General features: G+C 56.3%; 100 protein-coding genes and 1 tRNA gene (2 of these 101 running past the window's edge). 61 read left to right on the top strand and 40 right to left on the bottom strand.

Going from position 1 to position 115343, the window contains the following annotated elements; all coding sequences use genetic code 11:
• Together J7382_RS17285 and J7382_RS17280 are read left to right on the top strand one after the other, a co-directional pair.
• A protein-coding gene (locus tag J7382_RS17285; protein WP_209070238.1) for a cytochrome b/b6 domain-containing protein crosses the window boundary here: on the top strand, positions 1–40 show its 3' portion. The gene continues 1163 nt to the left of window position 1, outside the view; 40 of the gene's 1203 nt are visible here — the last part of the coding sequence; its start codon lies off the left edge, out of view; it ends in the stop codon at positions 38–40.
• A gap of 173 nt (positions 41–213) precedes the next feature.
• Entirely contained in the window at positions 214–939 is a 726-nt protein-coding gene (locus J7382_RS17280) for an SDR family oxidoreductase (protein WP_209070237.1), read from the top strand.
• Positions 940–1026: 87 nt separating this feature from the next.
• Here J7382_RS17280 and J7382_RS17275 read toward each other — a convergent pair whose 3' ends face one another.
• Positions 1027–1608 carry a YceI family protein gene (locus tag J7382_RS17275; RefSeq protein ID WP_209070236.1) on the bottom strand — a complete coding sequence of 194 codons (582 nt, stop codon included), beginning with the start codon at positions 1606–1608 and terminating at the stop codon, positions 1027–1029.
• A gap of 197 nt (positions 1609–1805) precedes the next feature.
• A complete protein-coding gene (locus tag J7382_RS17270) occupies positions 1806–2300 on the bottom strand; it encodes a hypothetical protein (protein ID WP_209070235.1) in 495 nt (164 codons plus the stop codon).
• Positions 2301–2624: 324 nt separating this feature from the next.
• On the opposite strand from J7382_RS17270, the gene rpsF reads away from it, so the two are divergent.
• The 6 genes from rpsF (at position 2625) to J7382_RS17240 (ending at position 6586) form a co-directional block, all read left to right on the top strand.
• Positions 2625–2981 (top strand): 30S ribosomal protein S6, encoded by a 357-nt coding sequence (rpsF, locus tag J7382_RS17265; RefSeq protein ID WP_058240946.1) that lies wholly within the window; start codon positions 2625–2627, stop codon positions 2979–2981.
• 25 nt (positions 2982–3006) lie between these two features.
• A complete protein-coding gene (gene rpsR / locus J7382_RS17260; protein WP_009805008.1) occupies positions 3007–3234 on the top strand; it encodes a 30S ribosomal protein S18 in 228 nt (75 codons plus the stop codon).
• 12 nt (positions 3235–3246) lie between these two features.
• Positions 3247–3867, top strand: coding sequence for a 50S ribosomal protein L9 (gene rplI, locus J7382_RS17255; protein WP_058240591.1), 621 nt, complete (start codon positions 3247–3249; stop codon positions 3865–3867).
• A 157-nt stretch (positions 3868–4024) separates the two neighbouring features.
• The gene (locus J7382_RS17250; protein WP_209070234.1) at positions 4025–4498 is read left to right on the top strand and encodes a lytic transglycosylase domain-containing protein; all 474 of its coding nucleotides are present in this window, start codon (positions 4025–4027) and stop codon (positions 4496–4498) included.
• Between the two features lie 366 nt (positions 4499–4864).
• Complete coding sequence (locus J7382_RS17245) at positions 4865–5347, top strand: hypothetical protein (protein ID WP_209070233.1); 483 nt, start codon at positions 4865–4867, stop codon at positions 5345–5347.
• A 3-nt stretch (positions 5348–5350) separates the two neighbouring features.
• On the top strand, positions 5351–6586 hold the full coding sequence (locus tag J7382_RS17240) for a biotin/lipoyl-binding protein (protein ID WP_209070232.1): 1236 nt from the start codon (positions 5351–5353) through the stop codon (positions 6584–6586).
• 58 nt (positions 6587–6644) lie between these two features.
• Here the strand turns inward: J7382_RS17240 and J7382_RS17235 are convergent, their stop codons facing one another.
• The 4 genes from J7382_RS17235 to J7382_RS17220 all read right to left on the bottom strand — a co-directional run bounded on the left by J7382_RS17235 (position 6645) and on the right by J7382_RS17220 (position 10354).
• Complete coding sequence (locus J7382_RS17235; RefSeq protein ID WP_209070231.1) at positions 6645–7037, bottom strand: hypothetical protein; 393 nt, start codon at positions 7035–7037, stop codon at positions 6645–6647.
• 63 nt (positions 7038–7100) lie between these two features.
• Positions 7101–7514, bottom strand: a complete 414-nt coding sequence (locus J7382_RS17230; protein ID WP_209070230.1) for a DUF1330 domain-containing protein — start codon at positions 7512–7514, stop codon at positions 7101–7103.
• 225 nt (positions 7515–7739) lie between these two features.
• Positions 7740–9074 carry a trigger factor gene (tig, locus tag J7382_RS17225; RefSeq protein WP_209070229.1) on the bottom strand — a complete coding sequence of 445 codons (1335 nt, stop codon included), beginning with the start codon at positions 9072–9074 and terminating at the stop codon, positions 7740–7742.
• 173 nt (positions 9075–9247) lie between these two features.
• The gene (locus J7382_RS17220) at positions 9248–10354 is read right to left on the bottom strand and encodes a porin (protein ID WP_209070228.1); all 1107 of its coding nucleotides are present in this window, start codon (positions 10352–10354) and stop codon (positions 9248–9250) included.
• A gap of 577 nt (positions 10355–10931) precedes the next feature.
• Here J7382_RS17220 and J7382_RS17215 point away from each other — a divergent pair.
• The 6 genes from J7382_RS17215 to J7382_RS17190 all read left to right on the top strand — a co-directional run bounded on the left by J7382_RS17215 (position 10932) and on the right by J7382_RS17190 (position 21452).
• Positions 10932–14033: an Ig-like domain-containing protein gene (locus J7382_RS17215; RefSeq protein ID WP_209070227.1), complete on the top strand. Its 3102-nt coding sequence runs from the start codon at positions 10932–10934 to the stop codon at positions 14031–14033.
• A gap of 75 nt (positions 14034–14108) precedes the next feature.
• Positions 14109–15455 carry a TolC family protein gene (locus tag J7382_RS17210; protein WP_247745082.1) on the top strand — a complete coding sequence of 449 codons (1347 nt, stop codon included), beginning with the start codon at positions 14109–14111 and terminating at the stop codon, positions 15453–15455.
• On the top strand, positions 15452–17728 hold the full coding sequence (locus tag J7382_RS17205; RefSeq protein ID WP_209070226.1) for a type I secretion system permease/ATPase: 2277 nt from the start codon (positions 15452–15454) through the stop codon (positions 17726–17728). The genes J7382_RS17210 and J7382_RS17205 overlap by 4 nt, the downstream gene beginning before the upstream one ends.
• Positions 17725–18900: an HlyD family type I secretion periplasmic adaptor subunit gene (locus tag J7382_RS17200; protein ID WP_209070225.1), complete on the top strand. Its 1176-nt coding sequence runs from the start codon at positions 17725–17727 to the stop codon at positions 18898–18900. Before J7382_RS17205 ends, J7382_RS17200 begins: the two co-directional genes overlap by 4 nt.
• A gap of 156 nt (positions 18901–19056) precedes the next feature.
• Positions 19057–20823, top strand: coding sequence for an AAA family ATPase (locus J7382_RS17195; RefSeq protein WP_209070224.1), 1767 nt, complete (start codon positions 19057–19059; stop codon positions 20821–20823).
• Between the two features lie 23 nt (positions 20824–20846).
• Positions 20847–21452, top strand: a complete 606-nt coding sequence (locus tag J7382_RS17190) for a LysE family transporter (RefSeq protein WP_209070223.1) — start codon at positions 20847–20849, stop codon at positions 21450–21452.
• Between the two features lie 79 nt (positions 21453–21531).
• Here the strand turns inward: J7382_RS17190 and J7382_RS17185 are convergent, their stop codons facing one another.
• A complete protein-coding gene (locus J7382_RS17185) occupies positions 21532–22239 on the bottom strand; it encodes a S1 family peptidase (protein ID WP_083499064.1) in 708 nt (235 codons plus the stop codon).
• Between the two features lie 302 nt (positions 22240–22541).
• Between J7382_RS17185 and J7382_RS17180 the strand changes: the two genes are divergently transcribed.
• The 3 genes from J7382_RS17180 (at position 22542) to J7382_RS17170 (ending at position 25298) form a co-directional block, all read left to right on the top strand.
• Positions 22542–23054, top strand: a complete 513-nt coding sequence (locus J7382_RS17180; RefSeq protein ID WP_209070264.1) for a flavin reductase family protein — start codon at positions 22542–22544, stop codon at positions 23052–23054.
• A 139-nt stretch (positions 23055–23193) separates the two neighbouring features.
• Positions 23194–24135, top strand: coding sequence for a bifunctional enoyl-CoA hydratase/phosphate acetyltransferase (locus J7382_RS17175; RefSeq protein ID WP_209070222.1), 942 nt, complete (start codon positions 23194–23196; stop codon positions 24133–24135).
• Positions 24132–25298: an acetate/propionate family kinase gene (locus J7382_RS17170; RefSeq protein ID WP_209070221.1), complete on the top strand. Its 1167-nt coding sequence runs from the start codon at positions 24132–24134 to the stop codon at positions 25296–25298. Before J7382_RS17175 ends, J7382_RS17170 begins: the two co-directional genes overlap by 4 nt.
• 41 nt (positions 25299–25339) lie before the next feature.
• On the opposite strand, the gene J7382_RS17165 is transcribed toward J7382_RS17170, so the two are convergent.
• A complete protein-coding gene (locus J7382_RS17165; protein ID WP_209070220.1) occupies positions 25340–28552 on the bottom strand; it encodes a reductive dehalogenase domain-containing protein in 3213 nt (1070 codons plus the stop codon).
• 187 nt (positions 28553–28739) lie between these two features.
• Positions 28740–32486: a calcium-binding protein gene (locus J7382_RS17160; protein WP_209070219.1), complete on the bottom strand. Its 3747-nt coding sequence runs from the start codon at positions 32484–32486 to the stop codon at positions 28740–28742.
• Positions 32487–32913: 427 nt separating this feature from the next.
• Here J7382_RS17160 and J7382_RS17155 point away from each other — a divergent pair, with 427 nt between their 5' ends.
• The 6 genes from J7382_RS17155 (at position 32914) to J7382_RS17130 (ending at position 38991) form a co-directional block, all read left to right on the top strand.
• Positions 32914–34650 carry an ABC transporter substrate-binding protein gene (locus J7382_RS17155; RefSeq protein ID WP_209070218.1) on the top strand — a complete coding sequence of 579 codons (1737 nt, stop codon included), beginning with the start codon at positions 32914–32916 and terminating at the stop codon, positions 34648–34650.
• Positions 34651–34791: 141 nt separating this feature from the next.
• On the top strand, positions 34792–35853 hold the full coding sequence (locus tag J7382_RS17150; RefSeq protein WP_058240574.1) for an ABC transporter ATP-binding protein: 1062 nt from the start codon (positions 34792–34794) through the stop codon (positions 35851–35853).
• Positions 35854–35863: 10 nt separating this feature from the next.
• Positions 35864–36955 carry an ABC transporter ATP-binding protein gene (locus tag J7382_RS17145; protein WP_058240573.1) on the top strand — a complete coding sequence of 364 codons (1092 nt, stop codon included), beginning with the start codon at positions 35864–35866 and terminating at the stop codon, positions 36953–36955.
• Between the two features lie 79 nt (positions 36956–37034).
• A complete protein-coding gene (locus J7382_RS17140) occupies positions 37035–37898 on the top strand; it encodes a sugar ABC transporter permease (protein WP_209070217.1) in 864 nt (287 codons plus the stop codon).
• Positions 37899–37913: 15 nt separating this feature from the next.
• Positions 37914–38711 (top strand): carbohydrate ABC transporter permease, encoded by a 798-nt coding sequence (locus J7382_RS17135; RefSeq protein ID WP_058240571.1) that lies wholly within the window; start codon positions 37914–37916, stop codon positions 38709–38711.
• Position 38712: 1 nt separating this feature from the next.
• Positions 38713–38991, top strand: coding sequence for a DUF2160 domain-containing protein (locus tag J7382_RS17130; RefSeq protein ID WP_058240570.1), 279 nt, complete (start codon positions 38713–38715; stop codon positions 38989–38991).
• Positions 38992–39357: 366 nt separating this feature from the next.
• On the opposite strand, the gene J7382_RS17125 is transcribed toward J7382_RS17130, so the two are convergent.
• Together J7382_RS17125 and J7382_RS17120 are read right to left on the bottom strand one after the other, a co-directional pair.
• On the bottom strand, positions 39358–40470 hold the full coding sequence (locus J7382_RS17125) for a M56 family metallopeptidase (RefSeq protein ID WP_209070216.1): 1113 nt from the start codon (positions 40468–40470) through the stop codon (positions 39358–39360).
• Positions 40460–40831, bottom strand: coding sequence for a BlaI/MecI/CopY family transcriptional regulator (locus J7382_RS17120; RefSeq protein WP_058240568.1), 372 nt, complete (start codon positions 40829–40831; stop codon positions 40460–40462). The genes J7382_RS17125 and J7382_RS17120 overlap by 11 nt, the downstream gene beginning before the upstream one ends.
• Before the next feature lie 233 nt (positions 40832–41064).
• Here J7382_RS17120 and J7382_RS17115 point away from each other — a divergent pair, with 233 nt between their 5' ends.
• Complete coding sequence (locus J7382_RS17115) at positions 41065–41685, top strand: hypothetical protein (RefSeq protein ID WP_209070215.1); 621 nt, start codon at positions 41065–41067, stop codon at positions 41683–41685.
• Between the two features lie 781 nt (positions 41686–42466).
• Here the strand turns inward: J7382_RS17115 and J7382_RS17110 are convergent.
• The 5 genes from J7382_RS17110 to J7382_RS17090 all read right to left on the bottom strand — a co-directional run bounded on the left by J7382_RS17110 (position 42467) and on the right by J7382_RS17090 (position 51723).
• Positions 42467–43468, bottom strand: coding sequence for a hypothetical protein (locus J7382_RS17110; RefSeq protein WP_209070214.1), 1002 nt, complete (start codon positions 43466–43468; stop codon positions 42467–42469).
• A gap of 110 nt (positions 43469–43578) precedes the next feature.
• Positions 43579–47430, bottom strand: coding sequence for a hypothetical protein (locus J7382_RS17105; RefSeq protein WP_209070213.1), 3852 nt, complete (start codon positions 47428–47430; stop codon positions 43579–43581).
• 116 nt (positions 47431–47546) lie between these two features.
• Positions 47547–47936, bottom strand: a complete 390-nt coding sequence (locus J7382_RS17100; protein WP_209070212.1) for a hypothetical protein — start codon at positions 47934–47936, stop codon at positions 47547–47549.
• A gap of 71 nt (positions 47937–48007) precedes the next feature.
• Positions 48008–49354, bottom strand: coding sequence for a DEAD/DEAH box helicase family protein (locus J7382_RS17095; RefSeq protein ID WP_209070211.1), 1347 nt, complete (start codon positions 49352–49354; stop codon positions 48008–48010).
• A 1652-nt stretch (positions 49355–51006) separates the two neighbouring features.
• Positions 51007–51723 carry a DUF3102 domain-containing protein gene (locus tag J7382_RS17090; RefSeq protein WP_209070210.1) on the bottom strand — a complete coding sequence of 239 codons (717 nt, stop codon included), beginning with the start codon at positions 51721–51723 and terminating at the stop codon, positions 51007–51009.
• A gap of 1214 nt (positions 51724–52937) precedes the next feature.
• On the opposite strand from J7382_RS17090, the gene J7382_RS17085 reads away from it, so the two are divergent.
• The gene (locus tag J7382_RS17085) at positions 52938–53996 is read left to right on the top strand and encodes a hypothetical protein (protein ID WP_209070209.1); all 1059 of its coding nucleotides are present in this window, start codon (positions 52938–52940) and stop codon (positions 53994–53996) included.
• Between the two features lie 165 nt (positions 53997–54161).
• On the opposite strand, the gene J7382_RS17080 is transcribed toward J7382_RS17085, so the two are convergent.
• The 4 genes from J7382_RS17080 to J7382_RS17065 form a co-directional block, all read right to left on the bottom strand.
• Entirely contained in the window at positions 54162–54482 is a 321-nt protein-coding gene (locus tag J7382_RS17080) for a hypothetical protein (RefSeq protein ID WP_209070208.1), read from the bottom strand.
• The gene (locus J7382_RS17075) at positions 54452–55810 is read right to left on the bottom strand and encodes a tyrosine-type recombinase/integrase (RefSeq protein ID WP_209070207.1); all 1359 of its coding nucleotides are present in this window, start codon (positions 55808–55810) and stop codon (positions 54452–54454) included. Before J7382_RS17075 ends, J7382_RS17080 begins: the two co-directional genes overlap by 31 nt.
• Positions 55811–55904: 94 nt before the next feature.
• A tRNA-Leu gene (locus tag J7382_RS17070) sits at positions 55905–55989 on the bottom strand.
• Positions 55990–56173: 184 nt separating this feature from the next.
• Positions 56174–57820, bottom strand: coding sequence for an NAD(P)H-hydrate dehydratase (locus tag J7382_RS17065; RefSeq protein WP_209070206.1), 1647 nt, complete (start codon positions 57818–57820; stop codon positions 56174–56176).
• Positions 57821–57994: 174 nt separating this feature from the next.
• On the opposite strand from J7382_RS17065, the gene J7382_RS17060 reads away from it, so the two are divergent.
• Positions 57995–58333 (top strand): P-II family nitrogen regulator, encoded by a 339-nt coding sequence (locus J7382_RS17060; RefSeq protein ID WP_058240565.1) that lies wholly within the window; start codon positions 57995–57997, stop codon positions 58331–58333.
• A 39-nt stretch (positions 58334–58372) separates the two neighbouring features.
• On the top strand, positions 58373–59779 hold the full coding sequence (glnA, locus tag J7382_RS17055; RefSeq protein ID WP_058240564.1) for a type I glutamate--ammonia ligase: 1407 nt from the start codon (positions 58373–58375) through the stop codon (positions 59777–59779).
• Between the two features lie 77 nt (positions 59780–59856).
• Here glnA and J7382_RS17050 read toward each other — a convergent pair whose 3' ends face one another.
• Positions 59857–60489 carry a DNA-3-methyladenine glycosylase 2 family protein gene (locus J7382_RS17050; RefSeq protein WP_209070205.1) on the bottom strand — a complete coding sequence of 211 codons (633 nt, stop codon included), beginning with the start codon at positions 60487–60489 and terminating at the stop codon, positions 59857–59859.
• Positions 60490–60673: 184 nt separating this feature from the next.
• Between J7382_RS17050 and J7382_RS17045 the strand changes: the two genes are divergently transcribed.
• Entirely contained in the window at positions 60674–61888 is a 1215-nt protein-coding gene (locus J7382_RS17045) for an MFS transporter (RefSeq protein WP_209070204.1), read from the top strand.
• Between the two features lie 61 nt (positions 61889–61949).
• Here J7382_RS17045 and J7382_RS17040 read toward each other — a convergent pair whose 3' ends face one another.
• The 4 genes from J7382_RS17040 to J7382_RS17025 all read right to left on the bottom strand — a co-directional run bounded on the left by J7382_RS17040 (position 61950) and on the right by J7382_RS17025 (position 66526).
• A complete protein-coding gene (locus J7382_RS17040) occupies positions 61950–62720 on the bottom strand; it encodes a squalene/phytoene synthase family protein (protein WP_209070203.1) in 771 nt (256 codons plus the stop codon).
• Positions 62720–64351, bottom strand: a complete 1632-nt coding sequence (cimA, locus tag J7382_RS17035; protein ID WP_209070202.1) for a citramalate synthase — start codon at positions 64349–64351, stop codon at positions 62720–62722. Before cimA ends, J7382_RS17040 begins: the two co-directional genes overlap by 1 nt.
• Positions 64352–64432: 81 nt before the next feature.
• Complete coding sequence (gene cysS / locus J7382_RS17030) at positions 64433–65803, bottom strand: cysteine--tRNA ligase (protein WP_209070201.1); 1371 nt, start codon at positions 65801–65803, stop codon at positions 64433–64435.
• A gap of 348 nt (positions 65804–66151) precedes the next feature.
• Positions 66152–66526: a VOC family protein gene (locus J7382_RS17025; RefSeq protein ID WP_209070200.1), complete on the bottom strand. Its 375-nt coding sequence runs from the start codon at positions 66524–66526 to the stop codon at positions 66152–66154.
• Positions 66527–66634: 108 nt separating this feature from the next.
• Here J7382_RS17025 and soxR point away from each other — a divergent pair, with 108 nt between their 5' ends.
• From soxR to J7382_RS17010, 4 genes are all read left to right on the top strand, one after another.
• Entirely contained in the window at positions 66635–67114 is a 480-nt protein-coding gene (soxR, locus tag J7382_RS17020) for a redox-sensitive transcriptional activator SoxR (protein ID WP_209070199.1), read from the top strand.
• 109 nt (positions 67115–67223) lie between these two features.
• Positions 67224–68411: an aminotransferase class I/II-fold pyridoxal phosphate-dependent enzyme gene (locus J7382_RS17015; RefSeq protein WP_209070198.1), complete on the top strand. Its 1188-nt coding sequence runs from the start codon at positions 67224–67226 to the stop codon at positions 68409–68411.
• A gap of 56 nt (positions 68412–68467) precedes the next feature.
• Entirely contained in the window at positions 68468–68599 is a 132-nt protein-coding gene (locus tag J7382_RS20145) for a hypothetical protein (RefSeq protein WP_280638129.1), read from the top strand.
• A gap of 48 nt (positions 68600–68647) precedes the next feature.
• Positions 68648–70186 (top strand): trimethylamine methyltransferase family protein, encoded by a 1539-nt coding sequence (locus J7382_RS17010; protein ID WP_209070197.1) that lies wholly within the window; start codon positions 68648–68650, stop codon positions 70184–70186.
• An 88-nt stretch (positions 70187–70274) separates the two neighbouring features.
• Here the strand turns inward: J7382_RS17010 and lipA are convergent, their stop codons facing one another.
• Positions 70275–71225: a lipoyl synthase gene (gene lipA / locus J7382_RS17005; protein ID WP_209070196.1), complete on the bottom strand. Its 951-nt coding sequence runs from the start codon at positions 71223–71225 to the stop codon at positions 70275–70277.
• Positions 71226–71444: 219 nt separating this feature from the next.
• On the opposite strand from lipA, the gene J7382_RS17000 reads away from it, so the two are divergent.
• Positions 71445–71993: a peroxiredoxin gene (locus tag J7382_RS17000; protein WP_209070195.1), complete on the top strand. Its 549-nt coding sequence runs from the start codon at positions 71445–71447 to the stop codon at positions 71991–71993.
• Between the two features lie 58 nt (positions 71994–72051).
• On the opposite strand, the gene J7382_RS16995 is transcribed toward J7382_RS17000, so the two are convergent.
• Together J7382_RS16995 and J7382_RS16990 are read right to left on the bottom strand one after the other, a co-directional pair.
• Positions 72052–72999: a DUF6456 domain-containing protein gene (locus J7382_RS16995; RefSeq protein ID WP_247745081.1), complete on the bottom strand. Its 948-nt coding sequence runs from the start codon at positions 72997–72999 to the stop codon at positions 72052–72054.
• 479 nt (positions 73000–73478) lie between these two features.
• Complete coding sequence (locus J7382_RS16990; RefSeq protein WP_209070193.1) at positions 73479–75029, bottom strand: trimethylamine methyltransferase family protein; 1551 nt, start codon at positions 75027–75029, stop codon at positions 73479–73481.
• Between the two features lie 237 nt (positions 75030–75266).
• Between J7382_RS16990 and guaA the strand changes: the two genes are divergently transcribed.
• A complete protein-coding gene (gene guaA / locus J7382_RS16985; RefSeq protein WP_209070192.1) occupies positions 75267–76826 on the top strand; it encodes a glutamine-hydrolyzing GMP synthase in 1560 nt (519 codons plus the stop codon).
• Positions 76827–76869: 43 nt separating this feature from the next.
• On the opposite strand, the gene J7382_RS16980 is transcribed toward guaA, so the two are convergent.
• The gene (locus J7382_RS16980) at positions 76870–77625 is read right to left on the bottom strand and encodes a class I SAM-dependent methyltransferase (RefSeq protein ID WP_209070191.1); all 756 of its coding nucleotides are present in this window, start codon (positions 77623–77625) and stop codon (positions 76870–76872) included.
• Positions 77626–77926: 301 nt separating this feature from the next.
• On the opposite strand from J7382_RS16980, the gene J7382_RS16975 reads away from it, so the two are divergent.
• The 9 genes from J7382_RS16975 to J7382_RS16935 all read left to right on the top strand — a co-directional run bounded on the left by J7382_RS16975 (position 77927) and on the right by J7382_RS16935 (position 88070).
• Positions 77927–78205, top strand: a complete 279-nt coding sequence (locus tag J7382_RS16975) for an antibiotic biosynthesis monooxygenase (protein ID WP_209070190.1) — start codon at positions 77927–77929, stop codon at positions 78203–78205.
• Positions 78202–79074, top strand: coding sequence for a DMT family transporter (locus J7382_RS16970; RefSeq protein ID WP_209070189.1), 873 nt, complete (start codon positions 78202–78204; stop codon positions 79072–79074). The genes J7382_RS16975 and J7382_RS16970 overlap by 4 nt, the downstream gene beginning before the upstream one ends.
• 114 nt (positions 79075–79188) lie before the next feature.
• Entirely contained in the window at positions 79189–80298 is a 1110-nt protein-coding gene (locus J7382_RS16965) for a hypothetical protein (RefSeq protein ID WP_209070188.1), read from the top strand.
• Positions 80299–80553: 255 nt separating this feature from the next.
• Positions 80554–81660 (top strand): outer membrane protein transport protein, encoded by a 1107-nt coding sequence (locus J7382_RS16960; protein WP_209070187.1) that lies wholly within the window; start codon positions 80554–80556, stop codon positions 81658–81660.
• A 104-nt stretch (positions 81661–81764) separates the two neighbouring features.
• A complete protein-coding gene (locus J7382_RS16955; protein ID WP_209070186.1) occupies positions 81765–82688 on the top strand; it encodes a DMT family transporter in 924 nt (307 codons plus the stop codon).
• A gap of 70 nt (positions 82689–82758) precedes the next feature.
• Positions 82759–83844, top strand: a complete 1086-nt coding sequence (locus J7382_RS16950) for an AraC family transcriptional regulator (RefSeq protein WP_209070185.1) — start codon at positions 82759–82761, stop codon at positions 83842–83844.
• Positions 83845–83919: 75 nt separating this feature from the next.
• Positions 83920–87180 carry a hypothetical protein gene (locus tag J7382_RS16945; RefSeq protein WP_209070184.1) on the top strand — a complete coding sequence of 1087 codons (3261 nt, stop codon included), beginning with the start codon at positions 83920–83922 and terminating at the stop codon, positions 87178–87180.
• A gap of 171 nt (positions 87181–87351) precedes the next feature.
• Positions 87352–87645: a DUF1330 domain-containing protein gene (locus J7382_RS16940; RefSeq protein WP_209070183.1), complete on the top strand. Its 294-nt coding sequence runs from the start codon at positions 87352–87354 to the stop codon at positions 87643–87645.
• Complete coding sequence (locus J7382_RS16935) at positions 87642–88070, top strand: TerB family tellurite resistance protein (RefSeq protein WP_209070182.1); 429 nt, start codon at positions 87642–87644, stop codon at positions 88068–88070. The genes J7382_RS16940 and J7382_RS16935 overlap by 4 nt, the downstream gene beginning before the upstream one ends.
• Before the next feature lie 20 nt (positions 88071–88090).
• Here the strand turns inward: J7382_RS16935 and J7382_RS16930 are convergent, their stop codons facing one another.
• The 5 genes from J7382_RS16930 to J7382_RS16910 form a co-directional block, all read right to left on the bottom strand.
• Entirely contained in the window at positions 88091–89518 is a 1428-nt protein-coding gene (locus J7382_RS16930; protein WP_209070181.1) for a TRAP transporter large permease, read from the bottom strand.
• Positions 89511–90146 carry a TRAP transporter small permease gene (locus J7382_RS16925; protein ID WP_209070180.1) on the bottom strand — a complete coding sequence of 212 codons (636 nt, stop codon included), beginning with the start codon at positions 90144–90146 and terminating at the stop codon, positions 89511–89513. Before J7382_RS16925 ends, J7382_RS16930 begins: the two co-directional genes overlap by 8 nt.
• A 68-nt stretch (positions 90147–90214) precedes the next feature.
• A complete protein-coding gene (locus tag J7382_RS16920; RefSeq protein ID WP_058240941.1) occupies positions 90215–91231 on the bottom strand; it encodes a C4-dicarboxylate TRAP transporter substrate-binding protein in 1017 nt (338 codons plus the stop codon).
• 161 nt (positions 91232–91392) lie between these two features.
• Positions 91393–92733: a sigma-54 dependent transcriptional regulator gene (locus tag J7382_RS16915; protein ID WP_209070179.1), complete on the bottom strand. Its 1341-nt coding sequence runs from the start codon at positions 92731–92733 to the stop codon at positions 91393–91395.
• A 29-nt stretch (positions 92734–92762) separates the two neighbouring features.
• Complete coding sequence (locus tag J7382_RS16910; RefSeq protein ID WP_209070178.1) at positions 92763–94505, bottom strand: ATP-binding protein; 1743 nt, start codon at positions 94503–94505, stop codon at positions 92763–92765.
• A 159-nt stretch (positions 94506–94664) separates the two neighbouring features.
• Between J7382_RS16910 and J7382_RS16905 the strand changes: the two genes are divergently transcribed.
• The 11 genes from J7382_RS16905 (at position 94665) to J7382_RS16855 (ending at position 105236) form a co-directional block, all read left to right on the top strand.
• On the top strand, positions 94665–95105 hold the full coding sequence (locus tag J7382_RS16905) for a TerB family tellurite resistance protein (RefSeq protein WP_209070177.1): 441 nt from the start codon (positions 94665–94667) through the stop codon (positions 95103–95105).
• 31 nt (positions 95106–95136) lie between these two features.
• Positions 95137–95421 carry a hypothetical protein gene (locus J7382_RS16900; RefSeq protein ID WP_209070176.1) on the top strand — a complete coding sequence of 95 codons (285 nt, stop codon included), beginning with the start codon at positions 95137–95139 and terminating at the stop codon, positions 95419–95421.
• Positions 95422–95617: 196 nt separating this feature from the next.
• Positions 95618–96391, top strand: a complete 774-nt coding sequence (locus J7382_RS16895) for an ATP-binding cassette domain-containing protein (RefSeq protein ID WP_209070175.1) — start codon at positions 95618–95620, stop codon at positions 96389–96391.
• 25 nt (positions 96392–96416) lie between these two features.
• Positions 96417–97124, top strand: a complete 708-nt coding sequence (locus J7382_RS16890) for a transporter substrate-binding domain-containing protein (protein WP_209070174.1) — start codon at positions 96417–96419, stop codon at positions 97122–97124.
• Positions 97125–97248: 124 nt separating this feature from the next.
• On the top strand, positions 97249–98139 hold the full coding sequence (locus J7382_RS16885) for an ABC transporter permease subunit (protein WP_209070263.1): 891 nt from the start codon (positions 97249–97251) through the stop codon (positions 98137–98139).
• Positions 98136–98942: an ABC transporter permease subunit gene (locus J7382_RS16880; RefSeq protein WP_209070173.1), complete on the top strand. Its 807-nt coding sequence runs from the start codon at positions 98136–98138 to the stop codon at positions 98940–98942. Before J7382_RS16885 ends, J7382_RS16880 begins: the two co-directional genes overlap by 4 nt.
• A 191-nt stretch (positions 98943–99133) precedes the next feature.
• The gene (locus tag J7382_RS16875) at positions 99134–100450 is read left to right on the top strand and encodes a glutamine synthetase family protein (protein ID WP_209070172.1); all 1317 of its coding nucleotides are present in this window, start codon (positions 99134–99136) and stop codon (positions 100448–100450) included.
• Between the two features lie 59 nt (positions 100451–100509).
• Positions 100510–101193 carry a type 1 glutamine amidotransferase gene (locus J7382_RS16870; protein WP_209070171.1) on the top strand — a complete coding sequence of 228 codons (684 nt, stop codon included), beginning with the start codon at positions 100510–100512 and terminating at the stop codon, positions 101191–101193.
• On the top strand, positions 101190–102548 hold the full coding sequence (locus tag J7382_RS16865) for a glutamine synthetase family protein (protein ID WP_209070170.1): 1359 nt from the start codon (positions 101190–101192) through the stop codon (positions 102546–102548). Before J7382_RS16870 ends, J7382_RS16865 begins: the two co-directional genes overlap by 4 nt.
• 24 nt (positions 102549–102572) lie before the next feature.
• Positions 102573–103877 carry an FAD-binding oxidoreductase gene (locus J7382_RS16860; RefSeq protein ID WP_209070169.1) on the top strand — a complete coding sequence of 435 codons (1305 nt, stop codon included), beginning with the start codon at positions 102573–102575 and terminating at the stop codon, positions 103875–103877.
• A 141-nt stretch (positions 103878–104018) separates the two neighbouring features.
• Positions 104019–105236 carry a DegT/DnrJ/EryC1/StrS family aminotransferase gene (locus J7382_RS16855; protein ID WP_209070168.1) on the top strand — a complete coding sequence of 406 codons (1218 nt, stop codon included), beginning with the start codon at positions 104019–104021 and terminating at the stop codon, positions 105234–105236.
• A 93-nt stretch (positions 105237–105329) separates the two neighbouring features.
• On the opposite strand, the gene J7382_RS16850 is transcribed toward J7382_RS16855, so the two are convergent.
• The 3 genes from J7382_RS16850 to J7382_RS16840 form a co-directional block, all read right to left on the bottom strand.
• On the bottom strand, positions 105330–106043 hold the full coding sequence (locus J7382_RS16850) for an alpha/beta fold hydrolase (RefSeq protein WP_209070167.1): 714 nt from the start codon (positions 106041–106043) through the stop codon (positions 105330–105332).
• A gap of 331 nt (positions 106044–106374) precedes the next feature.
• On the bottom strand, positions 106375–107355 hold the full coding sequence (locus J7382_RS16845; RefSeq protein WP_209070166.1) for an alpha/beta fold hydrolase: 981 nt from the start codon (positions 107353–107355) through the stop codon (positions 106375–106377).
• Positions 107352–108113, bottom strand: coding sequence for an alpha/beta hydrolase (locus tag J7382_RS16840; RefSeq protein WP_209070165.1), 762 nt, complete (start codon positions 108111–108113; stop codon positions 107352–107354). The genes J7382_RS16845 and J7382_RS16840 overlap by 4 nt, the downstream gene beginning before the upstream one ends.
• Positions 108114–108272: 159 nt before the next feature.
• Between J7382_RS16840 and thrS the strand changes: the two genes are divergently transcribed.
• From thrS to J7382_RS16810, 6 genes are all read left to right on the top strand, one after another.
• Entirely contained in the window at positions 108273–110222 is a 1950-nt protein-coding gene (gene thrS / locus J7382_RS16835; protein ID WP_209070164.1) for a threonine--tRNA ligase, read from the top strand.
• 242 nt (positions 110223–110464) lie between these two features.
• Positions 110465–110770, top strand: a complete 306-nt coding sequence (locus J7382_RS16830; protein WP_209070163.1) for a DUF2282 domain-containing protein — start codon at positions 110465–110467, stop codon at positions 110768–110770.
• Between the two features lie 129 nt (positions 110771–110899).
• Entirely contained in the window at positions 110900–111202 is a 303-nt protein-coding gene (locus J7382_RS16825; protein WP_058240523.1) for a DUF2282 domain-containing protein, read from the top strand.
• A gap of 10 nt (positions 111203–111212) precedes the next feature.
• The gene (locus J7382_RS16820) at positions 111213–112070 is read left to right on the top strand and encodes a DUF692 domain-containing protein (protein ID WP_209070162.1); all 858 of its coding nucleotides are present in this window, start codon (positions 111213–111215) and stop codon (positions 112068–112070) included.
• Positions 112067–112819 (top strand): DNA-binding domain-containing protein, encoded by a 753-nt coding sequence (locus tag J7382_RS16815; protein WP_209070161.1) that lies wholly within the window; start codon positions 112067–112069, stop codon positions 112817–112819. Before J7382_RS16820 ends, J7382_RS16815 begins: the two co-directional genes overlap by 4 nt.
• Before the next feature lie 12 nt (positions 112820–112831).
• On the top strand, positions 112832–113356 hold the full coding sequence (locus J7382_RS16810) for a DoxX family protein (RefSeq protein WP_209070160.1): 525 nt from the start codon (positions 112832–112834) through the stop codon (positions 113354–113356).
• A gap of 59 nt (positions 113357–113415) precedes the next feature.
• Here J7382_RS16810 and J7382_RS16805 read toward each other — a convergent pair whose 3' ends face one another.
• The gene (locus tag J7382_RS16805; RefSeq protein ID WP_209070159.1) at positions 113416–113730 is read right to left on the bottom strand and encodes an ArsC/Spx/MgsR family protein; all 315 of its coding nucleotides are present in this window, start codon (positions 113728–113730) and stop codon (positions 113416–113418) included.
• A gap of 209 nt (positions 113731–113939) precedes the next feature.
• On the opposite strand from J7382_RS16805, the gene J7382_RS16800 reads away from it, so the two are divergent.
• Positions 113940–114146, top strand: coding sequence for a cold-shock protein (locus J7382_RS16800; protein WP_058240518.1), 207 nt, complete (start codon positions 113940–113942; stop codon positions 114144–114146).
• A gap of 490 nt (positions 114147–114636) precedes the next feature.
• On the opposite strand, the gene J7382_RS16795 is transcribed toward J7382_RS16800, so the two are convergent.
• Together J7382_RS16795 and J7382_RS16790 are read right to left on the bottom strand one after the other, a co-directional pair.
• Positions 114637–115113 (bottom strand): dihydrofolate reductase, encoded by a 477-nt coding sequence (locus J7382_RS16795; RefSeq protein ID WP_209070158.1) that lies wholly within the window; start codon positions 115111–115113, stop codon positions 114637–114639.
• A 3-nt stretch (positions 115114–115116) separates the two neighbouring features.
• Positions 115117–115343, bottom strand: the end of a protein-coding gene (locus J7382_RS16790) for a thymidylate synthase (protein WP_209070157.1). The gene runs 553 nt beyond the window's last position; only the last 227 of its 780 coding nucleotides appear in the window; the start codon falls outside the window, past its right edge — the gene reads right to left on this strand; the stop codon is at positions 115117–115119.

The raw sequence follows: 115343 nt of genomic DNA, 5'->3' as shown, positions 1-115343 counted from the left end.
CGCCGTCACCGTGGAACTAGAAGCCACTCGCGCGAAGTAATCGGCGCGGAACAAACGGTTTCTTTAAAAGGCAGTTCCAACGCCCTGTGCGCAAAGCGTGCACAGGGCGTTTTTATCTGGCACTCGCCCCAAAGCCCCTCTTGTCAATTCTCACACTCTGGCTCAAGTTACAGAGGAAAACGCGCCTGAAACCAACGCTGTAGGATAGAGCCGATGCAGAAAACCCTCCTCCTCACTGGCGCAAGCCGTGGCATCGGCCATGCCACCGTCAAACGGTTTTCCAGCGAAGGCTGGCGGGTGCTCACCTGTTCGCGGCAACCCTTTGATCCCCGCTGCCCATGGCCGGACGGCGAAAAGAACCATATCCAGATTGATCTCAGTGACCCGGCCGATTCTATCAATGCGGTTGAATTGATCCGCGAACGTCTCGATGGCCCCCTGCATGGGCTGGCCAACAATGCGGGCATCTCCCCCAAAGGCCCTAACGGGGAGCGCCTGAACACCTTCACCACCGATTTGATGGATTGGGGTAAAGTTTTTCACGTGAATTTCTTTTCTTCCGTGATCCTCGCCCGGGGGCTGCGCGAAGAACTGGCCGCGGCCAAAGGCTCCATCGTCAATGTGACCTCCATCGCTGGCTCCCGCGTCCATCCCTTTGCCGGTGCCGCCTATGCCACGTCCAAAGCCGCCTTGGCCGCACTGACCCGCGAAATGGCACATGATTTTGGCCCGCTGGGCGTGCGTGTAAACGCCATTGCTCCGGGCGAAGTGGAAACCGCCATCCTGTCACCGGGCACAGAGAAAATTGTGGAAAACCTGCCCATGCAACGCCTCGGGCAGCCGAGCGAAGTGGCAGATGTGATCTACTACCTCTGCTCTGATCAATCGACATATGTCACAGGCACAGAAATTGAGATCAACGGCGGTCAGCACGTCTGATCCCCGCAACCGCACCACGCGCCCTCTCCCATATAAAAAGAGCCGCCCCTTTCGGAGCGGCCCCTTCCGTGAGTGATATCAGAAAGCTTACTCAGCCTTCATCGCTTCAATGGAAATTTTCACTTCGACTTCATCGCTGACAAACGGCGCAAAATTGCCAGCGTTAAAGTCGCTGCGCAGCAAAGTGGTTGTGGCGTTAAAGCCTGCCCAAGGCTTCTTGGCCATCGGGTGCTCGGCAACCGCATTCAGCTGCGCATCCAGAACAACCGATTTGGTCACACCGTTCACAGTCAGATCACCTGTAATCAGCGCTGTCTTATCGCCGGTCACCTCAATGCCGGTGGAGGTAAATGTCACCAGCTCGTTGGCCGCCGCGTTCAGGAAATCGGCACTCAGCAGGTGCTCTTCACGCGCTTCCCAACCTGTGAACATCGAAGATGCAGGCATGGAAACGGAGACGGAGCTGGCCGCTGGGTCTTCCTGATCAAACATAATCTCGCCTTCAAAACCTGAGAACATGCCCCAGGTCGTGGAATAGCCAAGGTGGTTATAGGAGAACAGGATCTGGCTGTGGGATGCATCCAGCACATATTTCTCAGGGGCCGCGACTGCAGTGGTGGCGGTTGCAGCTGCCAATGCGAGGCTTGCGGCAAACAGGGTGCGTTTCATGGGGGTCTCTCCAAAAATGAGCGTTGTCGTTTCTATGCAACCAATGTGCCTACAGAACCCCCATTCGCAACTCCACGTAAACCCACAACTCCTGTGCTTTTGTGAACATTTCCGTGAACGCTCCCTTACATCTGCGCACAGACCACAAAAAAGGCCGCCCAAAGGCGGCCCCGATACCCCGTAAAACAAGGTGCAAATCAGATTGGCAAGATCGCCTGACTACGCAGCTGTGCAATGGTATCGAGCCGGGCATGCGGTCCCTCAATCGGCAAAGCCACGCTCACGCGCCCCTCAAGATCATAGACCTGCAGCATCCGGTCGGAGACATCCACGCGCATGATGTCTTCATAGTTCACCGCCTTCACCACATGTTTGCCACTGCGCGGCAGCCCCTCCATCACCAGAAGCTGACGGTTGCGCTGATCAAAATGCAGCTCCCGGCACGGTTTGTCCGTGGCGATCTGCGTCATGCCCACACCTGCGGTCACAAGAAGGATCGACACGCCCATCTTGGAAAGCAGAATGTAAGGCGTCAGATCCAACCCCGGCATCAACCAAAGCCCGACACCCGCCAGAATAAAGGCAAAGCCAAACACCATAGAGGCCGCGCGCACCGACAGCGACGGGCGCTTGCCCTCCACCATGGCCACACGCGATTGCGCTCCATTTGCAAATCCGGTCAGCGCCGCCATTTCCCAATCTCCTTAAGCCCTTGTGAGCATATCACAGCGGGTTCTCCCGCTTTTGAGAACACTTTCAGCGGCAAATCAGGCGACAATGCGGCGCTTTGGCGAAATGGTGGTGTCTTCGCCGATTTCTCCTTAAGCTCAGCGCCACACAGCACAGGCGCAAACCACCCTGCGCGCCTGAAATCAAAGCTTGCACCTGAGCCCAAAACAGCTATACAGCGCCATCCTTTTGCAAAAGCTTGAACCGCGCAGTCTCTCGTGGGTGGGGTGCAAAAGGCTCTATTGCCCCGCTCTTTGAAATGCGCCTGTAAAATGAATGGAGAGCACATGCCGCTTTATGAGCATGTTTTCATCTCGCGCCAGGACCTGTCCAACGCGCAAGCAGAAAGCCTCGTTGAACACTTCGGTACAGTTCTTTCTGACAACGGCGGGTCCGTTGTAGAGAGCGAGTACTGGGGCGTGAAAACCATGGCCTACAAAATCAACAAGAACCGCAAAGGCCACTACGCCTTCCTGAAGTCCGATGCGCCTGCCGCAGCGGTTCAGGAAATGGAACGCCTGATGCGCCTGCATGACGACGTGATGCGCGTTCTGACCATCAAGGTTGATGAGCACGCTGAAGGTCCTTCGGTTCAGATGCAGAAACGTGACGAGCGTGGCGACCGCCGCGAGCGCCGCTCCTAATCACCTTAAGAGAGGACATTAAGTTATGGCTGCAAAACCATTTTTCCGCCGTCGCAAAGTCTGCCCTTTCTCGGGTGAGAACGCGCCGAAAATCGACTACAAAGACACCAAGCTGCTGCAGCGCTACATCTCTGAGCGCGGCAAAATCGTGCCTTCGCGCATCACAGCCGTGTCCGCCAAGAAACAGCGTGAGCTGGCCCGTGCAATCAAACGCGCGCGCTTCCTCGCTCTGCTTCCATACGCCGTGAAGTAAGGAGAGACTGACATGCAAGTTATCCTTCTGGAACGTGTGGCCAAACTGGGCCAAATGGGCGAAGTTGTAGACGTGAAGCCGGGCTATGCCCGTAACTTCCTGCTGCCTCAGGGCAAAGCGCTGACCGCTTCCAAAGCGAACATCGCTTCCTTCGAAGCACAGAAAGCGCAGCTCGAAGCGCGCAACCTCGAAACCAAGAAAGAAGCAGAAGCACTGGGCGAGAAGCTCGATGGCGAACAGTTCATCGTGATTCGTTCCGCGTCCGACGCTGGTGCGCTCTACGGCTCCGTCACCCCACGTGACGCAGCAGAAGCAGCCACCGAAGCAGGCTTCTCTCTGGACAAGAAACAGGTTGCTCTGGCAGCTCCGATCAAAGATCTGGGCCTGCACGCGGTTCACGTGAACCTGCACCCTGAAGTTCAGGTCACCATCAATCTGAACGTTGCCCGTTCTGAGGAAGAAGCGGAGCTGCAAGCTTCCGGTAAATCCATTCAGGAACTGGCCGCAGAAGCAGAAGCGGAAGCAGAATTCGAAATCGCCGAACTGTTCGACGAAATCGGCGCTGCTGCATCTGATGATGACGACGCACCGGAAGCTCCGGCTGCCGAAGAAGAAGCCGCCGAAGACAAGTAAGCGCCGCTTCAGCGAAATTTTCGCGAACCGCGTCCGGTCATCCGGGCGCGGTTTTTCTTTGCGCGGTCTCTTGCCCATCCATGGGATCACATCACGCAGCGCTTTCTTTGAGCGCGTCAAGCCACATACTGGCGGCACTTACCTATCAGGATCTTCCATGACTGCCTCTCTGTCGCGCCGCACGGCTCTTTTGATACTCACCTGTTTGCCGCTCGCGGCCTGCGCCGCCCCCAAAGAAGCGGCCGCGCCGTTTGACCCACCGCTTTATCCCAACGAAACGCCGGAACTGCGTGCGCTGATCAACCAATATGCCGACTTTTATGAGGTGCCCCGCGAACTGGTGCATCGGGTGATCATCCGCGAAAGCACCCATCGCCCCTGGGTCACCAATGGGCCCAACATTGGTCTCATGCAGATTCAGCTGCCCACGGCGCGGGGCATGGGCTACAACGGGGCTCGTCAGGGGCTTCTGGATGCGGAAACCAACCTCACCTTTGCGGTCAAATATCTACGCGGAGCCCTGCTTGTGGCCGAAGGTAACCATGACCGCGCCGTCTTCCTCTATGCCAAGGGCTACTACCCCGAAGCCAAACGCGCCGGACTTCTCAAAGAAACGGGACTGGCACCTTAGACTCAGGACCCATTAATCCTGCCGCGCTGGCGCCAAAAGCGCAAAATATCAGGGGTTTGGCGCGCGCGGGGAATAGTGGATCTATTCTCAAGCGTGCCGAGCCACTCAGATGACCTAATTTTGACGTCTCCGATTTGGCGGATTTTCTGACTGGACGGCGTCTCAGACTCTTGAAATAGAATAACTATTGCTTCGAGCCGGAGCCTAGCAACTGCGGCCCGCCCAAAAAAACCACAAAGATCTGATCTGGCTGAAGCGCAACCGCAACGCGCACGCAATTCCATGTATCACCGCCCTAAGCTGCCTTGGCAGCACGCAATCGCCTCTTTATGGTCGACGCAATTTTATCAGACATTGAGGCCCTTCGTGAGCACCGATTCCGCAGCCAGTCTGCACCCGCTAGCACCGCATCATTTGCCGAGTTTCATCTCCGATGCTTCCGGCGCAGACCCGATGATGACAAATGTTGGCATCTTCGTCGTTGTGATGGTGTTCCTGCTGACCACCTTCTTCCTGCATCTGCACTCCCTGCCGGAACGCCTCGCGCATAAAGTCGGCGCCAATCAGCTGCAGATCATCGGTGTCTTGGCGCTTATCGCCCTCTTCACCCACAACAACATCTACTGGGTGGCCGCCCTGCTGCTGGCCCTGATTCAAGTGCCAGACTACCAGACGCCACTGGAGCGTATTGCCGACGCATTGGATCGCTTTAGGCCAAACGCAGCACCACAGCCTGCCGCGGCCGCTGAGGCCAGCCCGTCGCCCGTCGAAGTCGAGACCACAGCAGTACCGACAGCCCCCGAAACACCCGCCGAAAAACCGGCATCCAACAAAGATGCGGAGGCCTGAGACATGCTGGAATTCATCTGCTGCTCCATGCTGACCATCTTCCCAGACTACCTCTTCCGCCGCTACTGGCAGGGCAAACGTCTGGGACAGGAGATCACCCTCTTCTCCATGTGGTATGAGCTGCGCTACGGCCTTAGTTCCTGCTTCATCCTCACCGTCAGCCTGATCACGGTGATCTTTTATTTTCACCCGGCCACAAGCAACGTGTCCTCCTATTTCCGCACCGTGACCATCCTGCCAGAAATCAGCGGGCGCGTGGTCGAAGTGGGTGTCAAAAACAATCAGGACGTCAAAGCGGGCGACATGATCTTCCGCCTCGACGACAGCCGCCAGCGCGCTGCCATGGCCACCGCCCGCGCCGCCGTGGTGGAAGTGGACGCTGGCGAGCTTCTGGCCCGCGATGATCTGCGTGTGGCGCAGGCCAATCTGGACGCCGCCGAAGCCGCCTTTGAACAGACCAAAGACGAGTTTGAACGCAAGAACACCCTCTATCAGGAGAACTCTCCAGCCGTAACCGTGCGCGAAGTCGAGCGGTTGGAAAACCTCATTCAAGAGCGTCTCGCCGCCGTGGATGCGGCGCATTCTGCGGTGGAATCCGCCAAGCATCGAGTGGAAATTCAACTCCCGGCGCAACGCGACAGCGCCATGGCAGCCCTCAAACAGGCAGAAGTCGAACTCTCCAAGATGGTGATTTACGCCGGCCAAACCGGCCGCATCGAGCAATTTGATCTGCGCGTAGGGGACTATATCAACCCAATCCTGCGTCCAGCGGGCATTCTTGTGCCCGCCGACACCGGGCGCGGCCGCTTTCAGGCCGGATTTGGGCAGCTCACCACACAGGTGCTGCACAAAGGTATGCTGGCAGAAATGTCCTGCGTTTCCGCCCCGATGCGCGTGACCCCCATGGTGATCGTGGATGTGCAGGATGTGATCCCCTCAGGTCAGGTGCGCCCGTCAGACACGCTGCGGGATCCACAAAATGCCAAACAACCCGGCTCGGTGATTGCCTATCTGGAACCACTTTATGAAGGTGGCACAGACCACCTGCCTCCGGGTAGTAAATGTGAGGTCAACGCCTATACCAACAACCACGAAAGGCTGCAGGACCCGGAGCTCGGCACTGGCACCTTCATCGCGCTGCATGTGATCGACACGGTGGGCTACGCCCATGCGCTGATCCTGCGCTTCCGGGCTATCCTGCTGCCCTTCAAAGTGCTGGTCTTCTCAGGCCACCACTGATCCCCCAAACAGTAAAAGCCCCGGCAAAACGCCGGGGCTTTTGTATTTTAAGAAGGTCTCACCACTGAGACATTCTTAAATCTCCCAAAGATACTGAAAACACCAAATCAAAATCGTCAAAAGCCGTCCCTTCATAGGACATGAGCCATCTGCTGACGACAGTCAGCGTCAGACGCCCGTCCACAAGCGGACCAAACTCCAGATTGGTGATATCAACCGGGTTGTGCACATCCTCAAAATAGACACTTGCATCGATGTATCCCTCCGCCGGATTCACAGGGTATCTAAAACTTTGGGTCTGAAGCACATCCAAATCCACGCAAGGCAACGAAATGAAGTTCGCAGACAATGGCGCATCGAACAAAAGCGCATAGGCACCTACGCTATTCTGCATCGGAATTTCAAAGCGCTTAAATGCGACCTCAAGAGCGGGCTTGTCCAGCGCGCCCATCTCTAGCTTTGCCTGAACAGGTTCAATTTTTGAGACCGGAAACTTCATAGTCAAATCGCTGCCTCACTCTCCAAAATTCCCACCAAGCTCCAAAGGGGCCATGCGGATCAAACGGCTATCCGCCACTGCCGCCTGCCTGTGGGCCACGGCCGCACGATACGCGGGGTACTTGTGCATGGATGCAAAGGCCTCAACGCTGGGATACGCCGCAATAAAGCACATATCCCACCGCTCTTGCGGCCCAATCAACATCTGTTCCATTTGGCCTCGCCAGATAATCTTTCCGCCCAGTTTGGCAAAAGTCTCCGCACTTTCGCGCGCATAAGCGGCATAGGCCTGTGCTCCGGTGGCCTGCCGCCCATCTTCATACAGCGCCATATCACGCAGCTTTATCAAATTGAACATATGCACCGGCCCTGCCCGGTCATTGGCTTTGAAAGCCGCATAAGCGGCTTTGTCAAAAGTTGTGTAATCCATGGACCATCCTCCTCCGTCCCAACACTCGCCTCCGTCTCGCAAAACCGTCAAACAAACGCCGGGTCACAGCCCACTTCATTTGACCTCAAATATCCCGGGGGTTTGGGGGCTGGCCCCCAATGCCTCCCGCCCCCTCCGTCCTCGTCACACCCCAGTTCGCCAAAACAAAAAAGGCCGCCCCCATCGGAGCGGCCTCTCACTGTCCCAGTATCTGGGGGTCTGGACTTATTCGTCGTCCAGTGCCTCTACGGCTTTTTGCAGGTCGTCTTTGGAGACCTCTTTTTCGCTCACTTCCGCCAGCTCAAAGACATAGTCGACCACTTTGTCTTCAAAGATTGGCGCACGCAGCTGCTGCTGCATCTGAGCGTTCTGCTGGATGAATTCGAAGAACTGACGCTCCTGACCAGGGTACTGACGCGCCTGGTTCATGATCGCTTGGGTCATCTCGGCGTCGGTCACTTCGACCTCTGCTTTTTGGCCCAGCTCTGCGAGCAGCAGGCCCAGACGCACGCGGCGCTCAGCCAGTGTGTTGTGCTCTTCGGTTGGCTCGATCTTATCGTGATCGTGGCCTTCCACTTCTGGGTTTTCTTCATGCCACAGCTGGTGCGCAATCTGGCCTGCTTCCGCTTCCACCAGGGATGGTGGCAGATCGAAAGACACCAGCTTGTCCAGCTCGTCCAGCAGTGCGCGCTTGGTCACCGCACGTGCGGCACCGGCGTACTCTGCTTCCAGACGCTCAGTGATCTGAGTTTTCAGACCTGCGAGATCTTCGGCACCGAATTTGGTCGCCAGCTCGTCGTTGATTTCCGCAGCAACCGGCTCTTTCACCTCTTTGATGGTGCAGGAGAACACGGCTTCTTTGCCCGCGAGGTTTTCGGCGCCGTACTCTTCTGGGAAGCTCACGGTCACGTCTTTTTCTTCGCCCGCTTTCACACCAACCAGTTGCTCTTCAAAGCCGGGGATGAACTGGCCGGAGCCGAGGGTCAGAGGGAAGTCTTCGCCTGCGCCGCCGTCAAAGGCTTCGCCGTCAATGCGGCCCACGAAGTCCATGACAACCTGATCGCCGTCCTGTGCCGCGTCACCTTCGCCGCGTGCTTTGAAATCCTGCGCGGTCTCTGCGAGGTTGCCAAGCGCTTCCTCAACAGCGGCGTCATCCGCCTTCACAACCATTTTCTCCAGCTTGATGCCTTTGAGGTCAACTTCAGGGATCTCTGGCAGCGCCTCATAGGACATCTCGACTTCTACGTCAGAGCCAGGCTTCCAGTTTTCGCCGTCTTTCATCTCGACTTTTGGCTGCAGCGCCGGACGGTCGCCGGACTCTTCGAAATGCGCGTTCATCGCACCATCGATGGTCTCTTGCATGGCTTCGCCCATCAGGCGCTCACCAAACTGCTTTTTCAGAAGCGGCATCGGCACTTTGCCTTTGCGGAAGCCTTTCATTTCGATTTCCGGCTGCGCTTCTTTCAGCTTTTCGTCCACTTTCGCGTCCAGCTCAGCGGCGGTTACAGTGATCGAATAGCCGCGCTTCAGACCTTCGTTCAGCGTCTCGGTTACCTGCATCAGGGTTCCCCATCAAGTAAAGGCGCGCGTCCACATCCGGCCCGCGCGCGGTCGAAAAATTTGAGTTCTTCTAGAGGCCCACGCGCAAGGGCGCAAGGGCATATGCGTGCAAAAACGCGCCCGATCCAAAAGACCGGGCGCGCAACTCAGACAATTGTTGGCTCGCAACGGGTTTAAAAGCTCCAGCGTGCCCCAATCATATAGCCATCCACATCGCTAAAGGTCGTACCGGGCTGGTCATAGGCGTGATTGCGGTAGGCCGCAAAAATATCCAGATCTGCCGATTCGACTTTCTGAACCGCCTGCAGCCCCCATGCCACCCCCTCATCCCCTGACACCACCATGTCGCGAGACCGGTACACATCAAACGACAGATGCGTGCGTCCAAAAGAAAGCCAGTCGCGCTGATAGCCCAGCTTGGCATAGATGTAGCTTCCCGATCCGTCATTATCGCCAAGCGAAACCGTGCCGCTCACCCCGCTTGGACGGTGAAAGGCCCCAAGCGAGCCAATAACGGTTTTGGTTTCGCCCCCCGCAAGATCATTGATCGCATAAGCGAATGTGCCACCATACAAGAGATCTCCGGTATCTTTCTTGTACCGCAATGCCACATCATAGAATGTGTCGTCATTGCCATCCCTCAAGATCTCCTGACCTGCCGCAATGGCAAAAACCAGCCCGTTGAATGACTTCGTATCATACCGCACGCGCCCACGGCGCCCGCCGTCAAAGTCCTGAAATACGTCGCCAACATCCACAGCAGACAAACCGCCCCCGCTTTCGCGGAACAGAATGCCGCCAAAGCTATCGCGCACCGAGACTGTCCCCGCCAACCCCGTGCCCGATTGATCCGGATCGCTGGTGATCCCATCAGATGCCATGGACCCCTGCCCCAAATAGAAGGTGCCGAAGTCATCGGTGCGGTAGATCACCTCTACCTTACGCAAACGCGTCAGATCCCAATAGGTGTTGGGCGGCTCACTCAACTGGCTCACCCCGTCCGATGGCTTAATGCCAAAAGAGGTCTCGAACTTGAACTGCAGCTCGCCCCCTACCACAGGAGTATGGTAGCGCGCACCAAACCGGCTCGGCGCATTGGAGTTGTCCGCCCAGTAATCCGTCCGCGTAGCCCCGTCATCCGCGCTGAAAAAGCCCAGATTGAAGAACCCATAGTAGTCAAAGCCGTGGTCGTCTTCGGCCCAGGAGGCCCCCGCAAATGTGGCTGCGCTGAGAGCTACTGCCAGAAGCAGGCTCCGTGAGGTTTTCGTTTTGTGACCCATAGCAATTTCTCCATGCTGTCCTGCGCCCAAAGCGTCAGGTGGTCCGGTTCTGCCAACCGGCAGAACGCGTCCGTGAAAGCTCCATGTGGTGCCGCGCAATATGCGGCACATCCCTGATGTATCCTGTCTATGCTGCCGCCCCGGTGCAGCACAAAGCCGCAAAATGCCACGCCTTTGGCCGGTCAATACATGGCTTGACTATACCTATGGTATTACGGCGCTGCAAAATATACCCGCAAACGCCTTCCTCCGACACCCGCCACTTGCCCAAACGTCCCACAGCAGAGCCGTCACCTCGCCAAGCCCACCCTAGCAGAAAACGCACCTCGAAGCTGTTGCTTTCTCCAGTGCCGAAGCCCCAAGAGCCCCGGTTCGGCAGACACAATCAGCCCTTTGCCCAACCAATTTCGCCACCTCTAGGATAGATACGCCACTCAACCATGGCCTAAATGCCTCATAACCCTTTGCTTTATGGAATTGTGGCAAAAAAGTGTTTGGATTAATTGCGCGGGATATTTATACATTTCCCTAGCAAACAAGGGCATAAGCCCGATCAACCTAGAGCGGTAGAATATAAATGAGTAGTTTGAGTTATGCCCTCCGCGGCGCGGATGGAGTTGTGGGCCGTGGGCAAACGGCTGAGGCGACACACGGCACTTTGGCGTTGCAGCAAGCCAAAGAAATTTCCCTGAACCTCGCGCCAAATGACATTGCAGGCTATGTGCAGGACGGCAACAACCTGATCATCCACCTCGCCTCTGGTGAGACCATCACATTAGAAAACTACTTTGTGGCGATTGACGGGGAAGAGCGTGATCTCTTCCTCTCCAAAGATGGCCAATTCCATCAGGTCAATCTCGGCGACAGCGTCAACGATCAGTATTTTGCGCAATATGACGAGATCTCCATCAATGAAAAATGGAGCGCCTATGACGAACTGACCTTCCTTGATCTGGAACGTATCGAGCCAGTGGTAGCGCCGCTGGTCGCCCCTTTTGCAGCTCTACCCGGCATTCTGGGGCTCGGCGGTGCTGCAGTCGCAACCAGTGCATTGCTGGATGATGGCAATGGCGGCGGTGGCAATGGGGTGATCACCCCCACGGTGGATGATGCTGATATCTCCCGCGTGATTGGTGGCACCGGCGAAGACACGGTCACCATCACTGGCACCGGCGAGCCCGGTTCTTCTGTTTCCGTCACCATCGGCGGCGAAACAGGCACCACCGTGATCGGCGATGACGGCACCTATTCCGTGGTCTTCGATCCCGCCGCTCTGCCCGATGATGGCGTTTACGACAGCACGGTCACTGTGACAAACCCCGGCGGCACGGTCTTTGATCTTGACGGCCCTTCGGTGGACATCGACACCACCCCACCGGACGTAACCGTGGCCGACGGCACCGTCTCTACAGGTGATATCGTCAACGAAGATGACCACAGCACCGGCCATGTGATCTCCGGCGTTGGCGAAGCAGGGGCCACACTCACCGTCGAAATCGACGGCACCACCCACACCACCACTGTGCTGGATGACGGCACTTGGTCCGTCACTTTTGCCAGCGGCGAGATCCGCACAGGCGAATATCAGACCGCTGTCACCATCACCTCCACCGATGCGCGCGGCAATGTCACCACCGTGTCCGACATGCTCGACGTGGACACCATCGCCCCCGGCGTGGCCCTGAACACCGTCGAAGGTGACAACGTGATCAACGCCACAGAAGCAACTGATGGCATTGCACTTTCCGGAACTGGCGAAGCAGGCACCACGCTGTCAATTCTCTTTGAAGGCGTCACTCAGACAGTAACAGTGGCCGGCGATGGCACATGGTCGACCACTTTCGCAGCCTCCACCGTACGTAATGGCACCTATGACAGCACCATCGCAATCACTGCGACGGATGCCGCAGGCAACAGCCACATCGAGAGCTTTGCTGTACGTGTGGACACAGAAGGCACAGCCACCATCACCGCCCCGATCGCGGGGGATAACATCGTCAACGCGGCAGAACACGCCAGCGGCGTCACGCTGACAGGCACCGCCGAGGCCGGAGCCTCCGTTGCCATCACCGTGCAGGGTATCACGCACACCGTGATCGCCGATCAGAACGGCCAGTGGACCACTACCTACACAACGGCTGAAATTCCCGCAGGCACCTACGACACCTCTGTGTCAGTGTCCGCCACGGATGGCGCAGGCAATGTCACGTCCACAACCGGCACCTTCCGCGTGGATACGGAAATCTCCGCCGGTCTGGACACCAATCAGCTGGGCGGCGACAACATTGCCAATGCCACAGAACACGCTGCTGGCGTGACGCTGACCGGCACAGCAGAACCAGGCGCCTCTGTTGCCGTGACCCTTGAGGGTATCACCCGCACTGTCACCGCCGCCGCAAACGGCACATGGTCGGCAAGCTACACCGCTGCAGAGCTGCCGCAAGGCACCTACAACAGCACGGTCTCCGTCACGGCCACGGATGCCGCAGGCAACAGCACATCCACCTCTGGCAATATCTCGGTAGATACTGAAATCTCTGCCACCTATGACGCCGGTCAGGTCGGCGGCGATGACATCGCCAGTGCCACCGAAGTGGCCAATGGCTTCACCCTCACAGGCACCGCAGAACCGGGCAGCTCGGTCGTGGTGCAACTGGGCAATGCCTCCCGCACGATCACGGCAGCCGCCAATGGCAGCTGGAGCGCCACTTTCACCACAGCCGATGTGCCGCAGGGGGAATATGACGCCGCCGTGACTGTCACAGCCACAGACACCGCAGGCAACGTGGCCACCACCACAGACACCCTACGCGTAGACACCTCCACAAGCATTGACGTTGACATCAACGCCGGTGTCTTCGCTGCACCAGTGAACGCTGCACAGATGCGCGGTGGTGTGGTGCTAGAAGGCACAACAGATCCGGGGGCCGCCGTGGTCATCACCGTAGAAGGCGTGACCCGCACCACGACGGCAGATGCCTCTGGCAACTGGTTTGTCACCTACGAAAGCGGCTCCCTGCCCGAAGGCACCTACACAGCCACGGCAACTCTCGCCGTGACCGATGCCGCTGGCAACACCGCCAATGCCAATGCCACCTTTGCCGTGGACACGGAAATCACCAACCCGGTGGTGCAATCTGTGACCTTCGCGGATGACGATGTGACTTCCGTATCTCTGGACAAAGAATCTCAGGATTACAGCATCCATGTGCTGAATCAGGATGGCAGCACTGCCGAACTCGCCACCACCGAAGTGGCGCTTGGCGGCGATGAATCGCTCTTTGTGCTCAACCCACGGGCCTCTGATGGCACCCATTTGGTGATCGCTTCCAGCGATGACGCAGGCAACGAATCTGACACGCTTCTGGTGCTGGACGACAATGTGACCAACACAGGCACACTCAACCATGCGGCCATCAACGGGTTCAACATTGAAGGTATCGAGCTGGACTACGCCTCTGATGCCCATCTGACCCTGACAGAAGCACAGATCCGCGAACTGTCTGACACCTCCGACACGCTCACCATTCACGGTGGTTCTGACGATCAGATCACCGTCACAGATGCGGTCAAAACCAATCAGACGGTCAACATCGAAGGCGAAGCCTATGATGTCTACACAGTTGGCAATGATGGCGTGACCCTGATCGTCGATCAGGACATCACCGTAACCATCTAACACCTTTTACTGCGGCCCTGCCCAAACGGGGCCGCAGCCCCTATTGACGACGAACTTCGGACTACCAGACTCCCCATGCCAAGCCGCTCCTTCAAGACAACCCTGCCCCTGCTTCTTGGGGCCACGGTGCTCAGCGGCTGCATGTCCAACCTGCCAGAGCTCAGCAACCCCTTGGCGCTGCTGCAGCCCAAACCAGATGCCACTGCGCCTGCCGAAGACGTCACCAAACGCTCCAGCTTTGAACAGGACACACCAGAGGGCGAAGAAGCCCAAAGCGTGATCCTGACCACGCTTCTGGCCCGCCAATCCGTTCTGGAAGAAGATGGCACCTTGGGCCATGTGGCCGACGTGGCGGTCTCTTCTTCAAAACGCGCTGCCGAAGCCGAACTGCAAACCGCAAAACTGCGCGCCGAGGCCGAAGACAAAAACTGGCTGCCCACCATCGGCCCAGAGATTTCACTCACCTCTCTGGGGGATGTGATTGCCGGCCTGGTGTTTGAACAGGTGCTCTTTGACCACGGGCGCAAAAAGGCCGAACGCGCCTATGCCGCAGCCGATGTCGAAGTGGCCGCTGTCACCCTGTCCCAGGATCTCAATGAGCGCAGCTACACCGCGCTGGCGCTCTATCTCAAAGGTCTGCGCGGCGCCGAAAAAGCCCGCGTCGGCACCAATGGTCTGGTACAGCTGCACGAGTTTGAGCGTATCGTTCAGGGCCGCGTGGATGGCGGCATCGCCAACAAGGGCGACCTGCGCATGGTGCGCAGCAAAATCCAGACACTGGAAACCAAAAGCGAAACCGCCCGCGAAAGCAGCGTCACCGCACTGGCCGAACTTCAGGCCATGACCGGCACCGCTTTCTCGCTCTCCCCGGCTGAGCCGCTCAACAGCAATTATCCCGGCGTAGAGCCACTCGATGTGCTCAAGGCCCGCGCCGAAGCAGACCGCGCCGTGGCACAGGCCACCGTAGAGCGCGCAGCCCAGCTGCCCGGCCTCTCCGCCAGCGCCAGCGTGACCAATCAGGGCAACGGTGCCAGCTTGGACGTGGGCAATGACGTCGGCCTTGGCCTTGGCACCGGCGCACGCCTGAAAGCCATCGAAGCCTCCAAGGACATTGCCAAACGGCAGGTGGACGAGGCCCGCGAAGATGGCGCCCGCGCCCGCAAGCGACTGGAAAACAACATCGTCAGCCTCACCCGCCAAGAGAGCGAAGCCACCGCCCTCGCCCGCGAAGGCCGTGACACATATAAGCTCTTTGAGGCACAGTTCCGCGCCGGTCAGCGCTCCGTACTGGAGGTGGTGGATGTCTACGAGCAATCTGTGCTGCGCGCGCTGGATGGAGTGGACGCCAAATATGACAAAATCCTCGCACAGCTCGAGCTGGCCCGCGATCTTGGTCTGCTGGCGGATGGGGACAAGATTTGAGTGGTGAGGCGACAGAGGGCAAAGCGCCTGTCGTGCTGTCCATCGCGGCGGTCAAAGCGGCCAAACCCGCCAATCAATCCCCCGCGCCCAAAACAGCCCCAACAGCCTCCACAAAGACCTCCGAGGCCCCCGCGGACGCAATCCATGATCTTGTGGAAGCCACCGCCACCCGCATTCAACACCGCGCCACGCTGATTTCCACATTGGCCGCCCTAAATGGCGCCGATGTGCCGGTTACCGACATTGCCGAACATATGTGGACATCCGCCCCCGGTGATGTGTCGCTCAAGGCCCTCTCCGGCGCGCTGTCCCATGCCGGGGTAGAGCCCAAGATTCACGGCAAACTGGCCATTGCCCCCGCCTCCTGGCCCGCCATAGCTGAAATGACCAACGGTCAGGCCATCCTTGTGCTGTCTCAGAACGAAGACATCCTCACCGTCTATGACGACAGCTGCGCCGACAACCGCGCCGAAGTCCCAGTCCACGAGTTTGAGCCCTTCTTCTCCGGCACCGCCCTGCGCGCCAAAGTCTCCCTGCGTCAATTGGCTGAACGCCATGTGCCGCAGCTGGCCGATGGCATGTCCGGTCACTGGTTCTGGGGCGAGTTCACCAAATACCGCCGCCACATGGGCGAGATCATGCTTGGCTCGCTGGTCGCCAATCTGCTGGCCGTGGCCGTGGCCCTGTTCTCGCTACAGGTCTATGACCGGGTGATCCCGCATCAATCCGAGGCCACCCTCTGGGTGCTCGCCATTGGCGCAATCTTTGCCATCGGTCTGGAGGGCCTGCTGAAACTCGCCCGCGCCAAAATGAGCGACGCCGCTGGCCGCCGTATGGAACTCTCGATCCAGCACCGCCTGATGAAGCGCCTGCTGGGCATGCGTTCTGATCGACGCCCCCTGCCGCCCTCCGGCCTGTTTGCCGCCATGCGCGATTTTGGCGCCGTGCGGGATTTCTTCACCTCCACCACAATCTCCGTGCTCGCGGATATGCCGTTTATCGTCATCTTCCTCGCGCTGGTGGCCTCCATTGCAGGCAATCTCGTCTGGGTGCTCCTGCTGGGCGGCGTCCTCATGGTGCTGCCCGCTTACGTGTTACAAAAACGGATGATTTCCCTGTCTCGCGAAACACAAGGCGCCTCCGCCAAAGTCGGCCGCCTGCTGCAAGAAGTCATCACCGAGCTGGACACCTTGAAAACCCAGCGCGGCGAAGATCGCGTGCTGCGCCTCTGGGATGAGCTCAACGCTGTATCTTCTCATTCCTCCGCCGAACAGCGCCGCCTCAGTTCCGCCCTGACCTACTGGTCCCAAGGCGTGCAACAAACCACCTATATCGCCACCGTGGTCATCGGCACCTATCTGGTCTTTGCAGGGGAATTCACCGTTGGCACCATCATTGCCACCGGCATCCTGACCTCACGCACGCTTGCGCCGCTGACCCAGTTTGCCGGCACGCTTGCGCGCTGGTCCAATGTGAAAGGCGCGCTGGAAAGCCTCGATGCCATTGCGCTCTCTGAGCAGGAAAAAGGCAGCGACCGCAAATACCTGCGCCGTGAAAAACTCACCGGTCAGTTTGAACTGCGCGAATTGTCCTTCGCCTATGATACCGATGCCGCCCCCACATTGGATGTGCCCGGCGTGGTCATCAAACCCGGCCAGCGCGTGACCATTCTGGGCGCAAACGGCTCCGGCAAATCCACCCTGCTCAAACTCATGGCGGGGCTCTATGGCCCCACCAAAGGCCGCGTGCTGCTGGATGGCACCGACATGGCCCAGATTGATCAGCGCGACCTGCGCCGCAACATCGGCTACCTCTCGCAAGACGTGCGCCTCTTTGCTGGCTCCCTGCGCGACAACCTCAACCTGACACAGCTGGAACGCGATGATGACCGTCTGATGGAGGCGCTGGATTTTGCCGGGCTTGGCCCTTTCCTGCGCAACCACCCGCAGGGGCTTGATCTGCAAATCCGCGACGGCGGCGAAGGGCTCTCCATTGGTCAGCGCCAGTCGATCGGCTGGGCGCGGCTCTGGCTGCAAAACCCCGCCATTGTCCTGCTGGATGAACCCACCGCCGCGCTGGATCAGACGCTGGAGCGCACCTTGGTCAGCCGCCTGTCAAAATGGCTCGACGGGCGCACTGCCCTCATCGCCACCCACCGCACGCCCATTCTCGCGCTCTCCACACGCACGCTTATCCTGCAAAACGGGCGCCTTGTGGTGGATGGCCCCCGCGAACAGGTGCTCGCTCATCTTGCCGCCGGAGAAGGCGCATGACCGCTACCCACCACGATGACGGGCTCGATGATCAACTGCGCGCCTCCCGCCTCACCATCCGCCTGATCTTCATGGCCGTTGCCCTCTTTGTGCTCTGGGCCGCCGTCGCCTGGGTCGATGAAATCGTGCGCGCCGATGGTCAGGTGGTCTCCTCCTCGCGCTCCCAATCCGTGCAGAACCTCGAAGGCGGCATCCTCGCCGACCTCGCCGTCAAACAGGGCGATCTGGTCGAGGCCGGTCAGGTGCTTGCCACCCTCAGTGACACCCGCTTCCGCTCCGCCTTTGATGACCTTCAGGATCAGCTTGACGCGCTGGAGCTGCGCCGCCTGCGCCTTGAGGCCGAAATCGAAGGGCAGTTCGACTTTGCCGCCCCCGAAGCGCTCTCAAGCCGCGCGCCGCTGATCCTCTCCTCTGAGAAAGCCCTGCTCGCCGCCCGCCAGACCGACATCGACAGCCGCCGCGAAGGCGCCTTCACCCAGCTTGAACAGGCGCAGGAAGAGCTCGCCAACATGGAGCGGCTCTATAAAAAAGAGTTTGTCGCCCTGTTGGAGGTCAACAAAGCCCGCGAAAAAGCCTCAGAGGCTGAAATCCGCTATATGGACATCCTCACGCAGGCCGAACTCACCCGCGCGGAGGAATATTCCGAAACCCTCAAAGAGATCACCTCGCTGGGTCAGGAAATGCGACTGGCCCAAGATCAGCTCTCGCGCACCGTGATCACCGCCCCCATGCGCGGCATCGTCAACAACCTCGCCGTCACCACCATCGGCGGCGTGGTGCGCCCCGGCGAAGAAATCTTTGAAATCATCCCCTTGGGCGAAGAGCTCTTTGTGGAGGCCCGCGTGCGCCCGGAAAACATCGCCAATGTGGAACCCGGCCAAGACGCCTCCATCAAGCTCACCGCCTATGATTACACCATCTACGGCACGCTCAAAGGCAAGGTGGATTTCATCTCGGCCGACACCTTTGAGGATGAGCGCGATCCCTCCCTGCCGCCGTTTTACAAGGTCACGGTCACAGTGGACACCTCCGAGCTGACCGAGCGCCAAAAGGCCATAGAAATCCGCCCTGGCATGCGCGCCACCGTGGAGTTGCACACCGGCTCCAAAACCGTCCTGCGCTACCTGCTCAAACCGCTCTACAAAAGCAAAGAGGCCTTCCGAGAACCCTAACCCCCGCCCCGGACCCGATCCGGGGCCTCGCCGGTCCCGCGCCCCCAAACGTTGCGCAAGCACGCCCCCAAAACACCCCGCCAATGTGGTTGACGCGCGCAGGTCGCTCACCCAATGATTGTGCGAATAGAAAATTTCAGCTTTTGAAGACCTGTTATGCCAACTTATCTTGAGGGTCTCGCGATCCAATTTTACCGGGGCATCGGCCCAGAAACCCAATACATCGCACCATTTTCAGACATGAATTTCTTTGTGGGCGAGAACAACGCTGGCAAGTCGGTGGTTCTCAACCTCATCGCGGAACACCTCAATCCAGATCCAAAGTACTCCCCGAGCGGCAAAACAGACATCCACCGCGGCGCAAAAGAAGGGCATTTTCAAATAAACCTTGGCGTCAGTGAAAGAACCCTTCGCGCTGAGCTATTAAGACCTCTTCGTGAAACGATACGATCATCTAAGCAACACAAACCGCCTCCTCTCACTGAAAAGCAAATAGAGGATATCACGACAAACATGACACGTCAGTTGCTTTATAAAGGCGGCGTATGGCTTGAGAGCTCCAATTATAGCGGCGGCTACTGCTTACTGCGGCGTGTCTATGGTAAAAGCTTCGAGAAAAGGCTTGATGTCACGCAGTGGGAAGCGTTCGCCAACATATTTGGTGTAGTCAAGTATCGTGACCCCTCTTCAGCATTTCGAAGTTTCTTAGAGAGCGGAGTTACATCTTTAGGCCTAAAACTCCCTCCGCGTATGATCATACCAGCCAAGCGCCAGCTCGGTGCAGGCAACGAAGCCTTCGACGATCTCTCTGGCAAAGGTCTGATCCAACACCTCGCAGAAATTCAAAACCCGGATTTTGATGAACGTGAGAAAAAAGACCTATTTGATCAGATCAACAATTTCGTCCGCGTGGTCACCGGCAAAGCTGACGCGTTGTTGGAAGTTCCAAATCACCGCGAACACTTACTCGTGCATATGGACAACAAAGTCCTGCCGCTGTCTTCCCTTGGCACCGGCATCCACGAAGTCATCCTGATCGCCGCATTCTGCACCATTCATCAGCACAAAATCATGTGCCTTGAAGAGCCTGAGATCCATCTGCATCCGGTGCTACAACGCAAACTGATCCGCTATCTCAAAGAGAACACGGAAAATCAGTATTTCATCGCCACCCACTCCGCCGCCTTTATCGACACCCCCGGCACATCCGTTTTTCATGTCCGCAACGACGGCATACAGACCTTTGTCGATGCCGCTGTGACCAAAGATCAACATCGCAAAATCTGCGATGATCTCGGGTATCGCGCCTCCGACATCTTACAGGCCAATGCCGTGATCTGGGTCGAAGGCCCCTCTGATCGGATCTATGTGAAACATTGGCTGAAACAGATTGATGATCGCCTGACTGAGGGAGAGCATTACGCAATCATGTTCTATGGCGGCAGCCTGATGCGCCACCTTACGGCGGATGACAGCGCCATTGACGATTTCATTAATCTGCAAAATCTGAACCGCAATTTCGCACTCATCCTTGATAGTGACAAAGATGATGCAACAGCAGAACTGAAATCCGCGGCACAACGCCTGAAGGATGAGATCGCAAAAACCGGCGGTGTGATCTGGATCACGCAAGGACGGGAGATTGAAAACTACCTCCCGCATGAGCAACTGCAAGAGGCCTTAAAAACGCTTCACCCTCGAATTTACAACGCGCCTTTGGCAGGAGGCACCTATGACCATGCCTTCTACTTTGAACGTAAGGACACAGCCTCTTGCGCCGAAAAAACATTCAAATCCGGAGACAAAGTGGGCGCGGCCACTCGCATCTGCAAAGACGACGCCCCAGTTGATTTTTCCATGCTTGATTTACAAGAGCGGATCACTGAACTGGCCGATATGATCTCAAAAGCCAATGGCTTATAGCCCCCCAAAGGACCCACCCCCTCATGGATCTCACCCATATCCTCGCCTTCAACCTCGCACTTGCTGCGGCCATTGCCAGCCCCGGCCCGGCCTTTCTGATCTCTGTGAAAACCACGCTCACCGCCGGGCGGCGCGCGGGGCTGGCCGTGGGCGCGGGGCTGGGTCTCATGGCCTCGCTCTGGACCCTGTCGGCCCTGCTGGGGCTGGATGTCATTTTCACAGCCTTCCCCTGGGCCTATGTGGCGGTGAAAACCATCGGCGCGCTCTATCTGCTCTATATAGCTTATGGCATGTGGAAAGGCGCGCGCACGCCGCTCGCCCCCTCCGAGGTGAAACCCGCGCGCCATGCCTTTTTGCAAGGGCTGATGATCAACCTGATGAACCCGAAATCCGTGCTTTTTGCCGCCGCAGTTCTGGTGGTGATTTTTCCGCCAGATATGGCACTTGCACAAAAAGGCCTGATCGCCGCCAACCAACTGGCCATAGAGCTGATGTTCTATGCGCTTGTGGCCTTCGGTATGAGCACCAGCACCGCCCGCGCCGCCTATCTGCGGGCCAAATCTCACATTGATCGCATCGCCGCCGTGGTGCTGAGCGCTTTGGGGCTGCGCCTGCTGTTTGGTCGTTGATCCCCCTCAAACAACAAAGGCGGCCTGCATCGGGCCGCCTTACGAAAGGTCTGGTGTCATGTGCCGCAAAGCGCCGCGTCTAGCCGCCTGTTATCATCTGATGCAAGGTATCCGCACTCAACAGCGTACCGACAGAGACATTCTGCCCGCCCATCGCCGCCTTGGCAGACACCACCGAAACCACCGCCGGATTGCGCCCCTTGGTCAGCGCCAGCACCGGCGCCCCTGAGGCCCCAAATTCCACCTCACAGCTCATCACCAGCGTCTCTCCCTGACGGGCCAGCACCCGGCAAGGATACTCCAGAATGGGATCCGCGCGGTTGCTCACCGTATAGCTCAGCACCCCCAGCATATCGCCACTGCTCAGATTGGCCCCATAGCGCATCGGCAGCACATTGTTCTTGGAAATCGGCCGCGACAGTTTCAGCAACGCCAGATCGCTGCCCACCTGGGCATTGCCCTTGCTGCGATGCTCATACTGCGGATGCACTGAGGCCCGCACCACAGAGCGCACCGCAACGGCCTTGCCCGCCTTCAGCCCGGCCTGAAACTCAATCCGGCTCATCTGCACACGCTTCCCGCTGCGTTGATCATAGAGGCAATGCGCCGCTGTCAGCACCGTATCCGCAGAAATCAGTGCGCCGGTACACATCGCACGCCCCGAGACCACCAAACGGCCCACCGCCGCCTCACCGGGCAGAGCTTGGGTCACAGGTTGGCGGGTCTCCGCAGCTACAGCAGCAGGCAGCAGAGCTGCAATCAGGGCTAGTCGTTTCAGGGCGCGCATGAGGCCTCCATTAGTCGTTAACCCATCTACACAGGAGATCACGGCAGCAATCGGGCAAAACCGGTACGATTTACGTCCTGTTCCAAACGCTTACAGTGCCGCAAACTTCTTTCTAAAGTCCGACGTCGTACATAGAATTTTAAGAAAATCTCTTATTTCTTTGCACCATTTTGCCCTCCCCAGCGTAGAGAGGTCCACATAGCATGCGCCACATTCTGGCCATGTTCCCCACAGACCTCTTGCAAGATGGAGCGTTTATGCCCATTGCTGCCGATCAAAGCACACAAACACACAGGCATCCCATGTCTTCTGATACCCCTCTGAACAGCTTTGCGCCAACAGTCGAAAACCAGCGGCTTTACCGCAACGCGCTCAGCTGTTTTGCCACGGGTGTCACGGTGATCACCACCCGCACGGATGCAGGCCCCATTGGCATGACCGCAAATTCCTTTGCCTCCGTCTCGCTTAACCCCGCATTGGTGCTCTGGTCGTTGGACAATACCTCCAACCGCTTTGATCACTTTGCGCCAGCCACACATTTCGCCATTCATATTCTACGCGCCGATCAACAGGCGCTTTCCAATGCTTTTGCCAAACACGGCGATGCCTTTGATATGGCGGCACATGATCTGAACGCCGAAGGCGTACCGGTGTTTCAGGATTGTCTGGCACGCTTTGAATGCGCCACAGAAGCCAAGCACCCCGCTGGCGATCACACAATCATGCTGGGCCGCGTGCTGCGCGTCGCTCAGGCACCGGGCGAGCCTTTGCTCTTTGCACAACGCGCCTACGGAAGCTTCACGCCCGAAAGCTGAGCAGGCCGACCCTGCCTTGCAAAAATTTCAACCCGGCTTCCCACACGGCAGCCGGGCTTTTTGTTGCACTCAGCCCCCAGCAAATCTTATCACTGCCTCATAACGCGCATTCACTCTTCCTTATTTTCAGGAGTCCCCCATGGACCCTTCCGCCCCTCATAAAAACAGCTTTGACGACATGCTGGCCGCTACTGCGCCGCTGGATCCCATCCCAACTGCTGTGGTGCATCCCTGTGATACTGCCTCGCTGATCGGGGCGCTTGAAGCACGGGACAAAACCCTGATCACGCCCATTCTCGTCGGCCCAGAAGAGCGCATCACCGCCGTCGCCAAAGAAGAAGGCCTTTCACTGGACGGGGTTGAGATTGTTGATGCCAAACACAGCCATGCGAGCGCCTCTGCTGCCGTGCGTCTGGTCCGCGAAGGCAAGGCACAGGCCCTGATGAAAGGCGCGCTGCACACCGATGAGGTGATGAGCGCCGTGGTCGATAAGGTCACCGGCCTGCGCACAGAGCGCCGCATGAGCCACGTCTTTGTGCTCGATGTGCCCGCCTATCCAAAACCGCTGCTCATCACCGACGCGGCGATCAACATCTTCCCTGATCTCATGGTCAAAGCCGATATCGTGCAAAACGCCATTGAGCTTGGCCATGCGCTCGGGGTGCAGACTCCAAAGGTGGCCATCCTGTCCGCATTGGAAACCATCTACCCCAAGATCCCTTCCACGGTCGAGGCCGCCGCCCTGTGCAAAATGGCAGATCGGGGCCAGATCACCGGCGGGCTTCTGGATGGGCCACTGGCCTTTGACAATGCGATCTCCCGCAAGGCCGCCGATGCCAAAGGCATCAATTCCGAGGTCCCCGGCGATGCCGATATTCTCGTCGCACCAGATCTGGAGGCGGGCAATATGATTGCCAAACAGCTCATGTATCTCGCTGGGGCTGACAGTGCCGGTCTGGTGCTGGGCGCACGCGTGCCGATCATGCTGACCTCCCGCGCAGATGGCACCCTCAGCCGCCTTGTCTCTGCCGCGCTTGCGCAACTCATGGTTCACCACAGGCTCGGAAAGGATCTGATGTGAGCAGCCTCACTACAAAAGACGCTTTTCTGGTTCTCAACGCGGGGTCGTCTTCGATCAAATACGCGGTCTACAGCACGAGCCTCAAAATACTTTTGAACGGTCAGGTAGATCGGATCGGCATGGGGCCACAGTATCACGGAGACGGCGCGGCACTTCCGGTGCCTGTCGCCCCCGAAGCCTCCCATGCCGAGGTGCTTGACTGGCTCCTCACCCATATCGAAGCGCTGTCCGGCCCCCTGCGCATTGTTGGCGCAGGGCACCGCGTGGTGCATGGTGGTCAGGAATTTGCCGCCCCCGCCCGCATCACCGATGAGGTGATTGCAAAGCTACAGGCGCTTGCCCCGCTGGCACCGGGCCATCAGCCGCACAATCTCGCAGGCATCGCCGCCGTGGCGCGGCGCTGGCCTGCGATTGCACAGGTTGCCTGTTTTGACACCGCCTTCCACCGCACCCAGCCGCGCGTCTCGCAACTTTTTGCCATCCCCCGCGCCCTGTCTGAGGATGGCGTGCTGCGCTATGGCTTCCACGGGCTGAGCTATCACTATATCTCCACCCAACTGCCCCACCATCTGGACACGCCCAATGGCAAGGTGATTGTCGCACATCTGGGCAATGGCGCCTCCATGTGCGCGATGGAGAATCGTCAGAGCGTGGCCACCACCATGGGCTACACCGCGCTCGATGGGCTAGTCATGGGACGCCGCTGTGGTGAGCTGGATCCCGGTGTGATCTTCCACCTTCTGCGGGATCGCGGCATGTCCTTGGCAGAGATCGAAACCATGCTGGGCACCAAATCCGGTCTGCTTGGGGTCTCTGACCTGAGCTCAGACATGCGCGACCTGCTGGCCTCTGACAGCCCCGCCGCCGCCGAAGCGGTGGAGCTCTTTGTCTATCAGGCCTGCAAGAAAATCGGCGCGCTTGCGGCCACTCTGGGCGGTTTGGATGCCATCGTCTTCACAGGCGGCATCGGCGAAAACGCCGCCCCCATCCGCGCCCGCATTCTGGAAGGCTGTGCATGGCTTGGGGCGGATCTCGATCCAGCGGCCAACGCCGCTGCCGTCAGTCGGATCACCACAAAGGAAAGCCGCCTTGCCGCCCATGTGATCCCCACCGACGAGGAAGGCATCATCGCTGGTGAAACCCAAAGGCTCATCGCCCACTGAGCCTTGCCCGTCTCTTCGCGGCGGGCCGCGAAATGCCGGTGCTACAGGTCAATCTCAATCACACCGCCAGCCTCTTTGGCCCGGCTCTGACAGAGGATCACCGCACTCTCTCGCTGCTTATTGGACAGCACAAAATCGCGGTGCTCCACCTCACCTGACACCAGCCCGCATTTGCACACCCCACAGATCCCATCGGCGCATTTCACATCCACATGCACGCCGTTCTCCAAAAGCACGTCTGTGGCGATTTTATCTTCTGGAACAAGCAGTTCCCGACCATCCTTGAGCTTCAAAGTGAACTCGAAATTCTCATAATCCGGCTGCTCGGGCACATTGAAATACTCCAGATGCCGCGCCTCCTCCGGGAAGCCCTGTCGCGTGGCCGCCTCCATCACCCCTTCCATGAACCGGTCCGGCCCGCAGGTGTAGACATGCCACCCCGGCTCATACCCATGCAGCACCGCATCCAGATCCGCACGCGTGCCCTTGTCTGAGAAGTGAAACACCACCTTATCCGCCCAGGGCATTGCCTTGAGATCATGGATATATCCTGCCCCATCTTCCCGACTGGCCGAATAGTGCAGCGCAAAATCGCGCCCCAGATCATGCAAGCGATGGGCAAAGGCAATCATTGGCGTAATCCCGATCCCGCCGCCCATCAGAAAGCTCTTCGTCGCCTCTTCGACCAGTTCAAAATGGTTGATCGGCTTGGAGACAAACACCTTGCGCCCCTCACGGAAAATCCGGTGCAGAAAGGCGCTGCCCCCGCGCCCTTGATCCTCCCGCAACACGCCAATCTGATATTTGGAGCGATCCTTGGGGTCGCCCGACATGCTGTATTGGCGCAGGAACTCCGGGGCCACCAACACATCCAGATGCCCCCCGGCGGTCCATTCCGGCAGCTCCGATCCATCCAGGCTTTGGAATTCATATTTCGTCACATCCGCCGTCATCGGCTCCACATGCGAAATTTTCACCTGCACCACCGGTGCATCGGCCGCGTCCGGCACCACATAGCGATCAATCACCGAGGCGTCCCCCGCCGCCAGCCGCAGCTTATATTCATCCGCCGAAATCATCGCCTCATAGGCTTTGATCCCCGCCTCCCGGTCCATCGGAAACGGATAGGGCCACGGATGCGGGGCCAGCGCCGCCGGATAAACCGCCAGCGTTTGATCCTCATATTTCAGGTCCAGATCTTTCTGCAAATCGCGGCGGTTGAGCGGGTGTTTGGTGGGCCGATACGCCCCATCGTCCTCCAACTCAATGTCCCACCACCATTTCTTGACATCATTGAGCCCGCCATTGCCCACCGCATCATCAAGCTTGGCCAAAGGTCTGGCAAGGCTCGGAAAATTGCTTGCGGCCCAGCGGAACGGCGCCTCAGAAAACAGCCCCTCCAAATTCCATGGGCAGGTCTTCATACAGCGGCCACACATCGAGCCACCCGGTGTGCTGATCCGATAGGTTGCGCATTTCTGGCTGTCCGATTTCCAAATCTCATAGCCGTTGAACATCAACTTCGGCCCCGCCGTGATCGCACCCGAGGGGCACTCACGCGCACATTTGTTGCAGTTCTCACAGAAGTTCTGCAGGCCAAAATCAATCGGCAGATCATGCGCCATCGGCATATCCGTGGTCACCGCCCCGGATTTCAGCCGTGGCCCCAGATAGGGATTCAGGATCACCTCGCCAATCCGGCTCACCTCACCCAGACCGGACAAAAGCAACAGCGGCGGCTGCAACACCTCCCCATCCATCACCGTATGCGCCTTGGCCTTATAGCCCAGATTGCGGATCTGCTGCGCCATCACCCCGCCCAACAGCGAAAACCGCAAATAGGCCCGCATGGATTGCGCCACGCTGATCCAGTCATCGCCGGAGGCCCCCTCCATGGTTTCATAGCCCTGATCAATGATCATGCTCACAGCCTGATCATGTTCCGGATGGATCTCTGCGCCTGTGGCATCATGGGAATACCAGGCCCACTTCGGGCATCGGCTCAGCCCCACGGCATCCACGCCCAGAAAATAGCTCGCCGCCTTCAGGTTGGCGGCATTGCATTCGGCATCCGTCGGAGGGGTGACATCGGCGCTCGCCCCATCCTGCAACAACACAAAAGCTCCCAGCGCGCGCCGCTGCGCCATGCTCGGCGCGGCCTTGCGCACGTAGTAGCCGCCCTTTGCCGCATCCTGCAGCGTCTTGCCCATGTCGCCAAATTGCACGCGGGCAAACATATCCGCCCGTTTGGGCACCCGCGCCACATTGGCTTCATCAATATAGGTTGTCGGGCTTTCCACCCGCTTGAGCCGCTCAAAGGGATGGGCCCCATTGACATAATCGCGGTTGCGGAACGGGTCTTGATTGAGCGCCGATTTGGCAAAGCCCTTGCCCAGCCACCACGCCGGCCCCTGCGTCTGAAACCATGGCTGCTGCGCCATCGGGGCCAGTGGGCCATCATGGGCCAGATCCATATCCGTTGTAATCACGGCAAGCCCATAGCCCGCGCCCAGCCAAGGGGCCACCAGTTGCCCCTCTTCACAGCTCACCAACCCCGCTGCCAAAGCCGCCTTGCCCAGATCCACATCTGAGGACGTCGCCGTATGGGCCTTGGCCCCAAAGCCGAGCAGTCGGATGTAGTTGGCAATCACCACCGCCACTTCGGTCGCACGCAGACAGGCCCGGTGATCCTGCGCATTCATAATCCAATCGCTGCCGGGTTCCCCGCGTTCCGGTTCACGGTGATGTTCAATCAGAAAGACCAGGGCGTTCTTATGGTCCTCAATCGAGGATGGCGGGGCCTCCATACTGTCTTTGAGATCCGCCATAATCAGGTCAATACCGGCCGCCAGCGATTTGATCTGCCGCGTGCGCAGATCTTCTGACAGACGCTCAATATCTGGATTGCGCCGGGGCTGCGCAAGCCGCGCGGCAGCAGGCAACGGCCCAATCCCCACCATGGAGGCGTCACTGAAATACCCAAATGATTTCAAATGGTTTGAGCGCTCAATTGGATCATCAGGAATGCCTGAACACACAGGATTCACCAACCCATCGCGCAGCGCGTCCATCATCGCCTGAAACTCGCCCATGGCATTGACAATGCTCTCAGGCTGCTCTGGTCGATGAAAGCTCAGGGCCGCATCACCCGGCGCTTGGCTCAGGTCCGCCTGCGCCTGCCTGACCAGACGCTCCATTGGATACGGGCCAAGATGAACTGGCCGCGCCTTGTCGGAAAAAAACTTAAACCCCATGCTCCCCCCGCGAGAAGCACAACGGCTTCTCTTGTATTTTGGCGTCTCGCTCAGCGCATGGTGAGTGCGCTGCTCCCAGCACCTGCCTCAGGTTTTTGTAACTTTCAACCCAAGACAGTGTGCGACCAAAACACTTTAGGCATAAGGGATGTTAACGCAAGCATTTGCCCAAATCCTGCGCGCTTGCTCACCCTCCGGGAAATAGGAAGTTACGCGGGTCAGCCACCTGAGCGAGCGTCAACTCCCCCTGCAACAAAACCCCACCATGATCGCCAACAATGATCACAATCCCCTGCGCAACCTCAGAAATCTGCAGGTCATCCATGGATTGAATGTCATCATATTCCAGCGAAATCACATCCCGGCCCGGCTCAAAGTCGGTGATGATGTCCCCACTGGCCATGTCATCAAGCTCAAAGGCAAAGGTATCAGAGCCACTCCAGCCGGTCAGCGTGTCCAGATTCGCACCGCCACGCAGCGTGTCCGCGCCCTGCCCGCCATTTAGCGTGTCATTGTCATCCCCGCCCCGCAGGTCGTCATTGCCTTCATTGCCCAGAAGCGTGTCATTTCCCTGATTGCCAGACAGCGTATCATTGCCATCACCTGCCTTCAGGCTGTCTTCGCCCCCATTGCCATAGAGCACATCATCGCCCGCATCACCAAAGAGCGTGTCATCGCCTCGGCCTGCTTCCACCCGATCATTGCCCTCACCGCCCCGGATGGTGTCGAACCCTCCGTTGGCTTCGATCGTGTCATCGCCATCAAGTCCCTGAATAGAGTCATTGCCTTCCCCGGTGGTCAGTTGATCCGCCCCCTCGGTGCCTACGGTCTCAGGCGTTTCCCCGATGGGCGGCGGCGGTGGTGTGTTTTCCGTGAATTCAAACACCATCTGCGTCATCTCATAAGGGTTGAGCCGCAGCGTGAGATCGCCACTGTTCACGTCAATATTGGTCACGGTGGCGCGGGTGTCATGTTCGTTGAAGTAATAGGGTTCCCCATTGATGATGGTCTGCTCCGCCTGAAACAGTTCCCCGCCCTTCTGATAGACCCCGTCCGAACTGCTCGCAGAACGGTCATAGCCCACAACAACCCCTTTGGCGCTGTCAAAGCCATCCACAAGCGCAGTGATATCCAGATCCAGCTCCACAAGTTCATCGGTACGGGAGGCCACCTGCACAACGATCTTGTCATCGCTCTGATAGACCTGCACCTCCATGCGTCCATCATCATTGGAGAATTCCGTCTCCATCAATTCCGTGCCCACAAGTTCTGAGGACATGACATCAAACACCGCACCGCGCACGGAGTTCACAACCCAGCCATCCTCATTGAGGATCGGCATATCCGCCCGCGTGCCTGCCAAATGGCTCGTGGTGTTATGTACCACCGGCCAGCCATGCGCCGCATCCGTGCCCCAGGACACCATATATTCCATCATCTCCGGCAGAATGCCGGCAGCACGAATGCCATTCTGATCAAGGTTCGTGGTGCGGATGTTCCACTCAGTGATGTGCAAATCCAGCTCTTTGTCGAAATTCTCTTCCCAGATCTCATAGTCGTTGGGGATGAAGCCCTGCTCATTGCCATCACCGGTGAAGACATCATAATCGCGCCGGTAGTAGTAATGCTCCACCACCCCATCAATCGCCGCACGCGCCTCCGCAGAGAGCTGATCAATGATCTGCTGATTGGCATCATCCCGACGCTCACCAAAGGGGCGGTCATCGACCGACGTGTGGAACTCACTGCCCTCATTTGGGGTCGCCATCTGCACGATGATGCTCGGCTGATCGTCTTCTTCAACACCCGCGCGTGCCATGCCCTCCGCCAGCGCCCGCGCGGCAATATCGGCTTTCTGACCATAGTTGGTCTCGCCAATCGCCCAGTACTCATTGCCAATCTCAATGGCCTCGATCTGATCCGCGTAGTCCGTGACCATGATCTCCGCAAACCGCGCAATATCATCATAAAGCGCTTCGTACTCTTCCAACGAATAGAGTTTCGTGGCGATCACCATGGTGACCTTCACATCACTGCCCGTGTCATGCGCCGCAATCGCCGCATCCAGCGCGTTCACCACCTCCTCGCGCAGCACCCGCTCGCCATCTTCGTTTTCCACCAGCTCAATCACATTGAGCCAGTCCACGCCCTCATTCTCCCCATCCAGAGAGTCACCCTGTCCCGCCGGGAAGCGGAAGTTTTCCACCTCAAGCGCCCGCACACCTTCCACGTAATTCTCCAGCGGCACACCCGCATCGGTGTTCACGCTGAAAACCGTATTGGCACCAAACATCTGTTGAGAAACCACCTGCCCCGTGCCCTGTACAGAGCGCAGCGCCATGGCGATTTCAGTGGCATCATCCGAGCCCTGATCCGGGTCCACTGGCACCGTGGGATCAGGATCAAGATTGCCAATCCAGAGCTCTGTCTGTTGCAGAATATCGGCAGACATACCGTGCACGATCACCGCCATACGCCCGTCGTACTCCAGGATCGCATCAGTCCCGTTTTCATGCTGATAAACCACAAGGTTATCGGCCACCTCCTGCGCCGAAAGCGCTGTGCCATCTGCGCCCAGAAGCGTCAGGATCTCCACCTGCCCTTCAGAGTTGGAAAACTGATAGGTGAAAATCTCAACAGCCCGGTCGTCATCCTCTGTCGGCACATAGACCTCATAACTGTCCAGCCCCTCCTGGCCGCCGATGATGTCCCCATCATCCGCAATGAAGCGATCGTCCCCTTCGCCGCCCACAGCGAGATCAGGCTGCGATTCCGCCCCCTCTGCCACCGCCGCATGGTCCGTGGTGTCGAGCACGTCATTCCCCGCGTCCCCCTGCAAGAGGTCCTGCCCGCCGCCACCGGTGAGCGTGTCATCCCCATTGCCGCCTGCCAGATAATCATCCAAAACCGCGCCTTCGGTATCGCCAGTCAGCACATCATCCCCTTCAAACCGGCCCGTCAGTTCGGTAGAGAAGTTGCCCATCCAATTGGAGGCCGCCCGGAAATCATCTGCGATATAGCCTTCAATCACGGCCACAACACGCCCATCATAGAGCACGTTGACACCGCTGCCATCTGCCGCATCCTCCAACTCGCCGCCATTGGCAAGCACTTCAGCCCGGCTCAGGATCTCCCCATCCTCATCCAGCAAGGTCAGCAGATCAGAGCTGAGTTCGCCCCCCGGCGGATGAAACAGTTCAAAGTCCGTAACACGCACCGGCGCGCCGCCAACCACCACTTCAAACCGGGTGGCTCCTTCGCCCCCCTGCATCAGATCGCCATCATCGCCAATCAGCCGGTCTGTGCCAGTGCCGCCAATCAACGTGTCAGAGGCCTGATCCAGTGCCAGATCATCCAGCGCGATCAGAATATCATCGCCCTGATCCCCGCGCAGATAATCGCTGCCCGATCCCCCGGTCAGCACATCATCTCCCGGCGAGCCAATCAAGCGGTCATCCCCTTCGCCACCGAAGACAAAGTCGTTGCCGCGGCCGCCCTTCAAAAGGTCATCCCCGCTGCCGCCATTGACAACATCGGTGCCATGCCGTCCAAACACGGTGTCCGCACCCGCATCCCCATTCAGAAGATCGTTGCCGTCATCCGCATCAATAAGGTCATTGCCGCCCCCGCCCGAGATCGTGTCATCATTCACCGTCCCGGTCAGTTGATTGTCGTCATCGTCGCCAACAATCTCTTCTCCCTCAACAGGCGCGGGTTCATCAGGATCCACCGGGTCACCATCACCAGGTGTCTCATCATCAGGATCAGGTGTTTCATCACCCGGCGACGGCTGATCCCCAACATCGTCATCCGTAGGATCAGGCGTCGGTGTTTCATCCCCGGATGTCTCATCATCAGAACCACTATCAGAGGCGTCAACGATGACACCCACAATTGCCAAACTGGCCAGCAACGGCAATAAAATAGTAAGCATGACGCGAACCCCCGAACGCTAAAATGACTTTGGAAAATACCCTCACACCAACCTTAGTCGAAAATACGCGCAAGCCGTTACGTAAAATTTTAGACTTACTGTTTCCAAATCCACGCCAATCTTGAGCCGCCCTGTGAAAGTGTCTGTGAACAGCGCTCGAATCTGAGGGAAAAATCCCCCAAAACGCGCATTGAGGAACAGAACGAACAATTGCGAAAATCAAAAATGCAAGCTATTCTTGCAGAAAATACAGCAAAACCATTGCGGCGATTTTCGATATTATATCTTTAAAATCAAAGATTAACGTGACGAAACCCGCCATCACCAGCCTCAACTACTAAATTATTAGTTGACTGAAAAATGCGCATTTGACAACGTAAGGCATCCGGCCCCTGCGGTCGGTCTACAACCATTTTGGGAGGATAAGATGCGGAAGTATCTTTTCTCCGCAGTGGCGGCTACAGCCGTTATTGCGGGCACACAATCGCTCTACGCCGATGAGGCGGCAGCCAAACGCTGGATCGACGCCGAATTCCAGCCGTCTGCGCTGAGCAAAGATGAGCAAATGAGCGAAATGCAGTGGTTCATCTCTGCTGCACAGCCCTACGCGGGCATGGAAATCAACGTGCTGTCGGAAGGCATTCCGACCCACGGCTACGAAGCCGAAGTTCTGACCAAGGCATTCGAAGAAATCACTGGCATCAAAGTCAACCACCAGATCCTCGGCGAGGGCGAAGTGGTTCAGGCGGTGCAGACCCAGATGCAGACCAAGCGGAACCTCTATGACGGCTACGTCAATGACTCCGACCTGATCGGGACCCACTCCCGTCTGCAACTGGCCTACAACCTGACCGACATGATGGCAGGTGACTGGGCGGCGACCACCTCGCCAACCCTCGATCTGGAAGACTTCATGGGCACCCAGTTCACCACTGGCCCAGATGGCGATCTGTACCAGTTGCCAGACCAGCAATTTGCCAACCTCTACTGGTTCCGCAAAGACTGGTTTGACCGCGAAGACCTGAAAGAACAGTTCAAAGCCAAATACGGCTACGAGCTGGGTGTTCCGGTCAACTGGTCCGCCTATGAAGACATCGCAGAGTTCTTCTCCAAAGATGTCAAAAACATCGATGGCGTCGACATCTACGGCCACATGGACTACGGCAAACGCGCCCCAGACCTTGGCTGGCGCATGACCGACGCATGGCTCTCCATGGCCGGTGCAGGCTCCAAAGGTGAACCAAACGGTGTTCCAATCGACGAGTGGGGCATCCGCATGGAAGCCGGCTCCTGTAACCCAGCTGGTGCATCCGTCACCCGCGGTGGTGCAGCAAACGGTCCAGCAGCGGTCTATGCGATCCGCAAATGGGACGAATGGCTGCGCAACTATGCCCCTCCCGGTGCGGCGTCGTATGACTTCTACCAGTCTCTGCCAGCGCTTGCGCAAGGCAACGTGGCCCAGCAGATCTTCTGGTACACCGCCTTTACCGCAGACATGGTGAAGCCTCAGTCTGAAGGCAACAACACCGTTGACGGCGACGGCAACCCACTGTGGCGCATGGCTCCAAGCCCACACGGCCCTTACTGGGAAAAAGGCCAGAAGGTTGGCTATCAGGACGTTGGCTCCTGGACCTTCCTGAAGTCCACCCCAGCGGACCGCGCACAGGCTGCATGGCTCTATGCTCAGTTCGTGACCTCCAAAACTGTCGACGTGAAGAAATCCCACGTGGGTCTGACCTTCACCCGCGACAGCTCTGTGAACCACGAGAGCTTCACCGAACGCGCCCCCAAACTGGGTGGTCTGGTGGAATTCTATCGTTCTCCTGACCGCAACGCATGGTCCCCGACCGGCGTGAACGTACCTGACTATCCGAAGCTGGCCCAGATCTGGTGGCAGCAAATCGGTGACGTGAACTCCGGTGCCTTCACTCCACAGGAAGCCATGGACCGCCTGGCCGAAGAAATGGACATCACCATGGCGCGCATGCAGCGTGCGGATGAAGCCCAGAACGTCTACGGCGGCTGCGGCCCACGTCTGAACGAAGAGAAAGACGCAGAGTGGTGGTATGCCAACGGCGGCGCCAAGCCAAAGCTGGACAACGAAAAGCCACAGGGCGAGACCGTCAGCTATGACGATCTGATTGCCCGCTGGAACCAGAACTAACTGTTCCTCCAGACCATTCACTCCCCGTGAATTTGGTCAACCGGCCGGGGCTTGCGTGCAACGCCCCGGCCAACTCCCCCTCCTTCCTCCTCCTCCACAGTCTCCTTCGGGGGGCATCCACAAGGATCAATAGGTGCATCCATGGCACTGGAAATAAAGAACATTACCAAGGTTGTTCAGGGTGTGACTCACATCAAACCCACAACCCTGACGTTGAGAAAAGGCCACTTCAACGTGTTGCTGGGTGAAACCGGCGCTGGCAAAACTTCTCTGATCAAAATGATGGCGGGGCTTGACCCGATTGCCGCCGGCCAGATTATTCTGGAAGGCGAAGACGTCACCGCCCTCACCACACAGAAACGCAACATCAGCCTCGTGCACCAGTTCTTTGTGAACTACCCGCACATGACGGTGTTTGAAAACATCGCCTCCCCGCTCAAAGTGGCCGGAATGGCGAAATCGGAAATCGAAGATCGCGTCGCCGAGGCTGCAGATATCCTTCAGCTTGGCCCAATGCTGCACCGCCGCCCACATGAGCTCTCCGGTGGCCAGCAACAGCGCTGCGCCCTCGCCCGCGCGATTGCCAAAGAAAGCCGCGCGGTGTTTCTAGATGAGCCGCTCGCCAACCTCGATTACAAACTGCGCGAAGAGCTGCGTGAGCAGTTGCCAGAACTGTTTGCAGATCGTGGTGCCGTGGTGGTCTATGCCACATCCGAGCCTGAAGAAGCCTTGCTGCTCGGTGGAGAAACCGCCTTGATGGTGGATGGCAACGTGGCCCAGTTTGGCCCCACCGCCGACATCTACCGCGCCCCCGCCTCGCTGACAGCGGCGCGCATCTTCTCTGATCCCCCCATCAACCACGCGCCCGTCACCAAACGTGGCGATGCCATGCATCTGGGCAGCCTCAGCTGGACTGTGAGTGGCGAAGTCGCAGGTCTCGCAGATGGGGATTACATCGTCGCCGTGCGCCCGCACCACGTACTGCCCCATGCCCATGACGGCTCTGATGTGGCGCTCAAAGGTCATGTGGGCGTGACCGAGCTCTCCGGCTCAGAAAGCTCCGCGCATTTTGAGTTTGACGGCAACAGCTGGGTCAGCCTCGCACATGGCACCCACCCCTACCGGATCGGCGAGGATCACGATTTCTATCTGGATCCGACCACCTGTTTCTACTTCGCGCCTGACGGCGCCCGCGTCGGCTGAGGGAAAATTCATGGCGAAAATCACACTCAAAAACCTGCGACACTCCTATTTCCCCGAACCCAAAGGGCCACAGGACTACGCACTGAAAGAAGTTGATCTGGATTGGCAGGACGGCGGTGCCTATGCACTGCTTGGCCCCTCCGGCTGTGGCAAATCCACCCTTCTGAACATCATCTCAGGCCTTCTGGTGCCCTCTGAAGGGCAGATCCTGTTTGACGGTCAGGACGTCACCAAACTGCCCCCCGATCAGCGCAACATCGCGCAGGTATTCCAGTTCCCGGTGATCTACGACACGATGACCGTGCGCGAAAACCTCGCTTTCCCGCTGAAAAACCGTGGTGTGGATCCCGCCACCATCGAAAAGCGCGTGGCAGAGATTGCCGAGATGCTCGAAGTCACCGATATGCTGGATCGCAAAGCGGCTGGCCTGTCTCCGGACAACAAGCAAAAGATCTCCATGGGCCGCGGCCTTGTGCGCGATGACGTGAATGTCGTCATGTTTGACGAACCGCTCACCGTGATCGACCCGCATCTGAAGTGGAAATTGCGCACCAAGCTCAAAGAGCTGCATCAGCGCGTCTCCCACACCATGATCTATGTGACCCACGACCAGACCGAAGCCCTCACCTTCGCCGATCAGGTGGTGGTGATGCAGCTGGGCGAAGTGGTTCAGATCGGCACACCCGAAGAGCTGTTTGAGCGCCCCGCACATACTTTTGTGGGCCACTTCATCGGCTCGCCGGGCATGAATGTGCTGCCCGCCGAAGTCAAAGACGGTCAGGCCTATTTCGAAGGTCAGCCGGTGACGCTGGAAGGCCCAATCGCCTCCGACGTTCCGGGCACTGTGGAAATCGGCATTCGTCCGGAATTTGTCTCTCTGGCAGAAACCGGCATTCCCGCCACGGTCAGCCGCGTCGCGGATGTCGGGCGCCACACTGTGGTTGAGGCCATGGTCGGCGCACATAAGGTTGCCGCCATCCAAAACGGTCCGGCGCCGCAGAAAGGCGACAAGGTGCATCTGCACTTCACCCCGGAACAGACCCGCCTCTATGCCGACGGCTGGATTGCCTCTGAACCCGCGCAAAAGGAGAGCGCAGCATGAGCGGACCCCACCATCATGCCCCGGACCTGATCCGGGGCCTCGCGCAAACAATCACCTTCAGAGAGCAAGTGGTGCAGCCATGAAAACCGAAAACCAAAAAGCCTGGTTCTTTGTGCTGCCAGTGCTGATCCTTGTGGCCTTCAATGCCATCATCCCAATGATGACGGTGGTCAACTACTCAGTTCAGGAAACCTTTGGAGACAACCTCTTCTTCTGGGAAGGCCTGACCTGGTTTGAACAGATCCTGCGCTCTGATCGCTTCCACGCGGCGCTTGGGCGTCAGTTCTTCTTCACCTTCATGATCCTGATCATCGAGATCCCACTGGGCATCGCGATTGCCCTGTCCATGCCACGCAAAGGCTTCTGGGTGCCCGTCTGCCTCGTGCTCATGGCGCTGCCGATGCTGATCCCGTGGAATGTGGTGGGCGCAATGTGGAACATCTTTGCTCTGCCAGACATTGGTCTTCTGGGCTATTTCCTCAACCACGTGCTGGGCATCAACTATGACATGACCCAGGATCCCGTGGCCGCATGGGTGACCATCATCACCATGGATGTGTGGCACTGGACCTCACTGGTGGTGCTTCTGGCCTACGCTGGTCTGGTCTCGATTCCGGATGCCTATTATCAGGCCGCCAAGATCGACGGCGCCTCCAACTGGTCAGTGTTCCGCTTTATCCAACTGCCCAAGATGAAAAGCGTTCTGACCATCGCAATCCTGCTGCGCTTCATGGACAGCTTCAACATCTATACCGAGCCTTTCGTGCTCACAGGTGGTGGCCCCGGCAACTCGACCACCCTCCTGTCCATTGATCTTGTAAAAATCGCTTTGGGTCAGTTTGACCTCGGCCCTGCCGCCGCGATGAGCCTGATCTACTTCGCAATCACCCTCTTTGTGTCCTGGCTGTTCTACACGCTCATGACCAAAGATGACCTGAACTAAGAAAGGACAACGATCATGCAGAAACGATCCATTGTCCCCATCCTCTATATCTTCTTCCTGATGCTGCCGATCTACTGGCTGGTGGCGATGAGCTTCAAAACCACCAATGAGATTCTCTCTGGGTTTTCGCTCTTCCCACAGACCTTCACGCTGGAGGCCTATGTCACGATCTTCACCGATCCCTCCTGGTATTGGGGCTACATCAACTCGATCATCTATGTGTCCCTGAACACGCTGATCTCCATCGCCGTGGCGCTACCAGCTGCCTATGCCTTCAGCCGCTATCGCTTTCTGGGCGACAAGCAGCTGTTCTTCTGGCTGCTGACCAACCGCATGGCGCCGGCCGCTGTCTTCGCCCTGCCCTTCTTTCAGCTCTACTCCGCTGTGGGCCTGTTTGACACGCACTTGGCCGTTGCGCTGGCGCATTGTCTCTTCAACATCCCGCTGGCCGTGTGGATCTTGGAAGGCTTCATGGGCGGCGTGCCAAAGGAGCTGGATGAAACCGCTTATGTGGATGGCTATTCCTTCCCGCGCTTCTTCCTGACGATCTTCATCCCGACGATCAAAGCCGGTGTGGGTGTAGCAGCCTTCTTCTGCTTCATGTTCTCATGGGTGGAACTGCTTCTGGCCAAAACGCTGACTGCTGTGGCCGCCAAGCCAATCGCCGCCACGATGACCAAAACCGCCTCTTCTGCGGGCTATGAGCTGGGCCTGCTGGCGGCCGCCGGTACGCTCACCATCATCCCAGGTGCCATCGTGATCTATTTCGTTCGTAACTACATCGCGAAGGGCTTCGCGATGGGGAGAGTTTGATATGCTGAGCTGGATGGCATGGACCTGGCCCACGGCCGCGATCTTCATCACACTGTTTTCCACCATTGGCCTGCTGGTCTTTCTGGAAATCAAAAACCCCGGCGGGGACGAGCGCAAAGGTGCGCTTGGCCTTGTCACCACCCGAGGCGACCGGCTGTTCCTCACCTGCTTAGGCAGCAGCTTCATCTTTCTCGCATGGCTCGGGCTGATGGGTGAGCCGCTTTGGTGGCCGCTGGGGCTGGCAATCGGCTGGGGCACCTTCTGTTTCTGGAAAGTCTGATCCCCCCGATCCTTGCGAAGATCATCTGAAAACAGGCGCTGACAACAGCGCCTGTTTTTTTGTGCATGATTGCAAAGACGCGACTTATGAGGCTATACTGCGCCTGTCCAAAGCAGCGCCCTCCCTGGGCATCACGCACTGCCAGGGGCGCTCCGGCGCTGCACATCCGGCGCCACAGGCGCCTCCCCTCGTTGCCCATTGCAACCAGAAAAACCGCAGCGTACGTCGCCTTAACGGAAAACCCGCACGCAAAAATCCACCGCTGCAATACAGACGCGAAACCGACGCGATACAGACATCCAAACAAAGGTTAAAAAACCCGCCGCAAAGCGTTGCAGCGGGTCCAAAAAAGAAAATCTGACGTACTTACCAGCTGCGCTGCGCCAATGTATTGAGATGGTTCAGACGGTCCAGGTTGGCCACTGTGCTGAGCATGATCCGCTCGTGGCTCCAATCTTCCGGCTCCGCCAGAGAAACGGCACCAAGCAATACGACACCAGCCATCACAAGCGATAAAAACGCCCCGAAAACAACGGCTTCCTTGGCAGGCTCCGCCTGATGATCCGCAATGGCAACGATCCGGTCTTTCAGCATGGATCGGCGCGACAGAAACGGCACACGACGCCCCACCAGAGGCACACCAAAGGCCGTGGGTTGCTGCTTGGCCGCACTGGTGCCGCGCGCAATTTCCAGCAGACGCAAGGCGTAACCATGCGCGTCAAATCCTTTGCGCGCCAGATAGGCCCGGTCACAGGCCAACTCACCAAGCTTGCGCAACCGACTGGAAAGAAACCAAAAACCAGGATTGAGCACGGCAATGGGAGAGATCAGAGACAGCAAAACCTCCGCATCCACATCCCCTTGCCGAATGTGCTGCAATTCATGCCCCAAAGCCATCTGCACAGCCGCGCGATCCGCGATCAGCGCCTCCGGCAATACGACATAATAGTACCACAAACCACGCGTTGAGAACGGCACGCTGACGCTGGACGTCGCAACCAATCGACAACGCCGCGTGCGTTGAACCACCCGTCCAAATCTCAGTGCATTGCGGATACGTGCAATGTTTACAAAAAGATAGCATGTCCTTGCGATGAAAGCGGCCAAGAAGCCCGCAATCAGAACCTGCGCCGCAGTTGAACTCGCCGTGGCCACCTGAGACATCCATTCAGATTTCAGCGTCAAAATCTGCATCATACGGCTGGCACTGATATCGAGGTTGCCATTGAGCACCTGAGCAACAATCGCATCCGTCGCATTGACGCTGGCCGCATAAGGGGACGTAACAAGATAGGGCGCTACCAACGGCAACACCGCCAAACAGGCGATCACAGCCATGCCCATCCGACGCCGTGTGTAAAAGCTTCTTCGTCGCCCAGAGAGCACCAGTATGCCCTCAAAAGCGCCAAATACACATGCGGCCAAAAGGATCACTAGCTGTATCCAGATCGCCCCCCCTACGATTTGATCAACCGTCATCCTTTCTGATCCTTGTATCGATGATCTCTTTGATTTCCTTGATCATCTCATCTGTCAAATCCTCATTATCCACCAGTCGCGCCACCAGCGCAGTCGGGGTTCCTCCAAACAAGGTCTTTGACAGGTTCTTCAGGCTGCGACCTTCATAGTCGCGTTTCTCAACAGCAGGTGTATATACCAAAGCGCGATCCTTTCGCGACGCGGTTACAAACCCTTTGTCATCCAAAATTTTCATCACAGTTGCCACAGAAGTGTAAGCACGCTGCTGATCTTCCTTCAGCGCCCCCATGATATCGCGCACGGATCCGCCCCCGATTTTCCAGAGGGCGATCATAAATTCCAGCTCAACATCCGTGAGCATCTCACTGCGTCGACGTGCCAATTGGCCACTCCGTAGTTTGTTACTAGGAAATTAGTAAATCAGCCTCTGCTTTTTTCAAAGCAAAATATGCCTCAACGCCTTAAAATCTGATCAAATTCCACAATTGAAGCCCTACCTCCCCAGCAGCAGGATCCGAAACACAGACCACGCTTAAACTTTATCAACTTCTGACTTCTAAAGTGAGGAAACGTTGGCAAAACAAGGCTTTGAAAATGCAATTTGATCCCGCATTTCAACAGAGCTGCAGCATTCCCGTACAGACGTTTCCACCCGAAGAGCGCGCCTTTGTTGAGGCGGAGTATGCGAAACACAAGGTGTTGTTAGAATATGGCAGCGGCGGCTCAACGCTCCTTGCCGCCCAGCAAGATCATCCCCTTGTTATGACAGTGGAAAACGACAAGACTTGGGCGCAAAATATGACACAGACTTTGGCGCAACTTTATCCGGATGCGCCTGTGAAACTTCACTGGGTGGACACCGGCCCGACACAGGCCTGGGGGCGTCCACGCTCAAATGGCGCAGAGCGCGGTTGGAGAAATTACCCCAAATACGCACTGAACATCTGGGACCAACCCTTCTTCCGCCACCCCGATCTGATTTTGATAGATGGCCGCTTTCGAACCGCATGCTTTATGACCGCGCTTATGCGCATCGAGCGCCCGGTCACTGTGCTTTTCGACGACTATGCAAATCGCCGAAGATATCACTGGATAGAGCGACATGCCCCTGTGCAGGAGATGATTGGCCGAATGGCAAAATTTCGCCTCCAGCCCACACAATGGAACGCGAAAGACCTCACCAGAATTCTAACGGCGTTCTTAGATCCAGATTGAACACCTCCCGCGATAGGAGCCTCTCTTCAACGGAGGCCATGCGCCTAAGGCAAATATTCAAAGGTAAATCCATGAGTGGTGCGGGTGAAGAATTTCGAACCCGTTGACGCGGCCTCTTGTATTTCTTTATTTACAGTCACTTACAACTTATCGCAACTTGAAATTTTGGGAATTGTGTGTGCGTTAGTCCCCAAAATGTGTGTGCGCTACTGCCAAAAACAAGGTTAGTGACTTGGTGACGCACTGGTGACGTGCGCCATTATCAATATCAATGCCACGAAAAATGCACGGTGCAATATGGCAGTTCCATTATCTTATCTTGGCGGGTCCATTCGCTGAAATGGCAGTAGCTACCGCCCTTTGCCGTCTCAATGAAGAGATCAAACTTGCCGAGGATTAGGGAAAAAAGTTGCATGGAATTAGCCCTTCAGTAGTAGTTCCGACGCAATGAATAGGAATCCCCGTCAACCCATATAAAACAACCACTTACGGAGCATCTTCGCATGTGGATACGAAGTGAATTGCCCCGCCACCCAAAGAAGGCAGCGGGGCATCTTGGTTAGCTCAGGTCTTCGTTTGACAGCCAGCGCTTAGGCTCAACAGCGGAGACCTCTTTCTGAGCCTTCAATGCGCGCTGATATGCAGCTTCATTCGCCTTCATCTCAGCCCGATTTCGCATTTCTCTTTCAGCTACCTCCGCAACAGTTGGCATTTGGATGCCCCCGAAAGTCGCGCCTGAGGATTGGTTGCACTTGGGATTGTATGAAGTTGTCACGCCTATTTACTCCGCAACACTGAATGTAATGATTTGCTGCTTCACCGCGACCTCCCAAGGAACGGAAGTCCCCGCGATACGAACCCGAAGGCCACCTTCAGGCGCGTCCTCGAAGTCATATCCGGCTTCCGTGAGAAGTTCTTTCATATGGTCAACATCGTATCGGTCAGCCTTGGCCAGATATTCGCCAGCAACACTTTCAAGACCATTTGTCTTGTGATGCACAAAGTAGTTCCGCGCCGCTTCGTTCAATTCGTTTGCGAAGCGGGGATTGTCACGCAGGAACGCTTCAAAGGCGTCATCATTGCCCACACCATGCGCCGACATATGATTCATGGCTTCTTCGTAAGCACCGGACCAGATGGTTTCCAACTTTGTTTGCATCTCATCTGGCTCAATGCCTGCCTTTGAGGCCATACGTTCAATCGTTGGCAGATGCAGGTCGCCGTGGAACAGGACGCTATCAATCGTCTTGTAGATTTCGCCGGGGTTCTGCTCACTCAAGATTTCCTGCATCGCTTCATCCGCGTCCTTCCCAAAGCAGACCTCTGAGGTGTCAACAGGTTGCCGCCCTTCTGTGGCTTGAGTGGTTTCCCTTGGCCGCAATGGGGCAGTTGGGTCTTTCAATACAATTGGCTGAGCCGGGTCCGAGTAAGACCCGTCAGCATTCCGAACAAGCAAGCCAGCATATACAGCAGAACTAATCGACGTTGTCATTCCATCTATTGAGACAATGTCGTTTCCGTTCGGGGTGCGATCTCCAATTGGGCCGCCCTGAGGGGACTTTACGCTCGCCATAATGGAACCCCCAGCGGGCGCTTCTTGCCCCTGTGTATAGGATGCAGGCGTATCCCGATGCACTGGCCCGGTTCCTGTGATTTCTAGACCACCACTACCGACTGTCGTTTGCGGTGCATTCGCGATTGTTTCAGGACATGCTGTTGAAGTGTTTTGCGCGATCTCGCCAGAGGCCGTTACCCAGCCGGAAGCGTTTGTTGATTGTGTCATTTTTGCTCTTTCGATTTTGGTTTTTGGATTGCACAGAACGAATGTTCTGAAAGGTCAAAGAAATTGGACGCCCCGCAGGGGACGCCCAAATGTTGCTGTGTTGTGGGTGGTTAGAACTGATGTTCAGGCATCTGGCCGGTGACGGCGGAGATGACATTCCTGACGCCAAACATGTTCTGGAACAGGAGCAGCTTTGTTACAGCTTGCGCTTCGCGGTCTGAGGGCAATTCCCCTGAAAAAGCAGATTGGACCATACCTCCAGTTCCCGCAACCGCACCATCCAAGAGGTCAAGCGTTGGGTTACCTAAGAAGGAGCTAAAGACCCCGCCACCCTTGAGGCCAGACGAACGGAAGTCGAAAACTGGACCTAGCCCCCCAAGCTCAAGCATAGTGTCCATTCCTACGGGCAATACAGAAGAGAAACCTGCCCGTTGAAACCCGGCAATGCCGATATTTTGTGGTTCTAGACGCATCTCAAGAAACTCTCCACGGTCATCACGGCCTAGCGAGTTTACATATTGCTGCCCCACATAGAACAAGGCACCAAACAACATGGAAGAAGCGAAGCTCGCAAAAACTTCCCAATCACGATGATGCACACCGCTAAGGGTCTGCTTAACGTAGGCCGCCATCATGAAGGAGCGGAACTGGAAAATCAGCTTTCCGGCCTCGCTGCTCATGAAGTTGGGCATGTTCCCGATGTCGTTCTCTTGGATTGACTTCTTGGCCCAACGGTCCACGCCGTTGATGAAAGCGTTCTTCGCGTCGATGTCGTCCCATTTGTCGATGTTGATGCGCTTCACGGACTTCCCAAGGAGGCCGCCGCTTTGGTCAACATGCTTGTTCAACTGAGCCTGAATACGTGGGTGCATCTCTTCTGAGACCCCCATGACACGTAGGCGGTTGTTGTTGATGCCCCGGCGGCCCGTCGCGTCGTCCATAAAGCGTTGCACCAGAACACGCGCGTTAAGCCGCTGTAAGGCCATGTTCACGTGTCCCATACCAGACCCCACAACGGTCACCCTTTTGGCCCGCTGAAGGCCGTGGTCCAGTCGCCGCAAGTTGGATGCCTGCTCCACTGCCCCACCTTCATCGAAGATGGCGGACATGTTCATCCGTTCCAGATCGGTCCCGAAGCCCCAAATGGCCTCGATCTCGCTAAGGAACTCGTCACTGAACTTGCCAGTCTTTGCGTTAGCGAACACCTTACGGAGCGCCGGGAGGTTCTGCATGAGGACACGCATTCCACCGTTACCGAGGATGTTCCCGACTTCTGCCAACTGAGCCACCCCCAACTGCCCACCGATGCGTGAGAAGTTGTAGTCACGGAGTAAGCGAGAAGCTGTTCGCCACCGCGCCGCATCTTCCGTCGGGATGCCTTGGACCAACTTATAGCTGGTATCCAGAACGCGCATCTCATCGGTGAGCTTACGGGAACTGATGCCTTTCTCTTGGGCTTCCTTAGCGATGTACCCTTTGACCGTCTCAAAGGATGGAGCATGTACCGGAAGGTTCCCCTCCCCGTCCCTCACGCGGAACTCTTTCAGGAAGTCTTCCATGTGGCCCGCTGCGGTGACAGACCGAACGTAAGTCCCGAACAGCATCTCCGCGTCATCTTCAAGGAAGTCCTCAATGCGCACAGGTTTCATCTCCCCGGTGCGGCTGCTCATCATGTTTTCACCGTGGGTCTCATCCAGATCAAGCCGCCACTTTGCGGAGCCGATACGGCCATTCTCAGAGGCGTCCCGAGTAGAGCGCACCTTGTCAGTGATACGGGTGATCTCATCGGTGGACATTCCGGCATCCCCGAGCATCATCTTGAGGGTATCCATATCCTGCCCCGCTAAGGCGCGGTTGAGGTTGAACTCCCCATAGCGGCGCGCGCGGATACTCTTCGTGTAGGCTTCAGCCATCTTGAAGGCGTCCTTGTAGCTGATCTCGTCCACATCAGCGGCACGGCCAGCGTTAGCGTTGCGCCATTTACGGTTTGCCTTCTGGATGGACCGGGCGACCAAGCCGTTGATGTTTTCCCCACCGAACTCCTCAAAGAGGTCGTCAAGGCGGTCTATACGGTGGCGGCGGACCATGTAGTTGTGGTTTGCCTTGATGTCATCAAAGCCACGGATGCCCATCTCCTTGCCGAACTGGAGAAGGTCGGCGAACTCTTTCTTCATCTGGGAAGCTACCGCATTGACGTGTTTGTTCGTCGTTGCTTCGATCTCTCTCCGAACAGCCAGAGACACCTGTTTGTTGAACGCAGCGCGTTCGTTGACACCGTGTTGCCAGAACAGACGCTTTCCTTGGTCCTTGAGCCAAGCCTGATATGCGGAGTTGTAGGTGCGGTAGAAACGGCCCATGCGGACGCGCTCTTCGCGGGCGACCAATTCAGAGACAGAATAACGGTTGGTGCTGCGGTCTGCGTTGCCAACGCCGTCCTCAACCAACCCACCCATGACCCGACGCATGATCGAACTATCGGAACTCTTTCCGACTGCCGAGCGGTCAATGCGTGCCTTTGCCATTGAGGTTCGCGGAGCATCTGCACTCTCTGCTGCGATGATCTGAGCCGGAGTTAAATCCGCAGTGTCCACCACAGCGCCCGCGCTAAGGCTGCCGTTAGGGGCACCCCCACCGAAGCGGTCAAAGAAGCGATTGATGTTACCCCCCTCGGCTTCGTGTAGGGCAGCCGCCATGGCTTTGTCTTCTGCGGTTCGGCCTCTAAGAAAGCCCAGAGTGCCCCCTAGAACGAACCCTGCGGCGGCTGAGATTGCCACATCGTCAAGACCCATCGTTTGGTCCTGCGATGCCAGGTATCCGTCGATGCCCGCATTCACACCGCCAGCGGCAACACCAGCCCGCAATGCGCGACCAACCCGGCCCACCTTAGCGCCATACACAATGGGAGCCGCCGCGCCCTCTGTGACGGCTGATGCGAGGATAGCCATAGGGTCGAGGATGGCAGCGCCGATGCGAAGCCCTGTACCCTTCCAACCGAGGCCAGACAGTTTGTGGTCTATCGCCTGCTCACTGAGCATCTGATCAGCCAAGGCGCGGAGGTGAGCCTCAGAGGTCGCCGAAGTGAGACCACCATGGTAAACCTCATCGAGATCTTCAGTGACCTCCTTGTATAGCTCTTCAGTGAGCCTGAAGGACGGGTCGGGTGTGAACTCCTCACGGCCAAGTTGACGCGCAACATTGGTTCCAATCCACTCCTCACTTGCCGACAGCTTTGTCGCTTCCCACCAAGAGGGGGTACTGTCTTCGGCGGCTTGTTCGATCTGGGCGTCTTGGGCCTTGGACCTGAAGGTGGAGATGGGGGTGTTCTGAACGGCATCCACGGCACGCTGCTCAAAGGTGTCCATGGGGACCAAATCTTCAAGTGTTGCGTTGTAGGTAGAGGACGCAGGACGCGGCCCATCAGTAGTGGTGCCTTGGCTCCGCTGGAACTCATAACCGGAACCCGAACGGGACGCTGCCAGCGCTTCAAGGACATTACCGGGGGTCACTGTGGATTTGTTCAGGCCATCGCCACCATAATAACTGTATCCAGCGCGATTGCCCGAAACCATAGGCAGCCCTGCCCACTCCTTTGAGAGGTTGTTGGCGAACTGGTTGTCGGTGATCTTACCGGAAACCCAATCGTTATACCCTCGGCGAGCCAAGAGGTGCGTGCCCATGCGGTCCTGAAGGGCCTCGTCAAAGAGTTCGTTACCGGAAAGACCCAGATCGGAAATGAGCGAGTCCATGGTCTTGCGGATGATCTGGTATCCGCCAACCGCTGAGGACTTGGAGCCAGCACGTACAGAGGCGTCCTGCCACTTGCGGACTTCGGATACAGTCATTTCGGTGACTGGTTTCGGTGGGGCAATCTTGGACCCATTGTAGAAGTCCACATAGCCCTTGGAGGTTTCCGCACCACGGACCAGCCCTAACAGGGCGTTAGGGGTCGTTACGTTGTTCATGAGGTTTTCCTAGAGAGGGAGGTGGGATGCCAAACCGAAGCGTGCGAAAGCGCCCCCGGAAGTGTTCCGTTGGTTTGGTTCGGTCGATTTTGAGAGGAGAGAAAGGTTGTTTGGCCTTAGCCGCAATCTGGGCGAGGCTTTTTGAACTCAGGCAGCATCATGACGCTTTTGAAGCCATAGAGGGTGCAAATCGAGAGAACTGCGGCAAGTCCAATGTCGCGCCCTACATTCGCCTTGTGCCGAGCCTTCAGGGCGTTTGCCAGAGCTAGAAGATCAGAACGAACGCGAACCACGCGAAATTGGCCTGTGAAAGCTGCAAGTTCTTCTTCAGCCGCATCACCCCCGCCCAGCGCTTCAACAAGTTCGTCTTTCGGGACTTTCCTCAAAATTTCTTCACGTAGCTCAAGGGCTTTGGCGGCACGAAGCGCACGGCGTTTCCCCCGCAGCGGGTCATGCCCATAAAACTCTGCGGCGTTAAGCCAAGTTGGGTTTGTCGGGTTTGGCATTCGATTTCCTGTTCTTGTTTGATTTGAGTACTTGGGGCTTGAAGACCTAGCCATCTTGGCGACCTGAAGTGTCAGTCGATGACAGCGGCTTCTTCGCCGCCACCACTCAACCAAGCCTCAACAATGGCTCTCATGCGATCATCGGGGATGAAGACCGTCACAGGCTTGTCCAAGCGTACCTGACTTCGGTAGAGCCATTGCACAAACTCCGTCAGCGCAAACGCCTTGCCCCACTCATGCGGCTTCTTTCCTAGAAACTTGCAGATGATTGGGTTCGGGTGCTGATCGAAGAGATAAACGGCGTGCGAGCAATGGATGTGGTCGTTCACGCCACGGGTCAGATTGGAGACCCAAGTCCAGCCACCTTTGACGGACCAAGTTGCCGTGTCACGATCAAATGACCACTTACCCAGCAAGCCAGTATTGCGGCTCAAGGAGCCACACTTGGTGCGACCTCCTTCAGATGTCCCATCGGCGAACCACAAGGACCCCGCTGAGGTCACCATAACGTTTTCCTTCGGGACAGCTTTGAGAGGACCGCGCTTCTGCATGTTCATGAGTTTGTTGCCTAAAGCCTTCAGCGCTGGCGCAGACGCCATCTTGGTTTGGCCAGTGAAGGACAGCTTCATCGGGGCACGCTTAACGCCACGCTGGTTGGTCTTCTTTTCCACCATGGGAAGCTCGAAGGTCTCAACGGTGATCAGGTCGGCTTGGCGTTGCACCCATTCTTGCTCACCTGACCACTTCTTAACCTCATAGCTGACCCCAAGCTTATCCAGATAGGCCGCGATAAGGCTTCCTTCTGATAGATATGTGAGGATTTGCAGCGAGGCAGGAGCCAGTAACATCTCAACGGGTATTGCCATCATCAACAATTCCCGCTCCTCGGTGACCAGCAAGCGGCCCCTCTCTGCAAGCGCGTATTTCTCTCGGAAGGACTTCTTCCCACCCAACGCAGCACGCTTCTGCCAAAGCTCAGTGGGTGTCACCAAACCTGTTTCTTCGTCTACTGTCGCAAGACCCTTGCCTTCGATTTCTTCCTTGAAATCCTTCTTCGAAATGGGAGGCGCAAGTTCGATTGGAGTGGGACATTCATCAATGACCATCCGGTGACCTGTCAGCTTGCCCTTCTTGGCCAAGTCTCTCAGTCGTACATAGAGCGCATGAGTGCAGGCGATGTTGCGGCCTTGGTCAATGAGCCGTTCGATGTCCTGAAGTTTGGTGCTGTCTCCATCGTCTTCAGGTTGGGCTATGCGCGCACTTGGAGCGCCTGAAATGATGCGCTTCACTTCCGAAAGGCGCGGCGTAACCACAATAACGGGTAAGTCACTGCATTCATCCCATGCCTCAAGCTCATCAATCAGAGCAGTGGTTTTTCCAGTGCCGCAAGGGCGGTCAATGAAGGTGATATTGCTCATTTGAGCGCGGTCCTTAGTTCGGCCACAACAAATGGAAGCATCCCTTTGAGGGGCACTTTCTGTTGGTCTGGCAGGTAGATTTTCAGGGGTGTGACGGGAGATGACGGAAAAGCTCCGTCATTGGGCGCGCAAGCGACTGTAATTGCTCACAAAAGCAGGTCGCCCTCTTAAAGACTATTGGTTCTTGCTCACGCTACACCTTTAACATGAAACCGTGAGAGGTTGCCCATTAAGGTGACCTATTGGGGAGCGTTTGAGTTGCACTAGAGGTGTGTGAACTTCTTCATCTCCTCGGAGACAAAACTCCATAGAGGTGCATGTACTGGAGACCCCAGATGCTCTGGGAACACTTTAATGGGGACCAGTAGGGAAACCTTTTGTTCGGCTTCGCCTTGGAAGACCCATGAAGAAGGAGTTGTCTTTAAGGTGGTGTGAAAGTGGGTGTTAAGGTGGACCTTTATGCGGCGGAAATATTGGGAGTTCTCGGCCCATCATAGGCGAACTTGAAAGCGCTCCTGAAGGTGGTGTTTTGGTGGTCTGTGGGTTGGTCTGAACAGAGACAGAGCGTTTGCTCTCGGCGACCTTTAGTCCTTGGGTCTTCATCCAACGAAGGCTGTTACAGTTTGGGGATAAGCATTGATACACCCCTCCACACAGACACGCTGAAAATGAAATCAGGCGATACCACCGAACAAACAGCGCGCCTCCCTATCATCTATGTTGTGGGTAATTGCGTCTTGGCGTCCAAAGTAACAGCAGAAGGAATGGTCCGATCTCCACAACCACCAACAAAGGCAGCCGGTGAAACCGGACGCTACATCACCCCTGATGTTCTCACAAAGGAAAGCAAACCGTCGTCGCTCAGCCTCAGAAACAACGGCCATTCCTTAGGCATTGTTCTGGACCGCTCAAGCTCGCCTTCCTTTCGGGCTATGCTGTGGGTAGTGCCGCCGTGGGTGCTGTGTCCTCGACTTCCTGTGCCGACACATTCCGGTTCGGTGCCGTTCAAGGGAACCAATCGAAGAGACCGTGAGGCCAATCAAACAAGGGGCTTTGGGTCTTTCGTCGGCAGGTAGCGCAACGCAAAAGCGCAAACGGCACACACAAACAGCACACATTCAGGTCTCCCTCAGGCTGTTGTTATCTATGTTGTGGGGAGTGCCGAGAGGTGCGTGAAGGCAAAGGCTGCATGCAGAGATCACAACGGTGGGGGCTACGGGGGGAACGCGCGAACCTCTCTCTATATCTCTGGCTGTCAAATTTTTGCGGTGAAACAAAAGTGGTATCCATGAGCAAGAGCGGGCCGTTCCTGAGCAGGAAGTAACAAAGCCGTTCAATTCCACCCGCTACACTCAGTGCCTGCTCTGGACGCAGCACATCGGTCAGGAACCGAACATCGTTGGCTTGTATGCCTAGATAGGCCTCAGTGCCGCTGTGCGCGTAATTATCCCGCCAAAATCTGCACATCTCCGCTCCTCGGACCCTCGCTTTGATGCTTGGCCCTTTGGGAATATCGAGGCGCTTTATTCCCATGTATTGAAAGCAGTCTCGCACAGAGAAGAAAGGCATCGCTTCATCTTCGTACTGGACCCATCGAACAAACTCCCGTGACTTAGGGTCTGTGACAACGCCGTATTCAGCATGTACCTTAGTCATGGTCGTTTTCCTTCTGTGAGTTCGTATAGAAGATTGTCTAGGCGCATCTCATCGTCACCGAAGGCGGCGATAAGGGCATTCGTTAGTGCGTACCTTCCGCTGGGAGAAGGGTTCAGGTGAGCGGTAAGCTTGTCAGTGATCTTGTTGGCCTTGGACCTCACCACGGATGGTCGAGCCTTGCCTCCACGAGGCGCTTCAGGCTCCACCTTCCCGATCTCTTTCTCGATCTCTTCAAGCTTTGCCTTAGCGTTCTCCCGCTCCCCCTCAGAGGCCGCAGGGTCATCCCTCAGGGCGCGCAAACGCTCCACCTTACGGAGGTCGTCAAGGGTGGCTGGACGGGTTTGTTGGGGTGGTTCCTTAGGGGTCTTCCCTAGCGCCAGAACCTCGCGGATGCTGTCGCAGCGATTGAAACCCGCAGCACGCTGCGTTTTTGCTTTGGCGATCTTCATATAGTCTTGCGCTGAGCGTTCAGAAAAGGCGCATTCAGTTTTGACCCAAGGTGTGAACTCCCCGTGGGCCAACTTCTGTTTCAACATGATCAGTTCCTCACCGATCTCCGCAGCGATTTCTTTAGCGGTGCGCCCAAGGCGCTGCACTTCGCGGTGCTTGGAGTTGACCGACACGGCAAGCCGCGCGGTCTCCGTAAGAGCCACATTATGGGCACGTGAAGGAAAATCTTGAGTTGTCTCGAAGGCTGCTGCGGTGTTGTTCATGGGTGCCCCTTGTGGTTGTCGTCAAAGGGCACGTAGAAAGCTTAACTTCATCGGTCAAGCATCTAATTTTGAACGGTAAATCGGACCTATTGAAGTAGTGACGCAAAGTGACAAAAATCGCGCATAAGTGGCTGAAATTGCTATTGTGCCGCCAGACAGGTGGTCTGGGGCAAACACAAAAACAGATTTTTGGGTTTCAGACCAAAGTTGACCAGACCATCTTGCTTCGGTCAAATGCAGCCAACTTCCAATGATATACCGTTCCCAGCATCTACTGGTAGCGGCCACTTTTTTGGGCGGGAATTTGAAATTGGCGATCTGCCGAAAGGCCTAAGATAGTTCAACCAATCTTGCTGATTTCGCGTCGTTTATCCCGCCAGTCTCGACATCCTCCTCACCTTCGATGTAGCCTCCATCCCTACGTATGGCAGGCAGCACATTCTGGGCTACTCAACCTTGGAAGGATTTCGCTTCGGTTTTGTCTCTCCGCATGATCAGTTTGTAGAAGCCGCTCACTTAGACAGTAACCATCAACCTAAGTTTCGCAGACTTAGGGAGAGGCACCTTCATTTTCTGGTAGGAGCCGTTTGAAGGTGCGTCCTTCCCTAAGAACTTCTTAGCCTTGTCTTGGGCGTTGGCCACATTGTTTGAGCGCGCGCGTCTGGCTTTTGAGAGCTTCTTTCGACTAAACTATGTTCAACAGAGTTTAGAGACCGCTTTCGGAGATGAGCGCTAGGCGGTACTGCGTCCCCACAAAGAGTGAACTTAGCGCACCTGACGCGCTAACCACTTTCTTAACTAGCAGGCGCTTCTCGTCTTCAGCAAGACCACCCCGCTTAGAGAGGCCAGTGGTTTTGCCGAATAGCACCGTGCAAAGGTCCACGGCGACAAACCAAGGCTGCCCCTCAATTTCAACGCAACGGAGATCGAAGCCACGAAAGTTGAAGATGGACACAGCGGTATCGTCCGCTGGGGCGGTTTTAGAATTGTTCATGATTTTCCTGATGTTGTTGCGGCTTGCAACATACCCAACACAAACCAAACTTGATCTCAGGAAAAAACAACCATGACAAAGTATGCATCTCACGCGTTTTTAAGTCTAATTGATACAAAAATCCTGTCTTCGCTCTACGCTTGGTTGCAACAGCGCCGCGCAACACACATTATGTTTACAAATGAATATGACACACGAATGCCCCTACTAAAGAGCCCCCATGACCGATACGAATAAAGAAGACCTTCCTTTTATTTGGGAGGCATTTTGCAACGCGTTAGGTACCGAACATCGTGAAGCTAAAGAAATACGTGGGGCAAGCGGTCTGGTTCACCCCGTTGAGGCGATAGGAGTGGATGACAAGGGTAAACGCATCGTTCTGGTTTCGAGCGAATACAACCCAAGAATAACAGCGCTCATGCGCGGAGATGTTCAAGCAACACTTCCGGGTATGAGCGTTTTGGTGGCGCGGCCACTCGCGATAGACTTGGCCTATGCGGCAAAGAAGATGTTCTTTACCGAGGCAGGAACAATCGACATAGCAAAACTGTTGCAGCTCGCATCGATCCTACAGTTGGACGAAAAAGAGCGCGACGGTCCACTCAATGAACTATTCGGCCCGCCAGCTGAGCAACTAATGCGGTCTATTGCTCTTAGCTCACTACCCGCACGGACGCACATTCTGAATTTGGTCGAACAGTTCGGCTTACTTGATTGGTCGGGTATTCTTGAAGCTAAGAAAGACAACTTTCTCCAATCAACCACAGACTTGCTCACGCAATTTTCGGACATGGACAATCTTGCTGGTGATCGGGAGCAGGGAATATGTCCTGTTCCAACTTATGAGTTAACTGATGCCGATTGGGATTTGTTTAGTGAGAACAAGCACCAAGACGAAATTCAAGCGCGGTTGAAGGAACTTGAAATTTTCCAATACTTCTTCCCTCCTGCCGACAACATTGCGCTTGGGTTGATTGATAGAGGTCATCAAGCTGATAAAGCTGTACTGGACGGTATCGAACTGGCACAGACGCAAGGCCACCAAATCACTGAAAACAGATTTGTACCGGAAGCGCAGGAGTTTGTTGAGATTGTCGAAGCCCTAAAATCACGAGGCTACGCGGTCGAAGGCGAACTTACTACGGAGCTTACTGAAGCGGGGCATGCGCTTAGAAAAACTGTGAATATACGCCCCAGCGAAGGTTTGATTGCCAAAATATCAAAAGTTATGTCGGTTAAAGTTGACCTGAATCTCAAAGATATTTTGGGGCAAAAATAGTTGCGATTGATAGCTACGCTTTTCAAAATAATATTTGCTTCGCTTGTTTCTCTATTCAAAACGTGTAACTTAGCCAGACTTTAGTGCTTGGCTCTACGTTCTCTGGCCCTAAGACTAGGAGGTGCTGTGGTGCGCAGTTCGTTTCTACTCGCGGTGGCCAGCGATCTAAAAGAGCCATTTCCCCAAAACCAAACAAACAGCGAAAAGTGATGCTCCCGAAACAAAGGGAACCCAAAGCCCAGCCCCGTTCAGATTTTGCGTATCTGAAAAAGCCTTTGAAGCCTCAGCAAGTGTTCTTTCAAGCAACGCGTCAATGAACTTCTGGTCCACCCTCTTGCCTCCCTTCTTTTCAAGCTCCCTTGATAGCATAGCGAAACCAGATTTCTCTTCAACAGAGTTGCCCCGATAAAGTCTTGTGTAATAATCTCTGATAATATCGAGGCTAGAAGAGCCTATCAACGCACTGCCAAAGCCTTCTCGAGCCATTTACGGTCCACCTCCAGTCTGTCCTCGATACCCCCATAAGTCGCCGCGCCAACATCTTCGATTGCATGGCCCAATACACGGTCAATGACAATCTGCTCCGCTCCTGCTGATCTCAACTTGGCGGAAATTCTGTGTCGCAGCCCGTAAGGTGTTTGTCTGTCATCAGTTCGGTAGTTCTCAAGGTGCCTTTTCAGGATAGCGCTGAGGCTATCTTGGCTACGTCTGGTTCGAGAGTAACGAGGAAGCAGAGGCGCGGACCCGACAGCGCCTTCGCCAGCCAATTGAATAGCTTCCCTAGCAGCCGCCAAGGCGTCACCAACCAAAGGAATATCGCGATCTCGTGAGCCTGTTTTAAGCCCCCCTCTAAGACCATTGGCGCGTATGGAAATAACCTCTCGAACTAAATCAACGTCCTGCACCTCAAGGAATGCGACTTCCTTCGCGTGCGCTGAGGTTCCAGCCATTATTCGCCATGCCAAATGAAGATCGGGATTAGTAGCCGCCAAAGAGAGTAGTTTGTTTCGTACTGCCGCAACCACTTCATCTGGCAATGGCGGCTTTTTCTCATGCTTCCGACCCTCCGATTTTGGGAGTTCCAGCCTACTAAAAGGGTTGATGGCTTTACCCTCAAGGTCATGCTCACGGATGCCTAAAGACACCATTGCAGACATAATGGAAAGTTCTCGACTGACACTATCGACTGAGAGCTTCTTTCCGTCCTTCTTGCGATACGTGTTCAAGAGATAGTCGCGAACCTTGCGACCATGTTCCCGTTTGAGGGAGACCAAAGGCGTGTCCTTAAGCGGACCCAAAACGTGTTCCATTCGGGAGACATGACGTTCAAGCCGTGTGGTCTTGTCAGGGTCACCCTTAACGCGTTCTGCCGCGTAGATGTTACGAGCATCCAAAAGGGTTACTTCAGGTGCCTTTGCATTCGGGGCTAAGACCGCCTTGATCACCAACGGGTCTTCACCCTGCTTGACCAAGCCTTCGGCAACAATGGTTCTAGCTTCGTCGCGGTCCAGACCTTGGACTCCATCAAGCATACCCTCAGCCCTCAATATGGCATCTCGCCAGAGCGTTGCGGGGCTTCTGTTGTCCTCACTTTTCATTTGCTTTGTGGTTTCGGCAACCAGCCGATCAAACTCACGCCCAATGGTTTCCCATTCAGCAATCATCTTTGCCCCTGACTTGTGGCGAAGGTGGACTTGAAACCACTCCCGACCCAAAGCGGCCTGAATACGAGTCGGTATTCTGCGGCGGTAACGTGGGGTAGATTTATCTTTACCCACCATGTCGATGTATTTGAGTTTCATGTGCAGAGCCATTGAAATGTGTCTCCGTTGTGTGTCGCATTGTGTGTGCGCCAACAAGCCGAAGTCTCTGTTTTTCCTGCAAAATATGGCTCTTTCGTTGAGCCAATGGTGCGGGTGAAGGGACTTGAACCCCCACGCCTCGCGGCGCCAGAACCTAAATCTGGTGCGTCTACCAATTCCGCCACACCCGCACTGTGCGCGCGTCTTAGCAAAGCTCCTGATGGGATGCGAGCGGAAAATGCACCAGCGCTGAAAACAAGTCTGCAACCGCCCCTATCTTGGAGGTGTGATGGCTCAACGTGTCAAAATCGCGGTGCAAACCCAGTACACTTGAGCCCAACTGACCGTGACGAAATCCGCATGCGGCACATCATGTCAGCCGTCCAATTTGCGCAGGATCTTGGGCAAAATCTCCGGCAAGTCTTCCGCAATAAGCCCTGGCCCAAATGCACGCGCGCACTCCACGTGCAACCACGCAGCGGATTCCGCTGCCATTTTTGGAGCAAACCCGCGCGCCAAAAGCCCTGTTATGAACCCCGCCAAAACATCCCCGGATCCCGCAGTCGCCAGCCAGGGTGTCGCCCGATCGTAAACCGCAGCATGAACCGCGCAAGTTCCATCTGCTGAAGCAATCACAGTATCAGCCCCCTTAAATAATACCGTACATCCTGCCCGCGCTGCCGCCGCGCGCGTCGCATCCACTTTTGAGTAAGCCGGACCTTTGGTTGGCGGCGCGTGGAGCTGGGCGGCAATATCTGGGAACAAACGCGCAAATTCTCCACCATGCGGAGTCAGAACAACTTGTTCGTGTAGGCGCTCAAAAAGCGTTTCGGGATCCTCCGAGAAGGCACTCAACGCATCTGCATCCAGCACTGTTGCGCGCCGGCTTCGCAGCGCCACCGGCACCAGCTCCCGCGCCCGCTCAAACCCCATCCCCGGCCCCAGACACAGCGCATTTAGCCGCTGATCCTCCAGAGCGTTCTCAAAGGCTTGCGCATCGCCCACGCGCTGCAACATCAGTGTGGTAATTTGACATGCCACTTCCTGCTGTGCGGCAGGCGGCACCCCAAGCGTGACCAACCCAGCCCCAATCCGCAAAGCCCCACGCGCCGCCAGCCGCGCCGCACCAGTTTTGCCGGAACCACCAGAGAGGATCAGGGCATGGCCATGGGAAAATTTGTGCCCCAGAGAAGGTTTCAAAAGACGCTCCGGACCTCTGAGGACTTGCTGAACAACATCAGGTCTCGGCGCATATCTGGGTTGCTCAAGGCCAATGTCGACCTCCACGACCCGCCCGCAAACCAGCGGCCCATGTTCTACAAAGTGCCCAACCTTAGGGCGATGAAAAGTGACCGTCAGATCGGATTGTAAAGCGTACACAGGCCCATATGATCCATGACCTTCAATCTGCTGCCCCAAAACTCGGCCACTATCCGCACAAAGCCCTGAAGGCACATCTACTGCGACCAGTCGGTCGATTGCCCCGGTATCTAAGTCAAAAGCGCTCCAAATATCGTTGTGAAGCGCTCCAAGACCTCGCGTCAGACCGATGCCAAAAAGAGCATCTACAACAACATCAGCTTCGAAAAGACTTCGTCGCAGGAAACCATCATCGTCATAAATTTTCGTCAACCAAGGATGCAAAACGCCTCCCAACGCACACCACCGGTCATAATTTACCCGCGCATCTGGTGGCAGCTTCTCGGCATCGCCGTAAAAATAGACTTCAACTTGCCAGCCCCTCTCATGCAGCAAGCGCGCCACAACAAACCCATCGCCACCGTTGTTGCCTGGCCCACAGAGCACCACTGCCCGCTTCATTGGGCCAGCGATATGACGGGAGTCTGGGGGCTTGTCCCCAGCGTCTCCCCTTACGCAATCGAACTCCGGCCATTCCTCAAAAATCGCCTCGACAACACCTTGCCCGGCCCGCTCCATCAGCTCCAGACCGGTCACGTCACCCGACTCAATCGCCGCCTGCTCAATGGCGCGCATTTGGGCAGCGGTCAGCAATTCGCTCATTTTCAGATCACCACGCGATTCAATTTAGCGCATTTTTGCGCCATAATGCCTATTTTTTAATCACACACAAACAATCCGTAAACAACGGATGGTCTCTTGCACCCTATCCAATTGTGACGTGCAAATGAAAGTGATCTGTCGAATTGCAACAAGCATCTGAGGGGGAGCCTCCACATGAAAAAGATCGAAGCCATCATCAAGCCATTTAAGCTTGATGAAGTGAAAGAAGCTCTGCAGGATTTTGGCATCCAGGGCCTGAGCGTTGTAGAAGTCAAAGGCTTTGGTCGCCAGAAAGGTCACACGGAACTCTATCGTGGGGCGGAATATGTGGTGGATTTCCTGCCAAAGGTAAAAATCGAAGTTGTGCTGGAAGATGATCAGGTCGACGGCGCCATCGAAGCCATCGTGGGCGCGGCCAAGACCGATAAGATCGGCGACGGCAAGATCTTCGTCTCTCCAGTAGAGCAAGCCATTCGTATCCGTACCGGTGAAGCCGGCCCGGACGCGCTGTAATTTCAACCAGAATTCAAAGCAATCAGAAGGACTAAGGGAATGAGCGCAGACGCAGTTCTCCAGCTGATCAAAGACGAAGATGCGGCTTATGTCGACATTCGTTTCACCGACACACGCGGCAAGCTTCAGCACGTGACCGTTGATGTGGATCTCGTTGACGAAGACTTCCTCGAAGAAGGCTTCATGTTCGACGGCTCCTCCATCGAAGGTTGGAAATCCATCGAAAACTCCGACATGAAACTGATCCCGGACACCACCTCCGCTTATGTAGATCCGTTCTATGCCGAGAAAACCATCTGCATCCACTGCTCCATCGTTGAGCCAGACACTGGCGAAGCTTATGAGCGTGACCCACGTGGCACCGCCGAGAAAGCCGAAGCTTACCTGAAGTCTTCCGGCATCGGTGACGTGGCCTACATGGGCCCAGAAGCAGAGTTCTTCCTGTTTGATGACGTTCGCTTTGAGAACAAAATCAATAAAGTGTCCTACGAAGTCGATGCAATCGACGGCTCCTGGAACACCGACACCGAATATGAAATGGGCAACATGGGCCACCGCCCAGGCATCAAAGGCGGCTACTTCCCAGTAAACCCAACCGATGACAGCCACGACCTGCGCTCCGAGATGCTCTCCACCATGAAGCGTCTGGGCATGAAAACTGACAAGCACCACCACGAAGTGGCGTCCTGTCAGCACGAGCTGGGCCTGATCTTTGACACGCTCACCAAACAGGCCGACGAGCTGCAGAAATACAAATACGTGATCCACAATGTGGCCGCGTCCTACGGCAAATCTGCAACCTTCATGCCAAAGCCGATTTACGGCGACAACGGCACCGGCATGCACGTGAACATGTCCATCTGGAAAGACGGCAAGCCCCTGTTCGCAGGCGACAAATACGCCGACCTGTCTCAGGAAGCGCTGTATTTCATCGGTGGTGTTCTCAAGCACGCAAAAACCCTGAACGCATTCACCAACCCATCGACCAACTCCTACAAGCGTCTGATCCCGGGTTTTGAAGCACCAGTTCTGCGCGCCTACTCCGCGCGCAACCGCTCCGGCTGTGTCCGTATCCCATGGACCGAAAGCCCGAAAGCCAAGCGCGTAGAAGCCCGCTTCCCAGATCCATCTGCCAACCCATACCTGTGCTTCGCAGCACTGCTGATGGCGGGTCTTGACGGCATCAAGAACAAGATCGATCCAGGCGAAGCCATGGACAAGAACCTCTATGATCTTCCTGCAGAAGAGCTGGCCGGTATCCCAACCGTCTGCGGCTCCCTGCGCGAAGCTCTGGACTCTCTGGCCGCAGATCATGACTTCCTGCTGGCAGGCGACGTGTTCACCAAAGACCAGATCGAAGGCTACATCGAGCTGAAAATGGGCGAAGTGGAGCACTATGAGCACACCCCTCACCCAGTCGAATTCGGCATGTACTACAGCTGCTAAGCTTTCGTGGGACAGTGAAAAGAAAGGGCGCTCCTCGGGGCGCCCTTTTGCTGTGAAGCCCACTGAGAGGCAACGTGCTAGCGGATGCCCTCCCGCCCCTTATCCACCCGATAATACGCCCAGAGCAGCCGTGCGGCCACACTGCGCCACGGCGACCACGCCTCGGCCATTTCTCTGAGCGCGCGCTCTTTGGGGCGCTCCGGCAGGTCAAACAGTATCCGCGCGCTTTCCTGCAGCGCCAAATCGCCGGGGGCAAACACATCTGCGCGACCGAGCGAAAACATCGCGTAAATCTCTGCCGTCCAGATACCGATGCCGCTCACCTTGGTCAGGGTTTTGAACACAACCTCATTTGGAGCCTCGCGCAGCGCGTCAAAGTCGATGCCTTCCGCGGCCAAGGCCCGCGCATAGCGTATTTTTTGCCGACTGAGCCCCGCTGCTTTTAAGTCCTCATCAGTGGCCCCAGCGATCGCATGCGACGTCACCAAACCCGCATCTTGCATTCGCCCCCAGATCGCCGCCGCCGACGCCACACTCACCTGCTGACTGACAATCGCGCTGAGAAGTTGGTCAAACCCGTCTGGGCGTAGCCTCAAGGGCAACGGCCCTGTCAATCGCAACGCTTCTGCAAAACGTGGATTTTTCTCGGCAAGCCAAGCCGCCCCTTCCGCAATGCACGCATCCGTTTTGATGATCCGCCCAACCGACATGTCACCCCTCCCTTTTTTCGCTGCGACGCCCCAAAACCCGCACAGAGTTTCTCAAAATACCTGCGCTGTCGTTGAAAGAAACCCAAAACCATCGCCCTGCGAAATCCACCCATTCAGAAATCGTGATGCGTTACGACCTTTGCAGCTATAGACGGAGCTTTTTTAACCCGTTAACGGTTGGCGCATGACCCAAGTTGTAGACGACTCCCGCGCCCGCCGCACCGTATTCATTCTGGTTCTCGCTCAGGCCTTTCTGGGCGCGCAGATGCCGATGATCTTTACCATTGGCGGCCTCGCCGGACAGTCTCTGGCAACAAATGCCTGTTTCGCCACATTGCCGATTTCTCTGATCGTTCTTGGCTCTATGGTCTCGGCAACGCCTATCTCGGCGATCATGCAGAAATACGGCCGCCGTGTGGGCTTTTTGATCGGAACATTGGGAGGGGCCTTGGGAGGCGCCATTGGGGCCTATGGTCTGTACCTCAACTCCTTTCCGATCTTTCTGGCCGGATCTTTTTTAACTGGCGTTTATATGTGCGCGCAGGGCTTTTACCGCTTCGCCGCCGCCGACACAGCTTCTGACTCTTTCCGCCCCAAGGCAATTTCTTATGTGATGGCTGGCGGCCTGTTATCAGCCCTCATCGGCCCGCAATTGGTCAAAGTCACCTCTGACAGCATGATCATCCCCTTTATGGGTGCCTATATTGCCGTGGTTGCCTTGAATATTCTGGGCTCCGCTCTGTTTTTCTTCATAAACATCCCAACACCAAAGCCTCCGTCGGAAAACACACCCAAAGGCCGCAGTCGCTGGGAGTTGATTACCACGCCACGCATCACCGTCGCAGTGATCTGCGCCATGGTGTCTTATGCGCTGATGAACCTTGTCATGACATCTACGCCCCTTGCCGTTGTGGGCTGTGGCTTTGAACAGGACGACGCGGCCAACATCGTCTCGGCACATGTGATTGCAATGTTCCTGCCATCCTTCTTCACCGGCCATCTGATTGCCCGCTTTGGGGTCGAAAAGATCCTTGCGCTTGGATTGGTGATCCTTGCCGGTGCTGGGGCCGTCGCTCTTCAGGGCGTTGAGTTGGAAAACTTCTTTGTCGCCCTGATCCTTCTGGGCGTTGGCTGGAACTTCGGCTTCATCGGTGCCACCACCATGCTGGCAGGCGCACATGATCCCAGCGAGCGTGGTCGGATGCAGGGCATGAATGACCTGATCGTCTTTGGCGGCGTCACCGTGGCCTCTCTGGCATCCGGCGGGCTGATGAACTGCTCAGGCGGCAGTGCTGCCGTGGGCTGGACCAGCGTGAACCTCGCAATGGCTCCATTCCTGATGCTGGCAGGTGGTGCCTTGATCTGGTTGGTACTGCGCCCCTCAGAAGAAACAGCGTAAAGCGGGCGGCAGTCGTGCCCCTGTGCTTAAGGGTCGCCAAGTTGCTCAAACGGCTGCGCAGTTACCACCGACCTGAGATCGCGCGCAGCATGAGCCCTGCGCGTTTGCTGAACTCGCTCATCCCCAAAAGGCCTTCCGCAACCCGCCAGGGATCTTTGGAAGCTTGGCGCAAAACGGCTTCTGCCTGCCAGGCAGACAAAAAGGCCTGCGCGGAAACGCGACTGACCTCCCCACGCCGCGCGCGCGCCCGGCGCAGCCTAAGACGTGCCCCCTCAGCCAAGGCCACCACCGCTTCTGGCCGTCCATCCACCAAGGGCACGCGCTTGGCCTCCTGTAACGCCGGTATCGCGGTCAGCCAATTGGCAACCCCGAGGGCATATCCCACATCCCGCGCAATATCGGCAGGACAGTCTCCCAATGTCTGCGCAGCAACCTGCATCAACCCGCCCGCCGTTGCCTCAAGATAGTGCTCCAGATGGGCCTGATCCTCAAAAGGATCTTTGTAGATGTCCCAGCGCCGCGCCTCGATCAACTGATCAAGAACCTCCGCAGCCCCGGCATCAATCATAAGCGCCAATGGCGTCACAACTTCATGCCTACGCACAATGCCGCCTGCTTTGATCTCTTCCAGCGCATCTCGCCACCACTGCAGGCGCATTTCCGCAATCATGCTTTCCTGCGTCACCCATGGCGCACGCGCCACCTCGACGTTGAACGCATAAACCGGCAAAAGCACATCCCGCGCAGCGGGCTTTGCCGCCATCGTGGCCGCAAAGCGATCAGGATCCCCTTTCTGAACGATCCCACCACAGGCCTGCAGATCCTCTTCCATCACCGGACCACACGCGCCCCATCATGCAGCAACTTCCAGTTCAACGCATCCAACAGGGCTTCAAAACTCGCGTCCACAATATTTGCCGACACCCCCACAGTGGCCCAGCGCCGCCCCTGATCATCCTCAAAATCTATGATCACCCGTGTGACGGCCTCTGTGCCTCCATTGGTGATGCGCACCTTGAAATCCACAAGGCGCACGTCTTCGATCACACTCTGATAAGGCCCCAGGTCAGACTTCAACGCCTGCCAGAGCGCATTCACCGGCCCCTCATCGCTCATCTCTTCGGCGTGGTTATTTTTGTAGTAGCTGGTGGTCTTTTCACCATTGGGCAATTGCACGGTCACAACCGCTTCGCTTTCCACCACCGTGGCCCCGCGCGCATTGCGTCGGCGCTCCGAAATGACCCGATAGCGTTCCACGTCAAAAAAGGCTTCGCTGAGCCCAAGCGCGTCACGCGCCAAAAGCTCAAAGCTGGCCTGCGCGGTATCATAGCTGTAGCCTTTGGCTTCTGCCTCTTTGATACGATTGAGAATAAGGCCCAGCGCTGGATCCCCTTTCGCAACATCCAAACCGGCATCCCCCAGGCGTTTGCGCAGATTGCTCTGCCCCGCCTGATTGGACATCGGAATGATGCGCTCATTTCCCACCACACTAGGATCAACATGCTCATAGGTGCTGGGGTCTTTCAGGATCGCACTGGCATGAAGCCCCGCCTTATGGGCAAAAGCACTCGCCCCCACATAGGCCGCCTGCCGCATCGGCACGCGATTGAGAATATCATCCAGCATCCGGCTTGCCCGTGTCAGCCCCTCAAGCTTTTCAAGGCTCACACCAATCTCATAGGCGCTTGCATAGGGCTCTTTCAGAAGTAACGTCGGGATCAGCGTCGTCAGATTGGCATTCCCACACCGCTCCCCCAACCCATTCAACGTGCCTTGAATTTGACGCGCCCCTGCATCCACCGCGGCCAGCGAGTTGGCCACCGCATGTTCCGTGTCGTTATGCGTATGAATGCCCAAGTGATCACCAGGAATGCCCGCCGCAATCACCGCCTTGGTGATCTCGTAAACCTCGCGCGGCAAAGCTCCCCCATTGGTGTCACAAAGCACAACCCAACGCGCCCCTGCCTGATAGGCGGCCTTGACCGCTTCCAGAGCATAGCGCGGATTGGCCTTATAGCCGTCAAAGAAATGCTCCGCATCAAACAAAGCTTCGCGCCCCTGCGCCACAAGATAAGCAATGGACTTTGCGATATTCTCTGTGTTTTCAGCAAGGCTGATGCCCAGCGCTTTGGTCACATGGTAGTCGTGCGATTTCCCCACCAGACAAACGGCCTCAGTGCCGGCATTCATCACAGCCGCCAACACATCGTCGTTCTCCGCCGAAATTCCCGCACGCTTGGTCATGCCAAAGGCCGTGAACGTCGCCGCCAGCTGCGGTTTGGTGTCAAAAAACGCACTGTCAGTCGGGTTCGCGCCGGGCCATCCCCCTTCGATGTGATCAATGCCCATCTCATCCAACGTAGCTGCGATCTGTGTTTTCTCATCGGTGGAGAATTGGACACCCTGTGTCTGCTGCCCGTCCCGCAGCGTGGTGTCATAGAGAAAGAGGCGTTCCTTGCGCATAGCTTGGCCTTCCGCTGTGTCTCATGGGGGGTGCTGTCACCCAACAAGAAAGGCGCGCACCGTGCCGCGCGCGCCTACAATTTATTCGTCCAGCAGTCCTGCCAGCTTTGTCTCATCAAATCCGGCAACCGGCAGAAGCTCCACCCCGGCTTTGCTCATGCGCACTTCTACGCCAGCTTCCACAAGAGCAGCCTTGATGCGATCGACTTCAGAGAAGTCTTTGCTGGTCATCGCTTCCCTACGCGTTTCCGCCAAAAGAGTTTCATACCGGCTCAGATCCGCGCTCTGCGCCCAATCCCCCAACTCATCCGTCAGCAGACCCAACACCCGTGCGCCCGCCAAAAGCGCTGCCGCATCGCCCGCACTGGCAAACCCATGCAGCGCCGCAATGGCCCCCGCGGTATTGAGATCATCCGCAACACAGGAAAGCACCTTAGCAGGCACGCTGGCGGCGGGTTCAATGCCCGCTGTCAGCGCCCGCCACTTGCGCAACGTCACTTCGGCCTCTGCCGCCTTTTTGGCGGTCCAATCCATCGGCTTGCCATAATGCGTGGACAGAAACACAAAGCGGATCACCTCACCGGCAAAACCCTGATCCAGCAAATCCCGTACGGTGAAGAAATTGCCCAGAGATTTGGACATCTTCTTGCCTTCCACCTGCAGCATCTCATTGTGCAGCCAGTAGTTCGCCATGGTCTTTCCACCATTGGCACAGCAGCTCTGGGCAATCTCATTCTCATGATGCGGGAACATCAGGTCATTGCCGCCCCCGTGAATGTCAAACTCCGCCCCCAGCAGCTCATAAGACATGGCAGAACACTCAATATGCCAGCCCGGACGCCCACGCCCCCAGGGACTATCCCAACCGGGGGTGGCGTCATCTGACGGCTTCCACAGCACAAAATCCATCGGATCTTCTTTGTAGCTCGCTACCTCAACCCGCGCGCCTGCGATCATGTCATCCACAGAGCGGCCAGACAGTTTGCCGTAGTCCTCATATTTGCGCACCCGGAACAGCACATGACCCTCATGGGCATAGGCAAAGCCATCCGCGATCAGCTTCTCAATCATGGTGATCATCTGCGCAATGTACTGCGTGGCGCGCGGCATGTGGTTCGGCTCCATCGCGCCCAGCGCGCCCATATCATCCAGATACCACTGTGTGGTTTCCGCCGTAATCTCGCTGATCGCACGCCCACTCTCTGCCGCGCGCGCGTTGATTTTGTCATCAACGTCCGTGAAATTGCGCACATAGGTGACGTGATCTGCCCCATAGACTTCGCGCAATAGGCGATAGAGCACGTCAAACACCACCACAGGCCGGGCATTGCCAATATGCGCCCGGTCATAAACCGTCGGCCCACAGACATACATCCGCACATTTTCAGGATCGATCGGCTGAAACACCTCTTTGGTGCGTTTCAGCGTGTTGTGCAGTTTGATCTCAGTCATAAGGTGGCTCCTCAGCACACGGATGTTGCGTGGCGGGCTTACCAACTCTCAAACATGTTTGAAATAGAAGAACGGCCCGCCTGACGATGTCAGCGGGTAATGCAGCAAATAATGATGGCGCATACGGTGTTCATGGCCGCGACCCTAGGCCGGGTCCGGCCCAGGGTCAAGCCCGTCTTCCTCTAGATCTCCGACGAGGCGCAATTGCACAGAATGCACCTTAGCGCGTGCTGCCAACCAAGCTCCAATAGCTCTCCCTGTCGGGGCACGCGCGTGGTTTGAGGACGAGACAACACCCAGAACCGGGCCCGCGTGCGCCGCCCAAGCGGCAAGCCCAAATCTCTCAACCTAAGCATAGCTGATCACCTCATATTCCACCGCGTCAGGGCCATCAAAATAGAACCGCCTGCCCGGTTCATAGTCGGCATGACTCTTGGGCTCATAGCCCGCAGCCTTCACCCGCGCCTCGATCATATCCAGATCCTCAACAACAATTCCGATATGGTTGAGGCCCCCTGCACGGTAATAGCTGATCTCGGCATTCTGGATGGCCTCAGGCGGCGTATAAAGCGCCAGATAACTCTCCGCCTCCCCCACATGGACAGATGTGCCCCCATGAATGGACTCCCCCTCCCAACGCACCTGCCAATCAAAAAGGTCGCAAAGAAGGGCCGCCGTGGCTTTAGGATCTCGTACAGTTACGTTCACATGCTCCAGTTTCATCGCTTGGTCCTTGCTAAAAATTCGGTTCACTCGTTTTCGATAGACATAGCGTAATTCTTCAAGTTAACTTTAGATCAATAGTAATTTATCATTATAAATCAGACCCAAATGAAAAAAACTCCTCCACTCCGACTGCGTCCAACCGGCCTGACAATTGGTCAAATCTCAGATCGAACCGGTCTTTCACCCTCCGCAATTCGGTACTACGAAGAAGAAAAACTGGTGCATCCGCACCGCACAGATACCGGCCAACGTCGCTTTGAGCGCGCCGATATACGTCGCTTGTCTTTTGTGATGATCTCTCAATCTTTGGGGTTTTCCATTGCCGAAATCAGGTCTGCGCTCGCTGGCCTGCCCTCAAATCGCACACCTACCAAAACGGATTGGCAAACCATCTCAGAGCAATTTCGCCAAAAACTCGATGATCGCATCACGCAAATGACCAAGCTGCGCGACCAATTGGATGGCTGCATAGGCTGCGGGTGCCTCAGCCTGTCAAACTGCAAGCTCTACAATCCCGAGGATCGCGCCCGCGGTCGTGGCACAGGACCGCGCTATCTGATGGGAGATACTCCGACCACCGAGTAAACGACAGGTCTTGCAACGCTGCGGAATGGACCACATCACCACATTGAATTTGACTTTCCGAAGGCCCCTCTGCCACCTGTCATCCAAAACGATCAAGGGAGTGCGGCACATGGAACTATCGCAGCGCATCACAAACATCACCGGTGGCGGTTCAGACGGCTGGGATGTCTTTTACAAAGCCCGACGCATGATTGCCGAGGGCACGGATGTGATTGAACTCACCATTGGTGAGCATGACATTCGCACAGATCCGATCATCCTCTCCGCCATGGATACATCCGCGCGTGGTGGTCACACAGGCTATGCCATGGTGCCCGGCACACAAGAGTTGCGCGAGGCTGTCGCCACGCGCCTGACAGAGCGTACAGGCGTGCCAACCACCTATGAAAACATCCTGATCACCCCGGGTGGACAGTCCGCACTTTTTGCCGCGCATCTGGCCACCTGTTCTCCCGGCACTCGCGCATTGTTCATCGATCCTTACTACGCGACATACCCCGGCACCATTCGAAGTGTGGGTGCAGAGCCAGTCGCCATTGCCACACATGCAGAAAACGCATTCAAGCCCAGAGCAGAAGACATCACATCAGAAGCCATCAAAGGCGCTTCTTCGCTGCTGATCAACACGCCCAACAACCCCACAGGCACAATTTACGAGCGAGACACGCTTCAAGCCATTGCGCAGGTCTGTCAGGAGCAGGATCTCTGGCTGATCTCAGATGAAGTCTATGACACGCAGGTCTGGGAGGGCGCACATCTCAGCCCACGTGCACTGCCCGGCATGGCAGAACGCACTCTGGTGATTGGATCCATGTCCAAATCCCATGCCATGACTGGCAGTCGAATTGGCTGGATCGCGGCCCCCAAAGAGGTGATCACCCATCTGATCAACCTGGCCACCCACACCACCTACGGTGTGCCGGGCTACATTCAGGACGCCGCCGTATTTGCTCTGTCCCAAGGCAATCCACTGGAAGAAGAGGTTGCCGCGCCCTTCCGACGTCGCCGCAAATTGGCCAGTGACATTCTCGCCGCTCAGTCCACAGTAGGTCTGATCCCGGCGCAGGGGGCGATGTACATTATGCTCAATGTACGCGCCACAGGCCTCAGCGGCGAAGAATTTGCAAATTCCCTTCTGGACACACATCACATCGCAACGATGCCCGGCGAAAGCTTTGGCACATCCGCCCATGGGCATATTCGTGTTGCTATGACCGTGGATGATGAACGTTTTAAGCAAGCACTACAAATACTTGTGGATCACGCGGAGATCCTCGCCTCGCATAAGGCTTCCTGATCACGCACCGGATACGTCGCAACTCATCTCAAATGCGACATGTGTCGCAAACAGACATGACGCATCGTCAAGCGAGTCGCAGACTGCCCTGCAAGGGAGAGACCATGCAGGGCACACGCAGTAAAATTCAACTGGTGATCCTCACCATCGGCGCGGAACGTGGCCGCGCCGCACGCGGGCGTCCGTGATTTCTAAAAAACCTCCGTTGTTTGACAGAAATCACAGGAACTAACTCTATGAACGCCCAATCCCCTCGCCGCTCAGGTGGCAGAGCCGCACGCCGCGCCTCTCGCGCCGCGCCTTTGACCCAAGATATCCGCCCAATCCGCGCGGGCATGCAAGGCGGACACTACAAACCACTCTCCGATCAAGATGTATTGCGGATCCATGAAACCGCGCTCACAGCCTTGGAGCAGATCGGCCTCATTGATGCCCCCCAGAGCGGCATTGACATCATGACAAGCGCGGGCGCCATTCTTGGAGAAGACGGTCGCCTGCGCTTTCCGCGTGCTCTTGTCGAAGACATGCTTGCCAAAGCCTGCAAAGATATCACCCTGTGTGGTCGTGACACCCACTATGATCTGCAACTCAACGGCCATCGCGTGCACTACGGCACCGCAGGGGCTGCGGTCCATATGGTGGACATAGACACCAACGACTATCGCGATAGCACCTTGCAAGATCTGCATGATGCAGCGCGCATCGCGCATCAGTTGGACAACATTCACTTCCTGCAACGCCCCATGGTGGCGCGGGATGTGACAGATAACAAAGAAATGGATCTCAACTCCATTTACGCCTGTAGTTCAGGCACAACCAAACATATCGGGGTATCTTTCACCGATCCTGCCTTTGTGCCGGACGCGCTGGAGATGCTGCATATGATTGCAGGGGGAGAACAGGCTTGGCGCGACCGTCCTTTTGTCAGCAACACAAACTGCTTTGTTGTGCCCCCGATGAAATTTGCGACCGAAAGCTGCGAAGTGATGGAAGCCTGCATTCGCGGCGGCATGCCTGTGCTCCTGCTGTCTGCGGGCATGGCAGGTGCCACCGCGCCTTCCACAATCGCAGGGGCCATTGTGCAGGCCACGGCGGAATGTCTTGCAGGCATGGTCTATGTCAATGCGATCAAACCCGGGCATCCTGCCATTTTCGGCACCTGGCCTTTCGGGCTGGATCTGCGCACAGGCGCCATGAGTGTCGGGTCAGGAGAACAGGCGCTCTTGTCGGCGGGATGCGCACAGATGCACAAATTTTATGGTCTACCGGGCGGCGCGGCCGCAGGCGCCAGCGACAGCAAACTGCCGGATATGCAGGCTGGATGGGAGCAGATGTGTTCCAATGTGATGGCCGGTCTGTCGGGACTTAATATGGTCTATGAGGCCGCCGGCATGCATGCCTCCCTCCTCGGCTTCTGCCACGAAAGCCTGATCCTTGGCGATGACCTCATCGGTCAGGCGCAACGTTGTGTCCGTGGCATAGAAGTGGATGATGCAACACTTGCACTCGAGGAAATCCGCAGTGTATGTGTTGGTGGCCCGGGCCATTATCTGGGCACAGACGCCACTCTGAGCCGCATGCAAAAAGATCATGTCTACCCAACCTTCGGCGACCGCACCTCCCCCAAGGAATGGGCTGAAGTCGGCAAGCCTGATCTGATTGCCAAAGCCAAAGCTCGCAAAGAAGAAATCCTGTCCACGCCCGCCAGCGCGCGCTTTGCTCCGGACTTAGATCAGGCGCTGCGTGCACGCTTCAACATCCACCTACAGCCCTAAATGCAACAAAGGCGCCTCCTTTCAGAAGAGGCGCCTTTGAACAAGATCAGTTTTTTGGCAATTACGATGCGTTGGTTAAAGCACCGCGTCAGCCTTTGGCCAACTGCGCTTCGCGTGCATCACGCAGGCGCGCAAAATCGTCACCGGCATGGTACGATGAGCGCGTCAAAGGCGTGGCGGACACCATTAAGAAGCCCTTGCCGTAGGCCGATTTTTCATAGCTCTCAAACTCTTCCGGCGTGACAAAGCGGTCAACACCATGGTGCTTCGGTGTGGGCTGCAAATACTGGCCGATGGTGAGAAAATCCACATCCGCTGCGCGCATGTCGTCCATCACCTGCTTCACCTCAGGTGCTTTTTCTCCAAGTCCCACCATGATGCCCGATTTGGTGAAGATCGAAGGATCCAACTCTTTCACGCGCTGTAAAAGGCGCAGGGAATGGAAATACCGTGCACCGGGACGCACTTCCAGATAGAGGCCCGGCACAGTCTCAAGGTTGTGGTTGAACACATCCGGCTTCGCTTCCACAACGGTTTCCAATGCGCCTGGTTTGGCTTTCAGAAAGTCAGGCGTCAGAATTTCAATGGTGGTCTTGGGAGAGCGGTGCCGGACGGCGCGAATGGTTTGCGCGAAATGCTCCGCCCCACCGTCATCCAGATCATCACGATCCACCGAAGTAATCACAACATGGTTCAAGCCCAGCTTCTGCACCGCCATGGCCACGCGCCCCGGCTCAAACGCATCCAACCCATCCGGCTTACCCGTGGCAATATTACAGAAGGTGCAACCGCGGGTACAAATCTCGCCCATGATCATCATGGTCGCATGTCCTTGGCTCCAGCATTCCCCGGCATTCGGGCAACCGGCCTCTTCGCACACGGTCACGAGCTTGTTTTCGCGCATGATCTTCTTGGTGGCGTTATAGCCTTCCCCTGTTGGGGCCTTTACACGAATCCACTTCGGCTTTTTTGGCTGAGCATTGTCTTTGCGATGCGCCTTCTCAGGATGGCGCTGCTCTGGCAGCTTCAGATCACGCAACTTTGGGTCCTCCCGACCACCTCTGGTTTCCATTGTCTAACATAAGGCAAAATGCCCGCCACTACCAGAAACGCAAAGCAGATATGCATTTGATGGAGAAATGGTGAAAAAGCGGCACAGGGATGTGTTCTTAATCCTGTTTTGCAAATGCAGCATTGCGCCCAAATTTAGAATCATTATAGGTCACTGCAACAACCCTTCTGATTGAGGAATACATCCATGCAAGTTGGCGCAAAAGTCCCTAACGTTGTTTTTAAAACTCGCGTTCGTGATGAGGCTGTTGGTGGCCCGAACCCTTTCCGCTGGCAGGATATGACCAGCGCAGATTACTTCAAAGGTAAACGCGTCATCCTGTTCTCTTTGCCAGGTGCGTTCACCCCAACCTGCTCCACCTACCAGCTTCCAGGCTTTGAAGAAAACTTTTCCAAGTTCCAAGAGCTTGGCATCGAAAACATCTACTGCATGTCCGTCAACGACAGCTTCGTCATGAACAAATGGGCGGAAGCACAAGGCGTAAACAACGTCGACGTGATCCCTGATGGTTCCGGCGAATTCACCCGTAAAGTCGGCATGTTGGTACGCAAGGACAACCTTGGTTTCGGTCTGCGCTCTTGGCGCTATGCAGCCATCATCAATGACGGCGTAGTAGAAGCATGGTTCGAAGAACCAGGTCTGGAAGACAACCACGGCGAAGACCCGTATGGCGAGAGCTCCCCAGAGAACCTGCTGAAGTATCTTGAAGCTGCAAATGTTGAATCCGCAGCATAAGCAGCCCCGCTCCTGAATGACGAAGCCCGCCTTTTAGGCGGGCTTTTTTGTAAAGGCATCAGCCAATGTAGTCCCCAGCACCGCCGGCCTCTGCCCGGTAATGATCCCGCAAACGGGTCAAAGCGATCCGCAATACAATCTTGCCAGACCGCGCCGACCACCCCAGACGCTTTTCAACCACTTCCAATCCTTCCAGGTAACAACAGCACCGCAAAGCAATATCACTCAAACCCGGACCAAGCTCTCCAAACACCGTTGCAACACGCCTACGTGCCGTCTCTGCGCTATTTTCCGCCTTCCCGTTCGCTTCATAGCTGAGCTCCCCCGGCGCCTGTAAGAAGCGTTTCCACTTTGTGCTCTCCACCGGGGCCATCTGAGCCAATTCAAAGTCTTCCCGCAAACGTTCCCCTGCCATCACAAGGTCCGAACCAAGGAACATCTTGCCATCCTTGTCACGCAAGCGCGCCAAAATCGTCAACGGGCTGTCAGCGGTCGAAAATCGCGCTTTGCGCATCCGCGGCATGGCAGTCATGTTGTCTGATGTTGCGCGCTGACGCTGCGCAGAAAACGCGATAGGCCCATCCCCGAAACTCTGCGCCGTATTTTCGGCGTTGGCCAACATACGGCCCAACTCCGTTCGCCCTCTGGGTGTGATGGTGTAACGTGACACACGGCCTGACATCGAGCAGCGTATCCAACCCTTCAACGCCATTGCCTGCGCAATATGCCGTGTTACGACCGCCGCTCGCGTACCGTCCCGGTACATCACCACCGCGTTTTCCATCTCCTTTGCCACTGCCAAAATCGCACCGCGTTGAGAAAGCCTGCTCAAGATGCGCCGCCCTTCCGAGCGCAGCACGTCTTCTTTTGGCATTTGTGAGGCGCACCCGTCGGTTTCCTCAAAACCGACGTCAGCAGAAGCGTTGCTGTTTAGCCGAAACCGCTCCAGAGCGGCATCCACCAGAGGATCATCCCGCATCGTCTCCAACTTGCGAATTTGGCGCATCACTGTAGATGCATGACATCCGTCACGTCGCGCCAATTCCCTTATAGAAACCCCCTCCTCCGTATGCGCCACATAGCGGGCGACACTCCGAGGGAGCCAATTGGGAAACTCTTGAGCACCTCTTTCACTCGGCATAACACATCACTCCTTACCACTTATTTACGTCAAACTCTCTGCCCGTGTTATCCACAGACTTATCCAGAAAGCTTTGCACAGCCCCTGTCGGCTGTGTAAGCGGCCAGCTTTCTGCTGGCGCCCGATAAGGTTTGTTGCAAATTGGTGAACAGTGTCATGTACGCCCGTGCGCTGAACCGATGAGGGCGCAACAGTCGCTAAAAGTGTGCTCTTATACGCATCGCACATAGATACATTGATTCTTCTGTACCAAAACCCCTGATCATAGGGGGGGCAGGCAGCAGCGATCCAAAATGAAAAAGGCCCGCACGGGGCGGGCCTCACTCAACATTTTTTACGGGACCTTAGACGAAAGCATCCGGCATGGAAGCTTTCTTCTCTTCCACATAGGCACGCAAACGCGCTTCGATCTCAGGATCCAGCGGCGGTGCTTCATAGGCACCCAGCAGTTCCGCCACCCGGGCAGCTGCCAGCGCTTGCGTATCACGCGCGCCTTCATCTTCCCAAGTTTCAAACGGCTTGTAGTCCAATAGCTCAGAACGCCAGAATGCATCTTTGAAGTTCGCCTGCGTATGCGCACAGCCCAGATAGTGCCCCCCCGGCCCCACTTCGCGTACCGCATCCATCGCCTGTGCGTTCTCATCATAGGCCACGCCTGCGGCCAGTTTGTGCAGAACGCCCAACTGATCGGCATCCATCACGAACTTTTCAAAGCTGGCCACCAGACCACCTTCAAGCCAGCCACAGCTGTGCAGCATGAAGTTCACGCCACCATTCAGCACCGCGTTATGAGTATGCGCGGTTTCATAGGCCGCCTGCGCATCAGGCAGCTTGGACCCACACAGGCCCCCGCCGGAACGGAACGGCAGACCCAGACGACGCGCCAGCTGACCCGCACCATAAAGGATCTGGCTGGCCTCAGGCGTACCAAAGGTTGGCGCACCAGAGTTCATGTCAATCGACGTCACAAACGCCCCAAAGATCACAGGCGCGCCCGGACGGATCAACTGGCTGTAGGCAATACCCGCAGTCACTTCTGCCAGAACCTGCGTCAGTGTACCGACCACGCTGACCGGAGCCATGGCACCGCCCACGATGAACGGGGAAATGATGCAGGCCTGGTTGTTTTTCGCATAAACTTCCAGCGCACCCATCATGATGTCGTCAAACGTCATCGGGGAGTTCACGTTGATGAGCGAGGTCATCACAGTGTTTTCCTGTACGAATTCCTTACCAAAGAGGATTTCGCACATTTCCACACTGTCCTGCGCGCGGCTTGGCTCGGTCACCGACCCCATGAAGGGCTTGTCTGACAGGGTCATATGCGCCAGCAGCATGTCCAGGTGACGTTTGTTCACCGGAACATCGGTCGGTTCGCAAACCGTGCCACCAGAGTGGTGCAGCCATTTGGACATATAGCCCAGCTTCACGAATTTTTCGAAATCCGCCATCGTCGCATAGCGGCGTCCACCTTCGGCATCCCGCACAAAGGGCGGACCGTAAACAGGTGCACAGACCAGCGTGTTGCCACCAATCTCAACATTACGCTCTGGGTTGCGCGCGTGCTGAATGATCCGCGAAGGGGCCGTTTTGCAAAGCTCACGTGCCATGCCACGTGGAATGCGTACGCGCTCCGCATCATAATCCACATCGGCGCCCGCTTCTTTCCAACGGTCCAGTGCGGCCTTGTTGTTCACGAAGTTAACGCCAACCTCTTCGAGGAGAATGTCTGCGTTGCGCTCGATGATCTCAAGCGCTTCTTCGTTCAGGATCTCTGTCAGCGGGATGTTTCTCTCAATGTACTTTGCCGCTTCGATTTTTACACCTGTGCGGGCCGCGCGCCGCGCAGCGCCCCCACCACCACGTCCGCGGCGTCTTGCCGATGCTTCTGCCATATCTCGTCCTCACAGGCTGATGCGTTTTCTATATTTGATGTAACAAGCCGATCCGGTGCTCTGCAGCTAGATAGCGGCCTTTGGAACATAAATGCGACATTACGCAGCCCCTTTACGCAACATTTTGTTATGGTTCGAGTCCTTCGAGCAAACGACATGCCGTCACGCAGAACGGAAAAACACCGCATATGCGGGAACCATCTTGCGCAAACCCACTGTGTCTTCTATGCGAACGCCATGACCCAGACATCCCATGACCGCCTTCTCATCATTGACTTTGGCAGCCAGGTAACGCAGCTGATCGCGCGGCGCCTGCGCGAGCTGAGCGTCTACTGCGAAATTCACCCCTATCAGAATGTTGACATGGACTTCGTGCGCGACTTCGCACCAAAGGCCGTGATCTTCTCCGGTGGCCCAGACAGCGTAACCCGCGAAGGCTCGCCCCGCGCGCCACAGGAGATATTTGACTACGGCGTGCCGATCCTTGGCATCTGCTACGGTCAACAGACCATGATGACCCAGCTGGGCGGCAAAGTGGAAAGCGGCCATGGCACCGCCGAATTTGGCCGCGCCTATGTGACCCCGCAAAACAGCCTCGACATTCTGGAGGGCTGGTTTGCCGAGGGCGACGAGCAGGTCTGGATGTCCCACGGCGATCACGTCAGCGAAATCGCTCCGGGCTTTGAGGTCTACGGCACCTCACCCAACGCGCCTTTTGCCATCACCGCAGACACCTCTCGCCATTTCTACGCGGTGCAGTTCCACCCCGAAGTGCACCACACTCCCAATGGCGCGAAACTCTATGAGAACTTCGTGAAAATCGCCGGCTTCTCCGGCGACTGGACCATGGGCGCCTACCGCGAACAAATGATCGAAGCGATCCGCGCGCAGGTTGGCGACAAGAAAGTCATCTGTGGTCTCTCTGGCGGTGTCGACAGCTCTGTGGCTGCTGTGCTCATTCACGAAGCCATCGGCGATCAGCTCACCTGTGTGTTTGTAGACCACGGCCTCCTGCGCAAAGGCGAAGCCGAAGAAGTTGTCACCATGTTCCGTGACAACTACAACATGCAGCTCATCCATGCCGATGAACAAGAGCTCTTCCTTGGCGAACTGGATGGCCAGTCTGATCCGGAAACCAAGCGCAAAATCATCGGCAAGCTTTTCATTGACGTGTTCCAGAAACACGCCGACACCATCGACGGCGCCGAGTTCTTGGCCCAAGGCACGCTTTATCCGGATGTGATCGAAAGCGTCAGCTTCTCCGGTGGTCCCTCCGTGACCATCAAGAGCCACCACAACGTGGGTGGTCTGCCAGAGAAAATGGGCCTCAAACTGGTGGAGCCGCTGCGCGAGCTCTTCAAGGATGAAGTCCGAGCTCTGGGCCGCGAACTGGGCCTGCCGCAAAGCTTCATTGGCCGCCACCCCTTCCCGGGGCCGGGCCTTGCCATCCGCTGCCCCGGCGAGATCACCCGCGAGAAACTCGACATCCTGCGCGAAGCCGATGCGGTCTATATCGACCAGATCCGCAAGCACGGTCTCTATGACGAGATCTGGCAGGCTTTCGTGGCAATCCTGCCTGTGCGCACAGTTGGTGTGATGGGCGATGGCCGCACCTACGACTACGCCTGCGCCCTGCGCGCGGTGACCTCCGTGGACGGCATGACAGCGGATTACTATCCGTTCAGCCACGAGTTCCTCGGTGAGACCGCCACACGGATCATTAACGAGGTCAAAGGCATCAACCGCTGCACCTACGACATCACATCGAAGCCTCCCGGAACGATCGAGTGGGAATGATATGAAAAATGCCGCGCACAATGCGCGGCATTTTTTTAGCCACTTAGATTGGGATCATAACACTCTGGATGGCGTCACAGTTTTTGTAAGCACTATGCCCGCGCAACTGATCGTGTAAATCCGAAAGCTGGCCATCCAAACGCGGTGGGGACATGGGGGTATAGGGTCTGAGATGAGACCCAAACTCAGACGTCTTCGTCCAAATAGCCAAGCCGGTCGACCCCATCTTCAATTCCATGCGTAGACTGTCCAAGTTCGAATAGAACATCTCGCTGATCAATTGTCGCAGTGCGCGATTGACCATTTCTTTGCGCGCACTGTCCTTGCGGTGACCGTACATGTAGGGAACAGGGTCAACATCATCAAAAACGATCTGTCCGCCCTGACGAACCTTGGGAAACCAGGCCATGATTTCGGCATAGACCTGCGCGACGGTGTGCATCCCATCCACATACACAAGATCAATGCCCTCATTCAGCCTAGGAGCGGCCGCTACAATCGCATTCGCATCCTTGCTATCAGACTGCACAAATTGCCAGTTCTCCCCGCCCCCCGCATCAGAACAATCTTCAATATCCACAGAAACCAAAAGCCCGTCGCCACCATGCAATCCATTGAGCATCGCTTTGGTCGCCTGCCCCCTCCACGTGCCGAGTTCCAAGAACGTCCCATTCGGCTTTGCCAAAGTTGCGTCTCTCAAGCTCAGGAGTTGATCGGCCGCAGATGCTTCCTCACACTGCGCGTCTCGCAACGCTTCGAGACGTTCAACATATTCTTGATAGGGCGCGGTATTTTTCATCAGTCTGGGTCCTCCTGCTCTGTAATGAGGGGACTTGGACGACGGACGTCAATGTGGGTGCAGCCCAACTCACGCAAAGGTGCCGTTTCTCTCACGTGAATTTCAGAGCCCGTGTTCAAAACACGTCTGATCAAGATTACCTGAAACAATGTGCGGCACCACACACACCGACAATTTCACCGCCGCAGCGTCAAGCACAACGCGACAAAACACACAAAGAGCATATCAACCTGAGCATGTATAACATCGCCCGTCCACATTCTTTCTTGCCCAGAGTTGACGTAACTGGCACGGTCTGCCCATGATTGTTCTCACTGGCTATATCGACGTCCCCAAAGACCGCCTTTCTGACGTATCAGAAGCGCTGCCGGAGCATATTACCCTGACACGTGCAGAGCCTGGCTGCCTGTCTTTCAATGTAGAGCCAGATGCCCAAACACCGGGACGTTTTCTGGTGTCTGAGTGCTTTGTAGATCGCATCGCCTTTCAGCATCATCAAACAAGGACCCAAAATAGCGCTTGGGCGGTCATCACACAGGGCATCCCGCGACAATACCAGATCGAAGACGACACTGAATGAATGACACACTGAAAGCTGCCCTCTGGATGAGTGGTGCCATCTTGTCATTCACGGCAATGGCTGTCGCTGGGCGGGCCATCAGCTTCGAGCTCGACACTTTCGAAATCATGATGTACCGCAGTTTTGTGGGCATTGTGGTGGTCTGCGCCCTTGCACGCATGGCGGGAACATTACATCAAGTCACGCGGCGCCACCTCGGCGTGCATTTCATCAGAAACCTCAGCCATTTTGCTGGTCAAAACCTGTGGTTTTACGCCATAACGGCCATTCCGCTTGCACAGGTGTTTGCTCTGGAGTTCACGTCTCCTATCTGGGCTATTCTGTTAACACCACTGATTTTGGGAGAGCGCCTGCGCGCCATTGGCTTGCTGGCGGCTTTGATCGGTTTCATCGGCATTCTGATTGTCGCCCGCCCAAACCCTCAAGCCCTGGATATAGGGCAACTCAGCGCAGCAGCTGCGGCCATTGGCTTTGCCCTATCCGCCCTGTTTACGCGCAAGCTCACACGCAGCGAAAGCATCACCTGTATCCTCTTCTATCTCACAGTGATGCAGGCCGGTTTTGGTATCATCTTTGCAGGCTTTGACGGAGACATTGCACTCCCCTCGATCGCCTCCACACCCTGGATTCTGCTGATCGCCTGCGCGGGTCTCGTCGCGCATTTCTGCCTCACCACGGCCCTCCGACTCGCGCCCGCATCGGTTGTCATGCCGATTGATTTTATCAGGCTACCGCTGATTGCTGTTGTAGGAATGACACTCTATGGCGAAATGATAGATATCTGGGTTCTCATCGGCGCCGGGATAATTTTTGCTGGTAATTACTTGAACATACTGGCTCAATTGCGCCTGCAGCGCCTACAAAATTGACGCAAAGTCATGCGCACACAAGCCCCTCGCGCGCGTTGACTTAACCAAAGCTGCGCGAATAGCCTTGTTAGCGAAACAAAATAACAACCAATAGGAACACGGGACAAAAAAAACATGAAAAATATGCTTATGGGAGCCACCGCACTTGCGATGGTTGGAGGAGCATCATACGCCGGAGGAATTGACCGTTCTGGTCAAGGCGTGAACATTCTCTTCGAAGAGGGCAACTATGCCCAGATCACGTTCAGTGTCGTTAATCCAAACGTAGATGCGCAGCCAAATGAAACGCTTGCTGCCGTTCCAATTCCTGGCGCAACAATACCCGCTTTTGACGTCGCGCAATCCTATTCGGATTTCTCGCTAGGTTATAAGCACGAAGTTAACGACAAGCTTGATATCGCAATCATCTATGACAACCCGTTTGGGGCACATGTGGATTATGGTCTCAACGGCAACTTGCTCCAAGGCGGCATGGCAGAGGTCAATACCAATGCGCTAACAGGCTTGCTTCAATACCAACTGGGCAATGGCTTCAGCGTTCACGGCGGTATCCGCCTTCTGGAAGTCGACGGTGTGATCAACAACTCTCTGGGTCTACTGGACGCCAGCAGTGATATCGATTTTGGCGGAGTGGTTGGCGTTGCTTATGAGAAGCCTGAAATCGCGCTGCGTGTTGCTTTGACCTACAGCAGCTCGATCGCCGCGGATCTGTCAGGGACGCGCTCAGACAACGATGGCAGCAACCCAGCGGCACGCGATCTGACCGTAGATTTTCCCGAAAGTGTTAACCTTGATTTTCAAACAGGCGTTGCCGCCAACACCTTGGTGTTTGGTTCCATCCGCTGGGTAGGCTTGTCTGGCACAGACGTGAACACAGTTGACGGCGAATGGGTCAACTTCGAAGATGATGTGACCACATACAACTTGGGCATCGCACAGCGTATCAATGACAAACTGTCACTCGCGCTCCGTTTCGGATATGAAGCTCCAGGAACACGGCCATCAAACACCGCGCTCAGCCCGTCTACAGGCTCCAGAAGCATCGGCATTGCAGGTACCTATCAGCTGAACGAAACTATTTCCCTTTCCGGGGGTATCACCTACGCCAAGCTCGGCGATCAGTCTTTTCTGTTGAATAATCCATTATTGCCACCAGGGGCAGGCTATGATTACCAAGACAGCGACGCGATCGGTGTAGGTTTCCGGATCGGCATGCGCTTCTGATCCGCTAGCATTAGATCTAAACTCAAAGCCCCGCTATCAGGCGGGGCTTTTTGCTATCTTGGAAACTCCGCCGCCGCGCAGATGAGCTTCCAAATGCCCTCACCACGCCTAAAAAAACCTCAACAACAGAACGCCCTCGCTCATGACGCACGCCTAACGCGAGGTCAGCCCATGGCTCTCCCTCGGTCACCGTTGACCTTAACGTCAGCGAAACACTATTCGCTTCAACGAAAAAAAATTCAACGGGACAGAACCATGAAGCAAACACTTAAGGGAGCCATTGCTTTTGCAATGGTAGGAGGAGTGGCACAGGCAGGTGGCCTTGATCGCTCAGGACAGGGCGTCAACATCCTTTTTGAGGAAGGCGACTATCTCCAGGTGACATTCATCACAACGAGTCCACGTGTAGACGGCACCTCTGCGGTCGGGAACTCCTATGATGTGCTCGAAACCTACAGCACCCCCTCCTTCAGCTACAAACATGAGATCACGGATAACATCGACGTCGCATTGATTTACGACGAACCTTATGGCGCCCATGTGCGCTACACCAACGGACCTTTTGTGCCAGGGTTCGCTGAAATCAACTCCCGATCTCTGCTTGGACTCGTACAATATGAATTTGACAGTGGCTTCAGCATCCACGGCGGTCTGCGTGGCGTGAAAACCGAGGGCGAAATCCTGTCTTCTCCGCGCCCATCCTTTGCAACTGGCTTCCTTGAAGGGAAAACGCAATTTGACTGGAGCGGCGTGGTTGGTCTTGCTTATGAAAAACCAGAGATCGCCCTACGCGTGGCGCTCACCTATTGGAGCAGCTTTGACAATGGTTTTGACGCAACATACGCGCCTCTGACGGGGCTGAGCCCCGAAGGCTTGCCCCAATTCGGCCCGGCCAGCGCGCAGAGTTTTGATGTGGAGTTTCCAGAATCCATCAATTTGGATTTCCAGACCGGCATTGCCCCCAAAACCCTGCTTTTCGGAAGCGTAAAATGGGTTGGCTGGGAAGGCTTCAACCTCACCACGCCACAAGGCACTTGGGTGGATTTCACCGACGATATTTTCACCTACAGCCTGGGCGTTGGTCGCGAAATCACCGACAAACTGTCACTCGCGGTGAGCCTTGGCTATGAAACCGAAGCGGCCAAGCCAACAACCTCCCTGCTCTCCCCCACCACTGGCTACCAAAGCCTGACAGTGGGCGGCACCTATGCGCTCAGTGAACACCTGAACTTTTCAGCAGGTCTGACTTACGCGCAATTGGGCGATCAGTATTTTGAAATCCCTGGTTCTGGCGGTCAGCGCGTGGACTTCACGGACAATGACCTATGGGCCGTTGGTGTACGTGTCGGTGTGCGTTTCTAAATTTCGCACCACGACAATCACAAACCCCGCCTTCAAGCAGGCGGGGTTTTTCTTTGCGCATGTTTCGGAGTGCCTTGGGCTGGCAACCGCTTTAGACAAAACACATGTCTGATACTGTGCAAAAATCGCTTTCCGCCCAAAGCTGGCGTGATCTCATCCTGCTTGCCGCACTCTGGGGCGGGGTGTTCTTTTCAAATCGCATCGCGCTTTTTGAAATCGGCCCGATCACCTTGGTGGCCCACAGGACATTCTGGGCCGCCCTGTTGCTCTGGTGTCTGGCAATCCTTCGCAAAACCTCTATCTCCCTCAGCCCGCGCCTCTGGATGGTGTTTTGCGTGATGGGACTGCTGAATAATCTGATCCCCTTTAGCCTGCTGAACTTTGCACAGCTCACCATAGAAAGTGGGCTGGCCTCCATTTTCAACGCGGCCACAGCCTTCTTCGGGATCCTGCTAGCGGCGCTCTTTCTGCCAGATGAACGCCTGACAATGACAAAGACTATGGGCGTGGCTTTGGGCTTTCTCGGCGTCGCAACCGCCATTGGACTGTCCCATCTGACCGCCTTTGATCCACGTTCTCTGGCACAGATCGCAGCCTTGCTAGCAACGCTGTCTTATGGCTTCGCCGGGATATGGGCACGTAAACATCTCACAGGCGTACCGCCGCTGATCGCAGCCGCCGGCATGCTGACCTGTACCGCCTTGATTGCAACACCTCTGGCGCACTACATCGAAGCCCCGCTCACACTTTCTCTGGGCAGTGCCACATGGGTCGCCATCACCTATGGCGCGGTATTTGGCACCGCAGGCGCATACCTTCTCTACTACCGCATTCTCGCTTCTTCCGGCAGCGGTAACCTGCTGGTGGTCACGCTGTTGATCCCACCGTTTGCGATTATCCTCGGCGCCTTGTTTCTAAACGAGTCTCTGCCGCCCCGTGCTTTTGCAGGCTTTCTCCTGCTCGCAATTGGCTTGATCGTTCTTGATGGCAGATGGTTGGCCAAACGTGGCTCCACCAGAGACAGCTGACGCTCTTGCAAAGGCTCGACAGGCTTGGCAATTTGCCACAAATCCATCAGCCGCAGCCATGAAAGCGCTCATGTACACAAACGACACCAAAGATCAGGTGCCCAATCACTGGCTGCGCTCCGTACTTGCGCTGCCACATGTGGCCGAACACACCACCGACGCCCTCGCCGCTGCCAAACTGCCGTCAGCAGCATTGCAGGAAATAGGCGCCTCTATCCCGAGAGGTGCTGAAACAAAAGTCTTAGACTTCCTATCAGAGCGTCTGAATGCTCCTTTTGTAGGTGCTGAGATCGGCACCGCGATCAATCCGCACAACACCGCCCTGTTGACCTACATTCTGTTCAACTCTCAAACACTGTACGACGCACTCTGTCATGTGCAAAAATTTACCCCGGTCACCCGCCCACGTGCGCGGGTAAACCTTCTTGAGAACACATCACACGTAGATCTGGTTGTAGACGGTATTGGCCCCGATCTGACGCTGGACACGCATTTGATAGAGTTTGCATTGGCTGCCCTATTAGGAGCGTTTCGCACCGCAACTAATCAGTCGGTTTTGGTCGCACAAGTGGGCTTCGCTCATTTGCGCAAACACGGTCAGGCCGAACTTGCAGGCATCTTTGGGTGTTCGGTCAAGCTGGAGACAGAGCATTCCTATCTTCGCTTTGACAAACGCATGCTAGACACTCCAATTCGCGATGCCGACGCCCATCTCCTCGGGCATCTGACAAGCTATGGCGATGTGCTGTTGCAATCCACCAATACAGCTCCCGCCTCCCTCGCGGAGACCGTCCAAAAGCAGCTATTGCGCGGCATGGCCCATGGCCGCCCCAAAGCGGCAGATACGGCAGAACGACTCGGCCTGTCTGAGCGCACAATGAATCGCAGGCTTCTGAAAGAAGGCACAAGTTTCAGAGAATTGGTCTCAAATACACAATTTAAACTTGCACAGGCCTTTCTGGCCGATCCCTACCTATCGCTTGCTGAAACCTCACATTTATGTGGTTTTTCAGACCAAAGCAGCTTCACACAGGCCTATCGGCGCTGGACCGGCCGTACTCCGGCGGTCGACAGAAAACCGCTGATACAGGGGGAGAATTTGCAAGCTTTTGCCGATGGCGGAATTTCTAAAAAGAATGGCCGCCTGCCAACATAAGTTTCGTGCTTGGGTCTGAATCCGCACAGCCGTTGAGCGTGCGGTTATCCACTCTAAGACGAAAGCACACTCACAATGTCCAACGGAACATTCACCGATTTCCTCTCTGCGCTTCTGGCGTTTGAGTCCGGTTGGGATCGCGACCGATACAACGATGGGGTCATTCAGGACTGGCAGCTCGATACATGGGCGGGCGGCCCGGTCACCGATTTCTTCCCCGGCTACAACAGCTGGGGCGATCTGAGCGACAGCGAATGGGAGGCCATGGCCTATCGTTCTACCAACTCCCTTGGTTTTGTTGGATTTCAATTTGGCGAAGCCCTGCTGATTGACCTTGGCTACTACGATGACGACCAGTTCTATGGCAACGGCGCATCGACCAATACATGGGATGGCACTTGGACAGGCAAAAATGGCGTGACCTCTCTTGAGGAATTCATGACCAAAGAGGCGCAGACAGTGGCCATTCAGGAGGCCTTTGGCCTGAACCTGCAAATCATCGAAAACGGGCTGACCAACGCTGGTCAAAATCTGGATGATTTCATTGGTCAGACCACCACCTACACAGACGGTTCGGGCGCGACGGTGACGGTCGAGCTCACACTCACGGGCATTCTTGCTGCCGCCCACCTGCGCGGCGCTTACGGCACGTTGAACCTTCTGCTCAGTGGCGCGGTTTCAACCGATGAATATGGCACTTCGATCCTGCAATACATTGACCAGTTTGGCGGCTACAACAGTCCGTCTGTCGCTGATATGATCGCCTTCTTTGAAGATCGCAAAACTGGGGATGAAGGCCTTGGCACACCCGGCGGCAACACCGGCGGCGGCGATACAGGGGGCGATACAGGGGGCGACACCGGCGGGGATGGCGGTGCCTCTGGCGGCAACAGCTCCGGCGGAACGGCTGATGTCACAAAAGACAGCGCAGATGTCGTGATCACATGGTCCTATGGGGCAGACACGCAGATCACTGATTTTGACCCATCCAGTGACACCATCTTTGTCGATTGGATTTCCGCTGCGGATCTGGAGATCACCGAAACTGGTGGATCCACCACATTCTCCGTGCCCTCAAATCAACAGTCTCTCACCCTTGTTGGGGTCTCACTTTCAGATCTGTCCGCGGCCAATTTCACCATTCTGGACGGCACCTCCGCAGAAGAAATTCTGGCTCTGATCGGAGACGGCAGCGGCTCAGGATCTGGCGACAACGGCGATGGATCTGGCAGCGGAGATGGCTCCGGTGATGGGGATGGAAACGGCGACGGAAGCGGTGATGGTTCCGGCAATGGGGACGGATCCGGGGACGGCGACACCTCTGGGGGTGACGGGGCTGGCGATGGCGATGGCGATGGCGATGGCGATGGCGATGGCGATGGCGATGGCGATGGCGATGGCGATGGCGATGGCGATGGCAGCACAGATCCTGCGCCGACACCAGATGGAACTGCCGAAGATTTCAACAATTCAGCCATCACCAAAGCCAATGCAGATGTCGTGATCACCTGGGCCTATGGGTCCAACACAGTGATCACCGATTTTGATCCAAACAGTGATACCCTCTTCTTTGACTGGATCGGGGCAGACGCACTGGAGGTCGCCGAAGTGGGCGGCTCTGTAGTGATCTCTATCCCATCCAACAATCAAACGCTGACGCTGCAGGGTGTTACGCTTGCCATGCTGGACGCGGCGAACATCAACGCCTTGGATGCCACGGCACGCGCAGAGCTCTCCACATTGATCAGCGCAGATGACGGTGACGGCGGCAACGGCGACGGCAGCAGCGACGGCGGACATGGTGACGGCGGACACGGCGACGGTGGACACGGCGGTGGAGATGGCGGGCACGGCGGTCACACCCACATGCATGTGACCCTAACCTACGACAGTCCGGCGCAGGTTATCGATGGTTTCATGCCCGCCATGGGCGACGTCATTGAAATCAGCTCCGATGTGGCTTCAACAGACTTCGAAATCTTCGAAGAATCCGGCGACGCCCTTGGTTTGACCGTGCGCATTGCCATCACCGCAGATGGCACCACAACACAAACCATCTTCACAGGCTTTGGACTAAGCGACCTTTCAATCGCCAATTTCTCAGCCGATAATCAGGATGTTCTCAACGAAATTGCCAATGTTCTGGGCACCGAGATCTCAACCCCTGCAGAGGGCGGCTACACGCTGACCTATGACGCGGATGGCTCCAACCCCGCCGACGTGACCGGCAACACCGATGCGGGTGGTCGTGTTTTCCGCGCCGACAGCAACGCGGATGACATCACCGATTTTGACCCATCCGTGGATCAACTCGATTTTGGCGGCACATCTGTTCACGGCATGATCGTCACAAAATCGCTGGCAGGTGAGATCGTGATCGACAGCCCTTGGTCTGACGCCGCGCAGATCGTGCAAGGCGTCACCTATCAGGATGTCACCATCGACAGCTTTGGCGTGGTCGGGAACGAACACTTCCGTCAGGATATGGGCGGAGTGATCTCTTGGGAACAGGGCGTTGGTCCCCGTGAAGATGATACCGTCTATATCCGCAGCCATGAATACGGCCGCGCCGAGGTGATCGACAATTTTGACCCAACCACGATGAAAATCAGCTTCCTCTATTTCGGTACCCGCGAGCGCCTTTCGGTGGAAGACAGCGATGCAGGTCTGGTGATCTCCACCCTGCCGAGCGGCCAAAGCTTTACCTTCACCGGTGTCACCAAAGCAGATCTCATCCCCGGATTGGTCGAATTCCACTTCGATCAGGTGATGGAAGACAATCTGGAAACCCCCTTCGGGTTTAACCAGAATGACGTCACATTGGTGGACCGCACCGTGCTGCTGACGCCAGAAGCCCCAGCAGGAGCCACAACCGATGGCTTCCAGACCCGCACAGGCGACATGACTGGCTCAAATGTTACCGATACGGGGGAATCTGGAAACAATGGTAACGAAACGGGCGGTTCTGACAGCGCCACAGGTGGCAGCACACCCACGCCAACCCCAGGCGATACTCTGGTGCTTGGTGCCGATGCAGATCGGGTCGAGATCGATTGGAACTGGGGCGCACAAACCCAAATCGAGGGCTTCGATCCCGCTGCGGACACCTTTGATTTCAATGCGTTGAACAGCGACCATCTGGACATTCGTGAAGTGGATGGCAACCTTGAAATCGAAGTGCTCGGCAACGGCGGCAACATCACCACCCTGCTGGGTCTGCAAGCAGAAGACCTGACACGGGCCAATTTTGAAGCCGCCGCAAACAATCCAATCTTGGATGAGGACAGCGCGCTGATGGCCCAGCTCACCGACCTCGGGTTTGATTTCATGGCCTAAACATATCAGGGCAAAGGCAGGCACCTGCTTGCCTTTGCCATACATGCAATGCCCATTTGATTGTGCGCAACAGCTTCAAACAACATGGAGCTTCCCTCTGCGCCAGCGCTTGCCAATCCCGGTGCCGCTTGGCACTCTGCCCTGTAAAACAATCACCAAAGGGAGAGCTGCATGGCCAAAGGGTACTGGATCGGACGCGTGGACGTCGACGACGTTGAGGGCTACCAGAAATACATCGCCGCCAATGCCAAACCGTTTGCCGACTATGGCGCGCGTTTTCTGGTCCGAGGCGGCGCCTTTGAAACGCCTGAAGGCAGCGCCCGCAGCCGCAATGTGGTGATTGAATTTCCCTCATACCAAGCGGCGCTTGAATGCTATCATTCCGAAGATTACCAAGCCGCCAAAGCCCTGCGTACCCCGGTCAGCACCGGGGATATCGTGATCATTGAGGGGTATGACGGATGATCTGGGATCACTTGCTTGCCCGCCTGCGCGGCACCGCCAACACAGAGCCCCTCCCCGAACCCGACGAAAAACTGGCGCTCGGTGCCCTTTTGGTACGTGTGGCAAAATCCGACAATTCCTACCATGCACTCGAAATTGGTGAAATTGACCGTATTCTGAGCGAAACATTCGGCCTCAACCCGATCGAAGCCGCGAAACTGCGCGCGACCTGCGAAAAGCTCGAAAGCGCAGCCCCCGGCACACCGGATTTCGCGCTGCTGATCCGCGAAACCGTGGATTATCCGCACCGGCTGGAAGTGGCGCATAAGCTGTTTCAGGTGATCGAAGCGGATGGAAAGCATCTTCCAGTCGAAGATGAAAGCCTGCATGAGATTGAAGCCATGTTGGGCATCAAACCCGAAGACAGCCCGGCTGGCCCCGCCTAAACGGGGCCACACCGGCATTTTTAAGCCAGGCTCGGCAGCCAGAGCACAATGGATGGGAACGCCACCAAAAGCGCGATGGTCACGGCATCCGCGATAAAGAAGGGTGTCACGCCCTTAAAGACATCCTGAACCGTCAGATCATCCCGCACGCCAGCCACAACAAAACAGTTGAGCCCAATGGGCGGGGTGATCAGACAGAACTCCGCCATCTTCACCACCAGAATGCCAAACCAGATCGCACACATCGTGCCATTCATGCCAAATGTGCTCTCCGCCGCGGTCACCGCCTCACCACCGTTCAACGCCATCACCGCAGGGTAGACCACCGGCAACGTCAAAAGCAGCATGCCAATGGCATCCATGAACATGCCCAGCACCGCATAGGCCAGCAGAATACAGATCAGGATCAGCCACGGCGACATTGTCAGCGAGGTGATCCAATCCGAAAACGCCCCCGGCAGATCTGCAAACCCAAGGAAGCGCACATAGATCAGCACCCCCCAGATGATGGTAAAAATCATCACCGTCAGCTTGGCTGTGTCCAAAAGCGCTGATTTCAGCTCCGGCCAGCGCATCCCACGCAGCAGCGCCAGCAGGAAGACGATAAATGCCCCCACGGCCCCGCCCTCTGTCGGTGTGCCCCAGGCATCGCCAAAGGGGTTGTAGACAAAGAAAATGATGATCACGACCACCGCCACAATCGGCAGCGCGGGCGGCAGTGCGGCAAAACGCTCACGCCATGTGAAACCACTCACCGGCGGGCCCACGGTTTTGAAGATCATGGCAATGCCAATGATCATCGCGCCGTAGACCACAGCAGAAAAGGCACCGGGAATGAACCCCGCCAGCAAGAGCTTGCCCACGTCCTGTTCCACAATGATCGCATAGATCACAAGGATCGCTGAGGGCGGGATCAGCGAGGCCAAAGTGCCCCCAGCCGCCACCACGCCCGCTGCGAACTGCTTGTTATAGCCCACCTTCAACATCTCAGGGATGGCAATTCGCGCAAACACCGCCGCCGTCGCCACAGAAGCGCCAGACACCGCCGCAAAACCTGCAGTGGCAAAAACAGTGGACACCGCCAGCCCGCCGGGCACCCAGGCAATCCATTTTTTGGCCGCATCAAACAGCGCCGTGGTCAGCTTGGCATAATAAGCGAGATAGCCAATCAGGATGAAGGTCGGGATAAGGCTCAACGCCTGCGACGAGACTTTCGAGTGGGGCACCGATCCGGCAATGGCAATGGATTTCCCCAGCGCCCCGTCCCAGATCTCACGCCGCTCGTTCCAGAACAGAAAGCGTTCCGGTGCATAGCCCATTTTCGCCCAGAAAATCCACACGATGCCGATGAAGCCAGCCAAGGCAGCTGCGAAAGCCACGCGCATGCCCAACACCACAAGCAACAGCATCCCGCCTGTGACCCAAAGGCCAATTGTAATATTATCCATTGTCAGCATCCCCAAGCTGATCGACCTCTGCACGGGCCTGTTCTTCGATCGACTGCACCAGTGGCACCGCAACGGGACTTGGCAGGTTCAGCAAAAACGCACGTCCGTAGCCCCAGACCTGCAAGCCAAGGCGCAGGCACATCACCGAAAAGGCCATCGGCACAATCAGCTTGGAGGGCCAGATTGGCAGGCCAATATCGATGGAGCTGTCGCGCGAACACAGCGGCCGCGCGCAATCAAAAGAGCGTTCAAAATGCGCCCAACTGCCCATGGTCAACGCAATCATCAAAAGCAGGATCAACACCACAGACAGCAGCTCAGCCCCCCAAAGCGCACGTCCCTTCAGCTTGCCGATGACCATATCCATACGGATGTGGCTGCCATCACGCTGCACATAGGCGATCCCCATCACCGCAATGAGCGGCATCAACACTTCAATGTAGTCAACATAGCCCGAAAGCGGTGTCGCAAAGAACTTGCGCCCTCCCACCGAATAGGCCGCCAGAAACATCAGGCTGAAGACGGCAAGCCCACTGAGCAGGGCAAAAAATGTTTCAAGCTTGAGCAGGTGACGATCCAGCCGACTGAGCAGGCTGTCATCTTCAAGCACGGCGGAACTACCGGCCATGTCCATCCCCCTAGATCAGATACACTGCGGCCCCGGAACTTACCGAGGCCGCTAATTTTTTATTTTTATCAGTTGCCTGCGCGGTGATCTTCGAGAGTTTTCACAACCAGATCATAAAGGTCCTGCCCCGGCAGGCCCTGCGCTTCCATATCCGCAATCCAAGCGGCGCGGATCGGGTCGGCGGCCTTGGCACGGAATTCCGCGATCACCCCGTCGTCGATCTCCACCTTCTGAACGCCTTTTTCTTCCAGAACGCTGTCCCACTTCTCAAGCAGGGTGCCATAGTTCGCAACATAATGCGCCAGCGCCTCATCAACGGAGCTGTCCAGTGCCGCGCGATGCTCATCAGACAGCATGTCATAGGCATCGATATTCACGACCACCGGGCAATTCACGGTGCCGGGGTTCAGGTTGGCGGTCCACCAGTCTGCTTGGTTGATGGTGCCAAAGGCCAGATGTGCGTGCTGCGCAAAGGCAACCGTGTCCACGACACCGCTTTCCATCGCCTGATAGGCCTCGGTTGCGGTCACAGAGGTTGGCACACCCCCCACTGCTTCAAAGGCTTTGCCCAAACCGCCAGTCGCACGCACGCGCATACCGTCGAAATCAGCAAGCGCGTCACGGGGTTCCCCGGTGCCTACAAGATTGTATTGCGGCATCGGCGAGGTCATCAGCAGCATGGCATTCCACTGCTCCATTTCCTCTGTCGCCGCTGGGTGGCCATAAACGGCTTTAGAAACAGCCAGTTCTTCTTCCAGATTGGCCACACCCAGGAACGGCAGCTCCAACACAGTGATCACGCGGTTTTTGTCACGGTGATAACCGGCACAGAACTGCGCCATCTCAAAGGCCCCAATGGAAATGCCATCAAGGTTTTCGCGGTTCTTGGACAGGCCACCATAGCTGATGTTCAAAGTGAACTCACCGCCGGTTTTCTCACTCACCAGTTCGGCCAGCTTTTCAACATGTTCGGTGAACGCCCGACGCTTGCCCCAGAGAGAGACATTCCATTCGGTTGCCATTGCTTCGGTGACAAATGCCATAGACAGGGCCGCCACGGCGGTCCGGCTCATCAGTTTACGCATGATTTCCTCCCGGTTGCGTAAGTCATTATGAGACACAGCATGCAAGAAGAGCGCGCCCTTTGCCAATGAGAGATTTTGCGCGGTCCACGGCCCCTGCCCTGCGGAAATCCGCAGAGCAGACAATTTAACTCAATTGCTTTCATGTCAGGCTTGATCGCGCACTATAACAGTGCCGCCTTGTCCAATCCCAATTTGACGATCTTTTCGTTCAGCGTCCGCCGCCCAATGCCCAGCGCCTCTGCCGCGGCATCCATACGCCCTTCATGCGCCTTGATCGCCTTGCCGATCAGCTCCCGTTCAAAGGCCGCCACAGCCTCTCGCAGGGTATCCGGCACATCCTCCCCGCCGCGATCCTGTGTCAGGGCCGCTGCCATGCTGCCGCCACCACGCCGTGCCAGCATCACACGCCGCGCACAGACATTGCGCAACTCCCGCACATTGCCCGGCCAGTCATGTGCCATCAACGTCGCCGCATCTTCATGATCCAGCGCAGGTGCCCCAATCTCGTGCAGCCGCGCGTAATCCTCCAAAAAATGCGCCGCCAAGAACATCACATCATCCCGGCGCTGGCGCAGCGGCGGCAGTTGCATCACAAAAGTGTTGAGCCGGAACAAGAGATCCCGCCTCAGCCGATCCTCTGCAACGGCCTGCTCCACGTCCTCATTGGTCGCAGACATCACCCGCAAATCCACCGCCACCGGCACAGCGCCCCCCACGGGAAACACCTGCTGATCCTCAATCACCCGCAACAACTTGGCCTGCACCACAGGAGGACATGAGGCGATTTCATCCAAAAACAGCGTACCGCCCGTCGCCGCCTGCAACCGCCCTTCCGGCCCCTGCGCAACGCCAAACATCTCCGCCTCAAAACTGTCAGGCATCAAGGCCGCACAGTTGATCGCCAGAAAGGGACGATCCGCACGCGGCCCCAAATCATGCAACGCCCGCGCCACCAGCTCCTTGCCCGTACCGGTTTCCCCAAGGATCATCACCGCACCGTCCATTGGCGCCAGATCCAGAACCTCCTCGCGCAGTTCCGCGACAACAGGGGTTTGCCCCATCAACACGCGATCAAGTCCCGAAAGTTCAAACAATCGGGCCTTAAGCTGGGCATTGCGCGCCCGCATCCGGCTCTGTTCAGCCGCATGGGTCAGAATGCTCAGCAGACGTCGTGGTTCATAGGGTTTTTCAACAAAGCTATAGGCCCCGGCCTGCATGGCCTCCACTGCCATTGGAATATCGCCATGCGCCGAAATCAACACCAGCGGCGGCGACAACTCCGGATGCAGCCGCGCCAACAGCTCCATGCCCGTCATGCCCGGCATCCGCACATCCGACAGGATCACATCCGGGGTCAACACCTTAAGCCGTTCCAGCGCCTTATCCGCCCGCGCCACCGCCTCTGCCTGCCATCCGGCCGCGCCCATCAACTCCAGAAGGGATTGGCGCATGCCCTTGTCGTCATCCACAATCAAAAGACTGAAGCTGCCGGTCTCACTCATGTTATATCTCTTTCTTGCAGGTTGTGTGCTCACATGCGGTCAAGCCCATGCCCTGCCCCAGCCAGCGGCAAACGCACCTCAAAGATGGCACCACCTTCTTGGGCCTCATGCTGACGGTCCCACGCTTGCATGTCGCCTCCGTGATCTTTGACAATGGTGGCTGAAATCGCAAGCCCAAGCCCCATGCCCCGCCCGCTTTCTCGTGTCGTGACAAAGGGTTCCTGAAGATCCTGCAACGCAGCCCCAGCCAAGCCATGCCCCGTATCTGTCACAGAAAACACCGCGCAATTCTCCTTTGCAAACACATGAATATGCAATTCCGCCTGCGTCATATCCTCCATCGCGTCACAGGCATTGCGCAGAATATTGGTCACCACCTGCTCAATCCGCAACCGGTTCCCGCGCACACGCAGCACCTCCTGCGGCCACTCACACTGCACCGAAATCGCACCTGCCTCAATATTGGGTGCCACAAGTTCCAGCCCCGCTTCTACAGCTGCGCGCAGCTCAAAAACCTCAAAGCCTTCATGGCCACTCGTGGCAAAGAACTTCAACTGTCGGGTGATGCCTTCCATACGTGTGACCAGCCCCGCAATATTGCTGCCCAGCCTTTCCGCCCCCTTAGGGTTCATCTCCGCCGCCGCCAGATGGTTGCGCATCGCAGCGATCGGCTGTCCCAACTCATGGGTCACCGATGCGGACAACTGCCCCAATGCCGCCAAACGGCTCGCTTGCGCCAGTTCCTTCTGAGTGGATTTGAGCCGCGCCTCTGCTGTCTTACGCTCCGCGACTTCCACGGCAAGCTGCGCATTGGCCTGCCGCAGCTGCGCCTCCTCTTGCTCTGAACGGCGCAACGCCCGGCCAATACGGCGCGCCCGCTGCACCTGAAACACGATCAGCAGGATGCCCGCCAAAACCACAACGACCGCGGTCGCCAACCAACTGCGGGTCACGGCCTGCTCATCGCTGGCAAAGTAATGTAACTGCCAGCCATCCGGCAAATCCTGTGCCAGCAGATGCAGACGTTCTTCCCCCAAAATTTCAGCGCGATCTGGCGAGGTCTTCTGCCAGCTTAACGGATCAAGTGGTTGACCGGGGAACTGTCTTGCGGCGCGTATGGCCGCCTTCTGCTCCACATCCAATGGGGTCAAGGTGCGATAAAGCCAATCCGGATCTGACGCCAGCAAAACAACCCCCTGCGCATTGGCCAAAATCACCTGTTCCCCTGCCCGCCGCCAACTGTCTTCCAGCCCTGAAAAGCTCTTTTTCAACGCCACAACACCACGGACCTCTGCCCCCACAAACACGGGATCCGCCAGAAAGAACCCCGGCAAACCAGTCGTCGCCCCAATCGCGTAGAGCCGCCCCTGCTCGCCACGCAAAGCGTTCTGAAAATAAGGGCGAAACGCATAGACCTGCCCCACAAAAGAGGTCGGCGTATCAAAATTGGAAGCCGCGATCGTAATGCCTTCAGCGGTCATAAGATAAATAGCATCCAATCCCGCTTTGTCCGAAAAATCCTTAAGACGCGCATTCAGCACAAACGTGCTCTGCCCTTCCAGCGCGTCGGCCACATAACTGTCTTGTGCCAACACATGGGTCAGGTGGCTATGTTGCTCAAGTTCGGCAATCACGGTGGAACGATACAGGGAAAGTTGCCCCTCCGCTTTCGCCAGCTCCTCCGCAGAAAAATACTGATACGCTGCTCGATTGACAGCAAAGCCAACGCAAAGCGTGACCAGAAGAGAAACCGTGAGAGAGACACGCGCCATTGGGTCGTCCACCTTTGTCATCCCCAAACCGGGCATATCGTCCCGCAAGCTATCGGAGCAAACCTCAATAGGAAATGCCGAAGTGCCCCCTTTCCCCGCCTGAACGTCCACACACCTGCAAGGTTGCACGGCCGCCTGTCCCGGCTTACATCCTCTGTTATGTTTGCTGACTTTCTCAAACGCCTGACGGCGCCCGCTTCAGATCCCCTGACAGACACTGATGCCAGGTTGGCGCTTGGCGCCCTTCTGGTGCGTATTGCCCGCGCTGATGGGGACTACGATCCACAAGAGGCCACTCGCATCGAACGCATCGTCACAGAGCGCTACGGGCTCAGCCCCTTTGAAGCAACCGCGCTGCGCAAAGAGGCAGAAGCTCTTGAAGCAGAGGCCCCTGATACGGTGCGCTTCACCCGCGCCATTAAGGATGCAGTGCCGCTAGAGGACCGCATCTCTGTGATCGAAGCCATGTGGCAGGTGGTGCTGGCAGATGACGCAAGGGATGCGCGCGAGGATGCTCTTTTGCGTCTGGCGGCCAACCTTCTGGGTGTTTCCGACATGGACAGCGCCCGGGCCCGGCAACGGGTGGAAAAACGCGGCTAGGCACACCTGCTTGAGCATTACTGGTGACAGTGTGACGACCAACACCGGCGAATCGGAGCCTCAGCCTTTAGAGACCCCTGCGATTCGTCGAAAATGGGGCAAGTTTCATGCAGAAACGTCTCATCAGGAAGACTATTGCCAAAATATTCATCGCCACCTCGCCCATTTCATCGCCAGTTTGACGGAGGGTGGGAATATGGCAGAGATGCGTAGCTTTTCCCAATTTTTCATAACCTTAGAAGACAGCACCTCGCGCAACGCGCTTCACCTTATACGCAAGGCAATAGAGCGAACGCGCAGGCCGCAAGCAGAATAAGATCTGCAAAGACTGGCAGCCCTTGAGGAAAGCACATATGACGCTGGATCAAATCCGCTCAACTCTTAACCATTTGGTAAGTTGGGCAGCCAAAACGTCCGTCTTGGCCTCTGAGCCGCCCTTTTGAAAGTTGCAATTGCGCAAATTTTCAGTCCTATTTGGGCTCCAAGATCAACCCGACACCGATGGGGACACAGTGAACGACGCCACACCCGTTCTGCAAATTCGCGACCTGCACAAGGCTTATGCCAATCTAGAAGTCATTAAGGGCGTGGATATCACTGCGCACCGCGGCGATGTGGTATCGCTTATTGGCTCCTCCGGGTCTGGTAAGTCCACAATCCTGCGCTGCGCCAACCTTCTGGAACATAGCCAGCAGGGCGACATCCTGTTCAAGGGAGAGCCCGTCACCTGGAAAGGCAGCGGCCACGCCCGCCAGCCTGCCGACCCCAAACAGATCCTGCGCATCCGCACAAATCTGTCGATGGTGTTTCAGCAGTTCAATCTCTGGTCCCACATGACCATCCTGCAAAACGTGATGGAAGCCCCCGTCACTGTTCTGGGCCGCGACAAGGCGGAGGTCGAAGAGGCCGCACACGCCTATCTGGACAAAGTCGGGATCGCCGACAAACACGACGCTTACCCCGCGCAGCTCTCCGGCGGCCAGCAACAGCGCGCAGCCATCGCCCGCGCCCTTGCCATGGAACCGGAAGCCCTGCTGTTTGATGAGCCCACATCCGCGCTTGACCCCGAGCTGGAGCAGGAGGTGGTGCGTGTGATTAAGGCATTGGCCGAAGAGGGTCGTACCATGATGATCGTCACACACGACATGAAGATGGCCCGTGATGTCTCTGACCACGTTGTGTTTTTGCACCAAGGCCTCATCGAAGAAGAAGGCGCCCCGGACGAATTGTTCGGAAACCCGAAATCCGAGCGTTTGAAACAGTTCCTGTCTTCAACCGCCACATAACAACCAAACCATAGGGAGCACTACTATGAAAAATCTGATCCTGAGCACCGCCGCCATTGCACTGACCGCGGGCGTTGCCATGGCCGAGACCGTCCGTCTGGGCACCGAGGGTCTGTACCCTCCATACAACTTCATCAACGACGCAGGCGAAGTGGACGGCTTTGAGCGCGAGCTGGGCGACGAGCTGTGCAAACGCGCAGAGCTGACCTGTGAGTGGGTTACCAACGACTGGGACAGCATCGTGCCAAACCTGCAGTCCGGCAACTACGACGCCATCATCGCAGGCATGTCCATCACCGATGAGCGCGAAGAGACCATGGACTTCACTCAGGGCTACACCCAGCCATCTCCTTCCGCATACGCAGCACTCTCTGCTGATGTGGACGTGAACTCCGCCGTGGTTGCCGCTCAGACCAGCACCATCCAATCCGGACATGTGGCCACCACGGGCGCAACTCTGGTTGAATTCCCAACCCCAGACGAAACCGTCGCCGCTGTGAACGCGGGTGAAGTGGACGCAGTTCTGGCAGACAAAGACTTCCTTGCACCAATCGTTGCAGAATCCGAACTGGTCTTCATCAGCGACGTTTACCTCGGTGGCGGCATCGGCATGGCCTTCCGTGAATCCGATGACGAACTGCGCGGCAAGTTTGACGCGGCCATCGCCTCCATGAAAGCAGACGGCACGCTCAACGAGCTGCTCGCAAAATGGGAAATCGAAGGCCAGTTCTAAGCCTTCCCCATGCGAACACGATAAAAGGGGGGGGCGCTGCTCCCCCTTTTCCAACCGCCCTTCCCCCCATACCGTGGGCGTTCTCTGCTCCACAAACTTTCACGCGAAACGAACGAGGCCAGCCATTTTTGCCTATTGCTCAGATCCGTCTGTCCTGAACAGTCTGCCTTGGCTCAGTTGCTATCTCACCACCGGGAAGCATATGGCCTTCTACGCCTCATTTGGCACTGTTTTGCTTCTCCTGGCCGTCACTGCCCCCACAGCGCTGCTGTTCGGCCTCGGCGGCGCTATCGCCGCCCGCGCGCGTTTCTTCATGCTGCGCTGGTTTGGCAAAGGCTATATTGCCATTGTGCGTGGCGTGCCCGACATCGCCTTCTTCCTGTTCTTCGTCATCGCTCTGGATCAGGGCATCGAATTTCTGCGCCATAAGGTCAAATGTCCCGATTGGAGTGAACCCGTCCGACAGGGCAGCGAGTTCCTCGTCTGTGACATCGCCAAAATGCCACTGAGCAGCTCGCCACAATGGGTGCATGAAATCTACGGCTTCTGGCTCGCGGTTTTCACATTCGCCATCGTCTTTGGGGCCTTTGCCGCCAACGTGCTCTTTGGGGCCATGCAGGCCGTGCCCCGGGCCCAACTTGAAACCGCCGAAGCCTACGGAATGACCCCGCGCCAGACCTTCTGGCGCATTCTGATACCGCAGATGTGGATCTACGCCCTGCCCGGCCTGTCCAACCTCTGGATGGTGCTGATCAAGGCCACTCCGCTCCTGTTCCTGCTGGGTGTCGAAGACATCGTCTATTGGGCCCGGGATCTGGGCGCATCTAAAACCGCGCGATTCACCGACTACCCACATGGCGACTGGCGCATGTGGTACTTCCTCGCCTTGCTGATCTTCTATCTCCTGTTCACCCGCGTCTCTGAAATCGCACTGGCACGCATCACCAAACGTCTCTCACACGGTCAAGCCACGGTTGATGGCGAAGCCCAACGAAAAGCAGGGAGCGCGGCATGAGCTGTATCGAGACCATTCAGGCCTATGCCTTCCGTTCGCTGGGCTACGGCGAACGCCTTCTGCCCCGGTCGGACTTTACCCTCTGTGAGCACTTCACCTTGATCGGTTCCGGCATGATCTGGAATGTCTACTTTGGCGTGCTTGCGGTAATGTCCGGCTTTGTCTTTGCCAATCTGCTCGCGGTGGCGAAGAACTCTCAGAGTCGCTGGGCACGCAAACCAGCAGAGTGGTTCATCTTCCTGTTCCGTGGCAGCCCGCTGTTCATTCAGTTCTTCTTTGCCTATTTTCTGTTCCTTTCGCTCAAAAGCGTGTCTCCGATTTTCAATCCGCTGTCCTCTGCGGCCATCGGTGCGCTGTTTGTGCTGTTCCTGAACACATCGGCCTATTCGGCGGAAATCTTCTATGGCGCGCTGCGCTCCATCCCCAAAGGGGATATGGAAGCCGCAGATGCCTATGGCTTTACAGGCTGGTATCGTTATCGCCGCATCATGTTCCCAACCATGATGCGTCTTGCATGGCCCGCCTATACCAACGAAGCCATCTTCCTCTTCCATGCAACCACGCTGGTGTATTTTTCAGGTTTCCCCGCATGGCGCCAGCAAGGCGACGCGCTCTACTATGCAGGCTACTTCGCGGATAAAACTTACAACCCGTTTGTGCCCTATCCAATCTTGGCGTTTTATTTCATCCTGCTGACGCTGCTGATCATCTGGATCTTTGGTCTGGTGAACAAACGCCTCAATCGCCATTTGCCGCAAAACGCGGTGAAGAAGCTGCGCGTCCGTCCAAACCTCCTGCGCTAAAGACGCCTAAAATCCGAAAATTTTGCAAAGCGCCCGGTGGTTAACGCCGGGCGTTTTTGCATTTTTGACACCTACGCAATAACGACGCGATACAGACGCAATACCGACATCGCATTTTTCAGGTTAAAATATCACTGGACAATTCAAACAACGCCCCTGATATTTTGATCAAATTATCGAAATGGTGACACATGACTCCGGCACATAGCGCAACTTTCCGTATCGGCGCAGTGGATCTGAATGGCCAGCTGCGCGGCAAACGCCTGCCTTCGGCACATTTGGGAAAGCTCAAGAAAGGCGGCGCCCGCCTGCCACTCTCTGCGCTTAATCTGGACATGTGGGGCTGTGATATCGAAGACAGCCCACTGGTGTTTGAAAGTGGGGATCAGGATGGCGTCCTTCTCCCAACATGTCGGGGTGCAGTGCCAATGCCTTGGCTCGCAACAGCCTCGCAACTGGTCTTGATGTGCCTCAACACAGAAGACGGCGCACCCTTTCTGGGTGACCCTATTCAGGCGCTTGCAGCAGTTTTGGACAGATTTGCACAGCGCGGCTGGAGCGTGGTTGCAGCCACGGAAATGGAGTTCACCTTGGTGGATGACAGCGGCGATGCAATCACCCCACCGCGCCATCCCAGAGACGGCCGTCAGGTCGAAGCCGCTGAAATCCTGAGTGTCGCAGAACTAGATGCGTTTGATGCCTTCTTCACCGATATCTACGACGGCGCAGCGGCCATGGGCATCCCCCTGCAAACAATGACCAGCGAAGGTGGCATTGGACAATTTGAAGTCACTCTGAACCATCAGGATGCCATGAAAGCCGCGCATGATGCGTTGCTGATCAAGTATTTGCTGCGCGCAACCGCCCGCAATCACGGCTTTGCGGCCACCTTCATGGCCAAGCCTTACCTTGAGGATGCTGGCAACGGCATGCATGTGCATTTCTCTGTGGTCGATGCAGACGGCAACAATGTGTTTGATGATGGCACCGAGGCAGGCTCAGATCTTTTGCGCTCTGCTGTGGCCGGGTGCCTTGCCGCGATGCAAGCCTCCACTCTGATCTTTGCCCCCAATGGGCCGTCTTATGATCGTTTTGCACCCGGGGCCCATGCACCCACGTCTATTTGCTGGGGCTATGAAAACCGCACCGCAGCCATCCGCATTCCCGGCGGCCCCAGCGCCGCACGGCGCATTGAGCACCGCGTCGCCGGTGGCGATGTAAACCCATACCTGATGCTCGCCGCCATTCTTGGTGCTGCCATCGAAGGCATTGATGAAGGCCTCAAGCCCCCTGCCCCAGCCAAAGGCAGCGCCTATGAACAAGACCACCCGCAGTTGGCTCACAGCTGGGAAGAGGCTATTGCGCTGTTTGAAGCGGATGCCTTTATCGCGCGCTGCCTGCCCAAGCAGCTGATCGACAATCTGATCATGACGAAGCGACAAGAGATGCGTAAACTGGCGGCAATTGCACCTGAGGCCCAGTGGAAAACCTACCTCGAACGTGTATGACACGCTTGCGTCAACCCTGTCGCAACGCTACGCTAAATTTGATCAAATTCTGGTGACATATGAAAATCGGCATCCTACTGACCGGCCACGCCCCCGAGGAGCTTAAACCCCACTACGGCGACTATATCGCGATGTTCAAAACCCTTCTCTCAGGGCAGGATTTTGAGTTTTCCGGCTATAAGGTTGTGGATGGGGAATTTCCAAATTCTGTAACAGACGCAGATGGTTGGCTGATCACAGGCTCCAAACATGGGGTCTATGAAGATCACGACTGGATCCCTCCGCTTGAGGATTTCATTCGCGAGTCAGTGACCATGAATATCCCCATGGTCGGCGTGTGTTTTGGCCATCAAATCATCGCTCAAGCCCTTGGTGGGAAAGTAGAAAAATTTGACGGCGGCTGGGCTGTAGGCCATCAGACCTACGACTTTTCCGGCACCAAACTGGCCATGAACGCATGGCATCAGGATCAGGTGGTCGAACTTGCCCCAGGCGCAACCACAATTGCCTCCAACGACTTCTGTCAACACGCCGCAATCCTATACGGTGACCGCGCATTGACTGTTCAGGCGCACCCTGAATTTTCAGCTGATTTTGTCGATGGCTTGATCAATACGCGCGGCCGTGGCGTTGTTCCTGACGAAATCCTGGAAGCCGCCATCGACCAACTTGATGAGCCCACCGCAAGCCAAACAATTGCAGATCAATTTGCAGATTTCTTCCGTCAAGAGAGGCCCCGATGACCGACTGGCTATCCCAAACCCCCGAAGCTGCCCGCGCCTATCTCGAAGGGCACCGGCTTGACGAAGTCGAATGTATCATTTCAGACCTACCCGGCATCGCCCGTGGCAAGGCCGTTCCTGCCAGCAAATTCGCCCGACAGGAATATTTCCACCTGCCAGATTCGATTTTTTATCAAACAATCACAGGGGATTGGGGAGAAGCAGCCGGCGAGGATGGCTTCATCGAAAAGGATATGATCCTACGCCCCGACTGGAGCACGGCGACTGCTGCGCCTTGGACAGGTGACTGGACGCTTCAGGTCATTCACGACGCTTTTGACACGGACGGCACCCCAGTTCCATTCAGCCCACGCAATGTTCTGAAACGGGTCGTGGATCTCTATCGCGCCAAAGGCTGGGAGCCCGTTGTCGCGCCCGAGATGGAATTCTTCCTCGTGGCCCGCAACACGGACCCGGCACAGGGCATCAAGCCAATGATGGGCCGCTCTGGCCGCCCCGCCGCGGCACGTCAGGCCTACTCCATGACTGCGGTAGATGAATTTGGTCCAGTCATCGACGACATCTATGATTTTGCCGAGGCGCAGGGATTTGAAATTGACGGCATCACGCAAGAAGGCGGCGCCGGTCAGCTCGAAATCAACATGGTGCATGGCGATCCGGTCAAACTCGCCGATGAGGTGTTTTACTTCAAACGCCTGATCCGCGAAGCTGCCCTGCGTCATGATTGTTATGCCACCTTCATGGCCAAACCCATCGAGAATGAGCCCGGCAGCGCCATGCATATCCATCACTCCGTGATCGATATCGAAACGGGCCAGAACATCTTTTCTGGTCCGCAAGGCGGCGATACGGATGCGTTTTTCCACTTTATCGCAGGCTTGCAAAATCACTTGCCCGCAGCCATCGCTGTGCTGGCACCCTATGTGAACTCATATCGGCGCTACGTGCGCGATCACGCAGCCCCCATCAACTTGGAATGGGCACGTGACAACCGCACCACCGGAATTCGTATTCCTATTTCCTCGCCCCAAGCCCGCCGGGTGGAAAACCGCATCGCGGGCATGGACTGCAACCCCTACCTTGGCATCGCAGCCTCCCTCGCCTGCGGCTATCTTGGCCTCATCGAGCAAGAGCGTCCCGACAAGCAATTTAAGGGCGACGCCTATGATGGCGAAGAAGCCATTCCCCGCATTCTTGGTGGCGCGCTGGACCTCTTTGATGAAGCCACCTCATTGCATGAAGTCCTTGGGCCTGATTTCTGCCGCGTCTACTCCATTGTAAAGCGCGCCGAATATGAAGAGTTCCTATCGGTCATTTCGCCTTGGGAACGGGAACACCTGCTGCTCAACGTGTAAGAGTATCTCTGAGAAAGCGCTCTGATGAACTTGCTATATGCCAATGATAAAAAAGGGCATTACCCTCAAAGCTGGTATGCAGCGACGACACAGCCGCTCTCTAAGTTCCCCGCCTTAACAGCGGATGTCCGCGCCGATGTTTGCGTCATCGGCGGGGGCTTCACTGGCCTGTCTGCGGCACTTCACCTTGCGCAAGCTGGTCGCAAGGTGGTGCTTCTAGAGGCGCATCGCGTTGGTTTTGGCGCGTCAGGCCGCAATGGCGGACAGCTTGGCAGCGGCCAGCGTATGGAGCAGGACGATCTCAAAACGCTCATGGGGGCGGACGATGCAGGCAAGCTCTGGGATCTGGCGGAAGACGCCAAAGACCGCGTCAAAGCGCTGATCAGCACGCATAACATCGCCTGCCATTACAAACCCGGCATTGCGCACGCAGGGTTTACGAAACGAGACGTCGCCGCCGAACATATCTATGTGGAGCACCTGCAACACCGCTACAACTACGATCAAATCCAGCCGCTTGATCAGGCCCAGATGGCGGCGCTTTGCCCCTCCCCCAAATATGTCGGCGGCTCGCTTGATATGGGCGCAGGGCATTTGCACCCTTTGGCATTTGCTCTGGGTCTGGCCAGGGCTGCGGATGAAGCGGGCGCCCTGATATATGAGACCAGTCAGGTCACGAAAATTGAGGCCGGGCCGCGGGTAACAATTCAAACCGACACCGGTAAAATCACAGCAGATCAGCTGATCTTGGCCTGCAACGGCTATCTCGGCGGGCTTGAACCCAAAGTGGCCAGCCGTGTGATGCCCATCAACAATTTTATCGCCGCCACAGAACCTCTGGGGGCGGACACCGTCAAAGTGCTGACACAGGACGTCGCGGTTGCAGATACCAAATTCGTCGTCAACTACTTCCGCCTCAGCCATGACAACCGGCTATTGTTCGGCGGTGGCGAAAGCTACGGCTATCGGTTTCCCGCTGACATCGCCGCAACCGTGCGCAAACCTATGTTGGAGATTTTCCCGCATCTTAAGGACGTGCGCATCGACTATGCTTGGGGCGGCACACTGGCAATCACCATGAAACGCATGCCCTATCTGCGCCGTCTCCGGCCCAACGTGCTGACGGCATCGGGCTATAGCGGACATGGTGTCGGCACCGCCACACATGCGGGCCAACTCATGGCCATGGCGCTATGTGGTCAAAGCGAAGGCTTTGACACAATGGCGCGCGTGCCAGCAACGCCATTTCCCGGCGGTGCCCGACTACGCAGCCCTCTCTTGGCTTTGGCCATGACATGGTATGCCATGCGAGATCGCTTGGGAGTCTGAGCGCCCCTACCCGGCTGAGCATAGTTTCGCCGGTTTTCCCATTCGTCATGAAATTTTCACACCGCGCGCGGTGTTTTAACTGGTTTGCCAACCTTCATTGTTTTATATTTTTGAAAACCCAACTTAAGAAAGTTGAAAACCATGACGCTTCCTCCCAATGTTTATGACGCCGAGCCGATCCCGGAAGCTGCGCGCGCCGAAATCGAACGCCTTCTGCAAACCGGGGATCTGTTTCGCTACACAGCGGCTGAAAATGCACCGGTTGCCCTTTTGGAAGCCGAATTTGCGGCCCTGCTGGGCAGCAAATATGCGCTGGCCGTGTCTTCCTGCTCCGCTGCGCTGTTCTTATCGTTGAAGGCTCTCGGCCTGCCGCGCGATGCAAGGGTGCTTTTGCCGGGCTTTACCTTTGCCGCCGTGCCTTCCTCTGTCGTGCACGCCGATCTGGTGCCTGTGCTCTGTGAAGTGGGCGCCAACTATCGTATCGACATCGCCGATTTTGAAAAACGCCTTCAAGACAATATTTCTGCGGTTATCATCAGTCACATGCGCGGCCATACCTCTGATATGGATGCGATCATGGCATTGTGCGAAGCACGTGATATCCCGGTGATTGAAGATGCGGCACATAGCCTTGGCACAACCTGGCATGGCCAGAACATTGGCACCATCGGCAAAGTTGGCTGCTTCTCTTTCCAGTCCTACAAGCTGGTAAACTCTGGCGAAGGGGGCATCATGATATCGGACGACCCCGATCTGATCGCCCGTGCCGTGATTATGTCTGGCGCCTATGAGCACAATTGGAAAAAGCACAAAGCGCCTGAGGGCGACAACACCGGAGAATTGGCCGAAGCTTTTGCACGGTGGCAAAATAAACTGCCGCTCTACAATTTGCGCCTCTCCAACCTCGCGGCGGCAATCATACGCCCGCAGCTGGATGAAGTGCCTCGCCGTGTGCGCGATGGCCGTGCCAACCATGATTATGTCGCCAACCTGCTCAATGCCTCTCAATGGCTGCAAGTGCCTGAAAAGCTCGCCCCGGAAGAGCGCGCGCCGGACTCCATCCAGTTCAATCTGGAAGGCATGGACAACGCACAAATCCTTGCTTTCCAAGAGGCCGCCAATGCACGCGGTGTGAAAGTGCAGGTTTTTGGACAATCCACTGACAATGCGCGTGCCTTCTGGAACTGGCAATTTGTGCCGGAAAAGCAAGAGCTTCCCCAAACCCGCGCCATGCTCATGTGTGCCTGCGACGTGCGGCTGCCTGCACGTCTCACACGTGAGGAACTGAATGTGATTGCAGACGCTCTCACAGGAGCTGCACAGGAGGTTATGGGATCACCGCGTGCCTACGGCACCTGATACGACTGCCGACGCTCAATTTGGCTTGCTTTTGCGTATTGGCCCCGGAAGGGCATGTGCAAAAGCACGCCGCCGTCACGTAGCTGAGCGCGCCTATTGCAAAACCAGAGGCTGCTGCATCCAAGCCCTAAGGGCTGCCGTGGTTGCCTCTGGCTGCTCCAAGACGGGCAGATGCCCCGCCTCTTTGATCACTTCCAGCCGCGCATAGGGGATCAACTCCGCCATAAAGCTGTGGCGCTTGGGCGGCGTTAAACCGTCATACTCACCGCATAAGACAAGCGCAGGGCATTTGCAGCGGCGCAAAACACCCTGCTGATCTGCACGCCGCTGAAGAGCGCGCGCCTGACGGATCAGAACATCAGCCCCCAGATTACGCCCCATATCTTGAACCAGCGCGAGGATCTCGTTACGTTTCACGCCGGGCGCAAGATACTCTGGCCGCATGAATCCGGCGAGCACCTCATCTAACCGACCGCTGCGCGCACCAACAATCATAGGTTCGTAAGTCGCCGCACTCGCCGGAGTTTCGGCCAGAGGGTTGGTGTCCATCAAAGCGATACGCGTTATGCGTTCAGGCGCTTTCCGAAGAATCTCCATCGCAACAATGCCCCCCATGCTCAAGCCAGCCAAGGCAAACTTTGCAGGCAAGTTTGGCAAAATGGAGGAGACGATATCGCTGATACGCTCACCTTGGGTGATGGGGGCCACCATGACAGGATGATCTTTGCCAAGTTCGGTCAACTGATGTGCATAAAGCCGCGCGTCACACATCATACCCGGCAAAAATACAATTGGTTCCTGCATCATGTTTCCCCCACCTACTATTTTCTGTAGCGCACCTTTGACACAGCCATCACTCAGGTCAACCTATGCTGGTGAATAACCCTTCCATCGAAAGCCCTCATCCTTAAATAATGCAAAAAAGAGTGGGGATTGCTCCTCTGAGATCGCCATCCATCTGAACATTGTGAGCAAAGGTACCAGGGGAGCCCCCCTCCCCAAACGTGACGCCGAGCTCCTCTGCAAGCGCAACCTTTGGAAAAAAACCAAGGCGTTAGACCAAAAAAATCAGGGGCTCGGATGCCGTCCAGCCAGGATGATCAGACTGATGAGGGGCACATTTGCCCCTTAACAGTTCTCATAAGCCAGTGATGAACTTCACAAACGCCGCCGCCGTGTCCAGCGTTTCATTGGGGGACATGATTGCCCCCGCAATCACATGGGCATTGGGATCCGCGCCTTCTTCCAAATTCTGCACAGCCAGTTCCACGGGGCCACCCCAAGCGGAGGCAACCTTTCGGGTCTGGGCGGCCTCGACAACCTTATCTTCATCGGAGAACCAGAACAAAGCTGGCAGTTTTACATCTCCAAAGTTTTGGCTCCGCACTTGCGCGACAAGAGCGGCCATTTGCAAAACAGCTGTGCTTGGATAGGACGTCGTCCAATACTTCGCCTGAGCTGCGTTCCGCGGTTCAAAAGAGAGCTCAGCACCAGCAACCATTGGCACCCAATAGCGCGCAGCCGGCCAAGTGAGCAGCCATGCAAGCGGTGAATTGATGCCAAAATTAGGGGACACAAAAATCAGCCCCTTCACATCCTTCATGACGGCCGACTGCGCTGACATAGCGGCAACAACCGTGCCACCGGTAGATGTGGCGATCACCACAATCTCCTCGCCCACATAACGCGCCACGGCCAAAGCTTCATCCACATCATTGGCCCACCCCTGAACAGTGGCTTCGTCCAAGGCTGCGCCATCCCGGCCATGTCCCTGCAATCGCGTGTAAACCAGATTGGCTCCCAAACGCTCTGCCACCAAATCTGGCACTGGGCGGATCTCTTCAGAGGTGGCCGAAAAACCGTGCACGTAGACTATAACCAAGGGCGACGGTTGGCCTTTTTCTCCAGCCCAGACAACACGTTTTTCAACGCCGGGTGTCAAATCCGCGAACCGCGCCTCTCTGGCAGTGAAATACATCTCAACATCCTCACCAATCTGAGGATCACGTACTGATGGAATGATCGAAATATCCTCGTAAGGACCAAAGACAACAAGCCCGGCAATCGCCAGAGTGAAAACACAAATACTGCGCCCTAAGAGTTTGCCAAAACGCCTCAAGCGGCACCTGTCTGCGCGTTCATCACCTCTTCGACCTTCTTCTCAATCAACGCCAGACAGGCTTCATCGGAAAATCGATGATCCTTGCTCTTTACCATAAGGAGTTGAATGTCCGTCCCTTCGGCATGATCCAAAAGACGATAGGCCACTTCGGAGCGCACGGCCTCGTCGGCTGTTCCCTGCAAAAAACGTGTCGGAAATGGCAGTGTCAAAGCCTCCCGCAAAACAAGGCGCTTGCGCCCATCTGCAATCATCCGCTTGGTGACGATATACGGGTCCATGTAATCAGAGGGCAACTCCACCTGCCCATCCTGCTCCAAGGCCGCTTTCTGCGCCTCACTGAACCCGGCCCAATAGCTGTCTTCCGTAAAATCAGGCGCAGCTGCAATTGTTACCATGCCCGCGATACGTTCCGGAATAGCTTTGGCCAAAAGCAGCGCCTGCCATCCTCCCATTGAAGATCCGACAACCACCAAAGGCCCCTGTGTCAGCGCCGTCACGGCCGCCAATGTATCTTCGTGCCAATCGCCAATGCAGCCCTCTTCAAAACGGCCGCTGCTTTCCCCGTGTCCAGAATAGTCAAACCGCAGGAAGGCCTGACCTCGCGCTTTGGCCCATGCCTCCAGGTGCACAGCCTTGGTGCCTTCCATATCGGATTTCAGCCCGCCCAAGAAAACAATGGTCGGACCAGCACTGCCACTTTTGTGATAGGCAATGCGGCGTCCCTGCGGCGTGTCATAGAATTGCGTAACGCTCATGTCGGAATTCTCTCCCTGATTTCCCCGAACCTTAGCCCTCTGTTTGCGCGGGATAAACCCCGCTTGACTTGACTTGGCCTAAGGTTCAGAAAGCGGGCGAACCATATACCCGCAACCGGGCGTTCCGTGGGCGCCAAACTGACGAGGAGCTTGAGGCTAATGGCCGAAATTTCTCTTTCTTTCCCCGATGGCAATGCACGTTCTTACGAGAGCGGCGTGACCCCTGCTGAGGTCGCAGCATCCATTTCCACCTCCCTTGGCAAAAAAGCCATCTCCGCAACCGTGGATGGACAACATTGGGACCTGCAGTGGCCGATTGATGCGGATGCGTCCATTGCGATCAACACCATCAAAGACAATGACACCGAAGCGCTGGAGCTGATCCGGCACGACTGTGCCCACATCATGGCCCGCGCCGTGCAGGAAATCTGGCCGGACGTCAAAGTCACCATCGGCCCGGTGATCGAGCACGGCTGGTACTATGACTTTGACCGCGAAGAGCCTTTCACCCCCGAAGATCTCGGCCTCATCGAAAAGAAGATGAAAGAGATCATCAACAAGCGTGAGCCTGTGACCACCGAGGTTTGGGAACGTGACCGTGCGATTGCCCACTACAAGGCCAATAATGAGCCTTACAAAGTGGAGCTGATCGACAGCATTCCGGGTGACGAGCCTCTGCGCATGTACTGGCACGGCCACTGGCAGGATCTCTGCCGCGGCCCGCACCTCGCCCACACAGGTCAGGTCCCGGCAGATGGCTTCAAGCTGATGTCCGTGGCGGGCGCCTACTGGCGTGGTGACAGTGATCGCCAGATGCTGCAACGTATCTACGGCGTGGCCTTTAAAAACAAAGAAGACCTCAAAGCCCACCTGCACATGCTGGAAGAGGCCGAAAAACGCGACCACCGCAAACTGGGCCGCGAAATGAACCTGTTCCATATGCAGGAAGAGGCACCCGGACAAATTTTCTGGCATCCAAATGGATGGCGCGTCTACACAACCTTGCAAGACTACATGCGCCGCAAACAAAGCTCTGGCGGCTACGTCGAAGTCAACACACCGCAGGTGGTGGACCGCAAGCTCTGGGAAGCCTCCGGTCACTGGGACAAGTATCAAGAAAACATGTTCATCGTCGAAGTGGACGAGGACCATGCCCGCGAAAAGGCGGTCAACGCGCTTAAGCCCATGAACTGCCCCTGCCACGTGCAGATCTTCAATCAAGGTCTGAAATCGTATCGCGATCTTCCCCTGCGAATGGCCGAATTTGGCTCCTGCGCCCGCTATGAGCCCTCAGGGGCATTGCATGGTATCATGCGTGTGCGTGGCTTTACTCAAGATGACGGACATATTTTCTGCACCGAAGATCAAATTACGTCTGAGACCAAGAAGTTCATCGACTTCCTTGCAGAAATTTACGGCGATCTTGGGTTCCATGACTGGACCATCAAGCTCTCCACACGCCCCGAAAAGCGTATCGGGTCGGAGGAAAGCTGGGATTACGCAGAAAAAGCACTTGGTGACGCCTGCAACGCGGCTGGTCACGAGTTTGAAATCCTGGAAGGCGAAGGTGCCTTTTATGGTCCAAAACTTGAATTCACTCTGACCGACGCTATCGGGCGGAACTGGCAATGTGGCACACTGCAGGTGGATCCAAACCTGCCGGAACGTCTTGATGCAACCTACATTGGCGCAGATGGCGAAAAACACCGCCCCATTATGCTACACCGCGCGACACTCGGCTCCTTTGAACGTTTCATCGGGATCTTGATCGAAGAACACGCCGGCAAACTGCCGTTCTGGCTGGCTCCGCGTCAGGTGGTCGTCGCCGCCATTGTCTCAGATGCAGATGACTACTGTCTGGAAGTGGTTGAGGCGCTCAAGGCAGCAGGCGTGCGCGCCGAAGCTGACCTGCGCAACGAAAAGATCAACTACAAAGTCCGCGAGCATTCCGTCGGCAAAGTCCCTGTGATCCTTGCCATCGGCAAAAAGGAAGTGGAAGAGCGGACGGTTTCCACCCGTCGTCTTGGGGAAAAACAAAGCAAAGTCCAGCCTTTGGACGAAATCGTGAGCCAATTGTCACAAGAGGCAACGCCACCCGATCTGGCGTAACAGCTTTTGCAACATTTCAGCAGGCGCGTTACGGGAAACCGGGCGCGCCTGTTTCATTTTAAGGGAATTCTAACCTTCCTGCGCTGGAATCTTCACGAAACCGTAACGGCTGCTAACGCATCCGTGACACACAGCCCCGTTACTGGAAGTATGCACAATTGCAGGGCTATTGTTTGGTCATGCCCCGGCGCAAACAGCTTCGCGGCGGGCCGAGTTCAACCGTATCAAAGGGAAGAGATATTATGTCCAAGACTGTCAAAACCATCGCCGTAGCAGGCGCCGTTGCCGCAGCACTGACCGCACATGCCACCACCGCATCTGCAGCAGGCAAAGAAAAATGCTATGGCGTGTCTCTGGCAGGCGCCAACGATTGTGCCGCGGGTCCAGGCACCACCTGCGCCGGCACCTCCACCGTTGACTATCAGGGAAACGCTTGGAAACTGGTTGATGCTGGCACCTGCGTAGACATAGAACTGCCCGCCCTCGCAGACGGCACACCCCGCGTCGGCTCCCTGGAAGTGCTGGATCGCGACCTGCCAAAGAGCTAAGCCTATTTGCGAAGCTCCGGCCCGTTTCGGGGCTTCGCCTTCCTGTCCCCTAAACCGACGGAATTTTGATAGACTGCTGACAGTTCAGATCTCAAACGACTCACAACTGCAGCATAAAGGACCCCCCAAATGGCTCATTCTGCCAAGACAATCTCTGTTCTAGGAGCGATTTCAGCTGCTCTTGCACTTCAGGCAGCACCTGCTGAAGCGGCCAAGAAAGAAAAGTGTTTTGGCATTTCCTTAGCCGGAAAAAATGATTGCGCAGCAGGGCCTGGCACATCTTGTGCAGGCACCTCCACTGTCGACTATCAAGGCGATGCCTGGACACTGGTTGATGAGGGCACCTGCTTGAATTTGGACCTGCCTGATATGGCAGACGGAACGCCGCGCACACCCTCCCTTGAAGCCCTGACCAGAGATTTACCTGCGTAAAGGTCCTGCCATGTTTGATGCACAACACTCTCCAGATCGCCTGCCAAACCGACCAGGCGTGGGATACAAACCACAACACTACACCAGCCTGATCGAAAATCCTGGCACCGTGGGCTGGCTGGAAATCCACGCTGAAAACTACATGGGAGATGGCGGTCGGCCGATTGCACAACTGCGCCAATTGTCAGAACGCTTTCCAATCTCAGTGCACGGCGTCGGACTGTCGATTGGCGGCGAAGGGGCACTTGATGCCGATCACCTCGCCCGCCTCAAACATCTGGTAGATTGGCTGAACCCAACTGTGTTCTCAGAGCATCTCGCATGGAGCACACATGAGGGCGCTTTTCTGAACGATTTGCTGCCCCTGCCCTACACCCAAGACACGTTGAAACGTGTGGCGGATCACATTGATCTCCTGCAGGAGACGCTGGGCCGTCAAATGATGCTCGAAAACCCCTCCAGCTATCTGGCGTTTGACGAAAGCACATGGTCAGAGCCGGATTTTCTGCGCGAAGTGTCTAATCGTACGGGCTGTGGTTTGTTGCTGGATGTAAACAACGTTTTTGTCTCCGCCACCAATCTGAACTATGATCCGAAACAATACATCGCCGACTACCCGCTTGAGAAGGTCGGAGAAATTCACCTCGGCGGCCATGATGAAGACGAAGATGATCATGGCAAACCTCTCCTCATCGACAGCCATGGTGCCCCGATTGTGGATCCGGTTTGGGCTTTGCTGGACCATACTCTGTCCCTGTCCGGCCCCCGCCCTATTCTGATCGAATGGGACACCGATGTACCGGAATGGACTGTTCTGCATGCAGAGGCCCTGCGCGCGGATAAAGCGCTGTCAAAGGTACTGTCATGACAGTCACGCAGACCACATTCCGAGATGCCATCTTTGATGGTGCGCAAGAGCGCCCTCTCGGGCTTTCTGATGCCATTGGTCAGCCCGCGGGGCGGCGTTTTGATGTGTATCGCAACAACGTGGCCGTTTCGCTCAGCGAAGCGCTCGCTACAGGCTTTCCGACCATTGCCAAATTGCTTGGCGAGGAAAATTTCAATGCCATTGCGGGAATTTTTCTGCGGCAGTTCCCGCCCACATCTCCCATGATGATTCACTACGGTGCTGACTTCCCAACTTTTCTGGAGAGCTTCGAACCTCTGGCGCATTTGGGCTATCTGGGCGATGTCGCCCGTCTGGAGCTCGGTCTGCGCCGTTCCTATCATGCCGCAGACAGCACCGGTGTGGCTCCGGAAACACTGGCCGAAATTCCACAGGATAAGCTGGTGGACATCACAGCCAATTTCGCCCCGGCCGTCTCCGTGCAGCGATCCCTCTGGCCGATCCACGCCATCTGGGCTTTCAACATGCAGGATGGCCCCAAGCCTACGGCAGTGGCACAGGATGTCCTGATCCTGCGGCCAGAATATGATCCGCTGCCCCATGTGCTGCCACCCGGCGCATATGAATGTGTCACAGCCCTTATGGCGGGTGCCAAACTTGGCACCGCCGCAGAATTTGGCACCGAGGCTGACGAAGGTTTTGATCTTGGTGCAACTCTGGGCCTTCTGCTGACCGGCAATGCCCTCACATCTTTTGACGTCCCTAGCTGACCGGAGAGTCTCATGACACGCCTTATCTCGCAATACACCGACCTTCTGGATAGGCTGAATCGCCTTGATTGGCTGGTGCCGACATTGGCTCGCCTGACTTTTGTCGCCGTCCTGTTTTTCTATTTCTGGAACTCAGCGCTGCTCAAAATTGACGGCTCAATCTTCTCCCCGTCCTCTGGAGCCTTCGGACAAATCTTCCCGAAAGCAGCCGAAGCTGTGCTTTGGGATGTGACCCAAATGAGCTTCTTTCAACGGATTGTCATTCTGGCAGGCACCGTTGCGGAATTTGTCTTGCCTGTCTTGATCGTCATCGGCCTGCTCACACGGGTCGCCGCTTTCGGGATGATTGGATTTATCATCGTACAAACCATCGTGGATGTGACAGGCCATGGCGTTGCGCTGGGTGGTTTCTTTGACAGCGCTCAAGGCCTGATTGATCAGCGTGCCATGTGGGTGCTGCTCTTCGCGGTACTCGTGTTCAAGGGCGCAGGCCCGATTTCTGTAGACGCCATCTTTGGCAAACGCGCGTCAGAATAAGGAAATCCTGACCCTCAACCCATACGAAAAGCCCGCGCAGATGCGCGGGCTTTAACGTTTTAAGCCAATTCAGCCTCAATTTCTTTCGTCCAACCTAGGAAAAATTTACCATCCTGCTCAATTAGTGGACGTTTCATCAGTGTCGGATGACGCATCAGAAGGGAGATTGGGGCCTCTGCGCGCTCATCTTCGCCTAAATTTCGCCAGGTGGTTGATCTTTTATTCACCAATGAGTCTTGAAATTGCTCATATGCGAAATTTAGAATTTCTTCGGGAACACCCGTATTTCGTACATCTACAAAATCCACCTCTCCTAAAGATTTCATAGCCTTACGGCAGGTATCGCAGTTCTTTAGACCATAGACGATCGTCATCTTTCTCACTCCTAGTCAGCGCCCTAGACGGCATAGCCGAGTTGATTTTAAATTTCACTGCGGTTTTGCTTGATTTTTGACAAGAGCGTGCAATCCTTTGAAGGGTGCATTGGTTTCAACAATCCGCTTCATGCACGCGGGAAAAGAGATTTTTGTTCCTCCGGGATTTTGTCCCCGGATAGACTAAAATGAATATAGAGGAGAACGGTATGCCACGCGGTACCGTAAAATGGTTTAACACCACCAAAGGCTTTGGTTTCATTGAGCCGGAAGAAGGCGGAAAAGATGTATTTGTACATATTTCCGTTGTGGAACGGTCCGGCCTTAAGGGCCTGTCCGACAATCAAAAAGTCGAGTTTGAAATGACCCAAGGGCGAGATGGCCGGGACATGGCCGGCGAACTCAAACTGCTTTGATGGGAATGGGGCGCAATTACGCGCCCCTTTCCTTTTCACACTTGAGACGCCGTCAGACCAAGGGCAATGCTCAATAGGATTAGGAGCACCCCTTGGCGCCCGGAGGGCAGCTTGAATGACGATACGCTGAACGTCCGGCTCGATTAACATAGGGCTCTGATGTGTTAGCTGTGCCACAGCAAATCACTCCGCCCACTGTAATCGGCTCCAACCCGTATGGGCAGTAGTTTTCCCGTGCGGGATAAGGATGCAACAAAACTCCCTCAGGCTGATTGACAGGACCAATTTGCGGAGCATTCGAGCTCCAGTTTTGCGCATGGCCCGGTGCAGACAGGGTAACAAAGGCCGTAGCGGCCATAAGAAAAAAGCGCGTCATGAGACATGAGCTCCGGTGATAGCAATAACTTGGTTAATGAAAATCACCCTAGGACCAGCACGCGATGCCTGTCAAATACACGAGTAGAGACAAACCGTTTCTCAACGAACTGTCTCAGCGCCGAATGTACTCGCAGACCTCACACGGTATCTGAGCGCCCTCTAAAGGCCGCCGCGAAATCACATCCCAGTTTTTGGTGTCGAAATCCGGGAAAAATGTATCGGCACCGCCCACTTTCATAGCAACTTCCGTGATCAGCAGCCGATGTGCGATATCCAGCATTTCGCGGTAAATCCCTGCCCCTCCAATGCCGTAGATCCGATCGTAACCCTGCGCAGTCGCAAGTGCCACCGCATCTGCAACCGATGGCGTGACACATTCTGCAACATCGGGTTGCGACGACACGACGATGTTTAGGCGCTTGGGCAACGGCTTCACCGGCAGGCTATCCCAGGTATTCCGCCCCATAATCAGTGCGCCACCAAGGGTTTCGCGCTGAAAAGTCTTCAGATCCTCAGGAATGTGCCAAGGAATATCGCCATCCCGACCAATTGCCCCACTTTCGGCGCGCGCAACAACCAGTGTAATCATGCCTTACACCGCCACCGGGGCCGGTATTCCGGGGTCAGGATCATATCCAACAATCTCAAAATCCTCATAGGTAAAGTCAAAAATCGAAGGCACCTGTCGCTTGATTTTCAACTCTGGCAAAGCCTTTGGGCTACGTGAAAGCTGGAGCTGCACCTGCTCCATATGGTTGGAGTAGATATGTGCATCCCCGATGGAATGCACGAAATCCCCCACTTCATAGCCAGTGACAT

The sequence above is a fragment of the Shimia sp. R11_0 genome, assembly GCF_017744035.1.
Lineage (GTDB): Bacteria > Pseudomonadota > Alphaproteobacteria > Rhodobacterales > Rhodobacteraceae > Shimia > Shimia marina.
This window is presented reverse-complemented; position numbering and strand designations above follow the sequence as displayed.

Coding starts and splice junctions, on each gene's coding strand:
- J7382_RS16815 (WP_209070161.1), top strand. CDS start 112,067: ATGACAGTCACGCAGACCACATTCCGAGATGCCATCTTTGATGGTGCG.
- J7382_RS16920 (WP_058240941.1), bottom strand. CDS start 91,231: ATGCGTAAACTGATGAGCCGGACCGCCGTGGCGGCCCTGTCTATGGCA.
- J7382_RS17215 (WP_209070227.1), top strand. CDS start 10,932: ATGAGTAGTTTGAGTTATGCCCTCCGCGGCGCGGATGGAGTTGTGGGC.
- J7382_RS16820 (WP_209070162.1), top strand. CDS start 111,213: ATGTTTGATGCACAACACTCTCCAGATCGCCTGCCAAACCGACCAGGC.
- J7382_RS16925 (WP_209070180.1), bottom strand. CDS start 90,146: ATGGCCGGTAGTTCCGCCGTGCTTGAAGATGACAGCCTGCTCAGTCGG.
- J7382_RS16930 (WP_209070181.1), bottom strand. CDS start 89,518: ATGGATAATATTACAATTGGCCTTTGGGTCACAGGCGGGATGCTGTTG.
- J7382_RS16995 (WP_247745081.1), bottom strand. CDS start 72,999: ATGCGCCAAATTCGCAAGTTGGAGACGATGCGGGATGATCCTCTGGTG.
- J7382_RS17210 (WP_247745082.1), top strand. CDS start 14,109: ATGCCAAGCCGCTCCTTCAAGACAACCCTGCCCCTGCTTCTTGGGGCC.
- J7382_RS17100 (WP_209070212.1), bottom strand. CDS start 47,936: ATGCCAAACCCGACAAACCCAACTTGGCTTAACGCCGCAGAGTTTTAT.
- rpsF (WP_058240946.1), top strand. CDS start 2,625: ATGCCGCTTTATGAGCATGTTTTCATCTCGCGCCAGGACCTGTCCAAC.
- J7382_RS17145 (WP_058240573.1), top strand. CDS start 35,864: ATGGCGAAAATCACACTCAAAAACCTGCGACACTCCTATTTCCCCGAA.
- J7382_RS17195 (WP_209070224.1), top strand. CDS start 19,057: ATGCCAACTTATCTTGAGGGTCTCGCGATCCAATTTTACCGGGGCATC.
- J7382_RS17125 (WP_209070216.1), bottom strand. CDS start 40,470: ATGACGGTTGATCAAATCGTAGGGGGGGCGATCTGGATACAGCTAGTG.
- J7382_RS17175 (WP_209070222.1), top strand. CDS start 23,194: ATGGACCCTTCCGCCCCTCATAAAAACAGCTTTGACGACATGCTGGCC.
- J7382_RS16850 (WP_209070167.1), bottom strand. CDS start 106,043: ATGATGCAGGAACCAATTGTATTTTTGCCGGGTATGATGTGTGACGCG.
- soxR (WP_209070199.1), top strand. CDS start 66,635: ATGAAAAAAACTCCTCCACTCCGACTGCGTCCAACCGGCCTGACAATT.
- J7382_RS16980 (WP_209070191.1), bottom strand. CDS start 77,625: ATGAAAAATACCGCGCCCTATCAAGAATATGTTGAACGTCTCGAAGCG.
- J7382_RS16870 (WP_209070171.1), top strand. CDS start 100,510: ATGAAAATCGGCATCCTACTGACCGGCCACGCCCCCGAGGAGCTTAAA.
- J7382_RS16795 (WP_209070158.1), bottom strand. CDS start 115,113: ATGATTACACTGGTTGTTGCGCGCGCCGAAAGTGGGGCAATTGGTCGG.
- J7382_RS17155 (WP_209070218.1), top strand. CDS start 32,914: ATGCGGAAGTATCTTTTCTCCGCAGTGGCGGCTACAGCCGTTATTGCG.
- J7382_RS17110 (WP_209070214.1), bottom strand. CDS start 43,468: ATGACACAATCAACAAACGCTTCCGGCTGGGTAACGGCCTCTGGCGAG.
- J7382_RS16810 (WP_209070160.1), top strand. CDS start 112,832: ATGACACGCCTTATCTCGCAATACACCGACCTTCTGGATAGGCTGAAT.
- tig (WP_209070229.1), bottom strand. CDS start 9,074: ATGCAGGTAACCGAGACGCTGAACGAAGGTCTGAAGCGCGGCTATTCG.
- thrS (WP_209070164.1), top strand. CDS start 108,273: ATGGCCGAAATTTCTCTTTCTTTCCCCGATGGCAATGCACGTTCTTAC.
- J7382_RS16805 (WP_209070159.1), bottom strand. CDS start 113,730: ATGACGATCGTCTATGGTCTAAAGAACTGCGATACCTGCCGTAAGGCT.
- J7382_RS17015 (WP_209070198.1), top strand. CDS start 67,224: ATGGAACTATCGCAGCGCATCACAAACATCACCGGTGGCGGTTCAGAC.
- J7382_RS16905 (WP_209070177.1), top strand. CDS start 94,665: ATGTTTGCTGACTTTCTCAAACGCCTGACGGCGCCCGCTTCAGATCCC.
- J7382_RS17185 (WP_083499064.1), bottom strand. CDS start 22,239: ATGCGCGCCCTGAAACGACTAGCCCTGATTGCAGCTCTGCTGCCTGCT.
- cysS (WP_209070201.1), bottom strand. CDS start 65,803: ATGACTGAGATCAAACTGCACAACACGCTGAAACGCACCAAAGAGGTG.
- J7382_RS16890 (WP_209070174.1), top strand. CDS start 96,417: ATGAAAAATCTGATCCTGAGCACCGCCGCCATTGCACTGACCGCGGGC.
- J7382_RS17060 (WP_058240565.1), top strand. CDS start 57,995: ATGAAAAAGATCGAAGCCATCATCAAGCCATTTAAGCTTGATGAAGTG.
- J7382_RS16945 (WP_209070184.1), top strand. CDS start 83,920: ATGTCCAACGGAACATTCACCGATTTCCTCTCTGCGCTTCTGGCGTTT.
- J7382_RS16855 (WP_209070168.1), top strand. CDS start 104,019: ATGACGCTTCCTCCCAATGTTTATGACGCCGAGCCGATCCCGGAAGCT.
- J7382_RS17105 (WP_209070213.1), bottom strand. CDS start 47,430: ATGAACAACGTAACGACCCCTAACGCCCTGTTAGGGCTGGTCCGTGGT.
- guaA (WP_209070192.1), top strand. CDS start 75,267: ATGACCCAGACATCCCATGACCGCCTTCTCATCATTGACTTTGGCAGC.
- J7382_RS16910 (WP_209070178.1), bottom strand. CDS start 94,505: ATGGCGCGTGTCTCTCTCACGGTTTCTCTTCTGGTCACGCTTTGCGTT.
- J7382_RS17040 (WP_209070203.1), bottom strand. CDS start 62,720: ATGGAAGAGGATCTGCAGGCCTGTGGTGGGATCGTTCAGAAAGGGGAT.
- J7382_RS16915 (WP_209070179.1), bottom strand. CDS start 92,733: ATGAGTGAGACCGGCAGCTTCAGTCTTTTGATTGTGGATGACGACAAG.
- J7382_RS16880 (WP_209070173.1), top strand. CDS start 98,136: ATGAGCTGTATCGAGACCATTCAGGCCTATGCCTTCCGTTCGCTGGGC.
- J7382_RS17000 (WP_209070195.1), top strand. CDS start 71,445: ATGCAAGTTGGCGCAAAAGTCCCTAACGTTGTTTTTAAAACTCGCGTT.
- J7382_RS16830 (WP_209070163.1), top strand. CDS start 110,465: ATGTCCAAGACTGTCAAAACCATCGCCGTAGCAGGCGCCGTTGCCGCA.
- J7382_RS16970 (WP_209070189.1), top strand. CDS start 78,202: ATGAATGACACACTGAAAGCTGCCCTCTGGATGAGTGGTGCCATCTTG.
- rpsR (WP_009805008.1), top strand. CDS start 3,007: ATGGCTGCAAAACCATTTTTCCGCCGTCGCAAAGTCTGCCCTTTCTCG.
- J7382_RS17135 (WP_058240571.1), top strand. CDS start 37,914: ATGCAGAAACGATCCATTGTCCCCATCCTCTATATCTTCTTCCTGATG.
- J7382_RS17115 (WP_209070215.1), top strand. CDS start 41,065: ATGCAATTTGATCCCGCATTTCAACAGAGCTGCAGCATTCCCGTACAG.
- J7382_RS16940 (WP_209070183.1), top strand. CDS start 87,352: ATGGCCAAAGGGTACTGGATCGGACGCGTGGACGTCGACGACGTTGAG.
- J7382_RS17090 (WP_209070210.1), bottom strand. CDS start 51,723: ATGAACAACACCGCAGCAGCCTTCGAGACAACTCAAGATTTTCCTTCA.
- J7382_RS16865 (WP_209070170.1), top strand. CDS start 101,190: ATGACCGACTGGCTATCCCAAACCCCCGAAGCTGCCCGCGCCTATCTC.
- glnA (WP_058240564.1), top strand. CDS start 58,373: ATGAGCGCAGACGCAGTTCTCCAGCTGATCAAAGACGAAGATGCGGCT.
- J7382_RS17010 (WP_209070197.1), top strand. CDS start 68,648: ATGAACGCCCAATCCCCTCGCCGCTCAGGTGGCAGAGCCGCACGCCGC.
- J7382_RS17130 (WP_058240570.1), top strand. CDS start 38,713: ATGCTGAGCTGGATGGCATGGACCTGGCCCACGGCCGCGATCTTCATC.
- J7382_RS16840 (WP_209070165.1), bottom strand. CDS start 108,113: ATGAGCGTTACGCAATTCTATGACACGCCGCAGGGACGCCGCATTGCC.
- J7382_RS16975 (WP_209070190.1), top strand. CDS start 77,927: ATGATTGTTCTCACTGGCTATATCGACGTCCCCAAAGACCGCCTTTCT.
- J7382_RS17240 (WP_209070232.1), top strand. CDS start 5,351: ATGCTGGAATTCATCTGCTGCTCCATGCTGACCATCTTCCCAGACTAC.
- J7382_RS17120 (WP_058240568.1), bottom strand. CDS start 40,831: ATGCTCACGGATGTTGAGCTGGAATTTATGATCGCCCTCTGGAAAATC.
- J7382_RS16960 (WP_209070187.1), top strand. CDS start 80,554: ATGAAGCAAACACTTAAGGGAGCCATTGCTTTTGCAATGGTAGGAGGA.
- J7382_RS17080 (WP_209070208.1), bottom strand. CDS start 54,482: ATGGCTCGAGAAGGCTTTGGCAGTGCGTTGATAGGCTCTTCTAGCCTC.
- J7382_RS16990 (WP_209070193.1), bottom strand. CDS start 75,029: ATGGCAGAAGCATCGGCAAGACGCCGCGGACGTGGTGGTGGGGGCGCT.
- J7382_RS17050 (WP_209070205.1), bottom strand. CDS start 60,489: ATGTCGGTTGGGCGGATCATCAAAACGGATGCGTGCATTGCGGAAGGG.
- J7382_RS17165 (WP_209070220.1), bottom strand. CDS start 28,552: ATGGGGTTTAAGTTTTTTTCCGACAAGGCGCGGCCAGTTCATCTTGGC.
- J7382_RS20145 (WP_280638129.1), top strand. CDS start 68,468: ATGACGCATCGTCAAGCGAGTCGCAGACTGCCCTGCAAGGGAGAGACC.
- J7382_RS16955 (WP_209070186.1), top strand. CDS start 81,765: ATGTCTGATACTGTGCAAAAATCGCTTTCCGCCCAAAGCTGGCGTGAT.
- J7382_RS17235 (WP_209070231.1), bottom strand. CDS start 7,037: ATGGGCGCGCTGGACAAGCCCGCTCTTGAGGTCGCATTTAAGCGCTTT.
- J7382_RS17160 (WP_209070219.1), bottom strand. CDS start 32,486: ATGCTTACTATTTTATTGCCGTTGCTGGCCAGTTTGGCAATTGTGGGT.
- J7382_RS16965 (WP_209070188.1), top strand. CDS start 79,189: ATGAAAAATATGCTTATGGGAGCCACCGCACTTGCGATGGTTGGAGGA.
- J7382_RS17065 (WP_209070206.1), bottom strand. CDS start 57,820: ATGAGCGAATTGCTGACCGCTGCCCAAATGCGCGCCATTGAGCAGGCG.
- J7382_RS17220 (WP_209070228.1), bottom strand. CDS start 10,354: ATGGGTCACAAAACGAAAACCTCACGGAGCCTGCTTCTGGCAGTAGCT.
- J7382_RS16800 (WP_058240518.1), top strand. CDS start 113,940: ATGCCACGCGGTACCGTAAAATGGTTTAACACCACCAAAGGCTTTGGT.
- J7382_RS17180 (WP_209070264.1), top strand. CDS start 22,542: ATGTCTTCTGATACCCCTCTGAACAGCTTTGCGCCAACAGTCGAAAAC.
- J7382_RS17045 (WP_209070204.1), top strand. CDS start 60,674: ATGACCCAAGTTGTAGACGACTCCCGCGCCCGCCGCACCGTATTCATT.
- J7382_RS17275 (WP_209070236.1), bottom strand. CDS start 1,608: ATGAAACGCACCCTGTTTGCCGCAAGCCTCGCATTGGCAGCTGCAACC.
- J7382_RS16825 (WP_058240523.1), top strand. CDS start 110,900: ATGGCTCATTCTGCCAAGACAATCTCTGTTCTAGGAGCGATTTCAGCT.
- J7382_RS17075 (WP_209070207.1), bottom strand. CDS start 55,810: ATGGCTCTGCACATGAAACTCAAATACATCGACATGGTGGGTAAAGAT.
- J7382_RS17280 (WP_209070237.1), top strand. CDS start 214: ATGCAGAAAACCCTCCTCCTCACTGGCGCAAGCCGTGGCATCGGCCAT.
- J7382_RS17230 (WP_209070230.1), bottom strand. CDS start 7,514: ATGGATTACACAACTTTTGACAAAGCCGCTTATGCGGCTTTCAAAGCC.
- J7382_RS17200 (WP_209070225.1), top strand. CDS start 17,725: ATGACCGCTACCCACCACGATGACGGGCTCGATGATCAACTGCGCGCC.
- J7382_RS17270 (WP_209070235.1), bottom strand. CDS start 2,300: ATGGCGGCGCTGACCGGATTTGCAAATGGAGCGCAATCGCGTGTGGCC.
- cimA (WP_209070202.1), bottom strand. CDS start 64,351: ATGCGCAAGGAACGCCTCTTTCTCTATGACACCACGCTGCGGGACGGG.
- J7382_RS17025 (WP_209070200.1), bottom strand. CDS start 66,526: ATGAAACTGGAGCATGTGAACGTAACTGTACGAGATCCTAAAGCCACG.
- rplI (WP_058240591.1), top strand. CDS start 3,247: ATGCAAGTTATCCTTCTGGAACGTGTGGCCAAACTGGGCCAAATGGGC.
- J7382_RS17250 (WP_209070234.1), top strand. CDS start 4,025: ATGACTGCCTCTCTGTCGCGCCGCACGGCTCTTTTGATACTCACCTGT.
- J7382_RS17190 (WP_209070223.1), top strand. CDS start 20,847: ATGGATCTCACCCATATCCTCGCCTTCAACCTCGCACTTGCTGCGGCC.
- J7382_RS16935 (WP_209070182.1), top strand. CDS start 87,642: ATGATCTGGGATCACTTGCTTGCCCGCCTGCGCGGCACCGCCAACACA.
- J7382_RS17095 (WP_209070211.1), bottom strand. CDS start 49,354: ATGAGCAATATCACCTTCATTGACCGCCCTTGCGGCACTGGAAAAACC.
- J7382_RS16875 (WP_209070172.1), top strand. CDS start 99,134: ATGACTCCGGCACATAGCGCAACTTTCCGTATCGGCGCAGTGGATCTG.
- J7382_RS17150 (WP_058240574.1), top strand. CDS start 34,792: ATGGCACTGGAAATAAAGAACATTACCAAGGTTGTTCAGGGTGTGACT.
- J7382_RS16860 (WP_209070169.1), top strand. CDS start 102,573: ATGAACTTGCTATATGCCAATGATAAAAAAGGGCATTACCCTCAAAGC.
- J7382_RS17085 (WP_209070209.1), top strand. CDS start 52,938: ATGACCGATACGAATAAAGAAGACCTTCCTTTTATTTGGGAGGCATTT.
- J7382_RS16950 (WP_209070185.1), top strand. CDS start 82,759: ATGTACACAAACGACACCAAAGATCAGGTGCCCAATCACTGGCTGCGC.
- J7382_RS17140 (WP_209070217.1), top strand. CDS start 37,035: ATGAAAACCGAAAACCAAAAAGCCTGGTTCTTTGTGCTGCCAGTGCTG.